Origin of the sequence: Pseudomonas violetae (assembly GCF_023072615.1) — a bacterium.
Classification (GTDB): Bacteria; Pseudomonadota; Gammaproteobacteria; order Pseudomonadales; family Pseudomonadaceae; genus Aquipseudomonas; species Aquipseudomonas violetae.
The window spans coordinates 227,936-343,278 of the sequence record NZ_JAKNRW010000002.1 but is presented as its reverse complement, the minus strand read 5'-3'; the positions used below and the strand labels follow the sequence as shown (position 1 = coordinate 343,278).

Annotated in this window: 90 protein-coding genes and 3 pseudogenes (2 of these 93 running past the window's edge); 47 read left to right on the top strand and 46 right to left on the bottom strand. The window is 60.0% G+C overall.

Going from position 1 to position 115,343, the window contains the following annotated elements; genetic code table 11:
- Positions 1–525, bottom strand: partial view of an AraC family transcriptional regulator gene (locus L9059_RS03765; RefSeq protein ID WP_247287809.1) — the 5' portion only. It extends 318 nt beyond the left edge of the window; the window shows 525 of its 843 coding nt (coding positions 1–525); the start codon lies at positions 523–525; its stop codon lies off the left edge, out of view.
- Positions 526–768: 243 nt separating this feature from the next.
- On the opposite strand from L9059_RS03765, the gene L9059_RS03760 reads away from it, so the two are divergent.
- From L9059_RS03760 to L9059_RS03735, 6 genes are all read left to right on the top strand, one after another.
- Positions 769–1,017, top strand: a complete 249-nt coding sequence (locus L9059_RS03760; RefSeq protein WP_247287807.1) for a transmembrane sensor/regulator PpyR — start codon at positions 769–771, stop codon at positions 1,015–1,017.
- Positions 1,017–2,171 (top strand): NnrS family protein, encoded by a 1,155-nt coding sequence (locus L9059_RS03755; protein ID WP_247287805.1) that lies wholly within the window; start codon positions 1,017–1,019, stop codon positions 2,169–2,171. The genes L9059_RS03760 and L9059_RS03755 overlap by 1 nt, the downstream gene beginning before the upstream one ends.
- Before the next feature lie 174 nt (positions 2,172–2,345).
- Positions 2,346–2,801 carry a (2Fe-2S)-binding protein gene (locus L9059_RS03750; RefSeq protein ID WP_247287803.1) on the top strand — a complete coding sequence of 152 codons (456 nt, stop codon included), beginning with the start codon at positions 2,346–2,348 and terminating at the stop codon, positions 2,799–2,801.
- A 20-nt stretch (positions 2,802–2,821) separates the two neighbouring features.
- Positions 2,822–4,990, top strand: coding sequence for a xanthine dehydrogenase family protein molybdopterin-binding subunit (locus L9059_RS03745; protein ID WP_247287801.1), 2,169 nt, complete (start codon positions 2,822–2,824; stop codon positions 4,988–4,990).
- Position 4,991: 1 nt separating this feature from the next.
- A complete protein-coding gene (locus L9059_RS03740) occupies positions 4,992–5,570 on the top strand; it encodes a hypothetical protein (RefSeq protein WP_247287792.1) in 579 nt (192 codons plus the stop codon).
- A 74-nt stretch (positions 5,571–5,644) separates the two neighbouring features.
- Complete coding sequence (locus L9059_RS03735; protein ID WP_247287790.1) at positions 5,645–6,259, top strand: GGDEF domain-containing protein; 615 nt, start codon at positions 5,645–5,647, stop codon at positions 6,257–6,259.
- An 87-nt stretch (positions 6,260–6,346) separates the two neighbouring features.
- Here L9059_RS03735 and fabI read toward each other — a convergent pair whose 3' ends face one another.
- The 8 genes from fabI to gloB all read right to left on the bottom strand — a co-directional run bounded on the left by fabI (position 6,347) and on the right by gloB (position 17,003).
- On the bottom strand, positions 6,347–7,141 hold the full coding sequence (gene fabI, locus L9059_RS03730; RefSeq protein WP_008152082.1) for an enoyl-ACP reductase FabI: 795 nt from the start codon (positions 7,139–7,141) through the stop codon (positions 6,347–6,349).
- Between the two features lie 19 nt (positions 7,142–7,160).
- Entirely contained in the window at positions 7,161–8,771 is a 1,611-nt protein-coding gene (locus L9059_RS03725; RefSeq protein ID WP_247287788.1) for an ABC transporter ATP-binding protein, read from the bottom strand.
- Position 8,772: 1 nt separating this feature from the next.
- The gene (locus L9059_RS03720; RefSeq protein WP_247287786.1) at positions 8,773–9,792 is read right to left on the bottom strand and encodes an ABC transporter permease; all 1,020 of its coding nucleotides are present in this window, start codon (positions 9,790–9,792) and stop codon (positions 8,773–8,775) included.
- 1 nt (position 9,793) lies between these two features.
- Positions 9,794–10,867, bottom strand: a complete 1,074-nt coding sequence (locus tag L9059_RS03715) for a microcin C ABC transporter permease YejB (protein ID WP_247287784.1) — start codon at positions 10,865–10,867, stop codon at positions 9,794–9,796.
- Between the two features lie 4 nt (positions 10,868–10,871).
- Positions 10,872–12,713, bottom strand: coding sequence for an extracellular solute-binding protein (locus tag L9059_RS03710; protein ID WP_247287774.1), 1,842 nt, complete (start codon positions 12,711–12,713; stop codon positions 10,872–10,874).
- Positions 12,710–14,542 carry an extracellular solute-binding protein gene (locus tag L9059_RS03705; RefSeq protein ID WP_247287773.1) on the bottom strand — a complete coding sequence of 611 codons (1,833 nt, stop codon included), beginning with the start codon at positions 14,540–14,542 and terminating at the stop codon, positions 12,710–12,712. The genes L9059_RS03710 and L9059_RS03705 overlap by 4 nt, the downstream gene beginning before the upstream one ends.
- A 163-nt stretch (positions 14,543–14,705) precedes the next feature.
- The gene (locus L9059_RS03700) at positions 14,706–16,136 is read right to left on the bottom strand and encodes a transglycosylase SLT domain-containing protein (RefSeq protein WP_247287770.1); all 1,431 of its coding nucleotides are present in this window, start codon (positions 16,134–16,136) and stop codon (positions 14,706–14,708) included.
- 99 nt (positions 16,137–16,235) lie between these two features.
- A complete protein-coding gene (gene gloB, locus L9059_RS03695; RefSeq protein ID WP_247287768.1) occupies positions 16,236–17,003 on the bottom strand; it encodes a hydroxyacylglutathione hydrolase in 768 nt (255 codons plus the stop codon).
- 65 nt (positions 17,004–17,068) lie between these two features.
- Between gloB and L9059_RS03690 the strand changes: the two genes are divergently transcribed.
- The 5 genes from L9059_RS03690 (at position 17,069) to L9059_RS03670 (ending at position 22,301) form a co-directional block, all read left to right on the top strand.
- Positions 17,069–17,827: a class I SAM-dependent methyltransferase gene (locus tag L9059_RS03690; RefSeq protein WP_247287766.1), complete on the top strand. Its 759-nt coding sequence runs from the start codon at positions 17,069–17,071 to the stop codon at positions 17,825–17,827.
- A gap of 92 nt (positions 17,828–17,919) precedes the next feature.
- Entirely contained in the window at positions 17,920–18,372 is a 453-nt protein-coding gene (gene rnhA, locus L9059_RS03685; protein ID WP_247287758.1) for a ribonuclease HI, read from the top strand.
- Between the two features lie 92 nt (positions 18,373–18,464).
- Positions 18,465–19,223, top strand: a complete 759-nt coding sequence (gene dnaQ / locus L9059_RS03680) for a DNA polymerase III subunit epsilon (RefSeq protein ID WP_247287756.1) — start codon at positions 18,465–18,467, stop codon at positions 19,221–19,223.
- 193 nt (positions 19,224–19,416) lie between these two features.
- Positions 19,417–21,672 (top strand): Orn/Lys/Arg family decarboxylase, encoded by a 2,256-nt coding sequence (locus L9059_RS03675; RefSeq protein WP_247287754.1) that lies wholly within the window; start codon positions 19,417–19,419, stop codon positions 21,670–21,672.
- Between the two features lie 14 nt (positions 21,673–21,686).
- Entirely contained in the window at positions 21,687–22,301 is a 615-nt protein-coding gene (locus tag L9059_RS03670) for a GNAT family N-acetyltransferase (RefSeq protein WP_247287752.1), read from the top strand.
- Here the strand turns inward: L9059_RS03670 and L9059_RS03665 are convergent.
- Positions 22,267–23,160 (bottom strand): LysR substrate-binding domain-containing protein, encoded by an 894-nt coding sequence (locus L9059_RS03665; protein WP_247287750.1) that lies wholly within the window; start codon positions 23,158–23,160, stop codon positions 22,267–22,269. The two genes, L9059_RS03670 and L9059_RS03665, sit on opposite strands and share 35 nt — an antisense overlap.
- Before the next feature lie 88 nt (positions 23,161–23,248).
- A complete protein-coding gene (locus L9059_RS03660; RefSeq protein ID WP_247287748.1) occupies positions 23,249–23,509 on the bottom strand; it encodes a hypothetical protein in 261 nt (86 codons plus the stop codon).
- Between the two features lie 175 nt (positions 23,510–23,684).
- Here L9059_RS03660 and L9059_RS03655 point away from each other — a divergent pair, with 175 nt between their 5' ends.
- Positions 23,685–24,245, top strand: a complete 561-nt coding sequence (locus tag L9059_RS03655) for an NADPH-dependent FMN reductase (protein WP_247287746.1) — start codon at positions 23,685–23,687, stop codon at positions 24,243–24,245.
- A 75-nt stretch (positions 24,246–24,320) separates the two neighbouring features.
- Complete coding sequence (locus tag L9059_RS03650) at positions 24,321–25,604, top strand: arsenic transporter (RefSeq protein WP_247287744.1); 1,284 nt, start codon at positions 24,321–24,323, stop codon at positions 25,602–25,604.
- Positions 25,605–25,715: 111 nt separating this feature from the next.
- Here the strand turns inward: L9059_RS03650 and L9059_RS03645 are convergent, their stop codons facing one another.
- Positions 25,716–26,666: a DUF1853 family protein gene (locus L9059_RS03645; RefSeq protein ID WP_247287735.1), complete on the bottom strand. Its 951-nt coding sequence runs from the start codon at positions 26,664–26,666 to the stop codon at positions 25,716–25,718.
- 112 nt (positions 26,667–26,778) lie between these two features.
- On the opposite strand from L9059_RS03645, the gene L9059_RS03640 reads away from it, so the two are divergent.
- From L9059_RS03640 to L9059_RS03605, 8 genes are all read left to right on the top strand, one after another.
- Entirely contained in the window at positions 26,779–27,669 is an 891-nt protein-coding gene (locus L9059_RS03640; RefSeq protein ID WP_162436772.1) for an NAD(+) kinase, read from the top strand.
- Positions 27,669–28,640 carry a metallophosphoesterase gene (locus L9059_RS03635; protein WP_247287726.1) on the top strand — a complete coding sequence of 324 codons (972 nt, stop codon included), beginning with the start codon at positions 27,669–27,671 and terminating at the stop codon, positions 28,638–28,640. The genes L9059_RS03640 and L9059_RS03635 overlap by 1 nt, the downstream gene beginning before the upstream one ends.
- Positions 28,637–29,506 (top strand): rhomboid family intramembrane serine protease, encoded by an 870-nt coding sequence (locus L9059_RS03630; RefSeq protein WP_247287723.1) that lies wholly within the window; start codon positions 28,637–28,639, stop codon positions 29,504–29,506. The genes L9059_RS03635 and L9059_RS03630 overlap by 4 nt, the downstream gene beginning before the upstream one ends.
- Before the next feature lie 33 nt (positions 29,507–29,539).
- Positions 29,540–29,800, top strand: a complete 261-nt coding sequence (locus L9059_RS03625; protein ID WP_122839673.1) for a YeaC family protein — start codon at positions 29,540–29,542, stop codon at positions 29,798–29,800.
- The gene (locus L9059_RS03620; RefSeq protein ID WP_247287722.1) at positions 29,797–30,627 is read left to right on the top strand and encodes a DUF2797 domain-containing protein; all 831 of its coding nucleotides are present in this window, start codon (positions 29,797–29,799) and stop codon (positions 30,625–30,627) included. The genes L9059_RS03625 and L9059_RS03620 overlap by 4 nt, the downstream gene beginning before the upstream one ends.
- Positions 30,628–30,637: 10 nt before the next feature.
- Complete coding sequence (pepN, locus tag L9059_RS03615; RefSeq protein WP_247287720.1) at positions 30,638–33,295, top strand: aminopeptidase N; 2,658 nt, start codon at positions 30,638–30,640, stop codon at positions 33,293–33,295.
- Between the two features lie 384 nt (positions 33,296–33,679).
- Positions 33,680–34,732: a WD40/YVTN/BNR-like repeat-containing protein gene (locus L9059_RS03610; protein WP_247287718.1), complete on the top strand. Its 1,053-nt coding sequence runs from the start codon at positions 33,680–33,682 to the stop codon at positions 34,730–34,732.
- Between the two features lie 25 nt (positions 34,733–34,757).
- On the top strand, positions 34,758–37,133 hold the full coding sequence (locus L9059_RS03605) for an efflux RND transporter permease subunit (protein WP_428480249.1): 2,376 nt from the start codon (positions 34,758–34,760) through the stop codon (positions 37,131–37,133).
- Between the two features lie 167 nt (positions 37,134–37,300).
- Here the strand turns inward: L9059_RS03605 and L9059_RS03600 are convergent, their stop codons facing one another.
- Positions 37,301–38,029 (bottom strand): FadR/GntR family transcriptional regulator, encoded by a 729-nt coding sequence (locus L9059_RS03600; protein WP_247287707.1) that lies wholly within the window; start codon positions 38,027–38,029, stop codon positions 37,301–37,303.
- A 129-nt stretch (positions 38,030–38,158) separates the two neighbouring features.
- A complete protein-coding gene (locus L9059_RS03595; protein ID WP_247287704.1) occupies positions 38,159–39,895 on the bottom strand; it encodes an IlvD/Edd family dehydratase in 1,737 nt (578 codons plus the stop codon).
- Between the two features lie 193 nt (positions 39,896–40,088).
- Between L9059_RS03595 and L9059_RS03590 the strand changes: the two genes are divergently transcribed.
- The 8 genes from L9059_RS03590 to L9059_RS03555 all read left to right on the top strand — a co-directional run bounded on the left by L9059_RS03590 (position 40,089) and on the right by L9059_RS03555 (position 46,832).
- Positions 40,089–41,411, top strand: coding sequence for an MFS transporter (locus L9059_RS03590; protein ID WP_247287701.1), 1,323 nt, complete (start codon positions 40,089–40,091; stop codon positions 41,409–41,411).
- Between the two features lie 151 nt (positions 41,412–41,562).
- Entirely contained in the window at positions 41,563–42,555 is a 993-nt protein-coding gene (gene araD1, locus L9059_RS03585; protein WP_247287699.1) for an AraD1 family protein, read from the top strand.
- Positions 42,556–42,565: 10 nt separating this feature from the next.
- Positions 42,566–44,146, top strand: a complete 1,581-nt coding sequence (locus L9059_RS03580; protein ID WP_247287697.1) for an aldehyde dehydrogenase (NADP(+)) — start codon at positions 42,566–42,568, stop codon at positions 44,144–44,146.
- A gap of 151 nt (positions 44,147–44,297) precedes the next feature.
- Positions 44,298–44,594, top strand: a complete 297-nt coding sequence (locus L9059_RS03575; RefSeq protein ID WP_247288285.1) for a DUF5629 family protein — start codon at positions 44,298–44,300, stop codon at positions 44,592–44,594.
- Entirely contained in the window at positions 44,581–45,756 is a 1,176-nt protein-coding gene (locus L9059_RS03570; RefSeq protein WP_247287695.1) for a lactonase family protein, read from the top strand. Before L9059_RS03575 ends, L9059_RS03570 begins: the two co-directional genes overlap by 14 nt.
- 156 nt (positions 45,757–45,912) lie before the next feature.
- Positions 45,913–46,092: a hypothetical protein gene (locus tag L9059_RS03565; protein WP_247287693.1), complete on the top strand. Its 180-nt coding sequence runs from the start codon at positions 45,913–45,915 to the stop codon at positions 46,090–46,092.
- 264 nt (positions 46,093–46,356) lie between these two features.
- Positions 46,357–46,578: a hypothetical protein gene (locus L9059_RS03560; RefSeq protein ID WP_247287691.1), complete on the top strand. Its 222-nt coding sequence runs from the start codon at positions 46,357–46,359 to the stop codon at positions 46,576–46,578.
- Positions 46,575–46,832: a hypothetical protein gene (locus L9059_RS03555; protein ID WP_247287689.1), complete on the top strand. Its 258-nt coding sequence runs from the start codon at positions 46,575–46,577 to the stop codon at positions 46,830–46,832. The genes L9059_RS03560 and L9059_RS03555 overlap by 4 nt, the downstream gene beginning before the upstream one ends.
- 11 nt (positions 46,833–46,843) lie before the next feature.
- Here the strand turns inward: L9059_RS03555 and L9059_RS03550 are convergent, their stop codons facing one another.
- The 10 genes from L9059_RS03550 to L9059_RS03505 form a co-directional block, all read right to left on the bottom strand.
- Entirely contained in the window at positions 46,844–47,545 is a 702-nt protein-coding gene (locus L9059_RS03550; protein ID WP_247287688.1) for a glutathione S-transferase, read from the bottom strand.
- A complete protein-coding gene (locus tag L9059_RS03545; protein WP_247287686.1) occupies positions 47,542–51,183 on the bottom strand; it encodes an AAA family ATPase in 3,642 nt (1,213 codons plus the stop codon). The genes L9059_RS03550 and L9059_RS03545 overlap by 4 nt, the downstream gene beginning before the upstream one ends.
- Positions 51,180–52,424, bottom strand: coding sequence for an exonuclease SbcCD subunit D C-terminal domain-containing protein (locus tag L9059_RS03540; RefSeq protein WP_247287684.1), 1,245 nt, complete (start codon positions 52,422–52,424; stop codon positions 51,180–51,182). Before L9059_RS03540 ends, L9059_RS03545 begins: the two co-directional genes overlap by 4 nt.
- 82 nt (positions 52,425–52,506) lie before the next feature.
- Positions 52,507–54,147 carry a BatD family protein gene (locus L9059_RS03535; RefSeq protein ID WP_247287674.1) on the bottom strand — a complete coding sequence of 547 codons (1,641 nt, stop codon included), beginning with the start codon at positions 54,145–54,147 and terminating at the stop codon, positions 52,507–52,509.
- Positions 54,144–55,886 (bottom strand): VWA domain-containing protein, encoded by a 1,743-nt coding sequence (locus L9059_RS03530; RefSeq protein WP_247287672.1) that lies wholly within the window; start codon positions 55,884–55,886, stop codon positions 54,144–54,146. The genes L9059_RS03535 and L9059_RS03530 overlap by 4 nt, the downstream gene beginning before the upstream one ends.
- Entirely contained in the window at positions 55,883–56,962 is a 1,080-nt protein-coding gene (locus L9059_RS03525) for a vWA domain-containing protein (protein WP_247287663.1), read from the bottom strand. Before L9059_RS03525 ends, L9059_RS03530 begins: the two co-directional genes overlap by 4 nt.
- Positions 56,955–57,449 (bottom strand): DUF4381 domain-containing protein, encoded by a 495-nt coding sequence (locus L9059_RS03520; protein WP_247287652.1) that lies wholly within the window; start codon positions 57,447–57,449, stop codon positions 56,955–56,957. The genes L9059_RS03525 and L9059_RS03520 overlap by 8 nt, the downstream gene beginning before the upstream one ends.
- Positions 57,446–58,390, bottom strand: coding sequence for a DUF58 domain-containing protein (locus tag L9059_RS03515; RefSeq protein ID WP_247287650.1), 945 nt, complete (start codon positions 58,388–58,390; stop codon positions 57,446–57,448). The genes L9059_RS03520 and L9059_RS03515 overlap by 4 nt, the downstream gene beginning before the upstream one ends.
- A 5-nt stretch (positions 58,391–58,395) precedes the next feature.
- Positions 58,396–59,355, bottom strand: coding sequence for an AAA family ATPase (locus tag L9059_RS03510; protein WP_122839725.1), 960 nt, complete (start codon positions 59,353–59,355; stop codon positions 58,396–58,398).
- A 292-nt stretch (positions 59,356–59,647) separates the two neighbouring features.
- Entirely contained in the window at positions 59,648–60,001 is a 354-nt protein-coding gene (locus L9059_RS03505) for a hypothetical protein (RefSeq protein WP_247287648.1), read from the bottom strand.
- Between the two features lie 174 nt (positions 60,002–60,175).
- Here L9059_RS03505 and L9059_RS03500 point away from each other — a divergent pair, with 174 nt between their 5' ends.
- Positions 60,176–61,264 (top strand): RHS repeat-associated core domain-containing protein, encoded by a 1,089-nt coding sequence (locus L9059_RS03500; RefSeq protein WP_247287646.1) that lies wholly within the window; start codon positions 60,176–60,178, stop codon positions 61,262–61,264.
- Between the two features lie 21 nt (positions 61,265–61,285).
- Here L9059_RS03500 and L9059_RS03495 read toward each other — a convergent pair.
- A pseudogene (locus L9059_RS03495) lies at positions 61,286–62,087 on the bottom strand (IS630 family transposase).
- Positions 62,088–62,873: 786 nt separating this feature from the next.
- Here L9059_RS03495 and L9059_RS03490 point away from each other — a divergent pair.
- Positions 62,874–67,775, top strand: a complete 4,902-nt coding sequence (locus tag L9059_RS03490) for an NAD-glutamate dehydrogenase (protein WP_247287644.1) — start codon at positions 62,874–62,876, stop codon at positions 67,773–67,775.
- A gap of 95 nt (positions 67,776–67,870) precedes the next feature.
- On the opposite strand, the gene L9059_RS03485 is transcribed toward L9059_RS03490, so the two are convergent.
- From L9059_RS03485 to pdxR, 4 genes are all read right to left on the bottom strand, one after another.
- A complete protein-coding gene (locus L9059_RS03485) occupies positions 67,871–68,581 on the bottom strand; it encodes an ATPase (RefSeq protein WP_247287643.1) in 711 nt (236 codons plus the stop codon).
- A gap of 228 nt (positions 68,582–68,809) precedes the next feature.
- Positions 68,810–69,226 (bottom strand): cupin domain-containing protein, encoded by a 417-nt coding sequence (locus L9059_RS03480; RefSeq protein WP_247287641.1) that lies wholly within the window; start codon positions 69,224–69,226, stop codon positions 68,810–68,812.
- 97 nt (positions 69,227–69,323) lie between these two features.
- Positions 69,324–69,617 carry a putative quinol monooxygenase gene (locus L9059_RS03475; protein ID WP_247287639.1) on the bottom strand — a complete coding sequence of 98 codons (294 nt, stop codon included), beginning with the start codon at positions 69,615–69,617 and terminating at the stop codon, positions 69,324–69,326.
- A gap of 124 nt (positions 69,618–69,741) precedes the next feature.
- Positions 69,742–71,175 (bottom strand): MocR-like pyridoxine biosynthesis transcription factor PdxR, encoded by a 1,434-nt coding sequence (gene pdxR, locus L9059_RS03470; RefSeq protein ID WP_247287637.1) that lies wholly within the window; start codon positions 71,173–71,175, stop codon positions 69,742–69,744.
- 205 nt (positions 71,176–71,380) lie between these two features.
- Here pdxR and L9059_RS03465 point away from each other — a divergent pair, with 205 nt between their 5' ends.
- From L9059_RS03465 to L9059_RS03455, 3 genes are all read left to right on the top strand, one after another.
- Positions 71,381–71,821 carry a carboxymuconolactone decarboxylase family protein gene (locus L9059_RS03465; protein ID WP_247287635.1) on the top strand — a complete coding sequence of 147 codons (441 nt, stop codon included), beginning with the start codon at positions 71,381–71,383 and terminating at the stop codon, positions 71,819–71,821.
- 57 nt (positions 71,822–71,878) lie between these two features.
- Positions 71,879–72,400 (top strand): GNAT family N-acetyltransferase, encoded by a 522-nt coding sequence (locus tag L9059_RS03460; protein ID WP_247287633.1) that lies wholly within the window; start codon positions 71,879–71,881, stop codon positions 72,398–72,400.
- Positions 72,401–72,509: 109 nt separating this feature from the next.
- Positions 72,510–73,004 (top strand): hypothetical protein, encoded by a 495-nt coding sequence (locus L9059_RS03455; RefSeq protein ID WP_247287632.1) that lies wholly within the window; start codon positions 72,510–72,512, stop codon positions 73,002–73,004.
- Between the two features lie 175 nt (positions 73,005–73,179).
- Here the strand turns inward: L9059_RS03455 and L9059_RS03450 are convergent, their stop codons facing one another.
- The 3 genes from L9059_RS03450 to L9059_RS03440 form a co-directional block, all read right to left on the bottom strand.
- A complete protein-coding gene (locus tag L9059_RS03450; RefSeq protein WP_247287630.1) occupies positions 73,180–73,401 on the bottom strand; it encodes a cbb3-type cytochrome c oxidase subunit 3 in 222 nt (73 codons plus the stop codon).
- Positions 73,402–73,415: 14 nt separating this feature from the next.
- The gene (ccoN, locus tag L9059_RS03445) at positions 73,416–74,843 is read right to left on the bottom strand and encodes a cytochrome-c oxidase, cbb3-type subunit I (protein ID WP_247287627.1); all 1,428 of its coding nucleotides are present in this window, start codon (positions 74,841–74,843) and stop codon (positions 73,416–73,418) included.
- A 267-nt stretch (positions 74,844–75,110) separates the two neighbouring features.
- On the bottom strand, positions 75,111–77,459 hold the full coding sequence (locus L9059_RS03440) for a tetratricopeptide repeat protein (protein ID WP_247287625.1): 2,349 nt from the start codon (positions 77,457–77,459) through the stop codon (positions 75,111–75,113).
- Positions 77,460–77,660: 201 nt separating this feature from the next.
- Between L9059_RS03440 and L9059_RS03435 the strand changes: the two are divergent.
- A pseudogene (locus tag L9059_RS03435) lies at positions 77,661–78,011 on the top strand (DUF3313 family protein); the annotation flags it as partial.
- Positions 78,012–78,019: 8 nt separating this feature from the next.
- Here the strand turns inward: L9059_RS03435 and L9059_RS30845 are convergent.
- On the bottom strand, positions 78,020–79,111 hold the full coding sequence (locus tag L9059_RS30845) for an RHS repeat-associated core domain-containing protein (RefSeq protein ID WP_486969854.1): 1,092 nt from the start codon (positions 79,109–79,111) through the stop codon (positions 78,020–78,022).
- Between the two features lie 119 nt (positions 79,112–79,230).
- Entirely contained in the window at positions 79,231–79,662 is a 432-nt protein-coding gene (locus L9059_RS03430) for a YciI family protein (protein WP_247287623.1), read from the bottom strand.
- Between the two features lie 89 nt (positions 79,663–79,751).
- Here L9059_RS03430 and L9059_RS03425 point away from each other — a divergent pair, with 89 nt between their 5' ends.
- From L9059_RS03425 to L9059_RS03390, 8 genes are all read left to right on the top strand, one after another.
- Positions 79,752–80,003: a hypothetical protein gene (locus L9059_RS03425; RefSeq protein WP_247287621.1), complete on the top strand. Its 252-nt coding sequence runs from the start codon at positions 79,752–79,754 to the stop codon at positions 80,001–80,003.
- An 81-nt stretch (positions 80,004–80,084) separates the two neighbouring features.
- Positions 80,085–80,585: a thiol peroxidase gene (tpx, locus tag L9059_RS03420; RefSeq protein WP_247287619.1), complete on the top strand. Its 501-nt coding sequence runs from the start codon at positions 80,085–80,087 to the stop codon at positions 80,583–80,585.
- Between the two features lie 190 nt (positions 80,586–80,775).
- Entirely contained in the window at positions 80,776–82,086 is a 1,311-nt protein-coding gene (locus L9059_RS03415; protein WP_247287616.1) for an MdtA/MuxA family multidrug efflux RND transporter periplasmic adaptor subunit, read from the top strand.
- The gene (locus tag L9059_RS03410) at positions 82,083–85,187 is read left to right on the top strand and encodes an MdtB/MuxB family multidrug efflux RND transporter permease subunit (RefSeq protein WP_247287607.1); all 3,105 of its coding nucleotides are present in this window, start codon (positions 82,083–82,085) and stop codon (positions 85,185–85,187) included. Before L9059_RS03415 ends, L9059_RS03410 begins: the two co-directional genes overlap by 4 nt.
- The gene (locus L9059_RS03405; RefSeq protein WP_247287606.1) at positions 85,184–88,291 is read left to right on the top strand and encodes an efflux RND transporter permease subunit; all 3,108 of its coding nucleotides are present in this window, start codon (positions 85,184–85,186) and stop codon (positions 88,289–88,291) included. Before L9059_RS03410 ends, L9059_RS03405 begins: the two co-directional genes overlap by 4 nt.
- Positions 88,288–89,766 carry an efflux transporter outer membrane subunit gene (locus L9059_RS03400; protein ID WP_247287604.1) on the top strand — a complete coding sequence of 493 codons (1,479 nt, stop codon included), beginning with the start codon at positions 88,288–88,290 and terminating at the stop codon, positions 89,764–89,766. The genes L9059_RS03405 and L9059_RS03400 overlap by 4 nt, the downstream gene beginning before the upstream one ends.
- A 271-nt stretch (positions 89,767–90,037) precedes the next feature.
- On the top strand, positions 90,038–92,155 hold the full coding sequence (locus L9059_RS03395; protein ID WP_247287594.1) for a putative bifunctional diguanylate cyclase/phosphodiesterase: 2,118 nt from the start codon (positions 90,038–90,040) through the stop codon (positions 92,153–92,155).
- A 36-nt stretch (positions 92,156–92,191) separates the two neighbouring features.
- A complete protein-coding gene (locus L9059_RS03390; RefSeq protein WP_247287592.1) occupies positions 92,192–92,938 on the top strand; it encodes an SDR family oxidoreductase in 747 nt (248 codons plus the stop codon).
- A 20-nt stretch (positions 92,939–92,958) separates the two neighbouring features.
- Here the strand turns inward: L9059_RS03390 and mapR are convergent, their stop codons facing one another.
- From mapR to L9059_RS03375, 3 genes are all read right to left on the bottom strand, one after another.
- Positions 92,959–94,368 (bottom strand): GntR family transcriptional regulator MpaR, encoded by a 1,410-nt coding sequence (gene mapR, locus L9059_RS03385; RefSeq protein WP_247287584.1) that lies wholly within the window; start codon positions 94,366–94,368, stop codon positions 92,959–92,961.
- Positions 94,369–94,488: 120 nt separating this feature from the next.
- Positions 94,489–95,919 (bottom strand): cytochrome c oxidase accessory protein CcoG, encoded by a 1,431-nt coding sequence (gene ccoG, locus L9059_RS03380; protein WP_247287572.1) that lies wholly within the window; start codon positions 95,917–95,919, stop codon positions 94,489–94,491.
- 196 nt (positions 95,920–96,115) lie between these two features.
- On the bottom strand, positions 96,116–96,349 hold the full coding sequence (locus tag L9059_RS03375) for a DUF3203 family protein (protein ID WP_247287560.1): 234 nt from the start codon (positions 96,347–96,349) through the stop codon (positions 96,116–96,118).
- A gap of 121 nt (positions 96,350–96,470) precedes the next feature.
- Between L9059_RS03375 and L9059_RS03370 the strand changes: the two are divergent.
- A pseudogene (locus tag L9059_RS03370) lies at positions 96,471–96,968 on the top strand (MgtC/SapB family protein).
- A gap of 29 nt (positions 96,969–96,997) precedes the next feature.
- Here L9059_RS03370 and L9059_RS03365 read toward each other — a convergent pair.
- Positions 96,998–97,837: a hypothetical protein gene (locus L9059_RS03365; RefSeq protein ID WP_247287558.1), complete on the bottom strand. Its 840-nt coding sequence runs from the start codon at positions 97,835–97,837 to the stop codon at positions 96,998–97,000.
- A 576-nt stretch (positions 97,838–98,413) separates the two neighbouring features.
- Here L9059_RS03365 and L9059_RS03360 point away from each other — a divergent pair.
- From L9059_RS03360 to glgB, 3 genes are all read left to right on the top strand, one after another.
- Positions 98,414–100,411: an alpha-1,4-glucan--maltose-1-phosphate maltosyltransferase gene (locus L9059_RS03360; RefSeq protein WP_247287555.1), complete on the top strand. Its 1,998-nt coding sequence runs from the start codon at positions 98,414–98,416 to the stop codon at positions 100,409–100,411.
- Positions 100,412–100,489: 78 nt separating this feature from the next.
- Positions 100,490–103,831 carry a maltose alpha-D-glucosyltransferase gene (gene treS / locus L9059_RS03355; RefSeq protein ID WP_247287554.1) on the top strand — a complete coding sequence of 1,114 codons (3,342 nt, stop codon included), beginning with the start codon at positions 100,490–100,492 and terminating at the stop codon, positions 103,829–103,831.
- 2 nt (positions 103,832–103,833) lie between these two features.
- On the top strand, positions 103,834–106,065 hold the full coding sequence (gene glgB, locus L9059_RS03350) for a 1,4-alpha-glucan branching protein GlgB (protein ID WP_247287552.1): 2,232 nt from the start codon (positions 103,834–103,836) through the stop codon (positions 106,063–106,065).
- A gap of 63 nt (positions 106,066–106,128) precedes the next feature.
- Here the strand turns inward: glgB and L9059_RS03345 are convergent, their stop codons facing one another.
- From L9059_RS03345 to glgX, 8 genes are all read right to left on the bottom strand, one after another.
- Entirely contained in the window at positions 106,129–107,202 is a 1,074-nt protein-coding gene (locus L9059_RS03345; protein ID WP_247287550.1) for an autotransporter domain-containing protein, read from the bottom strand.
- Between the two features lie 312 nt (positions 107,203–107,514).
- Positions 107,515–110,139: an autotransporter family protein gene (locus tag L9059_RS03340; RefSeq protein ID WP_247287548.1), complete on the bottom strand. Its 2,625-nt coding sequence runs from the start codon at positions 110,137–110,139 to the stop codon at positions 107,515–107,517.
- A 102-nt stretch (positions 110,140–110,241) separates the two neighbouring features.
- Positions 110,242–111,042 carry an endonuclease/exonuclease/phosphatase family protein gene (locus L9059_RS03335; RefSeq protein WP_247287545.1) on the bottom strand — a complete coding sequence of 267 codons (801 nt, stop codon included), beginning with the start codon at positions 111,040–111,042 and terminating at the stop codon, positions 110,242–110,244.
- A gap of 114 nt (positions 111,043–111,156) precedes the next feature.
- Entirely contained in the window at positions 111,157–111,915 is a 759-nt protein-coding gene (locus tag L9059_RS03330; RefSeq protein WP_247287543.1) for a PIG-L deacetylase family protein, read from the bottom strand.
- Positions 111,916–112,176: 261 nt separating this feature from the next.
- Positions 112,177–112,791 (bottom strand): SAM-dependent methyltransferase, encoded by a 615-nt coding sequence (locus tag L9059_RS03325; RefSeq protein ID WP_247287533.1) that lies wholly within the window; start codon positions 112,789–112,791, stop codon positions 112,177–112,179.
- A complete protein-coding gene (locus L9059_RS03320) occupies positions 112,788–113,546 on the bottom strand; it encodes a PIG-L deacetylase family protein (RefSeq protein ID WP_247288283.1) in 759 nt (252 codons plus the stop codon). Before L9059_RS03320 ends, L9059_RS03325 begins: the two co-directional genes overlap by 4 nt.
- A complete protein-coding gene (locus L9059_RS03315; RefSeq protein ID WP_247287531.1) occupies positions 113,543–114,535 on the bottom strand; it encodes an acyl-CoA dehydrogenase family protein in 993 nt (330 codons plus the stop codon). Before L9059_RS03315 ends, L9059_RS03320 begins: the two co-directional genes overlap by 4 nt.
- 1 nt (position 114,536) lies before the next feature.
- On the bottom strand, positions 114,537–115,343 hold the end of the coding sequence (gene glgX / locus L9059_RS03310) for a glycogen debranching protein GlgX (RefSeq protein WP_247287528.1). The gene runs 1,353 nt beyond the window's last position; only the last 807 of its 2,160 coding nucleotides appear in the window; its start codon lies beyond the right edge, outside the window; the stop codon is at positions 114,537–114,539.

Below are 115,343 nucleotides of genomic sequence, written 5' to 3'. Positions count from 1 at the left end.
CTCGTGCAGCGGTTGCTCGGCCGGGTTCAATCGCAACTGCAGTTCGCTGAAAAATTCCACCAGCGTGCTGTGTTTCTGCAGGTTGTCCTGCTGCGTGTCGATCAATACCTCATACAACCCAACCAGCCCCTCAAACAGGTTGGCATCGCGCACATGCGTAAGGGAAAAGCGGCGCAACGCCGAGTCTGGACTGAAACCCAACTGGTGCTGAAGTTCGGTAAGCCAGGCGGTATCAACATAAAACATCAAGTACGACCAGGGCTGGTCGTCGATGGGATTGCAGGCGTGCACATCGCCAGGGTTCATCAGCACGACGGTGCCGACGCTGATCTCTAATTGCGCCTGTTCGTGGATATAGGTACTACGCCCGGCCGTGATCGCACCAATTGAAAAATGCTCGTGGGAATGGCGCGAGTAACATACCTCGCGGCCGTCGGCGATGGAGCGCGCTTCGATGAAGGGCAGAGCGTTATCGCGCCAGAATCGAGGACGTTTATCTTCGTTGCTGGCAACCGGGCGCTTCATGTTCGAGTCCATGGCAGGTGAGCCTGCGAGTGTAATAGCTCTTGCGGCCGAAGGCTCGCTCTAACGCAGTCCCGAGTTTGACTTTGGTAGTCATCATGACAACTGAAAGAGTCATAACGACCTCGATGGGTGATTGTCATTATGACTAGATTATCCTCGGCTCATTGATTTTCAAGGCCCTGGAAGCTGGCACGAGACTTGATACATCACCCGTACCCCGAACAACTTCAGGAGTACCGGAAAATGTTCAAGTTCTTCAGCAATCCCCGAAATGTCCTGCACCTGTCCAGCCGTATCCTCTTTGCCGGGCTGTCACTGCTGGTAGCCGGTATCTACGGTGCCTATTTATACGGCGGATATCTGTCTATTCCCGCGCTGGTGTCGTTGCACGCCATGACCATCATCGGGCCAACCCTGTTGAAAATCGGCTATGTCATGCGTCTGCTATCCCAGTATCACCTGAGGCAGCGCCTGAATGGCGGGGGCGCCTGATGCGCGCCTTGGGCTTGGCACCGTTGTTCAGTCTGGGGTTTCGGCCGTTTTTTCTCGCCGGCGCCGGTTTTGCGGCTATTGCCGTGGCGGTCTGGGGCTTGTGGTTGTACGGCCGGCTGCCCGATGCGCAACCCATTGGCGGGATGTTGGCGTGGCATCGGCATGAAATGCCGTTCGGTTTCGCTGCTGCAATCATCGGCGGATTTCTCCTCACGGCAGTGCCTAACTGGACCGGCCTTCCAGGGCTTCATGGCAGGTCCCTGATGGGCCTGATGCTGGTCTGGCTGCTGGCACGACTGGCGTGGATGATGCCGTTGCCGGCGGTACTGCTGATCGCGGCACAGCTTCCGTTCTTGCCGTTGCTGGCGTGGTTCATTGGGCGGGACCTGTTGAAGGCCAGTAAGCGCGACAACTATCCAGTCCTGCTGGTGATCGCGCTTCTGACGGGTTGCCAATTCATGACCCTGGCCGGCGTGGCAACTGACGACAGCGATCTGCAGCGGCGCGGTGCGCTGGCAGCACTGTGGTTGGTGGGGGCGCTGATGAGCGTGATCGGTGGCCGGGTGATTCCGTTCTTCATTCAGCGTGGCTTGAATCGCCTGCCTGCGCCAGTGACCAGCCCCTGGGCCACTCACACTTTGCTCATCGGCGGGCTGCTTGCAGCCCTGTCGTTCGCAACTGCGCTGAACGACGTCCCCAGCCCCTGGCTGTCAGGCCTGTTTCTGCTGATGGGTAGTTTGCATCTGCTGCGGCTGTGGCGTTGGTATGACAGGGGTATCTGGGGCGTGCCATTGCTGTGGTCGTTGTACCTGGCATATGCCTGGCTAGTAGTTGCGGCCCTGGCGATGACGCTGTGGCATACCGGCCTGATCTCGCAACAGAGCCTTGCCACTCACTCACTGGCTGTCGGCGGGATCGGCGGGTTGAGCCTGGCGATGATTGCGCGGGTCAGTCTGGGGCACACGGGGCGAGCGCTAACCCCATCCAAAACGATCGTTCTGGGATTCATCCTACTGATGATGGCGGGCGTTTACCGAGTGCTGTTGGTACCTTTTTCCGCCAGCGGCCTGGGTTTGTCGGCGCTGTTCTGGTGTGCGGCCTTTACGCTATTCCTGATGAACTACACCAGCATTCTGTTGCGGACCAGGGTTTAGCGGTTGCCGGCAATTGCACGTCCCTGTGGCACTTGAATGGCATGACCGGTGGTCGCTGAACCGGTCTCGCCTGCTATTTTGCGCTTAGCTGTAGGGATAAACCGAGGCGAGCGCAGGCATTGATCTGGCCCAGTGACGCTCCTTCAGAACACCGTGAGTCTGAGGAAGTCCGCAATGCTGACCCTGAACATCAATGGCAAGGACCAGGCCCTGGATGTCCCTGCGGACATGCCGCTACTTTGGGTACTGCGGGATGTCGCGCACCTGACCGGCACCAAATTTGGCTGTGGCATGGCGCAATGCGGCGCCTGCACCGTGCACGTCGACGGAGCGCCACTGCGATCCTGTATTACGCCGGCCACAGCCGTGGCCCATGGCCAGAAGATTCTCACGATCGAAGGTCTGTCCATCGATGGATCTCATCCCGTGCAGCGAGCCTGGGCCGAACTCGACGTTGTCCAGTGCGGCTACTGCCAGTCCGGGCAGATAATGTCCGCCGCAGCCTTGCTGGCAAAAATCCCCAAGCCTACTGACAGCGATATCGACCAGGCGCTTTCCGGCAATATTTGCCGTTGCGGCACCTATCCGCGAATCCGCGCGGCAGTCAAGCGCGCTGCCGAGATCGGCTGATTCCCAGGGGAGGGCATATCATGAACAGCGACCATCCACTGTCGCGTCGGGGCTTTCTCAAGGGTAGTGCCGTGTTGGGCGGCGGGCTGGTTGTGGCCTTTGTTATCCCCGGTGCCCACCGCTTCGCCATGGGTGCGCAGAATCAGAACAACGTGTTCGCGCCGAATGCGTTCTTGCGAATCGGTAATGACAACTGCGTCACCGTACTGCTCGGTCACTCCGAAATGGGCCAGGGCATCTGGACCGGCTTGACCATGCTGATCGCCGAGGAGCTGGACGCCGACTGGTCAAAAATCCTCGTCGAACATTCCCCGGCATCGGCCGCTGATTATGGTTTAGCCGGCTTCGGCGGGATGCAGATCACCGGCGGCTCGACTTCCACCTGGATGGAATTCGATCGCTATCGGCAGGCGGGTGCAGCAGCGCGCTTGATGCTGATTGACGCGGCTGCCAAGCGGTTCAATGTCGCGCCTTCGACGATTCGTACCGAATCGGGCGTGGTTATCACCGGTGACAGCCAGGTCACCTACGGGGAGCTGGCCGATGAGGCCGGCAAGTTACCGGTGCCGGAGCCAGCCTCAATCACGCTCAAGGAACCCAAGGACTGGAAGCTGATTGGCAAACCCACCAAGCGCCTGGACACGCCGGAGAAAATCACCGGCCGCGCCAGATTCGGTATGGACGTGCAGTTCGAGGGTTTGCTGACAGCCATGGTTGCCCGCCCGCCGGTGTTTGGTGGCAGCGTCAAATCCTTCGAGGGTGCTGAGGCGCTGGCGATTGCGGGTGTGCACAAAGTGGTGCAGGTGCCCAGCGGAGTTGCGGTGATCGCCGATCACTATTGGGCGGCAAAGCTGGGGCGCGATGCCCTCAAGATTGATTGGGACCTGGGCCCCAACACCGGCCTCGACAGCCAGCAACTGCTCGAGCGTTTCCGCAAGCTGGCGGGCACCCCCGGCCGGCCTGCCAGTAAGGCCGGGAATACCAAGGCCGCCCTGGCCAAAGCCGCGAAAACCATCGATGTCGAGTACAGCGTGCCCTACCTGGCCCACGCACCAATGGAACCACTCAATTGCACGGTCAAAATCACCCAGACCAAGTGCGAGATTTGGACAGGCACGCAGTTCCAGACCCTGGACCAGATGATCGCTGGCAAAATTACCGGGTTGAAACCCGAGCAGGTCGAGATTCATACCGAGTTTCTCGGTGGTGGCTTTGGCCGACGGGCCAATCCAACTTCAGACTTTGTCGCTGAAGCGGTGCAGGTGGCCAAGGCGGCAGGCGCTCCGGTGAAGACCGTGTGGTCCCGCGAAGATGACATCCGTGGCGGCTATTACCGCTCGGCGTTCCTGCATCAGGCGCGCATCGGCCTGGATGCGGGTGGCCTGCCCATCGCCTGGGAGCATGTGCTGGTCGGGCAATCGATCATGGCCGACACCATGCTCGAGGCGACTATGGTCAAGGATGGCATCGACAAGACCTCTGTCGAAGGCGTGGCGGACAGTCCCTATTTGGAGCACCTGGCCAACCATCAGGTCGAACTGCACTCGCCCAAGACAGGAATCAATGTGCTGTGGCTGCGTTCGGTGGGGCATACCCATACCGGGTTCGTCGTGGAGTCACTGATCGACGAACTGGCCGACGCAGCGGGCCAGGATCCGGTGGAGTATCGACGAACCCTGCTCAAGCAGCATCCGCGGCATCTCGGCGTGCTGAACCTGGCGGTGGAAAAAGCCAACTGGAAGGCGCCGCTGCCGGATGGCCATGCCTTGGGTGTGGCAGTGCACGAATCATTCGGCAGCTACGTCGCCCAAGTGGCCGAGGTGTCCCAGGATAACCTGGCGATTCGCGTGCATCGGGTGGTGTGCGCAGTGGACTGCGGAATTGCGGTCAACCCGCAGAGCATCGCTGCGCAGATGGAATCGTGCATTACGTTTGGCCTGGGGTTCGCATTGCACAGCAAACTGACTATCAAGAACGGCAAGGTGGAGCAATCCAACTACCACGACTACCAAGTGCTGCGGCTCAATGAGATGCCAGTGGTTGAAGTGCATATCGTGCCCAGTACCGAGAAGCCCGGAGGCATTGGCGAAGCAGGTGTGCCGCCAACGGCTCCGGCAGTGGCGAACGCAATATTCGCCTTGACCGGACAACGCTTGCGGGAACTGCCGCTGCAACTGTCGGGGGTTTGAGATGAAACGACATCTGGTGCTGGGCGCAGTGATCCTTATTGGCCTGGTGGCCTACGCCGAGGATCTGTTTGCCGATGACAAGGAAGCGCTCAAGGCTTTCGAGACCGTACAGAAAGTCTTCCAGAACCCGCGCTGCCAGAACTGCCACATCCCAGGGGATTCGCCGCTGCAATTCGACGCTGGCACTCCCCATGCAATGAACGTCGTGCGCGGCCTGGACGGCAAGGGGGCCGCTGGCCTGCCTTGCGCCACGTGTCACGCCGAGTCCAATCCACCCGCCAGCTACGGCCCCCATGCACCACCCGGCGCGCCTCATTGGAGCCTGCCGCCAGCCGCCCATAAGATGGCCTGGATCGGCCTGCCAGCGGACAAACTGTGCGCAATGATCAAGGATCGTTCCGCCAACGGTGATCGTGATTTCGCCGCGCTGATCAAGCATGTCAGCGACGACAAGCTGGTGCTGTGGGGCTGGAATCCAGGAGCCGGCCGGTCACCCGTGCAGGTACCGCACGATATTTTCGTCACCCAGTTCAAACTGTGGGCTGATGCGGGAGGGCCATGCCCGGTTCAGGGCATCTGACCAACGGTCACTAAATAGTTAGTCGAACCGGGCGAGGGCGGCTCTAATGTACATACTCTTCAACGGAGTGACTGATGGTTGCTTCAGGCAAACCGGGTAAAACCGGGTCCATCGTAGAGGTTAGGCGTGGGCGCAAGGTCCTTGATATTGCCGTACAGGACCGCGAACGGATGCGCGAGCTGGCACGCGAGTTCGAGCAACCACTCACGGCGGTGCAAATGGCTAGCATGGACGAGTTGACGCTGCTAACGAACCTGCATGGTTTCATGGTTCTGGCCCAACTGTGGCTGGACGCCTGTGAGCAGTTGGAAAAGCCTGTGAGCCTGCTGTATTTCGACTTGGAGTACTTCAGGCAGATAAACGAAACCTACGGCCGAGTTGAAGGCGACAAGGCGTTGAAAACCTTCGCCGACGTGCTGCGCGTCGCCTTTCGTGAAAGTGATGTGGTCGGTCGGGTTGGCGGCGATGAATTCGCCGTGTTACTGACCGGCTCTACCGCTGTGGAAGAGGCCGGCATCCGTGCTCGTCTGCAGGAAATGCTCAATGAACGTATCGCCACGGCCCATCGCGGTTACGATATTTGCTTCAGCATCGAACAGATGGAGTTTGACCCTGTCGTGCACAAGACGGTGGAGGGGCTTATGACTGCGGTGGATTTTGCGCGGCATCAGGGGGCGGTGCGCTTCTAAAGGTTGGCACGATGCGCGGCGGCGCAACTGAATTCGAGGCATAAAAAACCCGCCATAATCAGCGGGTTTTCATTGGCTAACCGAAAGTTACTCTTCCAGGCTACCCATCGCAGTAGTGTTGAAACCACCATCTACATACATGATTTCACCGCTGATGCCGGACGCCAGGTCCGAGCACAGGAAGGCGCCGGCGTTGCCAACTTCATCGATGGTGACGTTGCGACGCAGTGGGGTTTGCGCTTCGTTGGCGGCCAGCATCTTGCGGAAGTTCTTGATGCCGGAAGCGGCGAGAGTGCGGATCGGGCCTGCCGATACGCAGTTAACGCGGGTACCGTCGGGGCCCAGGGAACCGGCCAGGTAACGCACGCCGGCTTCCAGGGAAGCCTTGGCCATGCCCATCACGTTGTAGTTCGGCATGGTGCGCTCGGCGCCCAGGTACGACAGAGTCAGCAGGCTGCCATTGCGGCCTTTCATCATTTCGCGACCGGCCTTGGCCAGAGCCACGAAGCTGTAGGCGCTGATGTCATGGGCGATGCGGAAACCTTCACGGGTGGTGGCTTCGGTGAAGTCGCCGTCCAGTTGGTCGCCCGGTGCGAAACCCACGGAGTGCACGATGCAGTCCAGACCATCCCACTTCTTGCCCAGCTCAACGAAGACCTTGGCAATTTCTTCATCGCTGGCCACGTCGCACGGGAAGCACAGATCCGGGTTGGAACCCCAGCTTTGTGCGAACTCTTCGACACGACCTTTGAGTTTGTCGTTCTGATAAGTGAAGGCAAGCTCAGCGCCCTCGCGATGCATGGCGGCAGCGATGCCGGATGCGATGGACAGCTTGCTGGCGACACCGACGATCAGTACGCGCTTACCGGCGAGAAAACCCATGTGTTGCTCCTCTTTCAGGTTATTGCGCAGTGGCTGGAGCCAGGAAAGCGGCTTCCAGCAACTGCTGTGTATACGGATGTTGGGGAGCGGCAAAGATACTTTGCGCGTCTCCCTGTTCGACCACTTGGCCATGCTTGACCACCATCAACTGGTGGCTCAGCGCTTTGACGACAGCCAGGTCATGGCTGATAAACAGATACGTCAGGTTGTACTTGGTTTGCAGTGAGCGCAAAAGGTCCACCACCTGGCGTTGCACGGTGCGGTCGAGGGCCGAAGTCGGCTCGTCCAGCAGGATCAACGCCGGTTTGAGCACCAATGCCCGGGCAATGGCGATTCGCTGCCGCTGCCCACCGGAAAATTCGTGGGGGTAGCGGTGCCGGGTGTCCGGATCCAGGCCTACCTCCTTCAATGCCGCAATAATCGCTTGTTCCTGTTCCGCCTCGCTACCCATCTTGTGGATCCGCAGGCCTTCGCCGACGATCTGGCTCACGCACATCCGTGGGCTGAGGCTGCCAAATGGGTCCTGGAATACTACCTGCATCTCCCGCCGCAGCGGTCTAACCTGTTGCTGCGTCAGGCAGTCTAGCTGGTTGCCTTCAAAACGGATCGCACCTTTGCTACCAATCAGCCGCAAAATCGCCAGGCCCAGAGTCGATTTGCCGGAGCCGCTTTCTCCAACAATTCCCAGCGTCTGACCCTGGGGCAGGCTGAAATTGATCCCATCGACCGCCTTGATATGGTCGACGGTCTTTTTCATCAAACCTTTCTTGATCGGGAACCAGACTTTCAGGTCCTCGACCTGCAGCAGCGGCGGCCCGACTACATTGGTGGCAGGCGTCCCGCTGGGCTCCGCCGCCAGCAGTTCCCGAGTGTACGGATGCTGCGGCGCGCGGAACAACTCTTCGCACGATGCCTGTTCGACGATGCAACCGCGCTGCATGACACATACTCGGTGTGCAATTCTTCGCACCAGGTTCAAATCGTGACTGATCAGTAACAGCGCCATGCCCAGGCGGGCCTGCAATTCCTTGAGCAATTCGAGGATTTTCAGCTGCACCGTCACGTCCAGAGCGGTGGTCGGTTCGTCGGCGATCAGCAGCTCCGGCTCGTTGGCCAGGGCCATGGCGATCATCACCCGCTGGCGCTGACCGCCGGACAATTCGTGGGGCAGGGCCTTGAGGCGCTTGTGCGGTTCCGGGATGCCGACCATCTCCAACAGTTCCAGGGTGCGTTGGGTGGCGATCTTGCCAACCAGCCCTTTATGGATGCCAAGCACCTCGTTGATCTGCTTTTCGATGGAGTGCAGCGGATTAAGCGAGGTCATCGGCTCCTGGAAAATCATCGCAATCCGGTTGCCGCGGATATGCCGGATGGTCTTCTCTTTCAGGCTCAGCAGGTCCTGGCCCGAGAATTCGATGGTCCCGGACGGATGCCGGGCGAGCGGGTAGGGCAGTAGCCGCAGGATCGAGTGGGCGGTGACCGATTTGCCCGAACCGCTTTCGCCCACCAGCGCCAGGGTCTCGCCGCGCTTGATGTCGAAGCTGACGCCTTCGACTACCCGCTGCACGCGTTCGCCGACGACAAACTCCACGGCCAGGTCGCGCACTTCGATCAGATTGTCCTGATTCATTTCACTTCCTCGGGTCGAAGGCATCGCGAGCGGACTCGCCGATGAACACCAGCAAACTCAACATTATCGCCAGCACCGCAAATGCGCTCATGCCAAGCCAGGGCGCCTGCAGGTTGGACTTGCCTTGGGCTACCAGTTCGCCCAGCGATGGCGCGCCAGGCGGAAGCCCGAAGCCCAGGAAGTCGAGGGCCGTGAGGGTGCCGATGGCGCCGGTCAGGATGAAGGGCATGAAGGTCATGGTCGAGACCATGGCGTTGGGCAGGATATGGCGGAACATGATCGCACCATTCTGCATGCCCAGCGCCCGAGCTGCGCGCACATATTCGAGGTTGCGTCCGCGCAGGAACTCGGCGCGCACCACGTCCACCAGGCTCATCCAGGAGAACAGCAGCATGATCCCCAGCAGCCACCAGAAGTTCGGCTGGACAAAGCTGGCGAGGATGATTAGCAGGTACAGCACCGGCAGTCCGGACCAGATTTCCAGGAAACGCTGCCCGGCCAGATCCACCCAACCACCATAGAAACCCTGCAAAGCCCCGGCAATCACGCCGATGATCGAGCTGAGAATGGTCAGGGTCAGGGCAAACAGTACGGAGATACGAAATCCGTAGATCACCCGGGCCAGCACGTCGCGGCCCTGGTCATCAGTGCCTAGCAGGTTGTCAGCTGAAGGCGGTGCCGGTGCCGGAACTTTCAGGTCATAGTTGATGCTTTGATAGCTGTAGGGTATCGGCGCCCACAGCACCCAAGCATCCTTGGCCTTGAGCAGTTCGCGGATATACGGGCTCTTGTAGTTGGCTTCCAGTGGGAATTCACCGCCGAAGGTGGTTTCCGGGTAGCGCTTGAGCGCCGGGAAATACCAGCCGTCGTCATAATGCACCACCAGCGGTTTGTCGTTGGCGATCAATTCGGCGCCCAGGCTCAAACCGAATAGCACGAGGAACAGCCACAGCGACCACCAGCCACGCTTGTTGGCCTTGAACAGTTCGAATCGCCGGCGATTGAGCGGGGATAGGTTCATCTCAATGCTCCCGGCTTTCGAAGTCGATACGCGGATCGACAAAGGTGTAGGTGAGGTCGCCGATCAGTTTCACCACCAACCCCAACAGGGTGAAGATGAATAACGTGCCGAACACCACCGGATAATCGCGGTTGATGGCTGCCTCGAAGCTCATCAGACCCAGTCCGTCGAGCGAAAAGATCACCTCCACCAGCAGCGAGCCAGTGAAAAAAATCCCGATGAACGCCGACGGGAAGCCGGCGATCACCAGCAGCATGGCGTTACGGAATACATGCCCGTAGAGCACGCGGTGGTTGGTCAGCCCCTTGGCCTTGGCCGTCACCACATACTGTTTGTTGATTTCGTCGAGAAAGCTGTTCTTGGTCAGTAGGGTCATGGTCGCGAAGTTGCCGATCACCAGTGCCGTCACCGGCAGGGCCAAATGCCAGAAGTAATCGAGGATCTTGCCGCCGGTGGTCAGTTCATCGAAGTTGTTGGACGTCAGGCCTCTCAGTGGGAACCAGTCAAAGTAACTGCCGCCGGCGAATACCACGATCAGCAGGATCGCGAACAGGAAGGCCGGGATTGCGTAACCGACGATGATCAACGAGCTGGTCCAGACGTCGAAATGGCTGCCGTGTCGCGTGGCCTTGGCGATCCCCAGCGGGATCGACACCAGGTACATGATCAGGGTGCTCCACAACCCGAGGGAGATGGAAACCGGCATTTTTTCCTTGATGAGGTCGATGACCTTGGCGTCGCGAAAGAAACTGTCGCCGAAATCGAGCTTCGCGTAGTTCTTGATCATGATCCACAAGCGTTCCGGCGCCGACTTGTCGAAGCCGTACATGTGCTCGATTTCCTTGACCAGCGCCGGGTCCAGGCCCTGGGCGCCGCGATAGGCGGAGCCGGCCACCGAAACCTCGGCGCCGCCGCCAGCAATGCGGCTGGTGGCGCCTTCGAAGCCTTCGAGCTTGGCGATCATCTGCTCTACCGGCCCACCGGGCGCGGCCTGGATAATCACGAAGTTGATCAGCAAAATGCCCAGCAAGGTCGGGATGATCAGCAGCAGTCGCCGAAAAATGTACGCCAGCATCTGATTACTCCGTGCCCGTAGCGTCGGTTTGCAGTTTGGTTTCGACCTCTATTGCCGGTTTTGCATCCGGCTTGATCCACCAGGTGTTGATGCCGACATCGTAGGTAGGTGAGATTTTCGGATGACCGATATGGTTCCAGTAAGCCACGCGCCAGGTCTTGATGTGCCAGTTGGGGATGACGTAATACCCCCATTGCAGCACGCGGTCCAGCGCTCGGGCGTGGGCCACCAGGCTTTTGCGCGAATCGGCGTTGATCAATTGCTCGACCAACTGGTCGACCACCGGATCCTTGAGGCCCATGGAATTACGGCTGCCGGGCTTGTCCGCGGCGTCAGACATCCAGAACTCCCGTTGTTCATTGCCCGGCGAGTTGGACTGCGGGAAGCCGCCGACGATCATGTCGAAGTCTCGTGAGCGCACTCGGTTGATGTACTGCGAGACGTCGACCCTTCGGATCACCAGGTCGATCCCGAGATCGCTGAGGTTGCGCTTGAACGGCAGCAGCACCCGCTCGAATTCAGTCTGGGCCAGCAGGAATTCAATGGTCACAGGTTTGCCGTTGGCGTCGACCATCTTATCGTCGACGATGCGCCAGCCGGCCTCCAGCAGCATTTGATAGGCCTGGCGTTGCTGGGTGCGAATCATGCCGCTGGCGTCGGTAAGCGGGTTCTGGAAAGCCTCGCTGAACACCTGCTCGGGAATCTTGCCGCGGAAAGGATCAAGGATCGCCAACTGGTCGGCATCCGGCAGCCCCGTGGCAGCCATTTCCGAGTTTTCAAAATAACTGCGGGTGCGCACGTAGGCGCCATTGAATAATTGCTTGTTAGTCCACTCAAAGTCCAGCAGCAGGCTCAGTGCGTGGCGCACGCGAACATCCTGAAACACCGGGCGTCGCAGGTTGAACACAAAGCCTTGCATGCCGGTCGGGTTGCCGTTGGGGATCTGTTCTTTGATCAGCCGGCCCTCGGTGACCGCCGGAACTTTGTAGGCATTGGCCCAGTTTTTTGCAGTCATCTCCAGCCAGTAATCGAACTGGCCCGCTTTGAGGGCTTCCAGGGCGACGGTGTTGTCGCGGTAGTAGTCGGTGGTCATCACGTCGAAGTTATAAAACCCGCGGTTGACCGGCAGGTCCTTGCCCCAGTAATCCTTTACCCGCTCGTACCGCACCGAGCGCCCGGCCTTTACTTCGCTGACCCGGTAGGGGCCGCTGCCGAGGGGGATTTCCAGGTTGCCCTTGTTGAAGTCTCGGTCTGCCCACCAGTGTTTTGGCAGTACCGGCAGTTGGCCAAGGATCAGCGGCAGTTCGCGGTTGTTGCTGTGCTTGAACTTGAACAGCACGGTCAGCGGGTCTTCGGCGACGACTTCGGCGACGTCGCTGTAATAGCCGCGATAGAGTGGCGCGCCTTGCTTGGTCAACATGTCGTAACTGAAGATGACGTCCTCGGCATGGATCGGGTGACCGTCGTGGAACCGCGCTTGCGGGCGTAGGTAGAAACGTACCCAGCTGTTGTCGGGGGCTTTCTCGATCTTGCCGGCGACCAGGCCGTACTCGGTGAACGCTTCGTCCAGGCCTTGTTTGGCCAGGGTGTCGTAGATCATGCCGACGTCGTCGGCGGGCACGCCCTTGCTGATAAACGGGTTAAGGCTGTCGAAGCCGCCAAACCCTGCCTGGCGGAAGGTTCCGCCTTTGGGTGCGTCCGGGTTCACGTAATCGAAATGCTTGAAATCAGCCGGGTATTTTGGCGGTTCGTTGTACAGGGTCAGCGCGTGTTGCGGAGCGGCGCAGGCCAGCCCGGCGAACATCAGGCCGCTGACCTGCAACAGCAGGGCACGTACAGGTGTCATCGATCCTTCTCCGAAGATTTCAGCCACCACGCACTCAAGCCCAGGGTATAGGGTGGCGTGGTGAAAAAGGCAAACCGGTTGCGGTAGGCCAGGCGGTGATAATTGAGGTACCAGTTGGGAATAATGTAGTGCTGCCACAGCAGCACACGATCCAGGGCCTTGCCGGCGGCCACCTGCTCATCACGGGTCTTGGCGGCCAGCAACTCGTCTAGCAGATGGTCAACTACAGGGCTGGCGATACCTGCGTAATTCTTGCTGCCCTTGACCGCCACCTGGCTGGAGTGGAAGTACTGCCATTGCTCCAGTCCGGGGCTGAGCGTCTGGTTGAGGGTCATCAGGATCATGTCGAAGTCGAATTGATCGAGGCGTTGCTTGTATTGGGCACGATCGACCGTACGCAGCCGCGCATCGACGCCGATGCTCGCGAGGTTCTCGACGTAGGGCTGAAGAATGCGTTCCAGGTTGGGGTTGACCAGCAGGATTTCCAGGCGCAACGGCTGGCCTGCGGCATTTTGCAGGCGCTGGCCATTGAGTTTCCAGCCTGCTTCGGCGAGCAGTCCCAAGGCATTGCGCAGAGTCTGCCGGGGAATGCCGCGACCATCGGTCTGCGGCAGGCTGAAGGGTTCGGTGAAGAGCTTGGCCGGCAGCTGTTCGCGATAGGGCTTGAGCATCAGCCATTCGTGCCCGACTGGAACCCCGGTGGCAGAGAACTCGCTGTTGGGGTAATAGCTCATGGTGCGTTTGTAAGCGCCACTGAACAGCGTGCGGTTGGTCCACTCGAAGTCAAACATCAGCCCCAGCGCTTCCCTGACCTTGGGGTCGGCAAAGGTGGCGCGACGGGTGTTCATGAACAGACCCTGGCTCTGGGTCGGAATCTGGTGCGGGATCTGCGCTTTGATCACCTCGCCGCGCCCGACAGCCGGGAACCGATAGCCGTTGTCCCAGTTTTTCGCCTGGTGCTCGATGTAGATGTCGAATTCCCCGGCCTTGAAGGCTTCGAAGGCGACGTCGCTGTCGCGGTAGAACTCGACTTCCATCCGATCGACATTGTACTTGCCGCGATTGACCGGCAGATCCTTGCCCCAGTAATCCTTGACCCGCTCGAAAACTATCTGCCGTCCGGGCGTAACTGAGGTAATGCGGTAGGGCCCGCTGCCCAGGGGCGGTTCGAACGTGGTGGCCTTGAAGTCGCGACCTTTCCAGTAATGCTGGGGCAATACCGGTAACTCGCCCAGGCGCATGATCAACAGAGGGTTGCCGGCGCGCTTGAAGACAAATCGGATGCGATGGGGGTTGAGAATGTCGACCCGCAGCACTTCCTGAAGGTTGGTGCGGTATTGCGGATGCCCTTCCTTGAGCAACAGGCGATAGGAAAATGCGACGTCGTAGGCGGTGATCGGCGTGCCGTCATGGAATTTCGCCTCTGGACGCAGGTTGAACACGACCCAGCTGCGGTCTTCGCTGTACTCCACCGTTTGCGCGATCAGCCCGTAGCTGGACGTGGGCTCATCGCCAGACGGCGCGTATTGGCCTGTGCCCACCATCAGGGGCTCGTTGAGTTCATTGATGCCGTATTGCAGGAAATTAGGGGTGGAAACCGGGCTCGAACCCTTGAAAGTGTATGGGTTCAGCGTATCGAAGGTGCCGAATGCCATCACCCGCAATGTACCGCCCTTGGGCGCTTGCGGGTTGACCCAGTCGAAGTGGGTAAATCTGGCCGGGTACTTGAGCGTGCCGAACTGCGCATAACCATGGCTTTCGCTGATCGTTGCGCTTGCGGGGGAGCTCAAGGCCAGGCTGATCAGGAGCAGTAGGAGGGGACGCTTCAAGTCAGAGATCCGATCCAGGCGGCTTGGGCTTTAAGGGCCGTACAGTAACAGCTTGTCCGGGCAGGAAAAAGATAGGAGTTAATGCGCAATTTGTTGTTGATAGGGCGCCACAGTTGACCTCAGAGTAGCAGGCAAAAAAAGCCCCTGAATTCAGGGGCTGTTTTTAGTGCGGCGAGTAGACCGTCAGCATCTGACCAGGCTTGAGCGCCTGACCGACGCGTGGGTTCCAGCGTTTGAGGTGCTGCATCTCGACGTTGAAGCGCTTGGCGACCATGTACAGCGAGTCCCCTTGCTTGACCTTGTACTTGGTCTGCTGCTTCTTGGTGTTGGCGGCGACTACCGTGCTGACGCGTCCGGCGCTGCGCTTGGTGGTGTCCCGCATGACCAGCGTCTGGCCGACCTTGAGGTTCTGGCCGGTCAGTTTGTTCCAGTGCTGCAGGTCCTTGACCTGGACGTTATGGGCCCGGGCAATGGTGCCCAGGTTATCGCCGCGCTTGACCCGGTAGGAACGCTTTGCGCCAGCAATGGCGGGTGTGTTGGCACCCTCGAACACCGGCTTGAGCGGCCGCTTGCTGATCAGCTCTTCAGGGCGCATGGTCGACAGACTGGTGGTCAGCAATTGCGCCTTCGAAGTGGGTACCAGCAAATGCTGGGGGCCGTCGAGGGTGGTGCGCTGCTTGAACGCCGGGTTGAGCTGGAACAGCTCGTCTTCATCGATGTTGGCCACTGCAGCGACCTTGGACAGGTCCATGCGCTGGTTGATCTCGACGACCTGGAAGTACGGTTCGTTGGCGATCGGGTTGAGGTTCACCCCGTAGGCTTCAGGTGTCAGTACCACCTGCGACAGCGCGAGTAGCTTGGGCACGTACGCCTGGGTTTCGGCCGGCAGTGGCAGGTTCCAGTAATCGGTTGGCAGGCCCAGCTTCTCGTTGCGCTCGATCGCTCGGCTGACTGTGCCTTCGCCTGCATTATAGGCCGCCAGGGCCAGCAGCCAGTCGCCATTGAACATGTCGTGCAGGCGGGTCAGGTAGTCCATCGCTGCGGTGGTCGAAGCGGTGATATCGCGGCGCCCATCGTAGAACTGGGTCTGGCGCAGGTTGAAGTAACGCCCGGTGGAGGGAATGAACTGCCAAAGCCCCACCGCGTTAGCCCGGGAATAGGCCATCGGGTTATAGGCGCTCTCGATCACTGGCAACAGCGCCAGTTCCAGCGGCATGTTGCGTTCTTCCAGGCGTTCGACGATGTAATGAATGTAGAGGCTGCCGCGTTCGCCGGCATTTTCAAGGAACGACGGATTGCTCGCGAACCACAGGCGCTGTTGCTCGATGCGCGGGTTCACTCCCAGGCTGTCCTGCAGCTGGAAGCCCTGGCGCATGCGCTCCCAGACGTCCTGCGGTATTTGCGGAACAGGTTTTTCGCTGAGCCAGACAGGCTTCTGCTTGGCTCGAGCGGCGATGTTGGGGGTGTGTGTCGCTTCGGTTTGCGGCATATGGCTTGAACAGCCCGCCAGGGTGGCGGACACAGCCACCGCGATGGCTTGAGCCAGGCGGGTCAATGCGTCTGAATTGATGGACTTACGAATAGATGACGACATTGGCTGGAAGTAAGTTCCGGGCAAAAATGTCGGGCGATTCTAGAAAGCACACCCCCCGAGGTCAACCATTCAGAATTTCTGTGCCGCCGAGCAGCCTCCCTAGAACTTGTCTTTCCAGGCACGCAGGGCAGCAAAGACCGCACTCGGACTGCTGTTGTCGGTGCCGCTCCGTTCGTCCACTTTTTGTTTAATAGATGTTTCGCCGGCACGCAAGAAGGGGTTGGTGAGCTTTTCCAGGGCCAATGTCGAGGGCAGCGTCATGATCCCGGCTTCGCGCATTTGCCTGACTTTGGCCAGGCGTTCGACAGTGTCAGAATTGCCGGGCTCGACTGCCACGGCGAACCGCAGATTGCTCAGGGTATATTCATGGGTGCAATACACCAGCGTATCCTCGGGAAGGGCTGCAAGCCGGGTCAGGGAGGTATACATTTGCTGCGGCGTGCCCTCGAACAGACGCCCGCATCCGGCAGCAAACAGGGTGTCGCCGCAGAACAGAAGGCCATGATGGTAGAAGGCAATGTGCCCCAGAGTATGGCCCGGAACGGCAAATACATCGAACTCCCAGCCCAGCACGCTGATCCGGTCGTTGTCCTTGAGCGCCACGTCACGCGCCGGAATGTGTTCGCTGGCGGGGCCGTAGACAGTCGCGTCTGTCGCTCTCTTGAGTATTTCCACGCCGCCGACGTGATCATGGTGGTGATGGGTGATCAGGATATCGCTCAACACCCAGCCCGGACGGGCCGCAAGCCAGGCCTCTACGGGCGCGGCGTCACCGGGGTCGACCACGGCGCACCGCTGGGTACTGTGGTCTTGTAACAACCAGATGTAGTTGTCGGTAAAGGCAGGCAGGGCACTGATCTGTATCATCGTCGGATTCGCCAAGCGGAAAACATTGGCGCATCTTAGAACTTCCTGGCGCGTTGGAGAATGCAATGACCGATAAAGCGTTCGCTCAGGCTGATCCTGACTGGCTGGATTTGATCAGCGCAGCCCGTGAATGGCTGTCAGGCCCGATTGGGCAATTTCTCCTTGATGAAGAGCGGCGCATGCTCGAAGACGAGCTGGCGCGCTTCTTTGGTGGGTACCTGGTGCACTACGGCCCGTCGGCTGAAACGCCTCCATCGGCTCCGCAAGTGCAGCGCAATGTACGCCTGGGCGCGCCGCTGCCAGGGGTGGAGATCGTCTGCGAGGAGCAGGCCTGGCCATTGAGTGAACATGCCGCCGACGTGGTGGTGCTGCAGCATGGGCTGGATTTCTGCCTGTCGCCTCACGGTTTATTGCGTGAGGCCGCCAGCAGCGTGCGGCCGGGGGGGCATCTGCTGATCATCGGCATCAACCCCTGGAGCACTTGGGGTTTGCGGCATGTGTTCGCCCATGACGGCTTGCGCAAGGCCCGCTGCATATCGCCTTCGCGGGTTGGAGACTGGTTGAACCTGCTGGGTTTTGCGCTGGAGAAACGTCGCTTCGGGTGCTATCGTCCGCCGCTTGCTTCCCCGGCATGGCAGACCCGTCTTGCCGGTTGGGAACGCAAGGCCGGTGACTGGCAATTATCCGGTGGCGGCTTCTATTTACTGGTGGCACGCAAGATCGTGGTCGGTTTGCGCCCCCTGCGCCAGGAGCGCCGCGAGCCCATGGGCAAGTTGATTCCGTTGCCGATGGCCAAGGTCAACCGTCGCCGCATCGAACCGTAACACACTCCTTTATTCCCGGTCGGGTCAACCCCGGCCTCGGGCATCGTCGATCACGGATCGGCGAGCCACGGCATTTTTCTGGAAAGGTTGGCATGAGCGATAGCGTAGAACTCTTCACCGACGGCGCCTGTAAGGGCAATCCGGGCCCAGGCGGCTGGGGTGCATTGCTGGTGTGCAAGGGCGTTGAAAAGGAACTCTGGGGTGGCGAAGCCAACACCACCAACAATCGCATGGAGTTGATGGGGGCGATCCGTGGCCTTGAAGAACTGAAGCGCGCCTGCGACGTGCTGCTGGTGACCGACTCGCAGTATGTGATGAAAGGCATCAACGAATGGATGGACAACTGGAAAAAGCGGGGCTGGAAGACGGCGGCTAAAGAACCGGTAAAAAACGCCGACCTGTGGAAGCTGCTGGATGAGCAGGTCAATCGCCACAATGTCACCTGGAAATGGGTACGTGGGCACATCGGCCATCATGGCAACGAGCGGGCGGACCAGTTGGCCAACCGTGGTGTCGATGAAGTGCGCGGCTACAAACAAGCTTAAAAGCGCTGCACCTTCCCGTGTTCTCTATGGAATCCGCCAGCGTGTTAACATTCGCGCTTTTTCAAGATCGACCCGTTGAGAGCTGAGCACTGATGGCAACCAGATCCGTTGTACTCGATACCGAAACCACCGGCATGCCGGTGACCGATGGCCACCGGATTATCGAAATCGGCTGTGTCGAGTTGCTCGGTCGGCGCCTGACCGGCCGGCATTTCCACGTCTATCTGCAACCTGATCGCGAGAGTGACGAAGGCGCCATTGGCGTCCACGGTATCACCAACGAATTTCTGGTGGGCAAGCCGCGCTTCAATGAAGTGGCCGATGAGTTCTTCGAATTCATCAAGGGCGCGCAACTGATCATCCATAACGCGGCGTTCGACGTTGGCTTCATCAACAACGAATTCGCCCTGATGGGCCAGCACGATCGCGCAGACATCACGAAACATTGCTCGATTCTCGACACCCTGATGATGGCCCGGGGGCGTCACCCGGGACAGCGCAACAGCCTGGATGCCCTGTGCAAGCGCTATGGCGTCGACAACTCGGGCCGTGAGCTGCACGGCGCCTTGCTCGACTCCGAGATCCTGGCGGACGTCTACCTGACCATGACAGGTGGCCAGACCAGCTTGTCCCTGGCCGGTAACGCCTCCGATGGCAATGGTTCGGGTGAAGGCGCAGATAATTCGGCTACCGAAATACGCCGCCTGCCGGTCGATCGTCCGCGAACCCGAATCATCCGCGCCAGCGAGGACGATCTGGCCCAGCACGTTGCGCGGTTGGAAGCGATAGCAAAGGCGGCCGGGGCTCCTTCGTTGTGGCAGCAGATGGTTGAGGCCGAGGCTTCGGCGTAGATCCGGGAAAGATCGCAGCCTCGTTTCACTCCGTAGGCGCTGTCGAGAGAAACGAGGCTGCGATCTTTTGATCTCCGATGATCCCCGACCCAATGACCCATTTCAGGGCATTCCCACTCGCCACATCCGCTCCAACCCTCTACCCTGAGGAGATTGGCAGGCCCAGGCCTGCCGCCTCAGGATTCTGAGCCCCATGTATAAAGACTTGAAATTCCCGGTACTGATCGTTCATCGCGACATCAAGGCCGACACCGTCGCGGGTGATCGGGTGCGCGGCATCGCCCGGGAGTTGGAGCAGGAAGGCTTCAGCATTGTCTCGGCGATGGACTACGTCGAGGGGCGCCTGGTCGCCTCGACCCATCACGGTCTTTCCTGCATGTTGATCGCCAGTGAGGACGCCAGCGCCAATTCACATTTGTTACAGAATATGGCCGAACTGATCGGGCTCGCCCGGATTCGAGCGCCGGATCTGCCAATCTTTGCCCTCGGTGAACAGGTGACCCTGGAAAACGCCCCGGCCGATGCCATGGCCGAGCTCAACCAGCTCCGTGGCATTTTGTATCTGTTCGAAGACACCGTGCCATTCCTGGCCCGCCAGGTAGCCCGTGCGGCTCGCAAATACCTTGATGGTCTGTTGCCTCCGTTCTTCAAGGCGCTGGTGCAGCATACGGCCGACTCCAATTATTCGTGGCATACCCCAGGGCATGGCGGTGGCGTGGCCTATCACAAAAGTCCGGTAGGGCAGGCGTTTCATCAGTTTTTTGGGGAAAACACCCTGCGTTCGGACCTGTCGGTGTCGGTGCCCGAGCTGGGTTCCCTGCTGGACCACACCGGCCCCTTGGCTGAAGCCGAGGCGCGTGCAGCACGTAACTTCGGTGCCGATCACACCTTCTTCGTCATCAACGGCACGTCCACCGCCAACAAGATCGTCTGGCATTCGATGGTCGCACGGGATGACCTGGTACTGGTGGACCGTAACTGTCACAAGTCGGTACTGCATTCGATCATCATGACCGGAGCCATTCCGCTGTACCTGTGCCCGGAACGCAATGAGCTGGGCATTATCGGCCCGATTCCCTTGAGCGAATTCAGCCGCGAAACGATTCAGGCGAAGATCGATGCCAGTCCTTTGACCAAAGGGCGGGCGCCCAAGGTCAAACTTGCGGTGGTGACCAATTCGACCTACGACGGCCTTTGCTACAACGCCGAACTGATCAAGCAGAGCTTGGGCAACAGCGTCGAGGTGTTGCATTTTGACGAGGCCTGGTACGCCTATGCAGCCTTCCACGAGTTCTTCGCCGGACGCTACGGCATGGGAACCTCGCGCAGCGAGGACAGCCCGCTGGTATTCACCACCCATTCCACCCATAAGCTGCTGGCGGCCTTCAGCCAGGCCTCAATGATTCATGTGCAGGATGGCGGCGCCCGCCAACTGGACCGTGACCGCTTCAATGAAGCCTTTATGATGCATATCTCCACTTCGCCGCAGTACAGCATCATTGCCTCGCTGGATGTCGCGTCGGCGATGATGGAAGGGCCGTCGGGTCGGTCTTTGCTGCAGGAAATGTTCGATGAGGCCCTGAGTTTTCGGCGCGCCCTGGCCAATCTGCGCCAGCACATCGCCGCCGATGATTGGTGGTTTTCGATCTGGCAGCCGCCGTCAGTGGAAGGCATCAAGCAGGTAGTCACCGAAGACTGGTTGCTGCAGCCAGAGGCCGACTGGCACGGATTTGGCGGAGTGACCGACGATTACGTACTGCTCGACCCGATCAAGGTCACCCTGGTGATGCCCGGTCTCACGGCGGGAGGTGCCTTGAGCGAGCGCGGGATTCCGGCGGCGGTGGTCAGCAAATTCCTCTGGGAGCGCGGCCTGGTGGTGGAAAAGACCGGGCTGTATTCATTCCTTGTGCTGTTTTCCATGGGTATTACCAAGGGCAAATGGAGCACCTTGCTCACTGAATTACTGGAGTTCAAGCGCAGCTACGATGCCAACGTCAGTTTGGCGAGCTGCCTGCCATGCGTAGCGCAAGAGGATGTCGGCCGCTATCGGGGCATGGGGTTGCGTGACCTGTGCGACCAGTTGCACGCCTGCTACCGCAGCAACGCCACGGCCAAACATCTCAAGCGCATGTACACGGTACTGCCACAAATCGCCATGAAGCCGTCTGACGCCTATGATCACCTGGTGCGCGGCGACGTTGAAGCGGTGTCGATCGATGCCCTGGATGGGCGGATCGCTGCCGTGATGCTGGTACCCTATCCGCCGGGAATTCCGCTGATCATGCCTGGCGAGCGTTTTACCGACGCCACCCGTTCGATCATCGATTACCTGGCATTTGCCCGCACATTCGACAGCAGCTTCCCGGGCTTTGTCGCCGATGTGCATGGCTTGCAACACGAAGATGAGGGCAGTGGACGGCACTACACCGTCGATTGCATCAAGGAATGAGGACCTTTCCCAGTATGCAACCGGTTATGAATCCGAAATACCCAGGGCTGTCGATACGAGTCGCCGACAATGGATTTGCCGCCTATATCTGGGGCAGCGATTTCAGTTTCGAAGTCACGGCTTATGTTGCCGCCGAAATCGGCAAGCCAGTGGGCCAGTGGTGCGTGACGCCAATCACGCCGTATCGAAAGTGCTACGGAATAGACCCTGAAGAGTTCAGCAGTTTTCGCGATGCGGCCGACAGCGCGGTGTTCATGGCTTACCTGGACGATGAGCCTGTGGGCCACCTGGTGGTCAGTACCAACTGGAACGGTTTCGCCCATATCGACGAACTGGCGGTGCACGCACCGGCGCGCCGCCACGGGGTGGCCAAGGCCCTGCTGGATATAGCGCAATTCTGGACGAGAAAAAAGAAACTGCCAGGCATCATGCTCGAAACCCAGAACAACAACCTTGGCGCCTGTCGACTCTACGAACGCTGCGGGTACGTGGTCGGAGGGATCGATTACCTGCGCTATCGTGGCATCGACCCCAACACTGCCGAGGTGGCTTTGTTCTGGTATCGACTGTTTGATGATCCTTTGGTCATGCCGCTCAGTTCGCCAACATCGCCGCGGCTTGTTCCGTGATGATATCCAGCAGGGCCTGAGCTGCCGGTGATGGCTCGGCGTTCTTCAGGCTCAGGGCATACAGGCTGATCGGTACCGCAGGTGCCAGCGGGCAGGCGTCCAGTTCGGCGGTCCTGGCACCCAGGGCGGTGAATGGATCAACCAGTGCCAGGCCTTCCCCCGCTTCGACCATGCTGCGCATCATCTGGTGCGTCTGCACCCGGGTATGTATGACTGGTGCCGGGCGCAGGGCGTGCAGTTTGTTCTCCAGCGTCGGGCTCAGCGGGTCATGATCCTCCAGGCCTATCATCGACTGGCCTGCCAGGTCCTGCAGTGAGATGTATTTCTGCTTGGGTTGCAGCCAGCCATGGGGTGCCAGCAGCTGGATCTTGCCTTGGGCGATCGTCTGGCAATCGATATCGCCATGGTCCGGGTCGTGCAGGCTCAGGCCCAGGTCGGCTTCGCGCAGGAGCAGGCTCTTGACGATGTCGCGGGTCGGCTGAGTCAGGAGTGTACAAGGAGTGTCGGGTAGGCGGCGGCGCAGGGCGGCAATGCTGTGCGGCAATAGCTTGTGCGCCAGAGGCGCAGTGCAGATGATTCGCAGTGGGGGGGCCTGATACTGCTTGAGGCTGCTGGCCAGTCGCTGGACTGGTTCAAGCGCTTCATACACGTGGGCAATTTCAATCTGCAACTCCCGCGCTTCACGCGTGGCATGCAGGCGGCCACGCACGCTGGAAAACAGCATGAAGCCCAACTGTTCCTCGGCGTCGCGCAGGGTGCTTTCGACCTCGGCCACTGGCAACTGCAGCCATTCGGCCGCAGTGCCTAGATGACCGGTCTGCAACAGCGCCTGGATGACTTCGATATGACGTAAACGCATGCGTGAAGTCCATGTTCGGCAGTTTAAGGATTCAGTGGCTGAATCCTAACCCATGTCCGCGCATCTGACTTCTGCTCATAACGGCAGGTTATGAGGCGACGTTCGTTTCCGGCAGACTACCGACGTAAGTGTCCGGCTCGCGAACAATGGTCACGTCCGACTGCACCAGGAGAAACTGGTTGTCATCGAGCTTTTTGACGCGATCGCCGATGGCCAGCTTGTAGGTGGTGACAGGCACGGAGCCGGTGAGGCCGTCTGCCGACGGGGTGGATTCCTGGAACTCATGCACTGAATAGACGCGGCCTTCCGCATCTCTTGCATGGAACTGACCGACAAGTACTGCTGCCATCTGCTTAGAACCTCTGGAGATAAATCACTCAATTCGCGGTGTGTAGACCGTGCTTGGGTGAAGTAAGTTTTCTTGCAAGAAAAAAATAGTCACGGGGGCGAATTTTCGGTCGCGCCTTGGATGAATCGTCATCTATAACTACAAGTTCTTTCCGTTGAACAGTCGAGAATCTTCCATGAGCAATGTCTATTCGGTCGCTGTCGTGGTCGGCAGCTTGAGAAAGGAATCGATCAATCGCAAGGTTGCACTGGCCCTGGCTGATCTGGCTCCGGCGAATCTCAAGCTGGAAATCGTCGAAATCGGCGACCTGGCGCTTTACAACGAAGACATTGATGGTGGATCACCGCCGGCAGCCTACAGTACTTTCCGACAACACGTGAGTTCATCCGACGCGGTGCTGTTCGTCACTCCGGAATACAACCGTTCCGTACCGGCTCCATTGAAAAACGCGATTGACGTGGGTTCGCGTCCTTACGGCCAAAGCGCCTGGAGTGGCAAGCCTGGTGCGGTGATCAGCGTGTCGCCGGGGGCGATCGGTGGATTTGGTGCCAATCATCACTTGCGTCAGTCCATGGTGTTTCTTGACGTGCCAATTATGCAGCAACCGGAAGCGTACCTGAGTGGGGCGGGGTCGGCGTTTGATGAGGCGGGCAGGTTGTCCGAGTCGGTGAAGCCGTTTTTGCAGAAATTCATTGATGCTTATGGGCGGTGGGTGGAGCAGCACAAGAAGGTCTGATGAGCGGCAGTTAATGGGATAGGAGCAGTCTTCGGGATCCTGTATGTTGCATCGATTTTTGAAGGCTGCCCCTGCATGCTCACCGCCTCGCTGATTTTCCTGCTGACCATTACATTGGTGATCTGGCAGCCCAAAGGCCTGGGTGTCGGCTGGAGTGCGCTGCTGGGGGCCGTGCTGGCACTGGTTTTCGGCGCGGTGCACTGGACTGACATCCCGCTGGTGTGGCAGATCATCTGGAACGCCACTGGGACTTTCGTTGCACTGATTATCATCAGTCTGCTGCTGGATGAGGCGGGGTTCTTTGCCTGGGCTGCGCTGCATGTCGCCCGATGGGGGCGCGGTAGCGGGCGTAAACTCTTCGCCTTTATGGTGTTGCTCGGTGCGCTGGTCTCGGCGTTGTTCGCCAATGACGGGGCTGCACTCATTCTCACGCCTATCGTGATTTCCATGCTGCTGGCACTGCGGTTTTCGCCTGCCGCCACGCTGGCATTCGTGATGGGGGCCGGTTTCATTGCCGACACGGCCAGCCTGCCGCTGGTGGTGTCGAACCTGGTCAACATCGTCTCTGCCGACTTCTTTAATATCGGCTTCAACCGTTACGCGGCGGTGATGATCCCTGTCAATCTGGTCAGCGTAGCGGCCACCCTGGGGGTGCTGTTGTGGTATTTCCGCCGCGACATTCCCAAGGGCTATGATTCCGAACAGCTGGAAGATCCGGCCGGCGCGATCCGTGACAAGGCCACCTTTTATGCCGGTTGGGTGGTATTGGCCATATTGCTGGTGGGCTGTTTTGCCCTGGAGCCCCTGGGTATTCCGATCAGCGCAATTTCCGCTGTCTGCGCGGCTTTGCTCTGGGTGATTGCGGCCCAAGGCCACAAGATCTCCACGCGCAAGGTCCTCAAGGAGGCCCCCTGGCATATCGTGATCTTTTCCTTGGGCATGTATCTGGTGGTTTATGGCCTGCGCAACGCCGGGCTCACGGGTTATCTGGCCGGTTGGCTGGATGGCTTCGCTGGGTACGGCGTCTGGGGGGCGGCCATGGGCACCGGCGTATTGACGGCCCTGCTGTCGTCGATCATGAACAATCTGCCGACGGTATTGATCGGCCTGTTGTCGATCGATGCTAGCCAGGCGACTGGCTTAGTAAAGGAGGCGATGATCTATGCCAACGTGATCGGCAGCGACCTGGGGCCAAAGATCACGCCAATCGGCAGCCTGGCCACTTTGCTGTGGCTGCACGTACTGGAACGCAAGGGAATTCGGATCGGCTGGGGATATTACTTCAAGGTCGGGATTGTGCTGACAGTGCCGGTGTTGCTGGTGACGTTGGCGGCTTTGGCGGTGCGGTTGTCCCTTTAGACCGCGCCGGCCTTATCGCGAGCAGGCTCACTCCCACGGAGGACCTTCATAAAACGAGCATCCTGTGGGAGCGAGCCTGCTCGCGATGGGCCCGTAATGCCATCACGTCTCTCAGCCACCACCCGGGACATTCGGCCAAAGATCCGCCACCAGAAACAACCGCTCCGCTTCCTCCCAATCCCCCTCGGCATTCTCCACCAGCCGTACCAGCAACTGCGCCGGTGCCAGAGGATCAAGCTCGCTCAACCAGGCATCCAGCTGCGCAACCCCCCAGGTCTGCTCCGCCGGATAGTGGGCCGGTGCCAGCCAGGCGTGGCGGGGCAGGGGCTGCCAGCGCCCGTCCGGACGCTGCATGACAAAGGTCGCCCAGTCTTTCTGATGTAGCCAGCTGCCACGCAAATGTTGCGGGTGCGCGCCACTGGGCGGCTCGGCTGTCCCCGGCCAGGGATACAGCAGATACCCGCCGAGCCACAGGTGCGCACTGAACTGCTGGATATCCAGGGCCGCCAACACTTCACGGCTTTCCGGGCGCGCTGAAATGGGCAGTTGGTGCTGGCTCAGGTGCGCCAGCTTGCGGTCAAGCCGGTCGTGACAGCCGGGGCCCAGCCATTGCCCAGGGTCCCGGCCATCACCCTGCTGCGGTCCGAGGTACAGTTTGATCGCCAATTCCAGGTGATGCACGCCGTCGCGGTCGCGCAACAGCATGTCCAGCTCGCCTAGGGTGTGGCCGTCGCGGCGGATCGGCAGGTTTGCCGCCATCAGCTCGATTCCCGGTGCATGGCGCACCGCGTACTGCCACAGGCGCTCGTAATACAAACCCAGGCGCCGGGTCCGGGCCTGAGCCAGCCAGTGCAGCAAATCATAGCTGTCACGATCCAGCTGGCGCAGCCAGTTTTCCAGGCGATGCGGTGCCTGCACCCAGTCACTGCCGGCCAGCGGATGGCGCTGCGGCCATGGCGTATCTTCGAGCATTGGCGGCGCGAGTATGACCCACGCCAGGTCACGCACTTCGGGATGGCGTAGCTGATGGGGCAGTTGCAGCAAATCTGGAAATAGGATCATCTTGCGAGCATAGCCTGAAACACGAGTAGCCCCTTGTGGCTGAAAGGATTTTGTCTCCGGCCGGGTTTCGCCCATAATCGTGTTTTTCGCCGGCACAGACCCTAGGGGCCCCATGGAGCAATTTCGTAATATCGGCATCATCGGTCGCCTCGGCAGTTCGCAGGTGCTGGACACCGTTCGCCGACTGAAACGGTTCCTGCTCGATCGCCACCTGCACGTGATCCTCGAAGACACTATCGCCGAAGTATTGCCAGGCCATGGCCTGCAGACCTCCTCGCGCAAGATGCTCGGCGAGGTGTGCGACATGGTGATCGTGGTCGGCGGCGACGGCAGCCTGCTCGGCGCTGCCCGGGCGTTGGCCCGACACAACATTCCGGTGCTGGGCATCAACCGTGGCAGCCTGGGCTTCCTGACGGACATCCGCCCCGATGAGCTGGAAGTGAAAGTCGCCGAAGTGCTCGACGGCCACTACCTGGTGGAAAACCGCTTTCTGCTCCAGGCCGAAGTCCGCCGCCATGCCGAGGCCATCGGCCAGGGCGATGCACTGAACGACGTGGTGCTGCACCCGGGCAAGTCCACGCGCATGATCGAATTCGAGCTGTACATCGACGGCCAGTTCGTCTGCAGCCAGAAAGCCGACGGCCTGATCGTCGCCACGCCAACGGGTTCGACGGCGTACGCGCTGTCAGCGGGCGGCCCGATCATGCATCCCAAGCTCGACGCTATTGTGATTGTGCCGATGTACCCCCATACCTTGTCAGGACGGCCAATTGTGGTCGATGGCAACAGTGAGCTGAAAATCGTCGTGTCCAAGGATATGCAGATCTATCCGCAAGTCTCCTGTGATGGGCAGAACCACTTCACCTGCGCGCCGGGTGACACCATCACCGTCAGCAAGAAAGCCCAGAAGCTGCGGCTGATACACCCACTCGACCATAACTACTATGAAGTCTGCCGGACCAAGCTCGGCTGGGGCAGCCGGCTGGGTGGTGGAGGCGACTGATGCTCGATCCCGCGCGTAGCTACGACCTGATCGGTGACGTGCACGGTTGCGCTCTGACCCTTGAGCACTTGCTCGACCGTCTCGGTTATCACAAGCATGGCGGAATCTGGCGGCACCCGTCTCGCATGGCAGTGTTCGTCGGTGACATCATCGACCGCGGCCCGCGCATTCGCGAGGCCCTGCACATCGTCCACGACATGGTCGAGGCCGGCCAGGCGCTGTGCATAATGGGTAATCATGAGTTCAACGCCCTGGGCTGGAGCACCCCGGCGCTGCCGGGCAGCGGCAAGCAGTTCGTGCGGGAACACACCCCGCGCCACGCGCGATTGCTGCATGAAACCTTGACCCAGTTCGAGCACCATCCGGCGGACTGGCACGATTTCCTGCAATGGTTCTACGAGATGCCGCTGTTCGTCGATGCCGGGCGTTTCAGGGTGGTGCATGCCTGTTGGGATGCCGGCCTGATCGAGCCGCTGCGGGCGCAGTTCCCCAACGGATGCGTCGATGAACACTTCCTCCAGTCTTCGGCCGTCCCCGGCAGTTTTGCCTGCACCGTGTTCGATCGACTGTTGCGCGGCACTGACATGCGCCTGCCCCATGGCTTGACCATGACCAGCGGCGATGGCCTGACGCGGTCGTTCTTTCGCACCAAGTTCTGGGAAGACGACCCGCAAACCTACGGAGACATTGTGTTCCAGCCTGACGCCTTACCTGATCCGGTGGCCCGGACGCCGCTGTCCTCTACCGAAAAAACCACCTTGCTGCGCTATGGTGCGCACGAGCCGTTGCTGTTTGTCGGTCATTACTGGCGCAGCGGTAAACCGGCGCCGATCCGCCCGAATTTGGGCTGCCTGGATTACAGCGCGGTGCTCTACGGCAAACTGGTTGCTTATCGCCTGGACCAGGAAACCCGTCTTGACCCGAACAAGTTCGTCTGGGTCGATGTCGAGCGGCCGGAGGTATTGCAATGAGTACCGTTGCCGTATTGCGCCTGCCGTTGGCGGTGGACCTGAGCGGATTCGTCAAGCTGCTGCAGCGCATGCAGGTGCCGCACCGGGTCAGCGAAGAGTCGGGGGAGCAGGTGCTGTGGGTGCCGGCCAACATCAGCGAGGACGTGCGCTCACTCTACGAGCGCTTTCCCGCCGGTGACCCGGATCAGCAACTGGACATCCCGGAAGCACAAACCCGTCATCGCCCGGGGTTTGTCGAGCAGTTGCGCTACGCCAAGGCAACGGCGCTGGTGCTGCTGCTGAGCATCATCGTCGGCGCGGTCACGCTGCTGGGTGAAAACCTCGACACGATGCGCTGGCTGACGTTTCTCGATTTTCGCGTTGTTGGCGAGTACATCCACTTCGTGCCGCTGGCTGACAGCCTCGGGGCTGGGCAGTGGTGGCGCCTGGTGACGCCAATGCTGATCCATTTCGGCATCCTGCACCTGGCCATGAACGGCATGTGGTACTGGGAGCTGGGACGGCGCATCGAGTCACGCCAGGGCAGCATCAACCTGATCGGCCTGACCCTGCTGTTCAGCCTGGTGTCCAATTACGCCCAATACCTGTTCAGCGGCCCGACCCTCTTCGGTGGTCTGTCGGGGGTGTTGTACGGCCTGCTCGGGCACTGCTGGATCTTCCAGGTGCTTTCGCCCAACCCGGCCTATCACCTGCCGCGCGGCGTGCTGGTGATGATGCTGGTGTGGCTGCTGCTGTGCCTGTCCGGGCTGGTCTCGATGATCGGCTTTGGTGAAATTGCCAACGCCGCCCACGTCGGCGGATTACTCATCGGATGCTTCACGGGCCTGTTGGGCGGTTTGTACAACCGCCGTAAACTGGTCGTCTGAATTTTTGCTGTGAATAAAGAGCGCGGAGACCCAATGTCCTCTTTTAACGAAATGATTAAGAACATCACCCCCGATATCTACGAGAGCCTGAAACTGGCGGTGGAAATCGGTAAATGGTCCGACGGTGGAAAACTCACCGCAGAACAACGGGAATTGTCCCTGCAGGCGATGATTGCCTGGGAAATCCAGAACCTGCCCGAAGACCAGCGGACCGGCTACATGGGTCCACAAGAGTGCAGTTCCAAGTCAATTGAAGTGCCCAATATCCTGTTCAAATCGGATGCCATCCATTGATCGAGATTGGCCGCGGTGCAATCAGCAAGATGTCGGCGCGCCTGGACGGGCCGAATGTGCAGTACGCCTTTCGCCTGGGTGATATCGAAGTGCCGGTCAATCCGTTGATCGGCACCACGGTACGCCTGGAATACTTGGGAGCGATCCATTGCTCCCATTGCGGGCGCAAGACCAAGACCAGTTTCAGCCAGGGCTACTGCTACCCGTGCATGACCAAGCTGGCCCAGTGTGACCTGTGCATCATGAGTCCCGAACGTTGCCACTTCGACGCCGGCACTTGCCGTGATCCGGAGTGGGGCCAGACGTTTTGCATGACCGATCACATCGTCTACCTGTCCAACTCGTCGGGGGTGAAAGTCGGGATTACCCGCGCCACTCAGCTGCCGACTCGCTGGATCGACCAGGGTGCGCGCCAGGCGTTACCGATCATGCGGGTGTCGACCCGCCAGCAATCGGGTTTTGTCGAGGACCTGTTCCGTAGCCAAGTGGCGGATAAGACCAACTGGCGTGCTTTACTCAAGGGCGAGGCGATCTCCGTGGACCTGGCGCAAATTCGCGACCAGTTGTTCGACAGCTGCGCCGAAGGGCTGCAAGGTTTGCAAGAGCGATTCGGCCTGCAGGCGATCCAGGCCATTACCGACGTAGGGCCAATTGAAATCCGCTATCCGGTCGAGCATTACCCGGCCAAGATCGTCAGCTTCAACCTGGATAAGAACCCGATAGCCGAAGGCACGCTGCTGGGGATCAAGGGCCAATACCTGATCTTCGACACCGGCGTCATCAATATTCGTAAATACACGGCTTACCAGCTCGCCGTGCATCAGTAAGGACTCCAGTATGCGCACCGAACAACCGAAGATGATCTACCTGAAAGACTATCAGGCGCCCGAGTACCTGATCGACGAGACGCACCTGACCTTCGAGTTGTTCGAGGACCATAGCCTGGTCCATGCACAACTGGTTATGCGCCGTAATCCCGAGCGTGGCCCAGGCCTGCCACCGCTGGTGCTGGATGGCCAGCAGCTTGAACTGATGTCGGTGACCCTGGCTGACCGTGAATTGAGCGAGGCCGATTACCAACTGACCGACAACCACCTGACCCTGCACCCGACCAGCCCTGCGTTCACGGTCGACACCAGCGTCAAAATCCACCCGGAAGCCAACACTGCCCTGGAAGGCTTGTACAAATCCAGTGGCATGTTCTGCACCCAGTGCGAGGCCGAGGGTTTCCGCAAGATCACTTATTACCTCGACCGCCCGGACGTGATGAGCAAGTTCACCACCACCGTGGTGGCCGAGCAGCACAGCTATCCGGTGCTGTTGTCCAACGGCAACCCGATTGCTTCAGGCCCTGGCGAAGACGGTCGGCACTGGGCTACCTGGGAAGACCCGTTCATGAAGCCCGCGTACCTGTTCGCGCTGGTGGCCGGTGACTTGTGGTGCGTCGAAGACACCTTCACCACCATGTCTGGACGTTCCGTGGCGCTGCGCATCTATGTCGAACCGGAAAACATCGACAAGTGCCAGCACGCCATGAACAGTCTGAAGAAGTCCATGCGCTGGGACGAAGAAGTCTATGGGCGCGAGTACGATCTGGATATCTTCATGATCGTCGCGGTTAACGACTTCAACATGGGCGCCATGGAGAACAAGGGCCTCAACATCTTCAACTCCAGCGCCGTGCTGGCCCGTGCCGAGACTGCCACCGACGCCGCTCACCAGCGTGTCGAAGCGATTGTCGCTCACGAATACTTCCACAACTGGTCGGGCAATCGCGTGACTTGCCGCGACTGGTTCCAGCTGTCGCTCAAGGAAGGCTTCACCGTGTTCCGGGATTCCGGTTTCTCCGCCGACATGAATTCGGCCACGGTCAAGCGCATCCAGGACGTAGCTTACCTGCGCACTCACCAGTTCGCCGAAGATGCCGGCCCCATGGCCCATGCGGTGCGCCCGGACAGTTTTATCGAAATTTCCAACTTCTACACGCTGACCGTGTACGAAAAAGGCTCGGAAGTGGTCGGCATGATCCACACCTTGCTCGGCGCCGAAGGCTTCCGCAAAGGCAGCGATCTGTACTTCGAACGCCATGACGGCCAGGCCGTGACCTGCGACGATTTCATCAAGGCCATGGAAGACGCCAATGGTGTCGACCTGACCCAGTTCAAGCGCTGGTACAGCCAGGCCGGTACCCCGCGCCTGGCCGTGAGCGAGTCCTACGATGCTGCGGCGAAAACCTATAGCCTGACCTTCCGCCAGAGCTGCCCGGCAACCCCCGACAAAGTCGAGAAGCTGCCGTTCGTGATTCCGGTCGCGTTGGGTCTGCTGGACAGCCAAGGCGGCGAAATTGCCCTGCGCCTGCAGGGTGAAGCCAGTGCCCAAGGTACTTCGCGGGTTATTGCGGTAACCGAAGCTGAGCAGACGCTCACCTTCGTCGACATCGCCGAACAACCCCTGCCTTCGTTGCTGCGCGGGTTCTCGGCACCGGTGAAACTGAGCTTCCCCTACAGCCGCGATCAACTGATGTTCCTAATGCAGCATGACACCGATGGTTTCAACCGTTGGGAAGCCGGCCAGCAATTGTCGGTGCAGGTGCTGCAGGAGCTGATTGCCGATTACCAGAAGGGTGAAGCGCTGGTGCTCGACCAGCGATTGATTACGGCCTTGCACAGCGTGCTGACCGACGAGACGCTGGACCAGGCCATGGTCGCCGAAATGCTCTCGCTGCCAGGCGAAGCGTACCTGACGGAAATCAGCGAAGTGGCCGACGTCGACGCCATCCATGCTGCCCGGGAGTTTGCTCGCGAGCAGTTGGCAGACAACCTGTTCGAGCCGCTGTGGCTGCGTTACCAGGCCAACCGCGACCTTTCGAAGAAAACCCCTTACGTCGCTGAAGCCGAGCACTTCGCTCGCCGTGCCCTGCAGAACATTGCGCTGTCCTACCTGATGCTCAGCGAGAAAGCCGAAGTATTGGCCGCGACTCTGGAGCAGTTCGAGGCCAGCGACAACATGACCGAGCGCCTGACTGCGCTGGCGGTGCTGGTCAACTCGCCATTCGAAGAGCAGAAGGCCCAAGCCCTGGCGACGTTCGCCGAGCACTTCAAGGACAATCCCCTGGTCATGGACCAGTGGTTCAGCGTCCAGGCCGGCAGCCCGTTGCCGGGCGGCCTGGAGCGGGTCAAGGCGTTGATGCAGCATCCGGCGTTCAATATCAAGAACCCGAACAAGGTGCGCGCCCTGATCGGTGCATTTGCCGGGCAGAACCTGATCAACTTCCACGCGGCCGATGGTTCCGGTTATCGCTTCCTGGCGGATCTGGTGATCGAGCTGAATGGCTTCAACCCGCAGATCGCCTCGCGGCAACTGGCACCGCTGACCCGCTGGCGCAAATATGACGATGCCCGTCAGGCGCTGATGAAAGGCGAACTGGAACGCATTCGCGGTTCGGGTCAGCTGTCGAGCGATGTGTTCGAGGTGGTCAGCAAAAGCCTGGCTTAACCCCGCAACCCAGGATGGCCTGTAGGAGCTGTCGAGTGAAACGAGGCTGCGATCCCTTGACCTTGTCTTTTAAAAAGCCAAAGCAAAAGATCGTAGCCTCGTTCCACGAGACAGCTCCCACTGGGTATGTATGGCCATCATCAGTACCTGATCACCTCCCCGAATACCTCCTCATTCACTGACACCCCGTATTCCCCAGGTTAACAAAAGATAACGTGGTGTCGATTGTCAGACCTTTCCAAACCCCGATAGGATAAGCCAGCTTCCGAAGGGGCTCTAGATTGCGTATTTCAGGACTATGCTCCAGGACAGGCAATCAACACGAGCACCCTTACGGCGCCCTGAAAGGTTGAACGACCTAACAATAATAATGGGGGAAGGTCTATGAGTGAGCCTGTCATGGGTGTGGGTACCTGCCGCCCGCCGGCATTGCGCAAAATCGCGTTGCTGGCTACAGCGCTCTCGCTGTTGGGCTGTGCCGTGTGGTCGACGCCTTTGCTGGCCGCTGCCGCGCCAGCATCCGAAGTTGTTTATTCAATTGAATCGGCGAAGGCCAGCAAGAGCCTGATGCTCGACGTCGTGCACGCCGGCAAGCGCCTGGTGGCCGTTGGCGATCGCGGGCACATTCTGTTTTCCGATGACCAGGGCGCCACCTGGACCCAGGCCAAGGTGCCAAGCCGGCAACTGCTGACCTCGGTTTTCTTCGTCGACGACCAGCATGGCTGGGCGGTCGGCCACGACGCACAGATCCTCGCCAGTGAAGACGGTGGAGTGACCTGGACCAAGCAGTTCGAAGATCTCAAACGTGAATCGCCGCTGCTCGACGTCTGGTTCCAGGACGCCAATAGCGGCTTTGCCGTGGGCGCCTACGGCGCGCTGCTGGCCACTACCGATGGCGGTAAGAACTGGGAAGATGTCAGCGATCGCCTGGATAACGAAGATCAGTTCCACCTCAATGGCATTGCCGCCGTCAAGGACGCGGGGCTGTTCATTGTGGGCGAGCAGGGCAGCATGTTTCGTTCTGCCGACTGGGGCCAGACCTGGGAAAAGCTTGAGGGCCCATACGAAGGTTCGTTATTTGGCGTGATCGGTACCGCTCAAGCCAACACCCTGTTGGCCTACGGTCTGCGCGGCAATCTGTTTCGCTCCATCGATTTTGGCACCACTTGGGAGCCGGTTGAACTGCGGGCCACCCGCGGTACGCTGGAGTTCGGCCTGTCCGGCGCAACCTTGCTCGACGATGGCTCAATCGTCATCGTCGGGAATGGCGGCAGTGTGGTGCGCAGCACCGACAACGGCGAAACCTTCAGTGTGTTCAATCGCCCGGACCGCATCTCCGTTTCGGCGGTGACAGGGGCGGGTGATGGCAATCTGGTTCTCGCAGGACAGGGCGGCGTTCGCGCTACTTCGCTAACCGGCGCCGAGCTGGGCAAATAATAAGAAGGGCGGAGATATGACATCCATGACAAGTCATCACCAGGATAAGGCCACGTTTCTCGAGCGCCTGATTTTCAATAACCGCCCGGCAGTGATCACGATCTGCCTGCTGGTCAGTATTTTCCTGTTCTGGCAGGCCACGCTGATCCGGCCGTCCACCAGCTTTGAAAAGATGATTCCCCTGGAACATCCCTTCATCCAGAAGATGATGGAACATCGCAACGACCTGGCCAACCTGGGCAACACGGTACGAATTTCCGTCGAAGCCACTGACGGCGACATCTTCTCCAAGGAATACATGGAGACCCTGCGTCAGATCAACGACGAAGTTTTCTACATCTCCGGTGTCGACCGCTCCGGTCTCAAATCGTTGTGGAGCCCCAGCGTCCGCTGGACCGAGGTGACAGAGGAAGGCTTCGCCGGGGGGGAAGTGATCCCGCAGAGCTACAACGGTTCTCAGGAAAGCCTCGACCTGCTGCGCAACAACGTGCTCAAGTCCGGGCAAGTCGGGCGCCTGGTGGCCAACAACTTCAAGTCCAGTATCGTCGATATACCGTTGCTGGAGTCCTATCCGGATCCAGAGGACCAGGGCAAGCTGCTGGCCCTGGACTACCGCAAGTTCTCCCACGAACTGGAAGACAAGATCCGCGACAAGTTCGAAAAACAAAACCCCAACATAAAGATCCACATCGTCGGTTTCGCCAAGAAGGTCGGCGACCTGATCGACGGCCTGGTGATGGTGGTGATGTTCTTCGGCGTCGCCTTCGTCATCACCCTGATCCTGCTGTACTGGTTCACCAACTGCATGCGCAGCACCGTGGCGGTATTAAGCACGACGCTGGTGGCGGTGGTCTGGCAGCTCGGCTTGATGCACTTTTTCGGCTTCGGGCTTGACCCGTATTCCATGCTGGTACCGTTCCTGATCTTCGCCATCGGGATCTCCCATGGTGTGCAGAAGATCAACGGCATCGCCTTGCAATCGAGCGAGGCGGACAATGCCTTGACCGCCGCGCGGCGCACTTTCCGCCAGTTGTTCCTGCCAGGGATGATCGCGATTCTCGCGGATGCGGTGGGTTTCATCACGCTGCTGATCATTGACATCGGAGTGATTCGCGAGCTGGCCATCGGCGCGTCGATCGGCGTGGCCGTGATCGTGTTCACCAACCTGATCCTGCTGCCAGTGGCTATTTCCTACGTAGGTATCAGTAAACGTGCCGTGGAGCGCAGCAAGAAAGATGCGCACCGTGAACACCCGTTCTGGCGCCTGCTGTCGAACTTTGCCAGCCCGAAAGTCGCACCGGTGTCGGTCTTCCTGGCGCTGTTGGCCTTCGGTGGTGGACTCTGGTACAGCCAGAACCTGAAAATCGGTGACCTCGACCAGGGCGCTCCAGAGTTGCGTCCCGATTCGCGCTACAACAAGGACAACAACTTTATCATCAGCAATTACTCCACGAGTTCCGATGTTTTGGTGGTGATGGTCAAGACCAAGCCCGAGGGCTGCTCGCGCTACGAAGCCATGGCGCCGATCGACGACCTGATGTGGAAGATGCAGAACACCGAGGGCGTGCAGTCGGCGATTTCGCTGGTGACTGTGTCCAAGCAGATGATAAAGGGTATGAACGAGGGCAACCTGAAGTGGGAAACCCTGTCACGTAACCCGGATGTGTTGAACAACTCCATCGCACGGGCTGATGGGTTGTACAACAACAGCTGTTCCGTGGCGCCGGTGCTGGTGTTTCTCAACGATCACAAGGCCGCGACCCTCGACCGTGCGGTGCATGCGGTGCAGGAGTTCGCCACGGAAAACAACAAGGACGGCCTGGAATTCATCCTTGCAGCGGGTAACGCCGGCATTGAGGCGGCCACCAACGAGGTGATCAAGGAGTCCGAGCTGACCATCTTGATCCTCGTCTATATCTGTGTCGCGACCATGTGCATGATCACCTTCCGTTCCTGGGCGGCGACCTTGTGCATCGTGTTGCCGCTGGTACTGACGTCGGTGCTGGGCAATGCCCTGATGGCCTTCATGGGCATCGGTGTGAAAGTGGCGACCTTGCCGGTGGTGGCGCTTGGGGTGGGGATCGGTGTGGACTACGGGATCTACATCTATAGCCGCCTGGAAAGTTTCCTGCGTGCCGGCCTGCCTTTGCAGGAAGCGTACTACCAGACACTGAAATCCACCGGCAAGGCGGTGTTGTTCACCGGCCTGTGCCTGGCGATTGGCGTGTGCACCTGGATCTTCTCGGCCATCAAGTTCCAGGCCGACATGGGCCTGATGTTGACCTTCATGCTGCTGTGGAACATGTTCGGTGCGCTGTGGCTGCTGCCGGCACTGGCGCGGTTCCTGATCAAGCCGGAGAAACTGGCGGGGCAGAAGGGCAATTCGCTGTTTGCTCACTGATCCATCGCTGAACAAAAAAAGCCGCAACTCAGGTTGCGGCTTTTTTATGCCTGAAGTCTTTACACAGATCCCTTGTGGGAGCGAGCTCGCTCGCGATAGCGGCGTGTCAGTCAATACAGATGTTGAATGTCAAACCGCCATTGCGAGTTAGCTCGCTCCCACAGAGGTTAGTGGTTGTTGGTTGGATCGCTGCCGAGCACGACGTTAAGCGCACTGCGCGCATCGTCCAGCTGAACCAGCGTGGCATGCCGCGCGCCCAAAGCGTCACGATTCTCGATGGCAGTGAGGATCGCCTTGTGCCGTGGCAGTGCCAGTTCATGCAGGTTCGGTCGCTGGTTGGAATGCTTCAACGCTTCGCCAATTGCCACCGACAGCATGTTGCATAAGTTCGCCAGCAGGTCATTGTGGGTGGCGTCGGCGATGCGGCTGTGGAAATCCAGGTCTGGTTGCAACAACGCTTCGGGGGTTGGCGCGGCCTCCATGCGTTGGTACGCCTCGCCGATGGAGGCGATGTCCGCGTCAGTGGCATGTTGTGCGGCGAGCGCGGCCGCAGCGGGTTCGATGATGCTGCGCACGCTGGTCAGCAGGTCGAAGAATTCATTCTGGGGGCTGCTTTGCATCAACCAGTGCAACACATCCGGGTCGAGCATGTGCCATTCCTTGCGCTGCTTGACCACTGTGCCGACCCGCGGGCGCGAGTACACCAGGCCCTTGGCAACCAGGACCCGGGTGGCTTCGCGCAACACTGGCCTGCTGACCGCATACTCCTCGCACAGCAGGGCTTCGGCGGGCAGTTTGTCGTCCGGCTTGAAGCGACCCGAGACGATCTGCATGCCCAGTTCCTGGACGATGCGCGAATGCATGCTTTTGCGGTCGGAGGGTTTACGGTAATCCATGGGAAGCGGCGCGATCCTGGGCGATGGGGATGCTGCGCATGATAACAGCCACGGCGAGAGATGGTCGTTAGCCAGACACAGAACCCCTGTGGGAGCGAGCAGGCTCGTTCCCACAGGGGGTAGAGGCTGTCAGTGGGAATGGCGTGGGACCTCGGCCCCACGGCAACCGACCAGGAAGTCGAAGTCGCAGCCTTGATCCGCCTGAAGCACGTGATCAATGTACAACTGGCGATAGCCGCCGAGGATCATCTGTTGGGGTGGTTGCAGGTCCGCCATGCGCGCCGCCAGTTCGGCATCTGGAATGTCCAGGTGCAAACGGCCGTTGGCGCAGTCAAGTTCGATCCAGTCGCCTTCCTTCACCGTCGCCAACGGACCGCCAGCCGCCGCTTCCGGTGCTACGTGCAGCACCACGGTGCCATAGGCCGTGCCGCTCATGCGTGCATCGGAAATCCGCACCATGTCCGTTATGCCCTGCGCCAACAGCTTGGCCGGCAAGCCCATATTGCCGACTTCGGCCATGCCTGGATAACCTTTCGGGCCGCAGTTCTTCATCACCAGGATTGAGTTGGCATCTACGTCCAGCTCCGGATCGTTGATCCGTGCCTTGTACATGTCGAAGTTCTCGAACACCACTGCGCGCCCTCGATGCTGCATCAATTCTGCAGTGGCCGCTGACGGCTTGAGCACGGCACCCAGTGGCGCGAGATTGCCGCGTAACACGCAGATCCCGCCGTCGGCGCGGATCGGGTTATCCAGCGTGCGGATCACTTCGTCCTGGCCATAGATCGGCGCGTCTTTGGTGTTCTCGCCGAGGGTCTTGCCGTTGACGGTCAAGGCGTCGGGATGCGGAATCAGGTTGGCTTCACCAAGCCGACGCAACACCGCCGGCAAGCCGCCAGCGTAGTAGAACTCCTCCATCAGGAAGCGTCCGGAGGGTTGCAGGTCGACGATGGTCGGCATACCGCGGCCGATGCGGGTCCAGTCATCCAGGTCCAGCTCCACGCCAATACGGCCGGCGATGGCTTTCAAATGGATCACTGCGTTGGTCGAACCTCCGATGGCGGCGTTGACACGAATAGCGTTTTCAAAGGCTTCCTTGGTGAGAATTTTCGACAGCTTCAAGTCTTCGCGCACCATCTCCACCGCGCGCATACCCGACATGTGCGCCAGCACGTAACGGCGCGAATCCACGGCAGGAATTGCCGCGTTGTGGGGTAGGGAGGTGCCCAGCGCTTCTGCCATGCAAGCCATGGTCGAGGCGGTGCCCATGGTGTTACAGGTGCCGGCCGAGCGGGACATGCCGCCCTCGGCCGCGAGGAAATCGTCAAGCGTGATGGTGCCGGCTTTGACCTGCTCGCTGAGTTGCCAGACCACGGTGCCCGAACCGATGTCCTGACCCTTGTGCTTGCCATTGAGCATTGGCCCACCGGTGACGACGATGGCCGGCACGTCGCAGCTGGCCGCGCCCATCAGCAGAGCCGGGGTGGTCTTGTCGCAGCCGGTCAGCAATACCACGCCATCAATCGGATTGCCGCGAATGGCTTCCTCGACGTCCATGCTCGTCAGATTGCGGGTGAACATGGCAGTGGGGCGCAGGTTCGATTCGCCGTTGGAAAACACCGGGAATTCCACAGGAAAACCACCGGCCTCGATCACACCGCGTTTGACGTGGTCGGCAATCTGGCGGAAATGCGCGTTGCACGGCGTCAGCTCGGACCAGGTGTTGCAGATGCCGATGATCGGCTTGCCATGGAACTGGTGGTCGGCGATGCCCTGATTCTTCATCCAACTGCGGTACATGAAGCCGTTCTTGTCGGCCGTTCCAAACCATTGGGCGGAGCGCAGGGTGGGTTTCTTATCAGGCATGATCGATTCTCTTATTGTATGACTAATATGTTCGAGGATGAGCCTAACATAAGCGTAAATTGCCATGTTTGGAAGTGTTGTTGGTTAAATAGTATTACTATATAGTCGCTTTCAACGGAGGGATGGCCCTGGTGGTTTTCTGCGAGAGGCGTCCCCCTAGGTTCTATAACAACAACAATCGGAGACCGATCTCATGAGCCAGGAACTGCGGCTTATTCGTCGCATCACACTCAAACTGATTCCCTTCCTGATCCTGCTGTACCTGATCGCCTATGTGGATCGCTCCGCCGTAGGGTTTGCCAAGCTGCACATGGGCGCCGATATCGGCATTGGCGATGCCGCCTACGGGTTGGGCGCCGGCCTGTTCTTCATTGGCTATTTTCTCTTGGAAATCCCCAGCAACCTGATGCTCGAACGTTTTGGTGCCCGGCGATGGTTCGCAAGGATCATGCTGACCTGGGGCGCTATCACCATCGGTATGGCATTCGTCCAGGGGCCGCACAGCTTTTACGTGATGCGCTTCCTGCTCGGTGCCGCCGAAGCCGGCTTCTTTCCGGGCGTCCTGTACTACATCACCCAATGGTTCCCGGTGCGCCATCGCGGCAAGATCCTCGGGCTGTTCATTCTCTCGCAACCGATCGCAATGATGATCACCGGCCCGGTGTCCGGCGGCTTGCTCGGCATGGACGGAGTGCTGGGGCTGCACGGCTGGCAATGGCTGTTCATCGTCATCGGTACCCCGGCGATCCTGCTGACCTGGCCAGTGCTGCGCTGGTTGCCGGACGGTCCGCAGCACGTCAAATGGATGGACCAGGCTGAAAAGGACTGGCTGACCGCAGAGCTGCAAAAGGACCTTCAGGCGTACGGCCAGACCCGCCATGGAAATCCCTTGCACGCCCTCAAGGACAAACGGGTGTTGCTGCTGGCGCTGTTCTATCTGCCGGTGACCCTAAGCATTTACGGCCTGGGGTTGTGGCTGCCGACGCTGATCAAACAATTTGGCGGCAGCGACCTGACCACCGGCTTCGTGTCATCGGTGCCGTACATCTTCGGCATCATCGGCTTGCTGATCATTCCGCGCAGTTCCGACCGACTGAATGACCGTTACGGTCACCTGGCGGTGCTCTATGTACTGGGTGCTATCGGCCTGTTCCTCAGCGCCTGGTTGACCCTGCCGGTGGCGCAGCTGGCGGCGCTATGCCTGGTAGCGTTTGCGCTGTTTTCCTGCACCGCGGTGTTCTGGACCTTGCCGGGACGATTCTTCGCAGGTGCCAGTGCGGCGGCCGGGATCGCGCTGATCAATTCGGTGGGCAACCTGGGCGGTTACATAGGGCCGTTCGTGATTGGTGCGTTGAAGGAATACACCGGGAACCTGGCGTCGGGGTTGTACTTCCTGTCGGGGGTGATGGTGTTCGGCCTGGTGCTGACGGGTGTGGTTTATCGCTTGCTGGAGCGCAAGCATGTGCTGCCGGCGGGTGAGTTTGCGGCGAGTGCCCGGGGCGCTACCCGTACCTGACACAAAACACGAAATCACCACTAACCCTGTGGGAGCGGGCTTGCCCGCGATAGCAATCTGCCTGACACATCACTGTTGAATGTGCCGCCGCCATCGCGGGCAAGCCCGCTCCCACAGGGAACTGTGGTGTTGTAATAACTGGAGAATTTGCATGCGTTTGGTTCAATTCGAATTGGTTAACGGCCTGCGCCGGGTCGGTGTGGTTGAGGGCGCCCTGGTGCGTGAAGTGCAGGACGCCCATACCGTGCGCGACCTGGCGCTGGCGGCGATCGAGGCGGGTATCAGCCTGGAGCAGCAGGTGAGCTGCCTGGGCCTGGGCATCAGCCATGACTATGCACACCTGCTGGCATCACTGCGCATCCTGCCACCCCTTGACCATCCGGACCCCGCGCACCTGCTGGTCAGTGGTACCGGCCTGACCCATTTAGGCAGTGCCTCGGCCCGGGACAAAATGCATCAACAAACCGGTGACGAAACCGCCATGACCGACACCATGCGCATCTTCAAATGGGGCGTGGAGGGCGGCAAGCCGGTAGCGGGGCAGGTCGGGGTGCAACCGGAGTGGTTCTACAAGGGCGATGGCAGCATTGTCGTGCGCCCGGGCCATCCATTCCCGCTGCCGCCATTTGCCGAAGACGCCGGGGAAGAGCCCGAGCTCAGCGGCCTTTATGTGATAGGCCACGACAGCAAGCCTTACCGCCTCGGTTTCGCCGTGGGCAACGAATTTTCCGATCATGTGATGGAACGCAGGAATTATCTGTACCTGGCGCACTCGAAATTGCGCAGCTGCAGCTATGGCCCGGAACTTCGGGTCGGACCATTGCCTCAGCACCTGGCGGGTACCAGCCGCATCCTGCGCAATGGCGAGGTGGTGTGGCAGAACGAGTTTCTCAGCGGCGAGGCCAACATGTGCCACAGCCTGGAAAACCTCGAGTACCACCATTTCAAATACAGCCAGTTCCTGCACCCGGGGGATGTGCACATCCACTTTTTCGGTACAGCGACCCTGTCCTTTGCCGACGGCATTCGCACTCAGCCGGGCGACGTGTTCGAGATCAGCCAGGCCGAGTTCGGCGCACCCTTGATCAACGGCATTGCGCCGGTCGAAGCGTCATTTACCCCCGGCACCATGGGCACTCTTTAAGGAGATCTGCATGACCAGCATACTTGGGCACAATTACATCGGCGGCCAACGCAGCGCCGCCGGCACCCTGACCCTGCAAAGCGTCGACGCGACCACCGGTGAGCCGTTGCCGCACGAGTTTTACCAGGCCACACCCGAGGAAGTCGATGCCGCCGCGAGGGCCGCCGCTGCCGCCTACCCGGCGTATCGCAGCCTGAGTGCCGAACGACGGGCGCAATTTCTCGATGCCATCGCCGATGAACTGGACGCACTGGGCGACCATTTTGTCGCCGTGGTTTGCCGTGAAACCGCGCTACCCGCCGGGCGCATTCAGGGCGAGCGCGGGCGCACCAGTGGCCAGATGCGCCTGTTCGCCAAGGTCCTGCGTCGCGGTGATTTCTACGGCGCGCGTATCGATCAGGCGCTGCCGGACCGCCAGCCGTTGCCGCGTCCCGACCTGCGTCAATATCGCATCGGCCTGGGGCCGGTTGCCGTCTTTGGCGCGAGCAACTTCCCCTTGGCGTTCTCCACCGCCGGCGGCGACACCGCGTCAGCCCTGGCCGCCGGATGCCCGGTGGTGTTCAAGGCCCACAGCGGACACATGGCCACCGCCGAACTGGTCGCCTGTGCGTTGATTCGCGCAGCGGAGAAAACCTCCATGCCCGCTGGGGTTTTCAATATGATTTACGGTGGCGGTGTGGGGGAGGCGCTGGTCAAGCATCCGGCGATCCAGGCGGTGGGCTTTACCGGCTCGCTCAAAGGCGGGCGAGCATTGTGCGACATGGCGGCGGCGCGTCCACAGCCGATCCCGGTATTTGCCGAGATGTCGAGCATCAACCCGGTGATCGTCCTCCCTCAGGCGCTGCAAGTCCGTGCAGAAAACGTGGCCCGGGAACTCACCGCTTCGGTGGTCCAGGGTTGCGGCCAGTTCTGCACCAACCCTGGCCTGGTGATAGGCATCAGCTCGGCGCCATTCACTGCGTTCATGCACCAGGTCTCGGGGTTGATCGCTGACCAACCGGCGCAGACCATGCTCAACGCGGGCACCTTGTGCAGCTATGGCAAAGGCCTGGAGAAACTCCTCGCGCATCCGGGTGTGACGCATCTGTCAGGGCAGGCGCAGCAAGGCAACCAGGCCCGGCCGCAATTGTTCAAGGCCGACGCCAGCTTGCTGATTCAAGGTGATGAAGTCCTGCAGGAAGAAGTGTTCGGCCCGGCCACAGTGTTTGTCGAAGTGGCGGATCAGGCGCAACTCAGCACCGCACTGAATGGCCTGCACGGACAGCTGACGGCGACGATCATTGGCGAGCCTGCTGACTTCGAGCAGTTTGGCGAACTGACGGCGTTATTGGAGCAGAAGGTCGGACGGATCCTGCTCAACGGTTACCCGACAGGTGTCGAGGTCTGCGATTCGATGGTGCATGGCGGTCCATATCCGGCCACCTCCGATGCCCGTGGTACTTCCGTGGGCACGCTGGCAATTGACCGCTTCCTGCGGCCGGTGTGTTTCCAGAATTACCCTGACAGTCTGCTGCCGGATGCGCTGAAAAACGCCAACCCGTTGCGCATCCAACGCCTGGTGGATGGTCAGTCGAGCCGAGACGCTCTGTAACGTCCGCTCACTGTAGCGAGCTTGCTCGCGATGGACGTCAACGATACCGCGTGTATTTTGAATGAGCGCATTGGCCGGACGTTTTTCGCGAGTAAGCTCGCTCCTACAGGGTCGTGTGGCGTGCGCTATCATGGCGTCTTTCTTCTCAAGATTGACTGCCATGACCGATACTTTGCTCAACGCCCTCGAAAACGCTGACATGCTGGAAATCGACGGCCTGCATGCCTTCGATTTCTCCCTCGATGAAGACGATAACCTGCATATCGAATGCATGGACGGCCGTGCGCTCAAGCGGTGGGCGTTCAGCATGGCGCACATCCAGGCGGCGACTTTTGACGCTGCCTTGAAGAGCTGGATCATCACCGGCGACTCCGGCGAGCACCGCCTGGTGCTGATGGAAGCAATCGGCGGTGACAACGAGGAGGACGACGAGCATGCGGATGCGTAATTTCTGGCCACTGGTGATGGCCGGCAGCGTTGGCGCCATGGGCGTCCAGGCTGCACCCGCCGATGTTCACCAGTTGCTGGTGGGCAGCTACACCGCTGGCCAGAGCCAGGGCATCTACCGCCTGAACTTCAACAGCGCCACCGGCCAGATCGACGCCAAGCCGCTGCAGGTGGTCAAGAGTGAAAATCCTTCCTGGCTGACCCTGTCTGCGGACCTGCGTCACCTGTTCGCAGTCAACGAAAACGGCCCAGGCCAGAAAGACCCGGTCGGGCGCGTCAGCAGCTACTCAATCGATCCGAAAACCCATGCCCTGAGCCTGATCAACCAGGTGCAGAGCCTGGGCAACGAGCCGACTCATTCAAGCCTCAGCGGCGACGCCAGTCACTTGTTCGTCAGCAATTACTCGGTGGTCGAAGACCCGGGCGGTACCCTGGCGGTGTTGCCGGTAGGTGCCGACGGCAAGCTGAAAACCGTGGTGCAGTTGAGCAGCCATGCCTCCAGTCGGGTCAACCCCGAGCGGCAGATGTCGGCGCATGTGCATTCGACCGTGTCCTCGCCAGACGGCAACTACGTGTTTTCCAATGACTTGGGCGCCGACAAGGTATTTGTCTACCGCTTCGACCCCAAGGCCAATCCGGAGCTGCCCCTGGTGCCAGCCACCCCCGCGTCGGTCCAGCTGCCCGCCGGCAGCGGGCCGCGGCATTTGCTGTTTAGCGGCGATGGCAAGCATGCCTGGCTGACCATGGAAATGAGCGCGCAAGTGGCCGTTTTTGACTATCAGGACGGCAAGCTTGCGCAGACGCAGATGGTCGAGCTGGCCGCCGGCCAACCGGCGGCGGACAAAGCCGCCGCTGCGCTGCATGCCTCGGCTGATGGCAAGTTCCTTTATGTCAGCAACCGTGGCACCGCCAACCAGCTGCTGGTGTTCGCCATCGATCCTGCCACTGGCCAGCTCAAGGAGCTGCAGCGTCGCTCGGTGGAAGGCGACCATCCCCGCGAGTTCGCCCTCGACCCAAGCGGCAAGTTCCTGCTGATTGCCAATCAGAAGAGCAACCAGATAGTCGTGGTCGAGCGCGATGCACATAGCGGTCTGCTGGGTAAAACCGTGCAGAAACTGCCGATGGATGCCCCCAGCGACCTCAAGTTCCTGGTGCGTCAATAGGCCGCAGCCCCCGGTTGATGGGGCTTGCACTGTTCTATCAATGAGGCTGATATCTGGAAGTGCTACAAAGCATTTCAAGGCGGCATCCTTCGGAGGTTAAGTTTGCTTCACGGCCCCACCGGGCAAGCAAGCCAACTGACTCCGAGGACTACCGCCATGAACTTCAATATCTTCTCCGTAATCGCCGCCTCCGCCATCTCCGCTACCGTTGCCTTGCCAACCAGCGCCAGCGTGGAAATCAGCAACAAAAAATCCCACACCCAGAGCTACACCCAGAAATACCTGCAGCAGAGCGCCAACTTCTACGCCGCCCTGGATCACAAAACCCAAGCCTGAGATTCAAGCCCTGCACCCTTTATGCAGGAGCGAAGTCACTTTTGACAGCTCGACGTCTTTCTAGTCGATCGGTCTTGAGTGCGGTCGCTCCTGCATAACGCGTTTGTGGGCGGGGATTTATCAGGTTTCATGATTATCTGAAGGACAGGCAGTCGAAGATTCACGATCAACGAAATTGATAGTCACTATAGATATCCCTTGCTGGTTACCGATGCACTTTTCAACGATTCTTTGGGCTCTGAAACATGCCCACGGGAGAACACCATGGCCAGCACAATCCTCACCTCCGCCAAACACGGCGCCTACCTGGCCATCGGTCTGTACGTGGTTCTGGTGTCGGTCGTCAGTATCTCGGCGCACACGCAGCACGATTTCGAAGCACCGATTCAAGTCGCTCACCCCGGCATCCAGTTTGAACACCGCGTGCAGAACGCCATGGTCGATCAGGCGAATGTGGCGGGAGTGGCGGGAGTGGCGGGATCATGAAAGGAGTTAGACTCTGGGTCATTGCCTTTCTGGCGTTCATGACCAATGGCGCGGCGTTGGCGGGAATCGGGCAGGGCTCAGCGGGTTCTGTGGCGCGGTCCATCGAAGCCAATCACAACATGGCTCACAATATCCAGACGGCCAAGGCCTTGGGGCTATTGGCCGGAAACCCTCCCGCCAAGCGGCCAGGCGATTTTTTCGGACCGTTCCAGGTAGATTGCTCGGTGTTGCAGATGTGCGAGGTGTTTGCCTGAATGGGCTCGGACTATTTCTTCATGACTGCGGTAAACAGGTCTGATTCCAGAAACCTCTGCAGCCACGCCTGCAACCGCACGTAAGGTGTCCCCGCGAACCACTCGCGATCCACATGGGCGAACTGCCGCACGAACGGCATCAGTGCCACGTCTGCCAGGCTGCAATGGTCACCCAATAAATAATCCCTTCCCTGTGGGAACGAGCCTGCGCGCGATGGCCTGTCAGTTGATGCAGCTTTGCCCGACACTCCGTCGCCAGCAGGCTGGCTCCCACAGTCTGTTGGCAGACCCCGGCCTTCGAGCAACCCCTCTAGTTTGCGTAGGAACACCTCCCCCTCGGCTCGGTAGAACTCCATCGGCTGTTCGGGATAACGCTCTGCGTACTTGTACTGATTCAGGTGCACCTTGAACACCTGGTCGTTCTCCTCGATCAGCGTACAGATCTGCGCCTGACCGGCAGGGTCGTCCTTGAGCAACCAGTCCTGCGGGTCGTTCTGCGCCAGTGCCCAGCGCATGATCGCCAGGCTCTCATCGATCACCGCGTCGTCGATGCTCAGCACCGGCACCGTGCCCTTGGGCGACAATGCCAGCATCTCGGGTGGCTTGGCTTTCAGGCTGACCTCGACGATGCTCACTGCCAGCGCCGAGTAGCGCAGGGCCATGCGTGCTCGCATGGCGTAGGGGCAGCGGCGGAAGGAGTAGAGCGTGATCATTTCACCTCCAGGGTGCTCAGGCCGTTGCCCTGGCGGTGGACCTGGATCTGCACCGGAATCCGTTCATGCATTTCCTGTACGTGGGAAATGACTGCCACCTTGCGCCCCTGGGCCTGCAGACCGTCGAGGGCGTCCATGGCCAGCTGCAGGGATTCCGGGTCGAGGCTGCCGAAGCCTTCGTCGATGAACAGCGACTCGATCTTCAGCGTGCTCGAAGCCATCGATGCCAGGCCCAGGGCCAGGGCCAGCGACACCAGGAAGGTCTCGCCGCCGGATAGCGAATGCACCGAGCGCAGTTCATCGCCCATCTCGGTGTCCATCACCAGCAAACCGAGCATGCTGCCACCGCGCTTCAAGCGATAGCGCCGCACCAACTGGCGCAATTGCACGTTGGCGTGGTGCACCAGTAAGTCGAGGTTGTAGGCCTGGGCGATCTTGCGGAAGGTGTCGCCGGTGGCCGAGCCAATCAAGGCGCTGAGCCGCGCCCAGCGCTGGTATTCGGTATAGGCGTCGGCGATTCGTTGCGCGAGCGCCTGATTGGCGGTCTGCCGGCGTTGATCCTCCGCCTGCTCGGCGCGCCATTCGGCACACAGGTGTTCGCTGGCGGTGAGCTGGCCCTGCAGCTCGGCTAGCGCCGTCGACAGTTGCTCAGCGTCCAGATTGCCGCTGTGCTGCGCCTGATGACTGGCCAGCCGCTTGTCGCGCTCGTGCAGCAGCACCTTGGCTTGTTCCAGGGCTTTTTCGTTTAGCTGCAAGCGTTGCCGCAATTGGCTGACCTGTTGGTCGTCGACGCTCAGCAGCTGTTCAAGCCCCCCGTCATCGAGCTCCGGGTGCAAGGCTCGCCAGTCGACGATCTTCGCACGCAGCTCGCGTTCTTCAGTTTCCAGGACGATCAGGTGCTCTTGCTGCGCCTTGAGCTCGGCGGCCAACTGCACAAGGCGCGTGCGTACCGATTGCAGCTCCTGGCTGGCTGCCGCTTCGGCATTGCGCGCCTGCTCAACGGCCTGGTCCAGTTGCTGTTGCCAGTGTTCGGCGCTGTCATGGGCACCTAACAACTGTGCAAGCTGCTGCTGGCAAGCCTGTTGCTGCTCGGCGAGTGAGTTGAACTGCTGCAGCGCCGCTTCCAGTTGCTGGACGCGAGTCAGTTGGCGATCCTGTTCCTTCTCCAGCGTCTGCTGGCGTTGCTGCTGTTCGCTGAGTTCGTCCCGCTGTTGATCAAGCTGTTCAAGGCGCTGGGCGATCTGCCGGTCAAGCTGCATGAAGGTCGCGGCCGGCTCGTTGCGCAATGCGTCCAGCGTTTCGGCCGGGAGCAGGGTGCTGAAGGCGCTCAGTTCCTCATCCAGGCGCTGGCGATCATTGCCCAGCTCGCGTTGCTGGTTGGCCAGGTGCTGGGTCGCCTGCTGACTCGCGGTCTCGGCGTTGCGCAGCTGCTGTTGCAGGCTCGCGGCGTCCTGTTGCAGGGTGAGCAGGGCGGTTTGCCGCTGTTCGTCCTGGCTGATGCTCTGGTTCAACTGGCTATTCTGCTGGGTCAGCCAGGCATCGCGCCGGCCGGCGTCCTGATTGAAAAGCTGTGGCGACAGCGGGTGCGCTTCGAGGCTCGGTGCCAGGCTGCTTTGTTGCGCGACCAGTTGTTCCTGCTGTTGCAGCAACTCCTTTTGCTGGGCAATCACCGCGCCCACTTCGGTGCGCAGGTCCGTGAGCTTTTCCTTGAGCGCATCCACCGCTTGCTGCGCGTTGGCTTGTTCACTCTCATCATGGCGACCCAGGCTTTGCAATAACGCCTCGGGCTGATGATAGGGGTGGTCGGGGCTGCCGCAGACCGGGCAGGGTTGACCGTCCTGCAATTGCTCGCGCAGCTCTTCCACACTGGCGCTGCGGGCCAGGCGCTGGCGCTCGAGCAGTTCACGGGTGACGGTCAGGGTCTGTTCGGCGACGGCCAGTTCATTCCTGGTCTTGACCCCGTCCTGGGTCAGCCGCTCCCGTTCCTGCTGGGCTGCGGCTTGGCGCTGCTGCAGTTCGGCGACACGTTGGTCGAGCGCCTGCTGGCTGGCCCACAGTCGCGTCAGTTCTTCGAATGCGCGCAGTTGCTTGCGGTTGTCCTGCAACAGATTGCCGAGCAACTGGATCTGTTCCGCCACCGCTTCCGGCTCGGCGCCAGCCTCTTTGTAGAGCACTTCCAGATTGTGTTTTTGCCCGGCCCATTCTGCGGCGGCATGGCTGGCGTGTTGCTCCAGGGACGCCAGCTCCGCCTGGCCCTTGTTCAGGCGATTACCGATCAGCATCAATTGCTGCAAGCGGTCTCGGTAGGCATTCCAGGCGTCGCTCAGCGGTGCCAGGTGAGTGCTTTGCTCAAGCTCGGCGCCAATCCGCTGCAGGCGTTCGACCACACGTTGCTGTTGGTCGAGCAGCCCTTGAATGGTGTTTTGACCTTCGGTGCAAGCCTGTTCGGCTTGCTGCTTACGGTCGGCGCTGAGGCCAGTGTCCTTGATCAGGCGGGCGAGGCTGCTTTGCGCTTCGAAGGCCTGGCGCAGCAGCGGTGCGCCCGATGTGTGCTGAGCCTGTGCTTCGCTCAGCGCGGCTTGTGTTTTGCCCAGGCTCTGTTCGAGTTGCGTCTGCCGCGCCTGCAGATCCTGTTGTTGCTGGGTCTGCTGCTGAATATGCGCAGCCAACGGCGAAAGCCGGGCCATGAGTTCGCTCTGGCGGGCGAACTGGTGTCTTTGTGGCGCCAGTTGCTCCAGGCGAGTCAACTTCAAACGATCGCCGGTCAGGTGCTGCCAATCCTGCTCGGCGCTGGTCAATTGTTCGTTGGCGCCCAGTTGTTCGTCCTGCAACTGGCGCAGCTCCTTGAGCCAGGTGTGCTGCAGCTCAAGCTGCTTGAGTTGCGCCTGCTGGTTCTTGAGTTGCTGCTGCGCCTGGTTGAAACGTTCATCCAGTTCGGCGCGAGCTTCGGGTGGCAGCGGCGTCACGCCTGTGGCCTGGTCCTGCAGCAGCTTGTGGGCCTCACGGGCGTCCTTGGTCTTATCGAACGCGCGACGACCCAGGCGAGTGTACAAGGCCGTGTCGGTGAGTTTCTCCAGCAGTTCGCTGCGTTCGTTGTCGTTGGCCTTGAGAAAGGCGCTGAACTCGCTCTGGGCGAGCAGGACGGCACGGGTGAACTGCTCGAAGTTCAGGCCCAGCACCGCTTCGAGTTGGACCTTGAATTCGACTTTCTGACTGGCCAGCAATTGATCCTGGTCGAGGTCGCGCAGGCTCTGGCGGCTGGCCTGCAGCTTGCCACCGGCTTTCTCCCGAGCGCGATTGGCCTCCCAGCGCGCGCGGTAGCGGCGGCCGTCGATGCCGACGAAGTCGACTTCGGCATAACCTTCGCCAGTACCACGCCGCAGCAGGGTGCGAGGGTCGCCGGTACTGATTTCGCCGTCGGCGTCGGGGGCCTTGGCGGACACCTGGGCATTGCTCAGCCGCGGCACGGCGCCAAACAACGCCAGGCACAGGGCATCGAGCAAGGTACTTTTGCCGGCACCAGTGGGCCCGGTGATGGCGAACAGTCCGGCGCTGGCCAGCGGCTCGGCGGTGAAGTCAATTTCAAATGGCCCGGCCAGTGAGGCGAGGTTTTTCAGACGGATAGCTAGGATCTTCATGGCTGTTCGCTCTCCGTCTGCACATCCTGTAACAACTCGCCGAAGTCTTTCAGCGTCTGCTCATCGACCTCACTGCCGTAGTTGTCCTGCCAGGCGCGACTGAACAGTTCCTGGGGCGTGAGCTGGTCCAGCTCGATCAGCGCGGTGGCGTCATCGGCACTGTCGCGGCCGCCATTGCCGGCATATTCGGCGGCGATGCGCACCAGGCGCACGGCCTTGCCTTGCAGGGCGGTCTCGACCTGATGACGCAGGTCAGGTTGCGGTTCGTCGAGGCGCACCCGCACTTCCAGCCAAGGCTGGCGCTGAATGTCAGCCAGCAGGTCGATATTCGGCAAGTCGGCCAGTTGCAGCAGGATGTCCGCGAGCGGCGCCGGGCCGATGCGCTGCAGGTTGACCGCCCGGGGGATGAGCTTGGGTTCGACGCTGACCAGGGTTTCGCCGTCCAAGGTGATGTCGAGAATCTGGTGCCGATAACCGATTTCGGAGAACGACAAGGGTATCGGCGAGCCGCTGTAGCGGATCCGTTCTTCGCCGTTGACCTTCTGGGGCTTGTGCAGGTGACCCAGTGCCACATAGCTGATGCTTGGGCCGAACAGGCTGGCCGGTAGCGCTTCGGCATTGCCGATGATCAGGCTGCGTTCGGAGTCTTCGGATACCGAGCCGCCTGCCATGTGAGCGTGGCTGATGGCGATCAGCGCCTGGCCGGGCTTGCGCTTGGCATTGGCGGCGGCGATCAACCATTCATGCACCTGGCCGATCCCGCGCAGGTAATTGTCGCCCAACTGCGCGCCAGTGACTTCCGCCGGGCGCAGGAAGGGTAGTGCCAGGCACCAGCCGACGACCTTGCCCTTGGCATTCGGCAGGGGCAGCAACAGGCGCTCGGCGTCGAGCTGTCCGTCATCGAGCCACAGCACCCGGCCCAGGGCATGCGTGCGCAAGCGGCGCATCAAGGGGGCGGGCAGTTCGATGCGTGAACCGGAGTCGTGGTTGCCGGCGATCATCACGATGGTCAGCTTGGGTTGCTGCTCATGGGCGCTGACGATGAAGTCGTAAAGGCGCTCCTGGGCCTTGACCGGCGGGTTGACGGTGTCAAACACGTCGCCGGCAATCAGTAGCACATCGGGCTGATCGAGTTTCAGCTGCAGCAGCAGCCACTCAAGAAAGCAGCCGTGTTCGAAATCGCGTTCCTGGCCGTGCAGGTTTTGCCCAAGGTGCCAGTCGGAGGTGTGGAACAGACGCAAGGCAAACTCCGTTGCAAATAAGGTGATGGCCGCGTGAGCAATGAAAGCGGCGAAAGGGGAGAGAGTTTACTGACAATCGGGTTTACTTTGGATAAAGCGGCGGCAACCCACTGTCACTCACTGGATCTTGCACCCGCTCGGCAATTGGAATCGCCTTGATCGCTCGCCACAAATCCTCCCCTTGCCAATACTGACCTGCCTCGCTGTACAAGGCGCCGTTCAACCCGTCCAGGGCATCGGACAGCGGCACGAAGCGTGCAGCCATGTCGGCCAGGGTTTCCGGTTGTTGGCGAGCCCAGGCATCCAAGGCCTGGCGGGTGGCGTGGGAGTCGTTGGCCTGGCAGGCGCGCTTGAGCTCGTCGAGCACGGTGCGTGGGCTCGGGCCGGTTTGCGCGGCACGCAGGATTGCCGGTTGCCAGCGGGCACGCCACCACAGGCCAAATCCCAGCAAGGTGGTGCACGCCAGAATCAAGGTGCTGAGTTTCCACCGCCACAGGCTTTCGCTGTCGGCGATGTTCATGGCTTGCGGGGTGCTCGCCGGGGTGTCGACCACCAGGCTTGGATTGTCCGCCACTTGCAGGGTTTGTGCAGGTAGGCTGCTGTGCTCCAGGTGATCTTCGAACGTGTTCCACCAGACCACGTCGACCGCAGGCAACTCGATCGCACCGCTGTGGATCGGTACCAGAGCTTCGCGCTCCTCCCGGCTGCCGACCAGTCCGCGTTCACTGTTCAGGTTGGACAGTACCGGTTGATCGGGATAGCGGCGCAACCCGTTGATCTCAGTCGCGGGCAGCGGTGGCAGCTGCGAACTGGCCAGGCCTTCGACTTTCAGGGTCAGGCTGCGGGTCAGTGAGTCGCCCACCTGGGCCTGGTCCGCTGGCGGGTTCCAGCTCTCGCTCAGGCTGACGCTGCGTGCCGGCAGCCAGGGCACGTCGGCGGGCCAGGTGGCGGGCTTGGCCTTGACGTCCAACACAATGGCGGGCGATCCAACGCGCATCAGTTTTCCGGATTTCGGCGCCTGGGCGTCGCCGTCCTGGGCCGGTTGAGTATCGACCAGTGTGGCGCTGAACACCTGCGCCGGGATGGTCAATTCGCCGCTGTGTTGCGGGTAGATGGCATAGCGCATCTCGATCACGCCGTGGCGCAGGTCGTTGATGACTTTCTCGTAGGTGCGCGACTCGCCCAATTGCTCGATGCGCGCATCGGGTATCTGTAAGGGCGTCAGGCTGCTGTCATCGTACAGCGACACCGAGTGGTAAATGCGCAAAGTCAGGATCGCCTGGGCCTGCACGTACACGCTGGTCTGGTCCAGGCTGACTTCGAGGAATACCGGTCGCAGCTTTTTCGCGCCGTCCTGGGTTTCACTCTCGACCACTTGCACTGTGAGTGGCTCGCTGTGCGCATCGCCCAGCTGCAACGACGGGATGATCACGCTGCCGTTGTGGCGAGGCAGCAGGGTGACGATCCAGCGGGTAGTTGCCTGGTTATCACCGTTGAGGGTGTTCAACTGGTTGACCTGGCGGGTACCGCGTACTTCGAAGAAGGGCTCAAGTGGCGCCAGGTCTGGCTTGCCGAATTGGGTCACATCGTCTGATTGCAGGGTCAGCTCCACGGTTTCGCCGGAGCTCAGGCGACCGCGATCGACGCTGGCAACCAGGCTCGCCGCCTGGGCCTGAACGGTGTAGCACAGTAGTGCGAACAAAGAGGCGGTGAAGCGGCTCATCGAATGGTTCCCTGATCCTGATTTTGTTGCTGTTCATACCAGAATTTGCGTCTGAGCAACTCTCCCGGGTCATCCGGGATCTTGCGCAGCCATTGCTCCAGAGCCTGGCGCTGCTCGCCGTCAATCGCCTCGGACGTCGGGCGCAACGGTGGCGTGGTGTGCTGTTCATCTCCCAGCTCGCTGCCAGGTACTTCATTGGCCCCGGGTTTTGGCGGGGTGGTCGGTTCTCCCTCGCCGGGCTCCGGACTGGCCTGCCGCGCATCGCTTGGCGAATCACCTTCGTTGGTCGGCTGGGTCGCTGCGCCGGGTACCGGCTCGGGCTCTGGAGCCGGCGAGGGGTCGTCCGCTTCCTGCTGCGGCTCGACCGGTGGCGGGGTGTTTTTCTGCTTGAGCAGGTCTTCAACCAGCGCCTTGTTGGTCAGCGCCGGGCGCAAATCCGGCTGGCGCTCCAGCGCCTGTTCGTAGGCGTCCAGTGCTGCTTCCAGTTCACCGCTGCGAGCCAGGGCGTTGCCGCGATTGTAATGGGCGTGTGCGTCGTCGCCCCGGGCAAATCGCTGGGCGGCGCCACTGAAGTCGCCTGCTTGATAGAGCGCCACACCTTGCCACTGTGGATCTTCGAAGTGCTGTGCGGCGTCGGCCGGGCGCTTCTGCTTGAGCAAGTGCAGACCTTGCTGGTCAGGGCGCAACCACAGGTCTTCAAACTCGAAGGCATAACTCGGCTGGGGCAGCAGGAACAGCAGCGGAAGGCAGAACAACCAGCCACGACGGCCGGCACAGGCCGCCAGCAAAAGGAGCGGTAACAACAGCCAGTGGCCCTGATCTGCCCAGGTGTCGAGGCGCAGGGTCTGGCCGTCATCGCGCAACGCCTGCGGACCGTCAAACAGCCCCAGCGCGCGCAGGTCGGTGTCCTCCAAGCGAGCGTGGCGATAGCGGCCGTCCAGGGCATTGGCGAACGCTTTGAGGCTGGGCTCGTCAAGACGTGGCACCAGGATCGCGCCCTGACCGTCCTTGAGGAAACTGCCATCCTCCTGGGTGATCGGCGCTCCTTCGGCGGTGCCGATGCCGAGCATCAGGAACTGCGTGGACTTGTCGCCCAGGGCCTGCCGAATACCCTGCCGTTCCTGCTCGGTAAGGGTCGAGCCAATGAGCAGGATCCGCCCGTCACCAAGCGCCGCCTGCTTGAGTAGCTCAAGCGCCTTGACCACCGCCAGGTCAGCGCGATGTCCTGCCTGGGGCATCAGCGATGGCTTGAGTGCATCCAGTAAATTGCGGCTGGTGGCAAGGTCGTCGGACAGGGGAACCAGTGTATGGGCGCTGCCGGCATAGACGACGATCGCCGTCTGTGCATCGCTGCGATGCTGCAGCAGGTCGAACAGCTTGCGTCGGGCTTGCTCCAGGCGGTTTGGCGGCGCGTCGGTGGCGAGCATTTCAGGGGTCAATTCCAGCACCACCACCAGTGGGTCGGCAGGTGTCTGGCTGGTTTGCTCGACGCGCTCCCAGCTTGGCCCCAAAAGGGCCAGAAGCCCTAGCGTCCAGGCCAGGCCAAGGACGACCCAAGGCAGCTTGCTATCGCGTCCACTGCCGCCACTGAGCAGTGCCGCATGGAAGGCCGGGGGCAAAATCATCTGCCAGCGTCCGGCACGTTTTTGCCGGTGCCACAGCTGCCACAGCAACCAGGCCAATAGCGGCAATACGAGGAGCCAGGCAGGACGGAACCAAAAGGGCCAGAGCACGCTCATCGACGTCTCCGCAGCCGCAGGCGCTCTAGTCGCTTGCGCCAGTCGGGCAGTTGCGATTGCAAGAACAGATCCTTGGTGAACAGGCGTTGCACCAGGTTATTCGGCCAGCGCTCACGGGCCGCGAGCAATATGCTCAATACCAGCGCCAGTGCCAGTGGCCAATGATAAAGCGATTGGGCAGGGCGCGCCTGGGTCGGTTGCTGAGTCACCGGCTCCAACTGATCGAGGGTGTCCTTGATCGACTCCAGCTCCTTGCCATCGCGCGCGCGGAAGTAGCGGCCGCCCGTGACCTGGGCGATCGCCTTGAGGGACGGCTCGTCCAGGTCCAGGCTCGGGTTGACGCCGAGAAAACCCGCAGTGCCGCTTTCCTCGGGATCGGCGCCAATACCGATCGGGTAGATCTTCACGCTCTCGCTGGCGGCCAGACGTGCGGCAGTTGCCGGGTCGATCTCGCCACCATTGTTGGCGCCATCAGTGACCAGGATCAGCACGCGGCTCTGGGCCGGGCGCAATCGCAGGCGTTTCAGGGCCAGGCCGATCGCATCACCAATGGCGGTGTTCTTGCCGGCGATGCCGATACGCGCCTCGTCTAGCCACACTCGGACGGTGCGACGGTCAAAGGTCAGCGGGGCCTGCAGGTAGGCCTGGCTGCCGAACAGGATCAGGCCAACCCGATCGCCCTCGCGACCCTCGAGGAAATCCCCTAGCAGGTGCTGGACCAAGTCCAGGCGGCTGACGTCTTCGTCCTGCCAGCGCATGTCGGGGAAATCCATGGAACCGGATACGTCGACGGCCACCAGCAGATCCCGGCCGCTGGCGGCAATCGGCAACGGTTCGCCGAGCCATTGCGGGCGCGCCGCGGCAATCAGCAACAGCAGCCATAGAAGAATGAACGGTGTCTGCTGGCGCCAGGTCGGGAGATTGGCCCGGGCACGACGCCGAGCCAGGCCTTCCAGATCATTGAGAAAGCTGACTTTCAATGCGGGCTCGCCACTGTCGGCCACCGGCAGCAGTACCCGCATCAACCAGGGCAACGGCAGCAGGACAAATATCCACGGCCAGGCGAACTCAAACATGTTTGCGAATCCAGGTATCGATAGCCTGGGTGAGGCCAGCGATGGCCTTGTCGTCGAGTTTGCACTCGGGCTTGTAGGCGCCTTCGACTAGCACCATCCAGCGTGTCAGGCCGGCAGCGGGGCAGCGGTTATCGAGGAAAGCCAGCCATTTGCGTCCGTTGAGCGTGTGGCTCTGGCTATAGGGATAATGGTTGCGGCACAGGCGTTTAAGCAGCCCGTTGAGTTGCTGCAACCAGGCGCCGGCCGGAGCGCCATCGTAGGGTTTGGGCATCAGGGCCAGTTCAGCCAGGGCGGCGACTCGCACCGGGTCCAGCGGTTGCTCGGCACGCACGATCGGGCGCTTGTGCGGCATCAACCGGCGCAGCTGCCACAGGCCGAAACCGATCAGTGGCAGCAGCAACAGCAAGAGCCACCAGCCGGGCGCGGGTGGCCAGAAACCGATCGGTGACGGGGTGATCAACGGTTGCAATTGATCGAGGCTGCTCATCGACCTTTCCCTGCTTTTTGCGGGTTCAGGTACTCGCGCAACTGCTCAACCATCTCACTTTGGGTGCTCAGTGGCATCAGCAGCACCCGCAACTTCTGCGCCAACAGTTCCCAGCGGGCGATGCGCGTTTCAGCCTGGGCACGATAGGCCTGGCGCAGGTCGAAATTGAGGGTATCCAGCTCCAGTTGTGCGCCCCGCTCGGCGAAGCGCAGCAGCCCGGCAGCGGGCAGCGCATGATCTAGGGGATCGGACAGCGGCAGCAGCAGCAAGTCGCAATGACGGGATAATAGGCTCAGTTGCTGCTCGGAGCCCTCCGTCAGGGCGCGCTCGTCGCAGATGACGATCACCAGGCTGCCCGGGCGCAGCACTTCCCGGGCGCGGCGCAGGGCCAGATTGAGGGCGTCGCGATGGGTCTCGCCCTCGGTGTGCAATGACTGGTTGACCCGCACCAGGCGGTTGAGCAGTTGTAGCAAGCTCTGTTTGCTGCGTCGCGGTTTGATCTCGTAGTGCTCATTGTCGCCGAACACCAACCCGCCGACCCGGTCGTTGTGGCCCAGCGCAGCCCAGCCGATCAGGCTCGCAGCCTGGGCGGCCAGAACCGACTTGAACATCAGTCCGGAGCCGAAAAACAGCCGGCGGCTCTGTTCGACCATGATGAAAATCGGCCGTTCACGCTCTTCATGGAACAACTTGGTGTGCGGTTCCTGGGTGCGGGCGGTCACGCGCCAATCGATAGTGCGTACATCGTCCCCCGCCTGGTAGACCCGCACCTGATCGAAATCCACGCCACGCCCGCGCAGCTTGGAATGGTGCAGGCCAATCAACGGGCTGCGCTGGCTCGGCGTGGAAAACAGTTGAACTTCGCGCACGCGGTGGCGCATCTCGATCAACTCCGCGAGGCTGACACGAACGCCCGGCTCGGGCAGCGCAAGGCTGTTCATCAGGGTCAAGCGACAGCTACGACGTCGAGAATCCGCTGGACAACACGGTCCTGGTCAATGCCTGCAGCTTCAGCTTCGAAGGACAGAATAATGCGGTGACGCAATACGTCGAACAGCACCGCCTGTATGTCTTCCGGGCTGACGAAGTCGCGACCCGCGAGCCAGGCGTGGGCCCTGGCGCAGCGATCAAGGGCGATCGAGCCCCTGGGGCTCGCGCCATAGGCGATCCATTCGGCCATCTCCGGATCGAACTTGCCCGGGGTGCGGGTGGCCATGACCAGTTGCACCAGGTACTCCTCTACGGCGTCAGCCATGTACAGACCGAGGATTTCCTTGCGCGCAGCGAAGATCGCCTGCTGGCTTACCCGACGTTCAGGTTTGGTTTCGCCGTTAAGCGCTTCGCCGCGGGCCTGCTGCAGAATCCGCCGCTCGACTGCGGCATCCGGGAAGCCGATCTTCACGTGCATCAGGAAGCGGTCAAGCTGGGCTTCGGGCAGCGGATAGGTGCCTTCCTGCTCGATGGGGTTTTGCGTCGCCATCACCAGAAACAGCGGCGACAGGTCATAGGTGCTGCGCCCAACGCTCACCTGGCGCTCGGCCATGGCTTCCAGTAACGCCGACTGCACCTTGGCCGGGGCCCGGTTGATCTCGTCCGCCAGCACCAGGTTGTGGAAAATCGGGCCTTGCTGGAACACGAAACTGCCGGTTTCCGGACGATAGATCTCCGTGCCGGTGATGTCGGCGGGCAACAGGTCGGGAGTGAACTGGATTCGATGGAATTGTGCCTCAATGCCCTCGGCGAGCTCCTTGATGGCCTTGGTTTTAGCCAGCCCGGGAGCGCCCTCGACCAGCATGTGGCCGTCGGCGAGCAAGGCGATGAGCAAGCGCTCGATGAGTTTTTCCTGGCCGAGAATCTGCGTTGAAAGAAAGGTTCGCAGCGCGAGCAGCGCTTCACGATGTTCCATCTATGACTGTTCCTGGAAAGGGCGACCGCAGACGTTCCGATAACGCCGAGGGCTGGGGGCGTTACTTTAATGCATGGCGGGGGGTGGCGACTAACGGCTTTTTGCGTTTGAGGGAGGAAATGAAGGGGGGAATTGTAGGGGTTTTGTGCGGTTTGAAGGTTTGTAGTGGTCTTTCGGGCCTCTTCGCGAGCAAGCCCGCTCCCACAGGATCTGATGTGTTACATACATCGCAAGCACATCGCTGAAACCTGTGGGAGCGGGCTTGCCCGCGATGAGGCCCGTCTGAACACCATCAAAGCTCGCTGATATAGGTCCCGGTCCCCTTGAGAATGTTCTGCAAGGTTTCCTCCACTTCCGCCAGATCACTGGCCTGCGTGCTGTGAATGATTTCCAGCGAATCATCCCCATTCAGCGCATCGACATCCCCAGGTGCAATTTCGATCAGCAGTCGGGTAGGGCTCAGGGTCACTTTTACGCCTTCCAGAGTCGAAGGCTCACCGTCCAGGGTGATATCCAGCGCGTCTTCGTCCGGGTAGCGGGTCATCAGAAACATCTCGCCGTGATCGCTGTGACAGGCGAGCATGGCCATGTTGTCTTCTTCGTCATCGCATGGGTTGACGATTAATAGGGAGGTGGTCATTTGCATGAGGAGGTCCTGGGGCGATGCGCGGGGGTTGGCAGGTGAGGGGAGATTTTGCCAGTGTCGGCGTTTTTTTGCTGAAGTGTGTGGAAACTAGCAGATCTGCTAGTTGTTGATCCTAGTAAAGCGATGGAGAGTGTTGGGTGTTTTCCTCATCCACGTTGTTCGGAGAATTCCCCGATGCCCGATCAGCAGCCCCCCGCCGTCACCAGTTATCAGTACGACGCATTGGACAGGCTTTCCAGCCATAGGCGGGTGGGAGGTCTTCATCGCCAGTGTTTCTACTGCGGACACCGTTTGGTCACCGAAACTCAGGGTGCCGAGCAGTTGTCGATTATTCAGTACGGTGATCGGTTGCTCGCAGCGCGTCATTGCCATGACGACCACGTTGCCAAAGCATTGCTGACAACGGATCAGCAACGTTCTGTCCTGAATGCACTTCAGAGCAATCGCCAGCGCGTCATTGCTTATTCGCCCTATGGTCACCGTGCACTCCAAAACGGTTTGAGCAGCTTTTTAGGTTTCAACGGGCAGCGACCAGACCCGGCGACCGGGCATTATTTGCTGGGCAACGGCTATCGAGCGTTTAATCCAGTGTTGATACGCTTCAACAGCCCGGATAACTTGGGCCCGTTTGGAAAGGGCGGGTTGAATACTTATGCTTATTGCCACGGCGATCCGGTTAATCGGAGTGACGCTACGGGGCATTTCAGCTCTGTGCTAAGTCAGTATCTTTCAAGAATTGAGGCTCAAATACAGTCTTTGAAAATTGGAGTTAAACTTAAGCCTGTGGCTAACGTAACAAGGCTTTCTGAAGGGATATTTACCTTTGAAGATAAGGATGGCTCCAGGCTCACCTTTGAGGCGCATGGGTCTCCAGGCGGATTGACAGAGGGCTTTAGTGGGATTGAGCTGGTTGGACTTGCCAAGCAGCACGGGGTCAATGTCGAGAAGTTCGATCGTGTAAGGCTGGTGATATGTCATTCCGCAAGCGTAGAAAAAAACGGTTTTGGTATTGCGGATATTTCATTCGCTGAAGTTTTTAATCGACTGGTGAAGCGTCCGGTTAAGGGCTATCAAGGGAAGGTTGTATCTGTCGACACTCCAAGAGTCTTTGAGGAATTGAAGATTGGTGAAACCTATGCAGGTCCTTATTATTTTGGAGTCGTAAAAAAAGGCCTTTTTCTCCATAAGTACGGCGATGGGCTGTATCGCCCGGTTATCTTCGATAAAGTAAAAAAATCAACTGGAACTATCAGAGGTAACTAATGTTCTGTTATTAGAAATAATTTACCCGCCAACCTGTGAGGCCATCGCCTCACTGGCTCTCTGTATTTTGCTCAAAATATCTTCTGCCTTTGCGTTCCAGATGTAGCGAGTCGGCTGCGCATTTCGCAGTGCCAGGAACGTGGTAATCGAGCTCTCCAATTCGCGAACTGAGCTGAGGCTGCCCTTCCGCAAATACACAAGAACCGCTCAACCATGTTCATCCACGAGCGGGAGGTCGGGGTGAAATGCATGTGGAAGCGTTTGTGCTTCTCAAGCCAGGCCTTCACTTTCGGGTGTTTGGGCGTGGCGTAATTGTCCACGATCAGATGCAACTGAAGGTGCTTGGGCGTTTCGCGATTGATCTTTTTGAGCAATTCCAGCCACTCCTGATGCCGGTGTTGGCGCTCGATGCAACTGATCAAGCGCGCCTTAAGATAATCCAGCGCAGTGAATAAGGTGACGGTGCCGTGGCGCATATAATCGTGCGATTGCGTGCGGATATGCCCGATCCCCACAGGCAGTCCAAGCTGGGTACGCTCCAAGGCCTGAACTTGGCTTTTCTCATCGCAGCACAGCACCAACGCCGTGTCTGGCGGGTCGAGATACAGCCCAATCGCAGCGTTTAAAAACGCTGGCACCAGCAGGTGATCGTAGGGAGTGAGAAACCGGTCAAGCGCGCGATTTCTACCCGTGAATGACCTTGGGCTGCCAGCAGGATCACTCGGGCGCGACGGCCGTCGCGCTGGCTGGTGGTGGCCGAGCGTGCTCGGCGGCTCAGTTTGGCTTGTTCTTCTGGGCTGAGGACAATCTCTTGGGCGTTCACCTGCGTTCGACCGAGCGCTGAATGACAGAGGAAGTGTAGCCAAGACCACAGAAAAGTTATTTCGGGAATAGCACACTAGTCCCGTCTGTCATCGCTTTAAAGGCAGTTTCTATTTGTAGATAAACAAAAAAATTCCACGATGGTGCTCGCTTTCGTTCTGTTATTTATAGGCCGGGAAATACGGTGAGAGAAAGCGCTGATATCAGAAAGTAGGTGGCGATGAGATGGGAAAGGCCAGTCTGGCAACTTGCTCCCTACAACGCGGGATGCCTTGGTCAACAATTGGCATAAGCCTGGCTGCCGTGCAACCGTGTGCACCCGTTCGTCGATGTACAGGGTTTTGGATGACGTCGTGCTGAAGGGCAGCTGCGGATCAGTTGGAGTGACCACTGGGGCGCCCTCGGTCACAACAGATGCGCCTTGCACGCATTTGTCGCTGAAATCATCATTTTTTCCCCATGCCTGCTAGTGTTGACCGATACGCCCGGCGCGAGTTACGTGCGGATGACCGAATATGTCGCAGCACCGCAAGCAGGCACATTGTCGCACTCGTTAAGCTGCGCATCGAATGGATACCCGTAAAAACAGTGCGCAATCCATCGCGCAGTGGTTTTTGCAGATGCCCATTTATGGAAGGTGAATGTGACCCGAGTGTCTCGTCCAGCTTCACCCACCTGTCACCCTGTTTCCTCTGCCCGAGAATCAGGAACAGGGTGACGGATCGCCCCGAGAGGGGTTTTGCACGCGACGCTTCCATCAATAACAAGCCCAAGCGGAGTACCACAGATGGCGTTCTTCACCGCAGCCAGCAAAGCCGACTTCCAGCACCAACTGCAAGCGGCACTGGCGCAGCACATCAGTGAACAGGCACTGCCACAAGTGGCGCTGTTCGCTGAACAATTTTTCGGCATCATTTCCCTGGACGAGTTGACCCAGCGTCGGCTGTCCGACCTCGCTGGCTGTACCCTTTCGGCGTGGCGCCTGCTTGAGCGCTTCGATCACGCGCAGCCGCAAGTGCGCGTCTACAACCCTGATTACGAACGCCACGGCTGGCAGTCGACCCATACCGCGGTCGAAGTGCTGCACCACGACCTGCCGTTCCTGGTGGACTCGGTGCGTACCGAGCTGAACCGTCGCGGCTACAGCATCCATACCCTGCAAACCACTGTGCTGAGCGTGCGTCGCGGCAGCAAAGGCGAGTTGCTGGAAATCCTGCCAAAAGGCACCCAGGGCGAAGGGATCCTGCAAGAATCCCTGATGTACCTGGAAATCGACCGCTGCGCCAATGCGGCCGAACTGAACGTATTGAGCAAAGAGCTGGAACAGGTGCTCGGTGAGGTCCGCGTGGCGGTCACCGATTTCGAGCCGATGAAATCCAAGGTCCAGGAAATCCTGGCCGGCCTCGATAACAGCCAGTTTGCTGCCGACCCTGAAGAAAAGAACGAGATCAAAAGCTTCCTGGAATGGCTGGTGGGCAACCACTTCACCTTCCTGGGCTACGAAGAATTCGTGGTGCGCGATGAAGCCGATGGCGGCCACATCGTTTACGACCAGGATTCGTTCCTCGGCCTGACCAAATTGCTGCGCACCGGCCTGACCTACGATGACTTGCGCATCGAAAACTACGCCGTGAACTACCTGCGCGAACCGACTCTGCTGTCGTTTGCCAAGGCCGCGCACCCAAGCCGCGTGCACCGTCCCGCGTACCCTGACTACGTTTCGATTCGTGAAATCGATGCTGACGGAAAGGTTATCAAGGAATGCCGTTTCATGGGCCTGTACACCTCTTCGGTGTATGGCGAGAGCGTTCGGGTTATTCCGTACATCCGCCGCAAGGTCGAGGAAATCGAGCGCCGCTCCGGCTTCCAGGCCAAGGCCCACCTGGGCAAGGAACTGGCGCAGGTGGTTGAAGTGCTGCCGCGTGACGACCTGTTCCAGACCCCGGTCGACGAACTGTTCGCCACCGTGATGTCGATCGTGCAGATCCAGGAACGCAACAAGATTCGCGTGTTCCTGCGCAAAGACCCGTATGGTCGTTTCTGCTACTGCCTGGCCTACGTGCCGCGCGACATTTACTCCACCGAAGTGCGCCAGAAGATCCAGCAAGTGCTGATGGATCGCCTGAAAGCTTCGGATTGCGAGTTCTGGACCTTCTTCTCCGAGTCCGTGCTGGCCCGTGTGCAGCTGATTCTGCGGGTTGATCCGAAGAACCGCCTGGACATCGACCCGGTCCTGCTGGAAAAAGAAGTGGTGCAAGCCTGCCGCAGCTGGCAGGACGACTACGCCAGCCTCACCGTTGAAAGCTTCGGCGAAGCCAGCGGCACCAACGTGCTGGCAGACTTCCCGAAGGGCTTCCCGGCCGGCTATCGCGAGCGTTTCGCGGCGCATTCAGCTGTGGTCGACATGCAGCACCTGCTGAGCCTGAACGAAAAAAATCCACTGGTGATGAGCTTCTATCAGCCACTGGGTCAGGTCTCCGGTCAGCGCGAGCTGCACTGCAAGCTGTATCACGCCGATACCCCGCTGGCCTTGTCCGACGTGTTGCCGATTCTGGAAAACCTCGGCCTGCGCGTGCTGGGTGAGTTCCCGTATCGCCTGCGTCACACCAATGGCCGCGAGTTCTGGATTCACGATTTCGCCTTCACCGCCGCTGAAGGCCTGGACCTCGACATTCAGCAACTCAACGACACCTTGCAGGACGCCTTCGTCCACATCGTGCGTGGTGATGCCGAGAACGATGCGTTCAACCGCTTGGTACTGACCGCCGGCCTGCCATGGCGCGATGTGGCGCTGCTGCGTGCGTATGCGCGCTACATGAAGCAGATCCGTCTGGGCTTCGACCTGGGCTACATCGCCAGCACCCTGAACAACCACACCGATATCGCTCGCGAGCTGACCCGGTTGTTCAAGACCCGTTTCTACCTGGCGCGCAAGCTCACCGGCGACGACCTGGAAGACAAGCAGCAACGTCTGGAACAAGCCATCGTCAGCGCACTGGACGATGTCCAGGTGTTGAACGAAGACCGCATCCTGCGTCGCTACCTGGACCTGATCAAAGCGACTTTGCGCACCAACTTCTACCAGACCGATGCGCAGGGCCATAACAAGTCCTACTTCAGCTTCAAGTTCAACCCACACCTGATCCCTGAGCTGCCGAAGCCGGTACCGAAGTTCGAAATCTTCGTCTACTCGCCGCGCGTCGAAGGCGTGCACCTGCGCTTCGGCAACGTTGCTCGTGGCGGCCTGCGCTGGTCCGACCGTGAAGAAGACTACCGTACCGAAGTGCTGGGCCTGGTAAAAGCCCAGCAAGTGAAGAACTCGGTCATCGTGCCAGTGGGTGCGAAGGGCGGCTTCCTGCCGCGTCGCCTGCCATTGGGCGGCAGCCGTGACGAGATCGCGGCCGAGGGCATCGCCTGCTACCGCATCTTCATTTCCGGTTTACTGGACATCACCGACAACCTCAAGGACGGTGCGCTGGTTCCGCCGGTCAACGTCGTGCGCCATGACGATGATGACCCGTACCTTGTGGTGGCTGCGGACAAAGGTACTGCGACGTTCTCCGACATCGCCAACGGCATCGCTATCGACTACGGTTTCTGGCTCGGTGACGCGTTCGCTTCCGGTGGTTCCGCCGGTTATGACCACAAGAAAATGGGCATCACTGCCAAGGGCGCGTGGGTGGGTGTACAACGCCACTTCCGCGAGCGCGGCATCAACGTCCAGGAAGACAGCATCACCGTGGTTGGCGTGGGCGACATGGCCGGTGACGTGTTCGGTAACGGCTTGCTGATGTCCGACAAGCTGCAACTGGTCGCAGCGTTCAACCACCTGCACATCTTCATCGACCCGAACCCGCAACCGGCCAACAGCTTCGCCGAGCGTCAGCGCCTGTTCGACCTGCCGCGTTCGGCTTGGTCGGATTACGACACCAGCATAATGTCCGAAGGCGGCGGGATCTTCTCCCGTAGTGCGAAAAGCATCGCGATTTCCCCGCAGATGAAAGCGCGCTTCGCTATCCAGGCCGACAAGCTGACCCCAACCGAGCTGCTGAACGCCTTGCTCAAGGCGCCGGTCGACCTGTTGTGGAACGGCGGCATAGGTACCTATGTAAAAGCCAGCAGCGAAAGCCACGCCGATGTTGGCGACAAGGCCAACGACGCGCTGCGCGTGAACGGCAACGAGCTGCGATGCAAGGTCGTGGGCGAGGGCGGAAACCTGGGCATGACCCAGCTGGGTCGTGTGGAATTCGGCCTCAATGGCGGCGGTTCCAACACCGACTTCATCGACAACGCCGGTGGCGTGGACTGCTCCGACCACGAAGTGAACATCAAGATCCTGCTGAACGAAGTGGTTCAGGCCGGCGACATGACCGACAAGCAACGCAACCTGTTGCTGGCGAGCATGACCGACGAAGTGGGCAACCTGGTGCTTGGCAACAACTACAAGCAGACGCAGGCGTTGTCCCTGGCAGCCCGCCGTGCCTTGCCGCGGATTGCCGAATACAAGCGCCTGATGAACGACCTGGAAAGTCGCGGCAAGCTGGATCGTGCCATCGAGTTCTTGCCGGCTGAGGAAGCGATCAACGAACGCATCGCCGAAGGCCATGGCCTGACCCGTGCCGAGCTGTCTGTGCTGATCTCCTACAGCAAGATCGACCTCAAGGAGCAGTTGTTGGGCTCCCTGGTGCCGGACGACGACTACCTGACCCGCGACATGGAGACCGCATTCCCGCCAAGCCTGGTGAGTAAATTCTCCGCCGCCATGCGCCGCCACCGTCTGAAGCGCGAAATCGTCAGCACCCAGATCGCCAACGACCTGGTCAACCACATGGGCATCACCTTCGTTCAACGACTCAAAGAGTCGACCGGCATGAGCCCGGCGAATGTGGCGGGTGCCTATGTCATCGTTCGGGACATCTTCCATCTCCCGCACTGGTTCCGCCAGATTGAAGCGCTGGACTACCAGGTGTCGGCAGATGTGCAGCTGGAGCTGATGGACGAGCTGATGCGCCTGGGTCGCCGCGCTACGCGCTGGTTCCTGCGTGCCCGTCGCAACGAGCAGAATGCTGCCCGCGACGTCGCACACTTCGGTCCGCACCTGAAGGAGCTAGGCCTCAAACTCGACGAACTGTTGAGTGGCGAGATCCACCAGAACTGGCAGGCGCGCTATCAGGCGTACGTCGAAGCGGGCGTGCCGGAGTTGCTCGCGCGCATGGTGGCGGGTACTTCGCACCTGTACACGCTGCTGCCGATCATCGAGGCCGCCGACGTGACCGGCCAGAACGCTGCGGACGTGGCCAAGGCCTACTTCGCTGTGGGTAGCGCGCTGGACATCACCTGGTACCTGCAGCAGATCAGTGCCTTGCCGGTTGAAAACAACTGGCAGGCCCTGGCCCGTGAAGCGTTCCGCGACGACGTCGACTGGCAACAACGTGCGATCACCATTTCGGTCCTGCAACAGGGCGACGGTTCCCAAGACGTGGAAACACGCCTGGCACTGTGGATGGCCGAGCACGTGAGTATGATCGAGCGCTGGCGCGCGATGCTGGTGGAAATCCGTGCCGCCAGTGGCACGGACTACGCCATGTATGCAGTGGCCAACCGTGAGTTGCTGGACCTGGCCTTGAGCGGGCAAGCGGTAGTGCCTGCTCCTGCCCCGGCCAGCAAAGAGCTGGAACCGGCGGCTTGATCAGGCGCTGAATGAAAAAACCCCGCATTGAGAGATGCGGGGTTTTTTGGTTTGGGAGTGTCTGGAAGGGCTTGCTCGCGGAGACGCCATCAGACTCAATACAAATTATCGCTTTTATTATCATCATTCATCGACACATTACTTGTCGGTCTGGTCAATAAATTACTGAGCGACTGGTCAAACTTCTGCAGTGCGCTAACTTGCACTTCCTGTTGTTTATTGATGTCCGCGACAATGTCTTCACTGCGCTTGTAATCAGCCCATAAAGGACTCAATGACTTGGCATCATGGCCGCGTGCGGTGCCAATGTAGTTGAGGTTGCGGTCATAGAAGTGCGCACTGACGTCCGCCTCCACATCCGAACTGCGCGAAGTAATCAACTGGCTGCGGGCATCCACCACGGCCGCCACGTCTGGCCTGGCTGCGCGCAAGCTCTGCATGTCCGGGTACTCCGTCACTGAGCCAAACTGGCGCTGTAGCGAGGCCTTGACCCAATCGACTGCCATGTCCGGCGCAGAGGTGGCAACGTAGGCGTCATGAATAGGCTGCGCCAGCAGGCTCTGGCCGAAACCCGTTCCCGCGTTGGCGCGGTAGTCATTGAGGTAGGCGCGATTGGTCTGGGTATTACGACTGTAGACAATACCCACAGACGTGCCGGGGCCGCTGGGTAACTGAGTGGAGGCGCTGCGGCCTATTGGTTCGGAGAAGATCCCATCCAGCGAAGCAACCGACTGCGGTGCAGTTGGAACAGAGCAGCCCGTTAAAACAATCGTCATCGTCAAGGTACTGATCAGTACAAGTTTCATGGTGTTACTCCAGTGAAACAACTTAGTTCGGGAAGTGGGTCGCCGACTTTGATCCGGCAGTCATTCCAAGACTAGACCTGTGAGCAATTAATGAAATAGCGCCGTCAGTAACACCGGCGCAGTCATTAGTTTTGTTTGGCTTAAAGATTGGCGACTAATCGCCTGGGGAAATAAAAAGGCCCAAATAATTGAAATGGGCCTGATTATTTATGCACCGTAGCTCAGCTATCAGTTTTTCAATGGGATCAACACTTTCTCTTCCGGCGACAACACCATGAATACCAACAGCTTGGCGGGTTGCGTCGCGCTGGCGTTTTTCGATACCAGATGCTCCGAGCCGGCAGGTTCGTACCAGTATTCACCGGCCTTGTAGTTCACCGCTTGTTCGCCTTTGACTTGCGAGATGATCTCGCCGGACAGGACGTAGGCCATGGCGGTGCCTTCATGCTTGTGGGCGATGGAAGACTGGCCAGGCAGGTAGTCGACCTCGATCATCAAAGCTTTTTTGCCGGGTACGTTCTTCAGCATCTGGTCTTGCAGCACCGTGACCTTTTCCGATGGGGCGCCTTCGTGGGCCAGCGCGGCAGCAGAAACGGTCAGGGCCAAGGCAGCAAGGGGAGTAGCGAGTAAGCGCAGGGTTTTCATGGGTATCACCTGAAAGCAAGGGGTTGTCCGAACCCACATTAGTTCGCTGGTGAAGCCAAGCAAACAGCCAATTCCCGAGAAGGTCAGGGGACCAATCTCAACGGATGGGGAAACTGTTGAAGTCCACCGCATTGGCTAACTGGTTGTCGATCAGGCCGATAAAGCCCTGGACTTCAGGGCAGGTGAAATGCGAATGCATGGCCGCTTCCGACTGCCAGCGGGCGCTGACGTTCCAGCGGTTGCTGTCCTCGGGGCAGCGGTCGACCATATAGGAGTCGCAACCCGGCTGCCGGCGAAGGGTTTCGACAATTCTTTGCAGTTGTTTGCCAAGCTCTTCCGAGCGGCCGGCGACGGCCCGTATGTGTACGGTATTGATCACTTCGGTGGACATTGCTCACACTCCTGAATCAGGCCGGACGAATCCTGCTCACTGAGGGATAAACGCCTTTGCAGAATAGGCCTGTGCCCCGGGACCGCCAATAGCCAATCGCATGATAAACCCCTGCGCCAATTGATCAGGCGACCTGCTGGAGAATGTCACGCAAACGGCTAAGGGCAAGGTCGATGTCCAGTGTTTCAATGGCGCCAAAACCCATGAGTAGCCCGTCTCTTGGCGTCTGTTGATAGTAGAAGCCCTCAATCGGATAAAGCCCTACTTCGACTTTTTTCGCCAACTCGACCAGCAGTGGCATATCGATAGGCACTTTGAACATCAGCACCAAGTGAAATCCCGCTGTCGACGGCACCGCTTCGAGCCATGGCGCCAAATCAGTGGCTGCGCGTTCGAGAAGGCGCTCACGACGCCCGGCATAGATCGTATGGCAGCGCCTGATGTGCTTGAGCAGGCAACCCTCGGCGATGAACTTGGCCAGCGCCCACTGGGGCAGGGTGGAGGTGTGCAGGTCGGTGAGTTGCTTGGCGCGAATCACCGCTTCGAGGATGGCCGGCGGCAGGATCGCATAACCGAGGCGCAGTTCCGGTAACAGGGTCTTGGAGAACGTGCCGACATAGGCCACGATGCCACGCTCGTCCATGCTTTGTAGCGAATCTGTCGGCTGGCCCTCGTAGCGGAATTCGCTGTCGTAATCGTCCTCTATGATGATTGCCCCCAGTTCGTGCGCGCGCTCCAGCAACTCGAGCCGACGTTGCGCACTCATGGGCATGCCGAGCGGGAACTGATGGGAGGGCGTGACGTAGATCAGCCGGGTGCCCAAGGGAATCTTGTCCACTTGAATGCCTTCGCCATCGACCGGCACACCGATCACCGTTGCGCCGTGGCTGCCAAACAGCAAGCGCGCCGGTGGATAGCCGGGATCCTCCATGGCCACCAGGCTGCCGGGACGGGTCAGCACACGGGAGATCAGGTCCAGCGCTTGTTGCGCGCCGTTGCACACCACCACGTCCTCATCCTGGCAGTTCACCCCGCGTGAAAAGGCGATGTGCCGCGCAATCGAGTTGCGCAGCGCTGGTAGGCCTTCGGACTGGCTGTAGAAGCCCTTGGAGCCGGACATCTGGCGCAGGGCATGGGCAGTGCACCGCCGCCAATCGTCTTGGGGGAATTGGCCCTTGCTGGTGGCGCCGCCGATAAAATCGTAACGCAGCGAACCTTCGAGCGTCGGGTGGCGCAAGAACACCGGCAAATTGCGCCAGGACTCGATGACCTCGGCACTGGCCAGGTCCGAATGGCTCTGTTTGCGGTTGATTTTGGCCGGTCGGGCGTTGACATAGGTGCCTTTGCCGATGACCCCGGTGAGGTAGTTCTCATAGGTCAGCTGCGCATAGGTATCGGAAATGGTCTTGCGCGAGATGCCCAGTTGCTCTGCCAGCAACCGGCTGGGCGGCAACTGCGTGCCAGCCGCCAGACGACCGGATTCAATAGCGCTGCGCAGCTGGTTGTACAACTGGCCAGCCAGATCTTTGCGGCCGTTGATGACGACATGAAGTTCCATACCGGCGGGCTCCGGGGACGATTCAGATGTGGGTCCGATCGCGCAAGATTACCCGCATGAGCGAACATGCAGTAGTTGTGTGAATAAAAAACTGCGGATTGGCCTGGCGCCGGGGTGGTCCACGGTTAATTCGCCGAATTGGAGCTGTAACGACCAGCCGTTCGCGCCTACCGTAGGTTGTATCTATCGGCCCGCGAGGCACGCCATGAATTCCCGTCTGGATTACTACAGTGCATCGCCCAAGGCGATGAAAGCCATGATCGCCATGGAGGCCCTTACCAGCCGCCTCAGTATCGAGCCGCAGTTGCTGCACCTGATCAAGATCCGCGCCTCACAGCTCAATGGCTGCGCGTTCTGCACCGACATGCACTCGGTGGACGCGCGGCGCTTTGGCGAGACCGATCGGAGGCTGTATTCGATCGTGGTGTGGCGCGACAGCGGCTTTTTCAATCCCCGTGAGTGCGCTGCGCTGGCCTGGACCGAGGCGGTCACGCTGCTTGCTGAAAGCCATGTTCCAGATGATGTCTACGCCCAGGCCCGGGAGCAATTCAGTGAAGGCGAAATGGTCGATCTGACCATTGCCGTCACCACCATCAACAGCTGGAATCGCCTAGCCGTGAGTTTTCGCCAGGCCCCGAGTTGTTGACGGGTGCAGAAAGCCTATAGGATGGGGGGCCATGTCTGTATCAAGGATGAATCACCCATGTCTGGCACCGATTCCGTCATTAGCCTCGAACGCTTCAACGAATCCCATCTCGAAGGCGTCGCCGCGCTCTACAACGATACGGCGATCACTCGCCAGGTTCTGCAGATGCCTTACCAGTCCGTGGAGGTCTGGCGCCAGCGCATCGAAGCGGACAACGAACGCGCACTGAAACTCGTCGCCCTGCATCAGGGCGCTGTCATCGGCCACCTGGGACTCGAACAATATTCCCGTGTGCGCCGCAGCCACGCTGGCAGCTTTGGCATGGGCGTTGCTGTGGCGTGGCAGGGCAAGGGCGTCGGCTCGACATTATTGAGCGCCGCCATGGACATCGCCGACAACTGGATGAACCTGCAGCGGGTCGAACTTTCGGTCTATGCCGACAACGAAGCTGCCATCAGCCTGTACCGCAAATTTGGCTTCGAGACCGAAGGCTTGTTTCGAGACTACGCGGTGCGTGATGGGATATTCGTGGATACCTTGAGCATGGCGCGTCTGCGGCGCACACACACCTCTCGCTGATTTGCCCTGCACCGCAAAAAGTACCGCTGGCGCGTTTAGTCGTACGCCGGCGGCGCGCATCTGCCATGCTCAAAGTCCGCAGCACTGCTTCAACCAAAGGAACACCGCAATGGACGACGTACAGCAATTGGGTCAGATGCTTCGCCACTACGCAGAAAGCGAAGCGCACAAGAAGCAACTGTTTGAAGCGCAATCGGCCGTGTGGGCGACGCGCATTGGTGAACTCTTCGACCAGATCCAGCTGTGGCTGGAGCCGGTCATTGCACCCAACCTGCTAGAGGTCAGTCGCGAGGCATACGTTGCTTTCGGGCCCAGTGTTCCGGTGGAAACCTCGATCTTCAAGACCGAGAAAATGGGGGTCGTGATCGCCGGTAAACCGGTAGAATTCGTCCCCGATGTGATGGGTACTGGCGGGCAGATTTCCCTGGCAGTCATGGGCTTGACGGCGGCGCGTTATGGCAGTGTTTCGCTGGTCTGCCTGCCGCCGTCAAACAGCTGGCAGTGGCGCAAAACCAACGGTCTGAAAGACCCAGACACGTTTGCTTTCGATGCAAATTTCCTGGCGCAGCAGCTGCAGAGCCTGATCCCCCGCGAGCGCGGCTGAATGTCCAGTGGGCACCCTTCAACCCTTTGGCAGACTCCGTGTTGCAGGGCAACTCTGCTCCCGACGAAGATCCCAGGGGGGAGCGGGCTTGCCCGCGAAGGGGCCGTCACATTCACTATGGGTGTCAACTGACGCACCACCATCGCCAGCATGTTCTCCCCCCCATGGGGCCGCATCAAACCTTAAAATTGCCCCAACCCGGTTTCGTGCCTTGGGGCGCTATCGCCTTCACGGTTTTCCCCGTCGCCAGCTCCACCCGCCGCGCCACCTCCGGATCGTCGGCAAAGGGTATCAGGCTGGCTTCCTCCAGGCTTTGGGCGGTCTGCCGTTTGAGGCAGTACTCCACCGCCAGCCATAAACCTGCCACGCCCAGTCCATTGATCAGCCACTCGATCATATCAATCCCCTGTCTCACGCAATCTGCGCTTCACGGCCTGCCAGCGCCGCGTCGGCGACTCGCACCGTACGCCACACGTTGTACGCCATCAGCAACATACCGCTGAGGAAGAACACCCCGCCGGCAAAGCGGACCATGAATCCAGGGTGACTGGCCTGCAAGGCCTCCACGAAGGAGTAGGTCAGGGTGCCGTCTTCATTGATCGCACGCCACATCAAGCCCTGGGTAATGCCGTTGACCCACATGGAGGCGATGTACAGTACGGTACCAATGGTCGCCAGCCAGAAGTGCAGGTTGATCAGTGGCGTACTGTGCATCTGTTCACGTCCGAAGACTTTCGGGACCATGTGGTAGACCGCGCCAAAGGTGATCATGGCGACCCATCCCAAGGCCCCGGCGTGGACGTGGCCGATGGTCCAGTCGGTGTAGTGGGAGAGGGCGTTGACGGTCTTGATCGCCATCATCGGCCCTTCAAACGTCGACATGCCGTAGAAGGCCAGGGACAACACCAGAAAGCGCAGGATCGGATCGGTACGCAACTTATGCCAGGCGCCTGAAAGCGTCATCATGCCATTGATCATCCCGCCCCAACTCGGTGCCAGCAGGATCAGCGACATGGCCATGCCCAGCGACTGCGCCCAGTCCGGCAAAGCCGTGTAGTGCAGGTGATGCGGCCCGGCCCAAATGTACAGGGTAATCAGCGCCCAGAAATGCACGATCGACAGGCGATAGGAATACACCGGCCGGTTGACCTGCTTGGGTACGAAGTAATACATCATGCCGAGAAAGCCGGTGGTCAGGAAGAACCCCACCGCGTTGTGCCCGTACCACCATTGCACCATCGCATCGGTCGCCCCGGAATACACCGGGTAGGACTTGAACCAGTCCACCGGGATCGACAGGTGATTGACTACGTGCAGCATGGCGATCACCACGATGAACGCGCCGAAAAACCAGTTGCCAACGTAGATGTGCCTGGTCTTGCGCTGCACTACGGTGGTGAAAAACACGATGGCGTACGCGACCCAGACCACGGTCATCCACACGGCGCCGGTGAATTCGATTTCGGCGTATTCCTTGGTGGTCGTGTAGCCCAGCGGCAGGGTGACCAGCATCACCAGGATCACTGATTGCCAGCCCCAGAAGGTCAACGCAGCAAGTTTGTCGGAGTACAGCCGTACTTGGCAGGTGCGCTGCACTGCGTAATAGCTGGCGGCAAATTGCGCGCTGCCGGCGAAGCCGAAAATCACCAGACTGGTGTGCAGCGGGCGCAAGCGGCCAAAGGTGGTCCAGGGCAGGTCCAGGTTCATGTCGGGCCACACCAGTTGGGAGGCGATCCACACCCCCATTGCCATCCCGACGACGCCCCAGACGATGGTCGCCACGATGAATTGGCGCACGACCTTATAGTTATAGGCCGCTCCGATTGCTGCTGTGCTCATGGTCAGTGTTTTCCACGGTTGCAAAGCAGGTACTGTAGGAATCCGGAGGGCAACAAAACAGACTCAGGAAAAGCGAGTTTATGCGGATCAGATGGGGAGCCAGCCTGCGGCGATAAGCCGCGAGCTGATCCGGTTTCTTTCTCGCATGTGAATCTGTTGCACGCTCAAGGCTGCTGCGACGGCCCCTGCGACCTCCGCGATCCCTGGCCCCCGTAGCAGTCGCCTAGCTAGCGGCTACGGTCATCGGGCGTGTTGTCATGAGGGCGGTTATTTCAACGCCGGATCATCCCTGTTCATTTGCTTCCAGGCTTGCAGCAGCGCCTGGGCCTTGGGTTCCTGGCCGTTTTCCAGGTAGTACTGGATCAGCGACAGCCGCGAATTGCGATTGGTCGGCTGGTCCTCTAGCAGCCTTTCGAGTTCCTGGCAGGCCTCGTCCACTTTGCCGCTGTCGTGCAGCGCTATGGCAAGTACATAACCGTATTGCGCGTTCTGTGGCTCCAGTCGGGCGGCCTTGCGCAGGGCGGGCATCGCTTGGGTGGTTTTGCCAGCGCGAATCAGCGCCAGGCCCTGGGAGTGTTGCAGCATCGCCGCACCAGGGTGTTCATTGAGGCCTTGGTCCAGTAGCGCCTGTGCTTCCTGTCCACGCCCGGCCACTTCCAGCCATTGCACCAGGGTTACCAGCGCGGGATAGAAGTCCGGGTCGCGTTTGAGCGCCGCGCGCAGCAAGCCTTCGACCTCACCGCTGCGACCCTGGGCCTGATAAAGCATGGCCAGGTTGAGGTTGGCTTCGGCCCGTTCGGCCAGGCTTTTCTGCACCCCTTCGTACTCGCCGATCGCCGAGTCCCAATTGGCCTGGTCGTTGCCCAAACCATTGCGGGCCGCGCCGAGCAGATCACGCGCGGCGGCGATTCGTACGGCCTTCACCGGATCACCCAGCAATGGCGTCAGTAAGGGGGGGCGCTCGGCCGGTGGCAGCAAGGCGCTGATCGCCCGTACGGCGCTTTCACGCACTTGGGGTGCCAGGTTTTTCAAGTCTTTGCTTGCCAGCTTCACAGCCTGTTCACTGGGGTACAGCGCCAACTCGGCCAGCAGCGTCGCGCGCTGGATTGCCGGCAAATGTCTGCGCTGCAACTGCTCATACAGGGCGTGGGCGGCACCGGGCTGGCCATTGCGAATCAGCCACAGGCTTTCGTCATAGCGCGGCGCCTGCACGGCAGAGGCGGTGTTCCAGCGCTTGAACTGTTCGCTAACCTTGTTGCCAGCCTTGCCCTGGTGACAGCTCAGGCAAGCGTCCGGTGTGCCGAGTTTCTTTGCTCGCTCCGGGTTGGGGATACTGAAGCTGTGGTCGTGACGCAAGTCGTTGCCCATGTAGAACTTGCCGGGCATATGGCAATCGACACATTGCGAACCGGGTTGCCCCATCGTGTGCCGGGTGTGTTCGATGGCGTCGTAGTTCTTTGCTTGCAAGCCCTTGCCGTCCACCCCGGCGACGGCGGTCTTGCCCGCCGTGTTGTGGCATTGCAGGCACACGCCATTGCCGGGCGCCTTCAGTTCGTTGCTGTGGGGGTTGTGGCAGTTGCTGCAGCGCACACCTTTGTCGGCCATTTTGCTCTGGGCGAAGGAGCCGTGCTCGAACACCTCATCCTTGATCTTGCCGTCCAGCGCATACAGCTCGCGAGTCAAGGGGCTGGGCAGGTATTCGTCCATCAGGCGCTTGCCGACAGTAAAACCGTCTCCCAAGGGCGCTCGCCGGGAATGGCAACGGGCACAGGTTTCGAGTTCGACGGTAGCGTTCTGGTCCTTGAGATCGACGGCAAAACCCTTGTGTGTCAGGTCACCTTTTTTCGCTGCCCACTCCAGGTGGCTCGAGGCCGGGCCATGGCATGCCTGGCAGCCGACGCCAAGGCTGTTCCATTGACTGTCGAAGGTGTTTTTTGCGGCATCGAAATTGCGCTTGAAGCCGGTGGTGTGGCACTCGATGCACATGAAGTTGGCGTTCTGGCTCGGCTTGCTCCAGTGCAGCGGATTCTTGAAGTTGACGCCCTGGCCCGGATACAGGTGAAACCAGCGATGTTTTTCGACATCCCAGGCGACGCCGAGCGCCTGAAGCCGACCTTCACCAACCTCGATCAGGTATTGCTGCAAGGGTGCGATGCCGAAGGTGTAGGCCACCTTGAAGTCAGTAGCCTTGCCATCGCTGCCAGGGGTGTTGACCCAGAAACCATCGCCTTTGCGCGAGAAACGTGTAGTTTCTTTTTCCGCCTTGAAGCTGACGTTGTTGAAGTCGCCCAACACCGTGTGGGCAGTGGCTTCCTGCATAGCCAGTTGGTGATGGGAACCCTGCCAGTCCTTGACCTGTGCGCTGTGGCAGCCTTGGCATTGCGCTTGATCGACCATGGTCGCTGGCACCGTCGCGATGGATTGCGCCTTGGCCTGTGGGGTAATCGGTGCAGGTGCAAAGGCCACCTGGATTGGTTTGCTGCTCAGCAGAAACCAGCCGATCCCCGCCACTGCCGGGAGCAGGATGGCGATGATGACGTGAAACAGGTAGCGACCAGGTGTGTTCGATGGCAAATCAGGCTTTGGATCTGCAATTTTATTTTTATGTTTGGGCATTGCGACTTCCGTAGTCCAGGAGCGATTGCCTTCAGGCGCGCTTGCAAGATCGGTGCAGCTTTGCCGCGTGCCTGGGCTGTGTCAATTAGCCGTTGTGAACCATCCCTCAGCCTGGATCAAGATAGTGCTTTTTCAAAGCATTGGCTGCACCTGTAACGCCGCTTCCCGGAATTTTGTCAGCCTACCTACAGGCGTTTTCGCTTGAAGCTAGGGTTAATGATGAGCACGTTGTGCATTGCCTCGGTTGGCATCGTGGGTAGTGCCAGGAAGGTAGTGGAACCGGATCAATACTCGGGCTTTCTCATGGACCAGAGCCAGTTGCGCGAAGCACAATCGCCGTCGGGCGCCACAGTGATGCGCTGGATTGACCCCAAGCCGGATATGAGCAAATACACCAACGTCTATCTGGACCCTACCCAGCTCTATCCGAAACCGCAGCCGATGGTGAAAAACCCTCAGGCAATCTTCAATGGCATCACTGGTTACTACGATCAGGCGCCCAAGTTCGAGATTGGCAAGTCCTTGCCACTGGCTGCAGGTACTGACCCGGGTGACACGAGTTAGCGTCGCTCATCATGCGCGCGCCTGATCCTTGAGGCTTGCCCTGGCATCAGATCTGAACGGTAGGGGGCGTTTCTGGGGGACGTTGATATTACCGCCGATGATGTATCGTCAAAAGGCTCGGGAAGAGTGGGTTGCGACGAATACGAGGAAACGGATGTCAGAGACTCGTTCGAGCCCCACTCGTCGTCCCTGCGCCTGCCAGATCCGGACCAATCCGAATCAGATGATATCGATGCTTGCCTGGACCGTGGTGGCGTTGAAACAGCAGACCGGGTGGAGACCGAGGAGGCGATAGAAGCGTCTGACCCAAATGGACTGAATGCAGCGTGGCTTGGGGGGGAATCCAAAGAACTAATGGAGTTTGAAGAAGCGCGAGACCCCAATGTGTCAATCGAACTTGAAGATGCCAGTGACTCAAGGGAGCCCGTCGGTCTCGACATGATATTGCGATTCAATCTTCGCGCCATGGGCGGGTAGTTAACTTGCATCCTGATGGGTACCGGGATGTCGGGGATCCTGGGCTGCGTTTCGAATCGTGTTAGTGAGATGGACCGCCGCATCATCGGGCTATGGCCATTCGGATCCCTGCGATTAACTGGATCTGCGGAACAATAGGTGTACGAATTTAATCCGCCTTTTGCAAATGGGCTCCAACTGTCTGATGAGTGAAATCGCATTAATGCAGTATTGAAGGCGCGGTAACCATTACCTAGCAAATAGCAGCCGGTCAATTGGTCTCGGAGTTCTCCATTAAACGCCATCAGGGTGGGCGAACCATGCTCGTCTGTCCGATGACCATAGGGGGAGTAGGCGATAGGCTGAACTTGCTCGGCAGTAAAGATACCGAGCACTGACCGCTGACAATCGGTAATAAGCAATGCTGTGCTCAGCGTCGCCATGCAGTTGCCTTGCTGTGCTAAAAGCAGGTCATCGTGTCGGAATATACGGGTATTGGATTGATCATGAATTTGCGTATTCAAATGGCTTTTGCAGTAAAAACGCTTGGATTCCGTTTGCGCATCGAGGGTAGTGCCGGCAATTCGGTCCAGTGGATCGTACGAATAACGACGTAGAACTATGGTGTTCATGGTGGTGGCTCTCTGGAAGCATGCCTTGCCCGGTTGGTAGCCCCGGCCGCTTTAGTCCTGCCATTAGGGAGCAAATAACGTTCAGAGGTAACTGTTATAGTTAACAGCTTTGAGAATGTTCAGAGATTTGATCTCTTAGCCTGGGCCCGCACTCTTTCTTCCTGCTCGCACGATTCGGGGGTGAATTCGGCGCCGAAATCTTCTTTGGCGTACACCGGGCGAATCTCGATTTCGGCGTCAGTGCCCGGCATTGGGTTGGGGCAGCACTTTACCCAGTCGATCGCTTCCTGTTTCGATTTCACCTCCCAGATCCAGTAGCCGGCAATCAGCACCTTCGTCTCGATGAACGGACCATCAATGACAGTGCGCTGCTCTCCCGAGAACCGCACGCGGGCGCCCTTGCTGCTGGGTTGCAGGCCGTCGCAGTCGACCAGGATGCCAGCCTTGGCCAGTTCCTCGTTGTAGTTACCCATCGCGGTCAGTAATTCTTCGCTGGGCATGATGCCGGCTTCGGAGTCGGCGCTGGCTTTGACAATGATCATGAAACGCATGGTCTTGTCTCCTGTGGAGATGATTGGGGTCGTTGAGTAGTCGAATTCCAAAGGCTGCAATCGACCGCACAGTGAAATAAAGCTCTCCAATGGATGTTTCTTTTTCTGTGGGAGGCGCCGCCGCTGCAGAGCAAGCGCGGGAGCAGGCTCGCTTGCAGACACGGCAGAAAGCGCTTGCCGTCATGCAGGCGCGTCACGACATCGACCGGGCCCAGTTTGACCAGAGCTATTCGACGAAGGCGGGGCAACTCAACGCATTGCTTGAGCGCGATGTCTCGGCGGTGGTGGATCCGACCGTTTGTATCCAATTTACCCAAGGAAACATCACGATTTGTATCTGAGCATAGGTAGCAGAGCATTTTTCGTGGTTAACTTCGGCCTCTTCAAAATTTTCCACATCAACGTTCAGAAGGACTCCGTTCATGGCTCAAGTCACTCTTAAAGGCAACCCAGTTCAAGTCAACGGCCAACTGCCACAAGCCGGTTCCAAGGCGCCAGCCTTTTCCCTGGTTGCCGGCAACCTGTCCGACGTGACCCTGGCAAGCTTCGCCGGCAAGCGCAAAGTGCTGAACATCTTCCCAAGCGTCGACACTCCGACCTGCGCCACCTCCGTGCGCAAGTTCAACGCCCAGGCCAACGACGTCGCCAACACCGTGGTGTTGTGCATCTCTGCTGACCTGCCGTTCGCCCAGGCGCGTTTCTGCGGCTCTGAAGGCCTGGAAAACGTGCAGAACCTGTCGACCCTGCGCGGTGCCGAGTTCATCGAGAACTACGGTGTGGCGATTGCCGACGGTCCGCTCAAAGGCCTGACCGCCCGTGCGGTTGTAGTCCTGGACGAAAACGACAACGTTCTGCACAGCGAGCTGGTCAAGGAAATCGCTGAAGAACCGAATTACGAAGCGGCTCTTGCTGTATTGAAATAAGCTCGCGCTTACAATTGTTAACGGCCTGGCTCTGTCCAGGCCGTTTTCATTTCTGTATCTGTATCTGTATCAGTGTCTTGGACAAACATCCTGTTACGTAAGCCGAAAGTAAATTGCCGGTAAAGGCGCTTTGCTTAATACCCGCCAGTGCTTATCGTTCAGCCTCCCGTAGAAGAAGCCCACGCGCCCAATGGTTGATCATTCAATGCAATCCTCCTCCCGTAGTCCCCGTCGCTGGCTGTTCGGCCTGCTTGTTCTGTTGGTCGTCGCTGGCGTTTGCTGGAAATTCTGGCCCGCAGGCGACCAGAAAGAGCCTGCCGGGCAGAAAGCTGCGGCGGGGCACACTGGCAAGTCTGGGGGGATGCGGCCGGGGTTCGGCGGCGCTACCGGGCCGATTCCGGTGCGTGTGGCGCCGGCTGTGAAGGGTGATTTCCCCCTTTACTACAAGGCGCTGGGCACCGTTACCGCGCTCAACACCATCAATGTGCGTAGCCGGGTCGGCGGTGAACTGGTGAAGATTGCCTTCGAGGAAGGGCAGATGGTCAAGGCCGGCGACCTGCTGGCGCAGATCGACCCGCGTCCGTACCAGAACGCCTTGCTGCAAGCCGAAGGGACTCTGCTGCAGAACCAGGCACAGTTGAAAAACGCCCAGGTGGATGTCGAACGCTACCGTGGTCTGTATCGCGAAGACAGCATCGCCAAGCAGACCCTGGACACCGCGGAGGCGCTGGTCGGCCAGTATCAGGGCACGGTCAAGACTAATCAGGCAGCGGTCAACGACGCCAAGCTCAATCTCGAATTCACCAGAATTCGCGCCCCGATTGCCGGCCGTGTAGGCCTGCGTCAGCTGGACGTCGGCAACCTGGTGGCCGCCAATGACACCACGGCCTTGGCCATCATCACCCAGACCCAACCGATCAGCGTCGCTTTCACCTTGCCGGAAAACAACCTGAGCGTGGTGCTGGAGCGTTATCGTTCGGGGGCGAAGTTGCCTGCTGAAGCCTGGGACCGCAGTGACACCAAGTTGCAGGCGACCGGCGTGCTGCAGAGCCTCGACAACCAGATTGATGTGACCACCGGCACTCTGAAATTCAAGGCCCGCTACGACAACCGCGACCAGTCGCTGTTTCCAAACCAGTTCGTCAACGTCCACCTGTTGGCCGACACCCTGAAAAATGTCGTGCTGGCACCTTCGGCCGCCATCCAGTTCGGCACCAATGGCACCTTCGTCTACGCCCTCGATGGCGACAAGAAGGTCACCATTCGCCAGTTGAAAGTCGGTGCCAGTGACGGTGACAACACCGTGATCACCGAAGGCCTGGCCGCCGGCGACCGCGTCGTGCTCGAAGGCACCGACCGCCTCAAGGAAGGCAGCGAAGTGGAAGTGGTCAGTAACAGCAAGGACGTGCCGACCCCGCCGACCGAACACCTGCAGGGCAAGTCGGCGGCGTCGGCGCCTGATGCCACTGCGACCGACAAGGCGAAAAAGGGCGGCGCATGAACATCTCGCGGCTGTTTATCCTTCGCCCGGTAGCCACTACGCTTAGCATGCTGGCCATTATCCTGGCCGGCATTATCGCCTACCGCTTGCTGCCGGTGTCGGCGCTGCCTCAGGTCGATTACCCGACCATTCGCGTGATGACGCTGTATCCCGGCGCCAGCCCGGATGTCATGACCAGCGCCGTGACCGCGCCGCTTGAGCGCCAGTTCGGGCAGATGCCCGGCCTCACGCAGATGGCTTCGACCAGCTCCGGCGGCGCCTCCGTGCTGACCCTGCGCTTCAGCCTCGACATCAACATGGACGTCGCCGAGCAGCAGGTCCAGGCTGCGATTAACGCCGCTACCAACCTGCTGCCCAGCGATCTGCCGGCACCACCGGTGTACAACAAGGTCAACCCGGCGGACACCCCGGTCCTGACCCTTGCGATCACCTCCAAGACCATGCTGCTGCCCAAGCTCAATGACCTGGTCGATACGCGCATGGCACAGAAGATCGCCCAGATCAGCGGGGTCGGCATGGTCAGCATCGCCGGCGGCCAGCGCCAGGCGGTGCGGATCAAGGTCAACCCGCAGGCCCTGGCGGCCAACGGCCTCAACCTGGCCGACGTACGCACCCTGATCGGCGCGTCCAACGTCAACCAGCCTAAAGGCAACTTCGACGGCCCGACCCGGGTGTCGATGCTCGATGCCAACGACCAGCTGACCTCGCCCGCAGACTACGCCAACCTGATCCTCGCCTACGCCAACGGCGCACCGTTGCGGCTCAAGGACGTGGCGGAGATCGTCGACGGGGCAGAGAACGAACGCCTCGCCGCGTGGGCCAATGAAAACCAGGCGGTGCTGCTCAATATCCAGCGCCAGCCCGGGGCCAACGTCATCGAAGTGGTGGACCGGATCAAGGCGCTGCTGCCCAGCATCACCGACAACCTGCCGGCCGGTCTCGACGTTACCGTCCTCACTGACCGCACCCAGACCATCCGCGCCTCGGTGACGGATGTGCAGCACGAGCTACTGATCGCCATTGCCCTGGTGGTCATGGTGACGTTCCTGTTCCTGCGCCGCGCCAGCGCCGCCATCATCCCCTCGGTGGCCGTGCCGCTGTCGCTGATCGGCACTTTTGGCGTGATGTACCTCGCCGGGTTCTCGGTCAACAACCTGACCCTGATGGCCCTGACCATCGCCACCGGCTTTGTGGTGGACGATGCGATCGTGATGCTGGAAAACATCTCCCGCTATATCGAAGAAGGTGAAACCCCGCTGAACGCGGCGCTCAAGGGCGCCAAACAGATCGGTTTTACCCTGATTTCCCTGACGCTGTCGCTGATCGCCGTGCTGATTCCGTTGTTGTTCATGGCCGACGTGGTAGGGCGCCTGTTCCGCGAGTTCGCCATCACCCTGGCGGTGGCCATCCTGATTTCGCTGGTGGTGTCCCTGACCCTGACGCCGATGATGTGCGCGCGGCTGCTCAAGCGTGAGCCCGAAGACAAGGAACAGGGGCGTTTCTATCGCGCCAGTGGCGCGACCATCGACTGGATGATCGCGGCTTATGGCCGCAAGTTGCAGTGGGTGCTCAAGCATCAGCCGCTGACGCTGCTGGTGGCGATCGGCACCCTGGCGCTGACGGTGTTTCTTTACATGATCGTGCCTAAGGGATTTTTCCCGGTGCAGGATACCGGGGTGATCCAGGGCATTTCCGAAGCCCCGCAGTCGATTTCCTTTGCGGCAATGAGTCAGCGTCAGCAGGACCTGGGGAAAATCATCCTCGCTGACCCGGCGGTCGAAAGCCTGTCGTCCTATATCGGCGTCGATGGCGACAACTCGACGCTCAACAGCGGACGCCTGTTGATCAACCTCAAGCCTCACAGCGCCCGGGACCTGAGCGCCAGCGAAATTATCGCCCGCCTGCAACCGGAAGTGGACAAGCTGGTCGGTATTCGCCTGTTCATGCAGCCGGTGCAGGACCTGACCATCGAGGATCGGGTCAGCCGCACGCAGTACCAGTTCAGCATGTCGTCCCCGGACTCCGATTTGCTCAGTCTGTGGAGCGGCCGTCTGGTCGAGGCCCTCACCCAGCGACCCGAGCTGACGGACGTGGCCAGCGACTTGCAGGACAAGGGCCTGCAGATCTATCTGGTGATCGACCGCGACGCGGCGTCCCGGGTAGGGGTCTCGGTGTCGAATATCACCGACGCCCTGTATGACGCGTTCGGCCAACGGCAGATCTCGACCATCTATACCCAGGCCAGCCAGTATCGCGTGGTCCTGCAGGCACAGTCCGGGGAGAAAATCGGTCCGGATGCGCTGAACCAGATCCACGTCAAGACCGCCGACGGCGCCCAGGTGCGGCTGTCCAGCCTGGCGCACATGGAACAGCGCCAGGCACAACTGGCAATCACCCACATTGGCCAGTTCCCGGCGGTGATGATGTCGTTCAACCTGGCGCCCGGCGTGGCGCTGGGGCATGCGGTAGACATCATCGACCAGGTGCAGCAGGACATCGGCATGCCGCTGGGCGTGCAGACCCAGTTCCAGGGCGCGGCCGAAGCATTCCAGGCGTCGTTGTCGAGCACTTTGCTGCTGATTCTGGCGGCGGTGGTGACCATGTACATCGTGCTGGGTGTGCTCTACGAGAGCTACATCCACCCGATCACCATCCTCTCGACCTTGCCCTCGGCGGCGGTCGGCGCCTTGCTGGCGTTGCTGTTAAGTGGCAATGACCTGGGCATGATCGCGATCATCGGTATCATCCTGCTGATCGGTATCGTCAAGAAGAACGCGATCATGATGATCGACTTCGCTCTCGACGCCGAGCGCAATCAGGGGCTGGACCCGGAGACGGCGATTTATCAGGCGGCACTGCTGCGCTTTCGGCCGATCCTGATGACCACCCTGGCAGCCTTGTTCGGCGCTGTACCGTTGATGTTGGCCAGCGGCTCCGGCGCGGAGCTGCGTCAACCCCTGGGCCTGGTGATGGTGGGCGGGTTGCTGGTCAGCCAGGTCCTGACCTTGTTTACCACGCCGGTCATCTACCTCTATTTCGACCGTCTCGGTCGTCGCTGGGGCCATAAGTCCGTGCCCGTGGAAGCGGTAGAGCAGCCATGAACCTGTCCGGACCTTTCATCAAGCGGCCGGTCGCTACCATGCTGCTGAGCCTGGCGATCATGCTGTTGGGCGGTGTGAGCTTTGGCCTGTTGCCGGTGTCTCCGCTGCCACAAATGGACTTCCCGGTAATCGTGGTCCAGGCCAGCCTGCCGGGTGCCAGCCCCGAGGTCATGGCCTCAACCGTGGCCACGCCGCTGGAACGCTCGTTCGGGGCGATTGCCGGGGTCAACACCATGAGCAGTCGCTCCAGCCAGGGCTCGACCCGGGTGATCCTGCAATTTGACCTCGACCGCGATATCAACGGCGCGGCGCGGGAAGTCCAGGCGGCGATCAACGCTTCGCGCAACCTGCTGCCCAGCGGCATGCGCAGTATGCCGACCTACAAGAAGGTCAACCCGTCCCAAGCCCCGATCATGGTGCTGTCCCTGACCTCCGATGTCCTGGAGAAGGGCCAGCTGTACGACCTGGCCTCGACCATTCTGTCCCAGAGCCTGTCGCAGGTGCAGGGTGTCGGCGAAGTGCAGATCGGCGGCAGCTCATTGCCGGCCGTGCGCATCGAACTCGAACCCCAGGCCCTAAACCAATACGGCGTGGCCCTCGATGACGTGCGCACGGCCATCGCCAATGCCAATGTGCGCCGGCCCAAGGGCTCGGTCGAAGACGGCGAGCGAATGTGGCAGGTCCAGGCCAACGACCAGCTGGAAAAGGCCAAGGACTACGAATCGCTGATCATTCACTACGCCGACGGCGCCGCCTTGCGCCTCAAGGATGTGGCCAAGGTCAGCGATGGCGTTGAAGACCGCTACAACAGCGGCTTCTTCAACGACGACTCGGCTGTGCTGCTGGTGATCAACCGCCAGGCCGGTGCCAACATCATCGAGACCGTCAACGAAATCAAGGCCCAGCTGCCGGCGTTGCAGGCGGTGCTGCCAGCCAGCGTCAAGCTGAACCTGGCCATGGACCGTTCACCCGTGATCAAGGCCACCCTGCACGAAGCGGAAATGACCCTGCTGATCGCCGTAGCGCTGGTGATCCTGGTGGTGTTCCTGTTTCTTGGCAACTTCCGTGCCTCGCTGATTCCGACGCTGGCGGTGCCGGTGTCGCTGGTTGGCACGTTTGCGGTGATGTACCTCTATGGTTTCTCCCTGAACAACCTGTCGCTGATGGCACTGATCCTGGCGACCGGACTGGTGGTGGACGATGCCATCGTCGTGCTGGAGAACATTTCCCGGCACATCGACAAGGGTGTACCGCCGATGAAGGCCGCCTACCTGGGGGCCGAGGAGGTCGGTTTCACCCTGCTGTCGATGAACGTTTCGCTAGTGGCGGTGTTCCTGTCGATCCTGTTCATGGGCGGGATCATCGAGAGCCTGTTCCGGGAATTTTCCATCACCCTGGCAGCGTCCATCGTGGTTTCGCTGGTGGTTTCGCTAACCCTTACGCCGATGCTTTGCGCCCGCTGGCTCAAGCCCCATACACCAGGCCAGGAGAACCGCCTGCAGCGCGTCAGCCGCCGTACCAACGACTGGATGGTCGCCAAATACGCCACCAGCCTCGACTGGGTGCTGCGCCATCGGCGCCTGACACTGCTCAGTCTGTTCGTGACAATTGGGGTTAATATTGCGCTGTATGTTGTTGTTCCTAAAACATTTATGCCGCAGCAGGATACCGGTCAGCTGATCGGCTTCGTGCGTGGGGACGACGGGCTGTCGTTTACCGTGATGCAACCCAAGATGGAAACCTTTCGCCGTGCGGTACTCAAAGACGCGGCCGTCGAAAGCGTCGCCGGTTTCATCGGAGGCAGCAACGGCACCAACAATGCTTTCATGCTGGTGCGCCTTAAACCGATCCAGGAGCGCAACATCTCCGCCCAGAAGGTCATCGAGCGCCTGCGCAAGGAAATGCCTAAGGTGGCCGGAGCGCAGCTGATGCTCATGGCGGACCAGGATTTGCAATTCGGCGGTGGCCGCGAGCAGACCACCTCGCAATACTCCTACATCTTGCAAAGCGCGGACCTGGGCTCATTGCGTGAGTGGTACCCGAAAGTCGTGACCGCGCTGAAGGCTTTGCCTGAGTTGACGGCCATCGACGCCCGTGAAGGCAGCGGGGCGCAGCAAGTCACGCTGATTGTCGACCGCGATCAGGCCAAGCGCCTGGGCGTGGACATGAACATGGTGACCTCGGTACTCAACAACGCCTACAGCCAGCGGCAGATCTCGACCATCTACGACAGCCTGAACCAGTATCAGGTGGTGATGGAGGTCAACCCGAAATACGCCCAGGACCCGATCACCCTCAAGCAGGTGCAGGTGATCTCCGCCGACGGCGCACGGATTCCGCTGTCGACCATTGCCCATTACGAAAACAGTCTGGAAGACGACCGGGTCAGCCACGAGGGCCAGTTCGCCGCCGAGAGTATTTCCTTCGACATGGCCGAAGGGGTCACGGTGGAGCAGGGAACCGCAGCCATCGAACGGGCCATTGCGCGCCTTGGTATGCCGGAAGACGTGATCATCAAAGTCGCCGGCACCGCTGACGCGTTCGCTGCCACACAGAAGAGCCAGCCCTGGATGATCCTCGGTGCGCTGGTCGCGGTGTACCTGGTGCTGGGCGTGTTGTATGAGAGCTACATACATCCACTGACCATCCTCTCGACCCTACCGTCGGCCGGCGTCGGCGCGTTGCTGTCGATCTATGTGCTGGGCGGCGAATTCAGCCTTATTTCGCTGTTGGGGCTGTTCCTGCTGATTGGTGTGGTGAAGAAAAACGCCATCCTGATGATCGATCTGGCCTTGCAGCTCGAACGGTATCAGGGCCTGGCACCGCTCGAATCGATTCGCAGCGCCTGCCTGCAGCGGCTGCGGCCCATCCTGATGACGACCCTGGCCGCCATTCTAGGGGCCTTGCCCTTGCTGCTCAGTCGCGCCGAAGGGGCGGAAATGCGCCAGCCATTGGGCCTTACGATTATCGGCGGGCTGATCTTCAGCCAGGTGCTGACCCTTTACACCACACCGGTGGTCTACCTCTATCTCGACAAACTGCGCCATCGCTTCAACCACTGGCGTGGGGTGCGTACCGATGCTGCTCTGGAAACTCCGCTATGACTGACCGTTCGCTTTTCACCCTGGCCGCACCCCTGGTCTCGGCTCGCGGCTCGCGCCTGCTGAGCCTGGCGCTGTGCGTGGCCTTGCTCAGTGCCTGCGCCATCGGACCGGATTACCAGCGCCCGCAAGCGGCGGCCCCGGTGCAATACAAGGAAGCGGCCGGCTGGCGTCAGGCCAACCCCAGCGATTCCCTCGCGCGCGGGGCCTGGTGGGAGTTGTATGGCGATCAGCAGCTCAACGGCCTGATCGACAAACTCAACAGCGCCAACCAGACCGTCGCCCAGTCCGAAGCCCAATACCGCCAGGCCCAGGCCCTGGTGCGCAGTGCCCGTGGGGCGTTCTTTCCGACAGCTGACCTGACCGTGGGCAAGAACCGCTCCAGCCAGGGCACCGGCAGCAGCAGTTCCAGCCTGAGCAGTTCCGCCAGTGGCATCCGCGACACCTACACGGCACAGGCCGGGGTGAGTTGGGAGGCTGACGTCTGGGGCAAGCTGCGCCGCGGTCTGGAAGCTGATACCGCGAATGCCCAGGCCAGTTATGCCGACCTGGCGGCCATGCGCCTGAGCCAGCAATCGGAACTGGTGCAGAACTACCTGCAACTGCGCGTCATCGATGAACAAAAACGCCTGCTGCAAGCTACGGTCGAGGCCTACGAGCGCTCGCTGAAGATGACACAAAACCAGTACCGCGCCGGAGTTTCCGGCAAGGACGCGGTGGCCCAGGCGCAGACCCAGCTCAAGAGCACCCAGGCCGACATGGTCGACCTGATCTGGCAGCGCGCGCAGTTTGAAAATGCCATCGCAGTGCTGGTCGGCCTGCCCCCGGCGCAATTCAACCTGGCGGAATCCCGGGACATACCGACCTTGCCCGAAGTGCCGTTGAACCTGCCTTCACAACTGCTCGAACGACGGCCGGACATTGCCTCGGCCGAGCGCTCGGTGATGGCGGCCAATGCCAACATCGGCGTGGCCAAGGCAGCGTATTACCCCGACCTGACACTCAGCCTCAAGGGCGGCTACAGCAGCAGTACGTCGTCCAACTGGATCAGCGTGCCCAATCGCTTCTGGTCCGTAGGACCGCAACTGGCCATGACCTTGTTCGACGGCGGCCAGCGTTCGGCGGAAGTGGACCGCAGCGAAGCGGCCTACGACGAAACCGTGGCCAAGTATCGCCAGACAGTACTCGACGGGTTCCGTGAAGTGGAGAACTACCTGGTTCAGCTGAAGGTGCTGGAGAACGAGTCGCAAGTTCGCCAGCAGGCACTGGATGCGGCCCGAGAATCCCTGCGCCTGACCCAGAATCAGTATAAGGCGGGGTTGATTGCCTATATCGACGTGGTAGTGGTCCAGGCGACGGCACTGAGCAATGAACGCAGCATGCTCAGCCTTTTGCAGAGCCGATTGATTGCCAGTGTGCAGCTGATTGCAGCGCTGGGCGGCGGATGGGATGGACAGTTGGAGCAGAGCGCACAGTAGCGTCCCTCCTGTAGGAGCGAGCTTGCTCGCGATGGACGTCAGAACACCGCGTTATTCCAGGCAAAACGCGTCGCCGTTAGCGTCCATCGCGAGCAAGCTCGCTCCTATAGATAAGGGTATTTCCCCACCGTTTAACTGTTCAAACAAGCGTTTTATCGCCTTGATGGCCTTCTGCTCATTTTCTCAGTGCGTTCTTGTCGAGAATCAGTACAATCGCCGAATTCAACGCCGCCGAGCAAGGAAGCAGTACGGGTTCATTTCGAGAAATCCCATGCTTATTGGTAGCTATTCCCCCACGTTGGTTATCATTTCCCTGTTCGTCGCGATTCTCGCTTCCTACACGGCGCTCAACCTCACCGAACGCATTGCCACGGCCAAGGGCCGGGCGGTTTCGCTGTGGACGGCTGGTGGCGCCTTTGCCATGGGTGTCGGTGTCTGGTCGATGCATTTTATCGGCATGCTCGCGTTCACCTTGCCCATTGACCTGGGCTACGACGTTACGCTAACCCTGCTGTCACTGCTGATTGCAGTACTGTCCTGCGGCTTCGCCCTGTGGCTGGTCAGCCAGCCCCAGCTACCGGCCTGGCAGCTGCTGTTCGGCGCGCTGATCATGGGCAGCGGAATCAGTGCCATGCACTACACCGGCATGGCGGCGATGCGCATGCAGCCGGGCATCGATTACGATCCCGCGTTGTTCGGTGCCTCGCTGTTGATCGCGGTAGGGGCGTCCGGCGCGGCTTTATGGATCGCCTTCCGCCTGCGCCAGCACACGCCCCACGTTGCACTGATCCGTGGGGGTGCGTCGGTGATCATGGGTATCGCCATCGTCGGCATGCACTACACCGGGATGGCCGCAGCACGCTTTCCCGACGGCAGCTTCTGCGGTTCTGCGTCCAGCGGGCTGAGCGGCAGCGGGCTGGACAACCTGGTGCTGATTACTACCCTGGCGGTGCTGACTATCGCCTTGCTGACTTCGATTCTCGACGCGCGGATGCAAGCGCGTACAGCGGGTCTGGCCCAGTCACTGACCGAGGCCAACCGCGAACTGACCCAACTGGCCCTGCATGATCCATTGACCGGGTTGCCCAACCGGGTGTTACTGGCGGATCGCATCGACCAGGCGATGCTGGTGGTGCGCGAACAGGGCGGCTGTTTTGCGCTGATGTTCATTGATCTGGATGGTTTTAAGCCGGTCAACGATGCATTCGGTCACCATATGGGCGACCTGTTGCTGCGTGAAGTGGCCCAGCGCCTGCGGGTGGATCTGCGCAGTCAGGACACCCTGGCGCGGATCGGCGGCGACGAGTTTGTATTGCTGGTGCAACTGGCCGAACAGGATGACGCGTTGAATCTGGCGGCGCGTCAGGTCGGTTTGATTGCGCGCTCGTTCCGCGTCGCTGAGCATGACCTGCAAATATCCGCCAGCGTCGGCATTGCGATCTATCCGGGCAACGGCGAAACCGCCCAGGAATTGCTGATGAACGCCGATGCCGCGATGTATCACGCCAAGGGCACGGGCAAGAACGGCTATAGTTTTTTTGATATCTCAATGAACAGCAACGCGCGCAAGCAACTGCAGCTGTTGCAGGACTTGCGCGTGGCACTGGAGCAACAGCAGTTCAGTTTGTATTACCAACCCAAGTTCGACGCTGCCAATGGTCGTCCGGTCGGTGCCGAGGCATTGCTGCGTTGGGTGCATCCGACCCAGGGCATGCTGCTGCCGGACAAATTCATTGAGCAGGCGGAGAAGACCGGGCTGATCATTCCGATCGGTGAATGGGTGCTCAACGAAGCCTGCCGACAGATGCGCGAGTGGTATGTGCTCGGATACACCGACTGGCGCATCGCGGTGAATCTGTCGGCGTTGCAGTTCTGCCATGCCGGCCTTGTCCAGAGTGTCGCCAAGGCCCTGGCGACACACCATCTGCCGGCCAATAGCCTGACCCTGGAAATCACCGAAACCACCGCGATGAGCGACGCCGATGCGAGCATGACGGTGCTGCAGGCGCTGTCGGACATGGGCGTGGACCTGTCCATTGATGATTTCGGTACCGGCTATTCCAGCCTGATGTACCTTAAACGCCTGCCAGCCAACGAATTGAAGATCGACCGTGGATTCGTCCGCGATCTGGAGCGCGACAGTGATGACGCCGCCATCGTTTCGGCCATTGTCGCCTTGGGGCAGGCGCTGGGCCTGCGGATAGTTGCCGAGGGGGTGGAGACCGACGTGCAGCAGGACTTCCTGACGCAATTGGGGTGTGACTCGCTGCAAGGGTATTTGCTCGGTCATCCGCTGCCGGCACAGCGCTTCATGAAGGAGATTGTTCGGGGGGAGCAGATCGCGAAAGCCACACGCCATGCAAAAACCGCTGATGGCGGTTATTCTTGACCCCGACTGCTTACGCGAAAAATGGGGAAAGTCGGCATGGACAAAGTCATCGTCATCACCGGTGGGGGCCGAGGCATCGGCGCCGCAACAGCGCTTCTGGCCGCCGAACAGGGCTATCGGATCTGTATCAATTATCAGGCTGACGAAGAAGCGGCGCATGACGTGCTCGAGCAAGTCCGCGCACTGGGCGCCCAGGCGATCGCAGTGCGCGCCGACGTCAGCATCGAGGATGAGGTGGTTGGGCTGTTCAGCCGCGTTGACGCCGAACTGGGCCGTGTCACCGCCCTGGTGAACAATGCCGGCACCGTCGGGCACAAGTCCCGAGTGGACGAAATGTCCGAATTCCGGATTCTAAAAACCCTCAAGACCAACGTCCTGGCGCCAATCCTCTGCGCCAAGCACGCGATCCTGCGCATGTCGCCCAAGCATGGCGGCCAGGGTGGCAGCATCGTCAACGTGTCTTCGGTGGCGTCGCGCCTGGGGTCGCCCAACGAATACGTCGACTACGCCGCCTCCAAGGGGGCACTGGACAGCTTCACCATCGGCCTGTCCAAGGAAGTGGCGGGTGAGGGGATTCGGGTCAATGCCGTGCGGCCCGGGTTTATCTACACCGACTTCCATGCGCTGAGCGGCGACCCGGATCGGGTCAGCAAGCTCGAGTCGGCGATCCCGATGGCTCGAGGTGGGCGGCCGGATGAAGTGGCTGAGGCGATTGTCTGGTTGCTGTCGGACAAGGCGTCTTATGCGACAGGGACTTTTGTTGATCTGGGTGGCGGGCGCTAAGAGCTGAAGATCTTTGGAGGTTAAAAAGACCGAACAATCCGCCCCAACGTTTCCATTGCCTTCTCTGCCACCTCATCCCAAGGGCTGCCGTAATTCAGCCGGATACAATTCCTGAAGCGCCGGGTCGGTGAAAAAATCGGTCCCGGCGCAATGCTGATGCCTTGGGCCAGCGCCATCTGGAACAGCTTCAACGAGTCCATTTGCTCCGGTAACTCAAGCCACAGGAAATACCCGCCAGCGGGCTGGCTGACCCGGGTCTGTGCCGGGAAATAGCGGGCAATTGCCGCCAGCATCGCGCTTTGCTGCTCCTCCAGTGCGTAGCGCAATTTGCGTAAGTGTCGATCGTAGCCTCCATGTTGCAGGTAGTCGGCAATCGCCGCCTGGGCCGGCATCGACGCACAGAGTGAGGTCATCAGCTTCAGGCGTTCGATCTTCTGCGCGAAACGCCCGGCAGCTACCCAGCCAATGCGGTATCCCGGGGCCAGGCTCTTGGCGAACGAGCCGCAATGCATCACCAGGCCCTCGGTATCGAAGGCTTTAGCTGGTTTTGGGGCCTGTTGCCCGTAATACAGTTCGGCGTAGACGTCGTCCTCGATCAGCGGCACCTGATGACGACGCAACAATTCGACCAGCTCCTGTTTCTTCGCCTCGGGCATGGTCGCCCCCATGGGATTCTGGAAGCTGGTCATGCACCAGCAGGCCTTGATCGGATGGCGCTCCAGGGTCTGCGCGAGCACGCCCAAGTCAATGCCCTCGCGTGGGTGCACGGGGATTTCCACCGCCTTGAGCTTGAGCCGCTCGAGAATCTGCAGACACGCATAGAAGGCCGGCGCCTCGATGGCCACCAGGTCGCCTGGTTCGGTCACGGCCTGCAGGCACAGGTTCAGTGCCTCCAGGGCGCCGTTGGTAATCAGCAACTCCTCCATTGGCAACATCAGCCCGCCCACCATATAACGCAGGGCAATTTGCCGGCGCAGTTGTGGATTGCCGGGCGACATGTCGGTGACCACCATGCGCGGATCCATGTCCCTGGTGGCGCTGGACAGGGAGCGTGACAGTCGTTGCAGGGGGAACAGTGCGGGACTGGGGAAAGCCGAGCCGAAAGGCACGGTGTTCGGGTCCTTGATCGAATCGAGCACCGAAAACACCAACTCGCTGACGTCGACTTCGGTCGATTCGTTCACCTGACTGCTGATCACCGGCTCGGAAAACGGGCTCGGGGCGTGGGTGTTGACGAAGTAGCCGGAGCGCGGTCTGGCGCGGATCAGGCCGCGCCGCTCCAGCAGGTAGTAGGCCTGGAACACTGTGGAGGGGCTGACGCCGTATGTCTGGCTGGCGTAGCGCACCGACGGTACCCGTTGACCGGGGCCGAGGACGCCGGAGCGGATCAGTTCAGCGATGTCATCGGCGAATTTTTCGTAGCGTTTCATGTAAAACCCGGTCGGTGGTTCAGTTAAATCAGGGGGGGCTTCTTCGCGAGCAAGCCCGCTCCTACAGGTATTGTGGTGTCCTTGTGGGTGCGGGTCTGCTCGCGATGGCAGTCTAAGGGATCAACGGTTCATCGGCGCAACAAACCGGCTCTTGGCCTCGCTGTAGACCTCGGGCTCATTGGTATCGACGATCTTGAACACAATGCTTTGCGAGCTGCTGCTCGGCCGCTCCGTGGTCATCGCTACGGACACGGGGACGTCGACGATTTCCCCTGGCGCCAGGCTCAACTCGGTCTTGCCTTGCAGCTGGAAACTGTCAGCCTCGACCAGCGTCAGGCGATAGTCCTGGCGCTCCTGGGTTTTATTGATGACCTTCAAACTGTAGATGTTTTCGATCTGGCCCAGGCTGTTTTCGCGGAACAGCCCGCGGTCCTTGCTGACATCCAGCGAGACCATTGGCCGTTCCACCAGGGCTAGGGCGAGGGCACCGATCATCACCAGCAGCACGGCGGTGTAACCGATCAGTCGTGGCCTTAACAAGTGGGTCTTGCCACCCTGCAGTTCATGCTCGGAGGTGTAGCTGATCAATCCACGGGCGTAGCCCATCTTGTCCATGATCGAATCGCAGGCATCAATGCAGGCGGCGCAACCAATGCACTCCATCTGCAAGCCGTCGCGGATGTCGATGCCGGTCGGGCACACCTGCACGCACAACTGGCAGTCGATGCAATCTCCCAGGCCAGCAGCGGCCGGGGCGACGTCACGCTTGCGCGGGCCACGGTTTTCGCCGCGAGCGACGTCGTAGGAGATGGTCAGGGTATCCTTGTCGAACATCACGCTCTGGAATCGCGCATAGGGGCACATGTGCATGCACACTGCTTCACGCAACCAGCCGGCATTGATGTAAGTGGCGCCGGTAAAGAAAAGCACCCAGAACAGGCTGACACCGGCCATTTGCAGGGTCAGCAGTTCTTCGGCGAGGGGCCGGATCGGGGTGAAGTAACCGACGAAGGTCAGACCGGTGAGCAGGCTGATCGCCAGCCATAGGGTGTGCTTGGCCGAGCGACGCAGCAGCTTGTTCAGGGTCCAGGGAGCCGCTTGCAGTTTGATCCGCTGATTGCGTTCGCCTTCGGTGATCTTCTCGCACCACATGAATATCCATGTCCAGGAGCTCTGCGGACAGGTGTAGCCACACCAGACGCGGCCGGCGAATACGGTGATAGCAAACAGTCCAAACGCGGCGATGATCAGCAGCGCCGAGAGGAGGATGAAATCCTGCGGCCAGAAGGTGGCACCAAAGATGTGGAATTTGCTTTCGGACAGGTCCCATAGCACGGCCTGGCGACCACTCCAGTTCAGCCATACCGTGCCGAAGAACAGCAGGAACAGAAAGCCGGCACCGCTCATGCGCAATGTGCGGAACAGGCCGGTGAAGCTGCGGGTATGAATCAGGTTGTCACTGGACTTGGTCTTCGTCTTTGCACGCGAAGGCTCAAAAGTCTGGACTGGCCGGTCACTTTGCAGGGTTCGAACGGGAATTCTTTCGCTCATGGTCTTTCGCTCATCAGCCTCCATCAGGCCAGAGCACTATGAGCGTCGATCTGTTTGCATAACAGACTCAGCTAATGCAATAAAAAGCGGATCAGATGGGCTTTGACCCGCTGTCTGCGACAACTTGAAGCACCTGTTGAACAAGGCTCGGGCCGGCGTACATCACCTGTCCGCCAGCCCTGTTGATCAGAGTCAGTCAAATCACCGAATCACTGTCGGTGGCTTTCAAATGCTTACGCCCATCGACGGCTCCTGCTACGGTCAAAGCATCGGCTTCTGCTTCGGTGATGTAGACGCGCTTGCCATCAAGTTCGACTGCAGACATGGCTTTGTCCGAATCGGTGATCACGGTGACGTCAGGGCACAGGCGTATTTCTTCGCCGTTCTCGGTAGTGAAGAAGCACGTCTGGTTTTCGATGCGAACGGTCATGGCGGAGTCCTTATTTCTGCGGGGTTCTGCAGCGTTAGGCTATGGGCGTTCAGCATCGTTCGGTGCAACCGATTAATGGTTGGCGTGGTCCATCTACCAGGCCAATCACAAGGACAGCAGCATGAAAGCCTGGTGGCATGAAGTATGGGAAACCCTGCAAGCGGAATTCGCCGACATCGACGATGCAGCACAATTGACACAGATTACTGTGAGGCTCCTGATGGCGGCCATTTTGGGGGTCATATTAGGATTTGAGCGGTAACACAAGGGCAAGGCCGCCGGAGTGCGCACGCACATGCTGGTTGCTCTGGGCGCGGCATTGTTCGTGCTGGTACCGCAAATGTCCGGCTCTCAGGCCAATGCGATGAGCCGTGTCGTGCAAGGAGTCATCGCCGGCATCGGCTTTCTCGGCGCGGGAACCATTCTGAAAAACCAGGAAGGGGATGAAGGTCACGTGAAGGGCCTGACTACCGCCGCCGGCTTGTGGATGACGGCGGCTATTGGAATTTCAGCCGGTTTGGGCCGTGAGGCAACGGCGGTGGTCAGTACGCTGCTGGCGTTGGCGATATTGAGCGTCATGCCGAGGATTGTTGAAACCCTCGACAAGCGCAAGGAGTGACGCAAAGGCGTTGATCGAAGCGCGCATTCTTATTTGACAGGAATATAGGTTTGATCCTGTGGATGGTAAGAAAAAACACGCTGATCTGCAGCCGATAAATCGATGCGAACTATCGGAAGGAGAGTCTGGGTCAACGAATAGAATTCCCTTTGAAGTTTCTGTGCATCTTCTTTCCCGGGGAGGCTGATTGCGTTATAGAAAAATGCTTGGAAAGGCATCCTTTTGATGTCTTGCGCAGCCCAGGCAGTGGTGACTACCTCATTCCACTGATTGCGGTAATCAACAGGTAATAGTTTGCGAACCTCGATACTCAGGGCAAATTGATCCGTAGATTCCCGGAAGGCACACATGTAGAAATACGCCGGCTTCACTTTGTTGAAGTGAGCAAGCCATTGTTGTTCGTCGTGAATGCCCTGTTCGTCACAATGCTGGCTCCACTCTCGCTCATAACCGGGCAAATCCCGGGAGGTTTCGCCGCATCCGTCTGCGCGAAAGTCGGTGGCCGCATTGGTGGGGAACGAACAGCGCACTTTGATAGGAGCCGTGGAAAGGTCGGGCAAAGGACTCAAAATGATGCCAGCACCACGTGCATATAATGTCTTGATACCGGTATCAGCTCGAAGGTAGGAAAAGGCTGCGGCATCTCGCTCGATTTCACCTCCTGAAGCCACTAGCGTATCGGCCACTCTGACTAGCACACCATTGCAGTGAAATGCGGCGCTGCCATTTGCGCACCCTGCAGCACTATCCAGATAGCGGGCGTTTAAGTCGTTGGCTACATTTAGTGCGTTGACGGGCGAAGGCCCTTCGGATGAACATCCGGCGAGAATAGAAGTTGCTAGCACAAACACGATTAGATTATTGGGCATGGGGTAGGCTCATGAACACTTGTTCGGTGGTTGGCAGGTTCCCCGATAGTGTCCAGCTTTGCCGCAATCGCCGTAACTGGCATTTATGACAGTTTTTTATGCTGAGTAGCGATAGTGCGTGCAATGCTCGAGTGTGTCGACGTGTTCCAGAAGTGGCCTTGCGGTAGCGACGATCCCGCCACCGCAGTGTTGCGCTCAACTGCTTAAACGACCACGGGCGGCAAGGTTGTCGGCGGGTCTTCCCGTGGCGGTGGGACCGTTCCAGGAGGCTCCTGCTCTGGCACCGGCTGCGGATCGGTTGGCGGGATAACGGGGCTGTCGATATTCGGATCTGGCGTTTCAACGGGGTTGGGAATCGTCATCGTTGCATCTCCAGTGGCACATGGCTTGAGTCGTGCTTAAGTCTGTTGACCCTTGCGCCATTGAAATGATTCCCGCGACTTAACCGGCAAATCAGCGTGAACTTTTAGCCGCGCAGGTCGCTCGGAACCTAAGTGAGTTCATTCCGGGGCCGACTGCTTTGCGAATGTCGACCCAGTACAAGAGCGTCCATGGGGCGTAAAGGAGAGATGCTCGATGACGACTGAAAAGCCTACAGAGTTGAGCTACAACCCTCATATACCGTTGTCGCAGGCACTGCTGCTGCCGCGAATCGCGATTGAAGACACCATGCCGATCCTCGATTGTGGGCAGTTTGCTGTCAAAGCCGTGGTGGGTCAGGAGGTGGTTGTAACTAGCAAGGTCTTTGCCGACGGCCACGACAAGCTCGCGGTGCGGGTGCGCTGGCGCTCCGAGCGCGATGAGGCCTGGCAGAGCGCGGTCATGGGCGAGTTGGGCAACAACGGCTTTCAGGGACAGTTTCGCGTCGAGCGTCAGGGACGATATGTGTTCTGTGTCGAAGCCTGGATCGATCAGTTCGGCAGCTTCTGTTACGAGCTGGAAAAAAAGCACAGCGCACGGGTACCCGTCAGCCTGGAACTGCAGGAAGGCCGCACTCAGGTCCAGCAGGCCGCCGAGCGTACCGAAGGCCCGCTTAGCGAAGCGTTGGCGGCTTTGCACCATGAGTTGTCCGGTCTGCTCGAAACCGAGCAAGTTGCACTGTTCCTGCACCAACGTAGCGCCGATCTGATGGCGCAGGCCGACCATCGTGCGTTCGTCAGCCTGAGCCCGGAATTCCCGGTAGACGTTGAGCGCGAACTGGCGCAGTTTGCCAGTTGGTACGAACTGTTCCCCCGTTCGATCACCGACGATCCAGCCCGGCATGGCACTTTTAACGACGTGCACTCGCGGTTGCCGATGATCCAGGACATGGGCTTCGACGTCCTGTATTTTCCGCCGATCCATCCGATCGGTCGCAGCCATCGCAAGGGCCCTAATAATTCCCTCACGGCCGGTCCTGATGACCCGGGCAGTCCTTACGCCATTGGCAGTGCCGAAGGTGGCCATGAGGCCATTCACTCGCAATTGGGGACGCGTGAGGACTTCCGTCGGCTGGTAGCGGCGGCGGCCGACCACGGCCTGGAGATCGCCCTGGACTTTGCGATCCAGTGCTCCCAAGACCACCCCTGGCTGCAGCAGCACCCTGGCTGGTTCAACTGGCGTCCGGACGGCACGATCAAATACGCCGAGAACCCGCCGAAGAAATACCAGGACATCGTCAACGTCGACTTCTATGCGGTCGATGCGATTCCGAGCCTCTGGGTCGAACTGCGCGACATCGTGGTGGGCTGGGTCGAGGAGGGCGTGAAAATCTTCCGCGTCGATAATCCGCACACCAAGCCCCTGCCTTTCTGGCAATGGCTGATCGCTGACGTTCGTGCGTTGTATCCGGAAGTGATCTTCCTCGCCGAAGCCTTCACCACGCCGGCGATGATGGCGCGCCTGGGCAAGGTCGGCTACTCCCAGAGCTACACCTATTTCACCTGGCGCAACACCAAGTACGAGCTTTCGACTTATCTGGCGCAGCTTAACGAATCGCCTTGGCGGGAATGTTATCGCCCGAATTTCTTCGTCAATACACCGGATATCAACCCTGCGTTCCTGCATGAATCCGGGCGAGCCGGGTTCCTGATACGTGCGGCACTGGCCACTATGGGGTCGGGCCTTTGGGGCATGTATTCGGGCTTTGAATTGTGCGAAGCGGCGCCGGTACCGGGCAAGGAGGAATACCTCAACTCGGAAAAGTACGAAATCCGCCCGAGGGATTTCAACGCGCCAGGCAACATCATCGCCGAGATCGCCCAGCTTAATCGCATTCGTCGCCAGAACCCTGCGCTGCACTCGCACCTTGGATTGAAGATCTACAACGCCTGGAACGACAACATCCTGTACTTCGGGAAGCGAAGCGCCGATGGCAGCAACTTCATTCTGGTGGCGGTCAACCTCGATCCGCATAACGCCCAGGAAGCGAATTTCGAGCTGCCGCTTTGGGAAATGGGCCTGCCGGATGACGCGCACACCCAGGGTGAGGACTTGATGAACGGGCACCGCTGGACCTGGTACGGCAAATACCAATTCATGCGCCTGGACCCGGCTCAGCAATCGTTCGGGATCTGGCGGATTTCAGGATCTTGAATAACCGAGCCTTCGGCAGCTCCTACAGGGGGCGGTTTGCGAGATGCATCGCCTTATCGAATTCAACAGGAGTTTCACATGGCGAAGAAACCCAAGGCAGCCACCTTTATCAAAGACCCGCTCTGGTACAAGGATGCGGTGATTTATCAGGTACATGTAAAGTCATTTTTCGACTCCAATAACGATGGGATCGGCGATTTCCCCGGCCTGATCGCCAAACTCGATTACATTGCCGACCTCGGCGTCAATACCATCTGGTTGCTGCCGTTCTATCCGTCACCGCGTCGCGATGACGGATACGACATTGCCGAATACCGCGGCGTACATCCAGACTACGGCACGATGGCCGACGCCAGGCGGTTTATCTCCGAGGCCCATGACCGAGGTCTGCGAGTCATTACCGAGCTTGTCATCAATCACACCTCCGACCAGCACGCCTGGTTTCAACGCGCGCGCAAGGCCAAAAAAGGTTCGGCCGCCCGGGACTTCTATGTGTGGTCCGATGATGATCAGAAATACGACGGTACGCGCATCATCTTTCTCGACACCGAGAAGTCCAACTGGACCTGGGATCCGGTGGCCGGCCAGTACTTCTGGCACCGCTTTTATTCGCACCAGCCGGACCTGAATTTCGACAACCCGCAAGTCATGAAGGCCGTGCTGTCGGTGATGCGCTACTGGCTCGACATGGGCATCGACGGCCTGCGCCTGGACGCCATTCCGTATCTGATCGAACGCGACGGCACCAACAATGAGAACCTGCCTGAGACCCACGACGTCCTCAAGCAAATCCGCGCTGAAATCGATGCCAATTACCCCGACCGCATGCTGCTGGCGGAGGCCAATCAATGGCCGGAAGATACGCAGTTATATTTTGGTAACACCGACGCCGAGGGCCTCAATGGCGATGAATGCCATATGGCGTTCCATTTTCCGCTGATGCCGCGCATGTACATGGCGCTGGCCCAGGAAGACCGTTTCCCGATCACCGATATCCTGCGTCAAACCCCGGAGATCCCCGCCAACTGTCAGTGGGCTATTTTCCTGCGCAACCACGATGAGTTGACGCTGGAGATGGTCACCGACAAGGAACGCGACTACCTGTGGAATTACTATGCCGCCGATCGCCGCGCGCGGATCAACCTCGGCATTCGTCGCCGTCTGGCGCCATTGATGGAACGTGACCGCCGCCGCGTGGAACTGCTCAACAGCCTGCTGCTGTCGATGCCCGGTACGCCGACCTTGTACTACGGCGACGAAATCGGCATGGGCGACAACATCTATCTGGGCGACCGTGATGGCGTTCGCACGCCCATGCAGTGGTCGATTGATCGCAATGGTGGCTTCTCGCGCGCCGACCCGGCCAGCCTGGTGTTGCCACCTATCATGGACCCGCAATACGGTTACCTGTCGGTGAACGTGGAGACACAGGCCGGCGACCCGCACTCACTGCTCAACTGGACCCGGCGCATGCTCGCGGTGCGCAAGCAATCCAAGGCATTCGGGCGCGGCACTCTGAAAATGCTCTCGCCAAGCAATCGCCGAATCCTGGCCTATACCCGTGAATTCACCGGCGAAGACGGCAAGCACGAGATCATTCTGTGCGTGGCCAACGTCTCGCGCAGTGCACAAGCGGCCGAACTGGACCTGTCGGCCTACACCGGCATGGTGCCGGTCGAGATGCTTGGTGGTAACGCCTTTCCGCCAATCGGCCAGCTCAACTTCCTCCTGACCCTGGCGCCTTACGGTTTCTACTGGTTTGGTCTGGCGGCGGAAAACCAGATGCCGAGCTGGCACGTGGAACCGGCGCAAAGCCTGCCCGACTTCACTACCCTGGTGCTCAAGCACCGCATGGAAGAACTGCTGGAAGCGCCGTCCCGCGCCACGATGGAACAGGGCATCCTGCCAAACTGGCTGCAGAACCGCCGCTGGTTTGCCGGCAAGGACGCCACCATCGAACAAGTAAAACTGGCTTACGGCGTGCGTTTTGGCGACGCCGAGCATCCAGTGTTGCTGAGTGAGATTGACGTCACCAGCAATGGCCAGACCAGTCGGTATCAGCTGCCTTTCGGCTTTATCGCCGAAGATCAGGTCGGCCCGGCGTTGCCGCAACAACTTGCGTTATCGCGGGTTCGCCGCGGCCGCCAGGTAGGCATCATCACCGATGCATTTGCCTTGGAAAATTTCATTCGTGCTGTGTTGCAAGGGATGCAGAACAACACCGTGCTGGCGTCTGACGAGGGCGAGATTCGCTTTGAACCGACCGCTGCGCTGGCTCAACTGGGCCTCAACGCGGAGTCGGAGGTGCGCTACCTGTCGGCCGAGCAGTCCAACAGTTCGGTCGTGGTCGGCAAGAGCCTGGTGCTGAAACTGATCCGCAAAATCGCCTCCGGGGTGCACCCTGAACTGGAGATGAGTGCGTACCTGACCCATGCCGGGTTCGCCAATATTTCCCCACTGCTGGGTTCGGTGATTCGCCGCAACGCCGAAGGCGAGGACACGCTGCTGATGATCGCCCAGGGCTTCCTGAGCAATCAGGGCGACGCTTGGGAATGGACGCAGAACAACCTCGAGCGCGCCCTGCGCGACGAACTGGCGCAAGCCATTTCCGAGCAGGAGCAGCACTACAACGCGCTCGGCGAACTGAAGGATTTTGCCGGCATGCTCGGCCAGCGCCTGGGTGAAATGCATCAGGTGCTGGCGGCACCTACCGATGACCCGGACTTCGCGCCGCAGGTCACCACACAGAAAGAAGCCCTGGCTTCGGCCAAGGACGTTGCCGCACAAGTGGAACACGCGCTGAAGTTGCTCAAACTGCATCAAACCGAACTGAACCCGACAGACCAGGTGCTGGTCAGTCGTTTGCTGGGCAACCAAAAGGCCATTCTGAGCCATGTCCAGGCGTTGGGTAAAAAGGCAGCAGGCGGCCTGCGGATTCGCGTGCACGGAGATTTGCACCTGGGCCAGGTGCTGGTGATCAAGGGCGATGCCTACCTGATCGACTTTGAAGGCGAACCGGCCCGGCCACTTTACGAACGACGGGGCAAGCACAGCCCGTACAAGGATGTGAGTGGGGTGCTGCGCTCGTTCGATTACGCCGCGGCCATGACCATCAATGTCCACAACGTCGACAACACCGAGGACGCACAGGCGGCGCGAGTCAGGGTCGCCGAGCGTTATTTAAATGAAGCGCGCCAGGCATTTGTCGATGCTTATCGGCTGGCGGCAGCTAGTCTTGGTCATGCGTGGCAAGATCCGGGAGGTGAGGACGCCGCGCTGGCGTTGTTCGGTCTGGAAAAGGCCGCGTACGAGGTAGCCTATGAGGCTGAGAATCGCCCGACCTGGCTGCCCGTGCCGTTACATGGTTTGTATGGTTTATTGAGTGGGCTTAAACCCTTTTCCGATCTTGGTGGAGAGTAGTCATGAGTTTCCAGAACAAGGAACTGGGTCACGCTAAAGAAGCGCTGCTGCCCGGATCACAGGACATCGACGCGCTGGTTCGCGCCGCGCATCCTGACCCTTTTGCAATACTCGGTCCCCATGGAGACAACGCCGGTGGGCAATTCATTCGGGCCTATTTGCCAGATGCCCTGAGCGTGCAAGTGCTCGCCAAGGACTCCGGGGAGGAACTGGGGAATCTTGAGTCTACCCAGACCCCAGGCCTGTTCGTTGGGCATTTCGATCGCGCCCAGCCTTACCTGTTGCGCACCCGCTGGGCAGGCGGTGAACAGGTTTGCGAGGATCCCTATAGCTTCGGCCCATTATTGGGCGAGATGGACCTGTATCTGTTTGCCGAGGGCAACCATCGGGACTTGAGCAGTTGCCTCGGTGCGCAGTTGCAAACGGTCGATGGGGTCGATGGCGTGCGGTTCGCCGTCTGGGCGCCGAATGCCAAGCGGGTCTCGGTGGTGGGGGATTTCAACAACTGGGACGGTCGTCGTCATCCCATGCGCATGCGTCATCCCACCGGTGTTTGGGAACTTTTCATCCCGCGCATGCAGGCAGGAGAAACCTACAAGTACGAAATTCTGGGCGCCCACGGCATCCTGCCGCTGAAGGCCGACCCGATGGCGCTGGCTACCACGTTGCCGCCAGACACGGCGTCGAAAGTCGCCTCGCCCCTGAGCATCGAATGGCAGGATCAGGAGTGGATGCAGGCGCGAATCCAGCGCCAGCACCCGAGTGCGCCGCTGTCGATCTACGAGTTGCACGCCGGTTCCTGGCAGTGTGAGTTGGATGACCTGGGCGAAGTCGCCCGCCAGTACACGTGGCATGAGTTGGGCGAGCGGCTGATTCCTTATGTGAAGGAACTGGGTTTCACCCACATCGAGCTGATGCCGATCATGGAACACCCGTTCGGTGGGTCATGGGGTTATCAGCTCCTGTCGCAATTCGCCCCGAGTGCGCGTTACGGTTCGCCGGATGATTTTGCCGCCTTCGTTAACGCGTGCCACCTGGCGGACATCGGCGTCATCCTTGATTGGGTGCCGGCGCATTTTCCTACCGATACTCACGGCCTGGCGCAATTCGATGGGACCGCGCTGTACGAATATGGCAACCCGCAGGAGGGTTTCCACCAGGACTGGGACACGCTGATCTACAACCTCGGCCGCACTGAAGTGCACGGTTACATGCTGGCGTCGGGGTTGCACTGGCTCAAGCACTTTCACGTCGACGGCCTGCGCGTCGACGCAGTGGCGTCGATGCTCTATCGCGACTACTCGCGCAAGGCCGGCGAATGGGTGCCCAACCGTCATGGCGGTCGAGAGAACCTGGAAGCGATCGACTTCCTGCGTCACCTCAACGATGTGGTCAACCTTGAGGCCCCTGGCGCGTTGGTAATCGCCGAGGAATCGACTGCGTGGCCCGGCGTCAGCCAGAGCACGCAACAGGGTGGCCTGGGTTTCGACTACAAGTGGAACATGGGCTGGATGCACGATTCGTTGCACTACATCCAGCAGGACCCGGTGTACCGCGGGCATCATCACAATGAGCTGAGTTTTGGCCTTGTGTATGCCTGGTCCGAGCGCTTCATCCTGCCGATTTCCCACGATGAAGTGGTGCATGGCAAGCATTCACTGATCGACAAGATGCCCGGCGACCGCTGGCAGAAATTTGCCAACCTGCGGGCATACCTCAGCTTCATGTGGTCGCACCCGGGCAAGAAATTGCTGTTCATGGGATGCGAGTTCGGCCAATGGCGCGAGTGGAATCACGACCAGCAATTGGATTGGTACTTGCTGCAGTACTCGGAGCACAAGGGGGTGCAGAAGCTGGTGGGCGACCTCAACCGGTTTTACCGCGAAGAACCGGCGATGCACGACCAGGACGACGCGCCACAGGGCTTCCAGTGGTTGATCGGAGATGATGCGATCAACAGCGTCTATGCCTTCCTGCGCTGGAGCAAGGAGGGCCGCCCGGTGCTGGTCGTGGCCAACTTCACGCCGGTGCCCCGCCAGGGTTACCGAGTCGGCGTGCCGTTTGCCGGGCGCTGGACCGAGGTCATCAACAGTGATGCGGCGATGTATGCCGGGTCCAATTATGGCAACGGTGGCGGGGCGTTTACCGAGGAAGAACCCAGCCACGGGCAGGCGCTTTCACTGTCGCTGAATTTGCCGCCTTTGGCGGTGTTGATCTTGCGGCCTGAGGCTTAAGTCAAAAGGTCGATCAAAAGATCGTCCGAACCGCGTTCGGACGATCTTCTGCTTTTAAGCCCCTCACCAGCGCATCCGCACACCGAGACTGCCGATCAAGCCGTTTAAATCGTTGTCATCCACATCACTGCTGTAATCGGCACTGACATACAGGCTCACCGCCGGTGTCACCTTCGCCACCAATCCCAGCCCCAACTCAACCGTTGACGACTTGCGGCTGCTGCTGATCTTGTCGACCTGATCCAGCGACACGGTATTGCCGGTGTATACCGTGTGCCACAAATTGGTCCGCACATACGGCTCCACGCCCAGGCCATTGATGTCGTAACTGCCTTTCAACCGCGCGCCGACCCGGCCGCTCCAGGAGTTGAGATCGCTTGCCGAAGCGTTCCCCGAACCCCCATAGGGCGTGTCGAGCGTAATACGTTGATTGATCAATTGCGCTTGGGGTTCGACCACCCAGTTATCGCTCAGCCCGATGGGAAATCCGCCTTCTACCGACAGCGTCACCGCGCTGCCTTCGGTCACCTGCCTCGCGCCCTGTTCGTTGCGGCTGAAACCGTTGACCCGGCCACCGCTGGCCGACAGGTCGACGTGCCAGCCTTGCGGCCCGGTCAGGCTCCAATAGGCGCCGAGGCTCTGGCCTTGGAGGTTGAGAGTGTCAGTGGCGGGGTCGGCCTGGGCGCGACGGGTCAACAGGCCATTGCCGCTGCTCTGGAACTGGCTCATGCCGCCGATCAGTCCGACTCGCTGGGTATGGCCCCCGGCACTTTGCAGCGTCAGTAGCGCCGGCCCCTTGAGCTCGCTGGAACCGGGCCCTGAAAAACCTTGCGCCAGAACGTCATCTTGCGCCTGACGCGAGGGCTGGCCGTAGAGTTGGTCCCAGGTCGAGGGGGCGGCGTCTTCGATGGTCAGGCGTGAACTTCGGGTGGCGGATGCGGCACTGCCATGCCCGGGGTAGGGGGCAGTGATATTGATAGCAGGCAGTGACATGGTTGGGACGTCCTGGCGATACCTGGGCAAGGTATCTTCTTGCGCAGGTGCTGCCTGAGCTCCTACCGATGAACACAACAACAACGAACTCGAGAGGGTGTAGAAAGTGGCTTTGATCTCTAGTGGGGGGAGTGATGTTCTCATGGTGGTCTACCTTGCAATCGCATGCGCTATCTCGCTTTGGCGTCTCTCCTACCCCGAATGAGGGGCGACCGAATTGAGTAGGCCAAACCTGCACCTGCCCATTCATGGGCGGTGTGAAGGCTTGTTCCTGATGGTGTTTCCGGGGGTAGTACCGTGTAGCTAAGAAGACCCTTGACCTTGCGTCAAGAAAATGGCCGATAGATGGTAGGGTTAATTTTGCCCCCATAAGTGACTGATTTTCGGCGTGCTTGTAAGTGGTTGTTTGTACGGGCCATCGTCAATAAGCCGCGCGCCAGAGCCTTTATATGACGCCTACCAGCTAATTCTCACTCCCACATTTCCAAACAGTCCATGCAACTTCTGGCTGTCGATGTTGGTGCTGTAGTCGGCACCGGCGTAAAGGCTGACGGATGAAGCCAGGCTCACATTCACGCCCACACCGATGTCGGCGGAGGAGGCTTTCTGCCCAGTGGTGACCTTGTCGACGTTGTCGAAGGTCACCGTGTCCGTCCCTGACAGTGTGTGCCACAGGTTGGCCCGCAGATAAGGTTCAAGCGGGCGACCGCTGACCTGATAGCTGCCTTTGAGCCTTGCCCCCAGGCGACCCGTCCATGCGCCGTCGGAATCGAAGGAGACTCGGGAGATACCGTCGTTTTGGCTGTCCAGAGAGATTTTCTGGTGGATGATTTGCGCCTGGGGTTCAATCACCCATGTGTCATTGAGGGCAATGGGATAACCGGCTTCGCTGGACACCGTCAGCCCGTGACCACGGGTATCAAGTTTCAGGCCACGTTCTGAGCGGTTGTCGCCATCAAAGCGGGTCGACATGATCACGTTGTCGAAGTACCAGCCGGTGTTGCCCACCAGAGTCCAGTACAAGCCGACGTGATCCCCGCGCAGGTCGATCTTGCCGGCGCGTTTTTCTTCAAAACCCTCGTTGAAGCCGTCGACATTGCCCTTCATGCCGGTATGCCCGACGAAGAACCCGGTGCGCTGCGTGTGCCCGCCCGAGGTTTGTGAGCTGTAGAGGTCACTGCCCACTTGAAAGCCTTTGATCGACCCGTCGAAGCGCGGGGTCACCGTGCCTGACCAGGTTTGGTCGAGGTTCTTGCCATAAGCCCGGCCCCAGCTCGCACCAAACGCCCCGGTTTCGGTGAGCAGGCGTTGATCGCCCTGGCGATCATGGAAGGTGCCGAGGGCCATCAGGGTCAACTGTGCAGCGGCAGGAGGCAACACCGACCAGGTGGCGACTTCGGGGCGGTACAGGGCAATCGGAGCGGCACCTGGGACAGCTTCGGGCAACGGCGGAAGTGGTGCCGGCGCCGGCAGTTGCGGGCTTCCCGGTGCAGGGGAAGGCGCTGGAGGGGCAAGCGCTGCAACCGGGGTGGCCACGACCGGCACCGTGATCGGCGGCAACGCCGGGTCCGGATTGGGGATGGTCGTAACCGCTGGAGCGACGACTGCCGAGCGCAGGTACCAGCTGTTTTGCGTGCCAGCAGTGACGCCCCCTTTGAACAGACGGTAATCATAGGCACCGGCGGAAATCAGGCCGCCGTTGAGCGCGAATGCCCCATTGTTGCTGACTGCCGAGCCTTGTGCCTCAACCAGCTGGATGCCGTTCTGTTGAGTCAGTCCGCCGACGCCACCCAGGTTCTGCACGGTAATCACGGTGCTGCCGGTCAAGTCCCCGTTATTGACGACCAGTTTGTCGCTAGGCGAGCTGTCATCGCCGAGCACGCTTTGCAGCAGCAACTTGCCACCGTCGCCGGCGTAGTTGCCCTGCACCGTCAGCGTGTCATTACTGCGCGAATTGCCGCTGGTGAGGTCGATAGTCCCGGCATTGTTCAGGGTCGCGAGCTGGCCTACTGTGAAAGGCGCGATGTTGCCTTGCACCGAGGTTAGGGTGCTGCTGGCGTCGACGTTGATCACGCCGGTGCTGCTGGCGCTGTCACCCAGGGTCAGTGAATCGCTTGCCAGGTCCAGGCGCGAATTCTGGTTCAGGTTCAGCGTTTCCCAGTTGATGTACCGGGAAGCGCCTGCACTGGTGGTTTGATTGAAGTCCAAGGTGTCGGTGCCTGGGCCGCCGTCCATGCTTGGAGTTAATGCCAGGATGGTTTCAGTGAGATTGGAAAGGGTTGCAAGGTCATTGCCTTCGCCCATCAGGATCGGCGAACGGATGATCCCGCCGCCATCCCAGTTGAAGATGTCATCACCGACGCTGGCGCGAATTTCGCCGTCGATTTCGCCGCCGGTGACGGTGATGCTGTCATTGCCGCCGCTGACGCTAATGTTGCCGCCAATTTTCCCGCCGGAGACGATGATGGTGTCGAAACCGAAGCCGGCTACCAGATTGCCGATGATCTCGCCGCCAGACATGTCGAAGATGTTGTTGTCCAGTTTCATGTCGACTCGACCGATGGTGCCGCCAGACATCCTCGCAACGTCGCCGTCCTCGTATGCGCCGACTATGGTGCCACCGGTCATGAGGAAGGTATCGCGGCCGTCGCCTTGGGCGAGTGACTGAATCCGCCCGCCAGACATGACAAAGTCATCGATCTGGTTGCCCTGACTCACTGCGCCGGTAATCACACCGTCGGTAATCAACACTGTGTCTGAGCCGTCACCCAGGTTCAGGGAGCCAGTCAATGTCCCTGAACTCATCACTAGACCATCATTGCCGGCACCAAAGCTCACGTTGCCAATGATCTGGCCAGTGCCGTCAGTGGGGAAGGTCAGGGTGTTATTGCCGTTGAGATCGCTCAGGGGGCCGCCGGTGCCGCTGCTGCATACATGATTATCGTTGCCGGCGGTAGGCGAGAAGATGCAGCTTGCTTGAGTCAATTGCGGCCATCCCAGGCTTAAACAGATGGACACTGCGAAGGCACTAAAACGGTATTCACTCATACGGTACTTAGGCAAACCCGTCGCAATTTCCATGCTGATCTCCAGGTGTGTAACGGCGTCTAGCGCTTTCAGCCATACCGTAGCAAGAGAATTAGGCCGAAACTACTGTCACAGATGACAGGTGTAGCGTATTTCCTACAGGTGCACTTCAACGGCCAGGGGCAAGTGGTCCGATAGGTGGGTCCAAGGCTTGTGTCCCAGTATTTGCGGGTCATGGCTGCTGGCGTTACGCAGGTAAACCCGGTCCAGGCGCAGCAGGGGAAACCGCGCCGGGTAGGTCTTGGCGGGGCGCCCGTGATGGCGTTCGAAGGCTTCGTGCAAATAGTCGCACCGGGCGAGTACGGCGTTGCCTTGCAGCTGCCAGTCGTTGAAGTCCCCTGCGATAATCACCGGTGCATCGTCGGGAAGGGATTCGAGCAGTTGGCACAGCAGTTGGAGCTGAAGCTGGCGATGACTTTCCAGCAGGCTCAGGTGGACGCAAATCGCGTGGACTTCGGCATTGCCCGGCACATCAAGTACGCAATGCAACAAGCCACGGCGCTCGGGCCCGGTGATTGAGACGTCGAGGTTGCGGTATTCGCGGATGGGGTACTTGGACAGCAGCGCATTGCCATGATGACCATCGGGGTAGACGGCATTACGACCATAGGCGAAATCGCTCCACATGCTGTCCGCGAGGAATTCATACTGCGAAATCGGTGGCCAGTTGTTAAAGCGTGAGGAATGGCGCTCGTGCTCCCCGACCACTTCCTGGAGAAACACCAGGTCGGCCGAAGTACTGCGTACCGCTTCGCGTAATTCTGGAAGAATAAAACGCCGATTGAGTGCAGTGAAGCCTTTGTGGGTGTTCACGGTCAGCACTCTCAGGCGATGGATGGCCGGTGGGGTATTCAGCGGAACGCTGTCGATCGCCTGCTGCGTTGGATCACGGGTCACGTTCACTCCTGGTATTCGGTTCCTTATGTATGCGACTGATAGGTGCGCGCGCAGTTCACAGCAAATCTGCGATAGCCCTGTGGCAACCGCTCCCCCACGTGTCGGGGTGCAGGCTCAGACAAAGACGATTTCATAAGGCAGTCGCATCCGCTCCAGCAGCACCCGGGGTAGCAGGGGCGCGAGGCCCAGGGCGGGTTCGCCGTCGAGCTGACTGGCATAGGCGTGGGTGGCGTGGCTCTTGCGCGCCACGGTCCAGGTATCGAGTCGCACTTTACGCGCCCGATGCCAGGGGATTTGCCCGCGGTCGCGGATCGGCCAGTGCCAGGCGCGAATGGGTACTTCGTTGAAGGCCGCGCCGACCTTCTTCGCGGCTCTGGCCGCCGCACGGCCAACGGCATCGTGATCCAGGTGGCGGTCCTCGCGCCAGGTGCTGAAGACGACGTCTGCGGGGCGCAAGTAGCGGGCAATGAACTCGGTCAGTTGGGATTCGTGTTCTGCCAGGGCGTTGTCGGTAAAGCCACCACGAATCCATTTCAGGCTGTGCATCGGCATGCCGAGGCGGCGCAAGGCCTCGACGCTTTCCTGGGAGCGGAACACGCTGAGGCGTTTCTCGGACCACTGTTGCGAGCCCGGATAGCTGGCACTGCCGTCGGTCATGGAAATTAATTGCAGGGGGTGGCCCAGTGCGCTGAGCAGTTGCAGCAGGCCGCCGCACATCATCACTTCATCCCCAGGGTGGGGCGAGATCACCACTGCGCGAGCGCCCGGGGGGACGAGGGTTTCGGTGTTGATGACGGGGATGTTGTCCAGTTGCGCGGCGCTGTTCCAGATCTGCGCAGGCAGGATGCTTTCGCTGAGGGAAACGGATTTCATCGGGCTACGTCCTTGTTCCGGGTGTATGAGCATGGGGGCGTGCGCTCCAGACCATGGATTGCCGCGCACGGAGTATTGCTCATGTATTGCAGTTCGTCGCGTGGATGTTCTATCTGGTACGTTTTTTTTGAGCACTGTCCGTCAGGAGGAGCTCGCTTTCTCCGGGTGGCGATGATGTCGAAAGCACTGTTGCGGATCAGGTTTCGAGCGGCATCGTTGAAGACCATCGCAGCAAGCGCGTTCCAGCGGACCTGGTTGCCGTTAATTGCAGGTGCTGGCTCGCAGGCCTTCCAGGGCGGCCACCGAACGCGGTTCGCGACTCCAGAGCTCGAGCAGGAAGTCGGCATCCTGATGCAGCACCAGGCGCGGCAGGCGCAGGTGCTCGTGCAGCAGGTCATGAACCTGACGGGCATTCAGGGGGCAACCGTCGATAGGCGGGCGCCAATGGCATGCCAGCAGTTGGCCGTCGGCCGTCAGGGATTGCGAGGCTTGTTCGATCAGGCGCTTGAGGTCTTCGGCGTCGAGGTAGTAGCCAAGCTCACTGATAACGATCAGGTCGAACTTCTCACTTGGCCATTGCTCGGGCAAGCGTGCCTGGCACACTTGCGCATGGTTGAACGGACTCAAGCGCGTGCGTGCGAGTGCGACGGCGGCACTGGCGGTATCGCAACAAAGCAGGCGATCACAACGGGTGGCCAGGTCGGCGCTCAGTTCGCCGTTGGCGCAGCCCGGTTCGAAAATTGCGCGGTAACGCGGACGGGGTAGCGCAGCCAGGGTAATGGCCCGTTTGCGTTGTTCGTACCAGCGCTGGCGGAACGCCCAGGGATCGTCACTATTGGCAAACAAACCGTCAAAATATCGATCCTCTACACTCATATGAATACCACTTCAAAGGGTTGCAGCAGGCGCTCCAGCACGAAGGGCGCGAGCACCGGAGGCAAACCGATCTGCGGGTCGCCCTCAAGCTGACTGGCGAAGGCATGGATCGCATGCCGTTTGCGTGCAATCAACGGCGGCGACAAAAGGACCTTGCGTGCCCGATGCCACGGGACACTACTGCCTTCGGGCGTTGCCCAATGCCAGGTCCACACCGGCAGCTCGTGCAATGTGGCACCCACACGCTGCGCCGCCTCGGCACTGGCACGACCCACGGCTTCGTGATCGCAGTGCCCGTCTTCACGCCAGGTGGTGAACACCACATCACTGGCGCGCAGATGGCGCTCGATAAATACACTTAATTGCGCCTCCCGGGCCGCCACCTGGCTGTCGGCAAAGCCACCGCGCAACCACCTAAGGCTGTGCAATGGCAAACCGAGCCGACGCAGCGCCTCCACCGATTCCTGGGGCCGAACAGTGCTCAACCGTTCCACCGGCCAACGTTGCGAACCTGGATGACTGGCGCTGCCATCGGTGACAGAAATCAGTTGCAGGTCACGGCCGGCGTCAGCCAGCAGCTGCAGGAAACCGCCGCAACCGAGGATCTCGTCGTCCGGGTGCGGCGCAATGATCACCGCGCGAGAGCCTTCAGGCACCAATTGCAGAATATCGATCACCGGCATTTGGGCCAACTGGCTGGAGGCTTGCCACTGATGCAGCGGTGTGCCCTGGCCGACAATCGGATTGGCTTTCATAACGTCCATGTCCCTTCACGAATTATTTGCCCCAGGCCCGCGAGATCGCGCTCGGCGTGACTCTGGCGCAGGAAAACCGGCAGATCGGCGCTCAGCTGCGCGAACTGTCGATCCTTGCAATAAGGGCCTGCGCCGAGGGCGCGGCCGACATGATGAATGACTTGCTCGGCGGCGTTTTCAACCACAGCCCGAGTTCGTCTGGCGAGCAATTCGGCGTCGTCAAGAGGGGCGTCGTCTATCGCCACGGCGCTGGCACGCAACACTGCGGCAGCGCCTTGCAAGGCACTGTCGACGGCGCCCAGATGGGCGAGAGCGTGGGGTTCTTCACGATGTGCGCAATGCTCGCGCAACCGCTCGGCCATGCTGCAGGCCGCGCCATACCAGCAGGCGGCAATACCGATCCCTCCGTGCCAGAAGCCAGGGCGTTGCAGGTAGTCGCCGGGATTGCCGATGGCGAGCGCCTTGGCGTTGTCCAACAGGACCTCGACACTGCCGGTTGCGCCCATGCCGACTGCTTGCCAACCTTGATCAGTCACGGTTACACCGGGCTGATCAAGCGCCACGGCCACCAGTTGCTGGCGGTCCTGCTCGTCCCAGGCGGTGAGTAGCGCATGACTAAGGACGGCTGCGCCCGAGCACCAGGCCTTGCGGCCATTGAGCGCGACAGCCTGTGCGGTAGAAGTCAGCCGAACCCGGGCGTTCGGTGGCTCGGCCGCCCACATGCCCCAGGTACTGCCGGGAGTAGGGGTCGGCGCACCCAGTTGCTGGAAGATCGCCAGCGCATCGGTGTGCCCCTCATACAATTTGCACAACCGCAGATCATGCCCGCCAACCTCGGCCAAGCGCTGGAAACGCTTCAGCGTGTGGCCTTGCCCCGGCAGTGGCAGCCGATCCAGACCTGCCTCCACCAGTCGCTCCAGGCATTGTCCTAGTGCCCGGGTGCTGTCGTAGTCCGTCGACTGGCGATCAAGATACGTCCTGAGCTGCATTTCACTCGTCTTCTTCACGCTGCAATTCGAACAACAGCAGTGAACGGCCAGTGACGGAATACTCGTGGCCAAACTCGAAGCGCTCCTGACCACGGATCGACGGTTGATTGGTATCGACCATGCACGTCCAGAACATGCCCTCGGGGACTTCCGGCAAAGTAAAGTTGACGATGTCGTGATGCGCGTTGACTACCAGCAGCAAGGTGGCGTCTGCCCCTTTGCGTCGAATGCCGGTTTCCTGGGCGCGACCATCCAGCAGCATGCCGAGGCAGCGTCCGTGAGCGTCTTCCCATTGCTCGATGGACATCTCGCTGCCATCCGGGGCCAGCCAGGTCACATCCTTGACGCCGATATCTTCGTTGTAGTTGCCTACCAGGAAACGTCCGCGACGCAGGATGGGGTAGGCCAAGCGCAACTTGATCAAACGCTTGACGAATTTCAGCAGGGCCCTGCCGTCTTCGCTCAGGTCCCAGTTGACCCAGCCAATCTCGCTGTCCTGGCAATAGGCGTTGTTGTTGCCTTCCTGGGTCCTCGCGAACTCGTCACCGGCCACCAGCATCGGCGTGCCTTGGGACAGCAGCAGCGTGGCGAAGAAGTTGCGCATCTGCCGCTGGCGCAGTGCGTTGATTTCCGGATCGTCGGTCGGGCCTTCGACGCCGTGGTTCCAGGACAAGTTGTTGTTGCTGCCGTCCTGATTGTTCTCGTCGTTGGCCTCGTTGTGCTTGTCGTTGTACGACACCAGGTCATTGAGGGTGAACCCATCATGGGCAGTGATGAAGTTAACCGACGAATACGGGCGCCTGCCGCG

What these genes read in the sequence shown, in the direction of transcription:
- L9059_RS03725 (WP_247287788.1), bottom strand. Translation starts at nt 8,771, where the DNA reads ATGAATCAGGACAATCTGATCGAAGTGCGCGACCTGGCCGTGGAGTTT.
- L9059_RS03425 (WP_247287621.1), top strand. Translation starts at nt 79,752, where the DNA reads ATGGATGTTTCTTTTTCTGTGGGAGGCGCCGCCGCTGCAGAGCAAGCG.
- L9059_RS03465 (WP_247287635.1), top strand. Translation starts at nt 71,381, where the DNA reads ATGAATTCCCGTCTGGATTACTACAGTGCATCGCCCAAGGCGATGAAA.
- L9059_RS03410 (WP_247287607.1), top strand. Translation starts at nt 82,083, where the DNA reads ATGAACATCTCGCGGCTGTTTATCCTTCGCCCGGTAGCCACTACGCTT.
- L9059_RS03690 (WP_247287766.1), top strand. Translation starts at nt 17,069, where the DNA reads ATGACCGATAAAGCGTTCGCTCAGGCTGATCCTGACTGGCTGGATTTG.
- L9059_RS03720 (WP_247287786.1), bottom strand. Translation starts at nt 9,792, where the DNA reads ATGAACCTATCCCCGCTCAATCGCCGGCGATTCGAACTGTTCAAGGCC.
- glgB (WP_247287552.1), top strand. Translation starts at nt 103,834, where the DNA reads ATGAGTTTCCAGAACAAGGAACTGGGTCACGCTAAAGAAGCGCTGCTG.
- ccoG (WP_247287572.1), bottom strand. Translation starts at nt 95,919, where the DNA reads ATGAGCGAAAGAATTCCCGTTCGAACCCTGCAAAGTGACCGGCCAGTC.
- L9059_RS03545 (WP_247287686.1), bottom strand. Translation starts at nt 51,183, where the DNA reads ATGAAGATCCTAGCTATCCGTCTGAAAAACCTCGCCTCACTGGCCGGG.
- araD1 (WP_247287699.1), top strand. Translation starts at nt 41,563, where the DNA reads ATGCGTTTGGTTCAATTCGAATTGGTTAACGGCCTGCGCCGGGTCGGT.
- L9059_RS03535 (WP_247287674.1), bottom strand. Translation starts at nt 54,147, where the DNA reads ATGAGCCGCTTCACCGCCTCTTTGTTCGCACTACTGTGCTACACCGTT.
- pepN (WP_247287720.1), top strand. Translation starts at nt 30,638, where the DNA reads ATGCGCACCGAACAACCGAAGATGATCTACCTGAAAGACTATCAGGCG.
- L9059_RS03555 (WP_247287689.1), top strand. Translation starts at nt 46,575, where the DNA reads ATGAAAGGAGTTAGACTCTGGGTCATTGCCTTTCTGGCGTTCATGACC.
- L9059_RS03485 (WP_247287643.1), bottom strand. Translation starts at nt 68,581, where the DNA reads ATGAAACTTGTACTGATCAGTACCTTGACGATGACGATTGTTTTAACG.
- tpx (WP_247287619.1), top strand. Translation starts at nt 80,085, where the DNA reads ATGGCTCAAGTCACTCTTAAAGGCAACCCAGTTCAAGTCAACGGCCAA.
- L9059_RS03655 (WP_247287746.1), top strand. Translation starts at nt 23,685, where the DNA reads ATGAGCAATGTCTATTCGGTCGCTGTCGTGGTCGGCAGCTTGAGAAAG.
- L9059_RS03510 (WP_122839725.1), bottom strand. Translation starts at nt 59,355, where the DNA reads ATGGAACATCGTGAAGCGCTGCTCGCGCTGCGAACCTTTCTTTCAACG.
- L9059_RS03450 (WP_247287630.1), bottom strand. Translation starts at nt 73,401, where the DNA reads ATGATCGAGTGGCTGATCAATGGACTGGGCGTGGCAGGTTTATGGCTG.
- L9059_RS03645 (WP_247287735.1), bottom strand. Translation starts at nt 26,666, where the DNA reads ATGATCCTATTTCCAGATTTGCTGCAACTGCCCCATCAGCTACGCCAT.
- L9059_RS03375 (WP_247287560.1), bottom strand. Translation starts at nt 96,349, where the DNA reads ATGACCGTTCGCATCGAAAACCAGACGTGCTTCTTCACTACCGAGAAC.
- L9059_RS03600 (WP_247287707.1), bottom strand. Translation starts at nt 38,029, where the DNA reads ATGGATTACCGTAAACCCTCCGACCGCAAAAGCATGCATTCGCGCATC.
- L9059_RS03430 (WP_247287623.1), bottom strand. Translation starts at nt 79,662, where the DNA reads ATGCGTTTCATGATCATTGTCAAAGCCAGCGCCGACTCCGAAGCCGGC.
- ccoN (WP_247287627.1), bottom strand. Translation starts at nt 74,843, where the DNA reads ATGAGCACAGCAGCAATCGGAGCGGCCTATAACTATAAGGTCGTGCGC.
- L9059_RS03670 (WP_247287752.1), top strand. Translation starts at nt 21,687, where the DNA reads ATGCAACCGGTTATGAATCCGAAATACCCAGGGCTGTCGATACGAGTC.
- L9059_RS03565 (WP_247287693.1), top strand. Translation starts at nt 45,913, where the DNA reads ATGAACTTCAATATCTTCTCCGTAATCGCCGCCTCCGCCATCTCCGCT.
- L9059_RS03700 (WP_247287770.1), bottom strand. Translation starts at nt 16,136, where the DNA reads ATGTCGTCATCTATTCGTAAGTCCATCAATTCAGACGCATTGACCCGC.
- L9059_RS03675 (WP_247287754.1), top strand. Translation starts at nt 19,417, where the DNA reads ATGTATAAAGACTTGAAATTCCCGGTACTGATCGTTCATCGCGACATC.
- treS (WP_247287554.1), top strand. Translation starts at nt 100,490, where the DNA reads ATGGCGAAGAAACCCAAGGCAGCCACCTTTATCAAAGACCCGCTCTGG.
- L9059_RS03610 (WP_247287718.1), top strand. Translation starts at nt 33,680, where the DNA reads ATGAGTGAGCCTGTCATGGGTGTGGGTACCTGCCGCCCGCCGGCATTG.
- L9059_RS03750 (WP_247287803.1), top strand. Translation starts at nt 2,346, where the DNA reads ATGCTGACCCTGAACATCAATGGCAAGGACCAGGCCCTGGATGTCCCT.
- L9059_RS03560 (WP_247287691.1), top strand. Translation starts at nt 46,357, where the DNA reads ATGGCCAGCACAATCCTCACCTCCGCCAAACACGGCGCCTACCTGGCC.
- L9059_RS03330 (WP_247287543.1), bottom strand. Translation starts at nt 111,915, where the DNA reads ATGAAATCCGTTTCCCTCAGCGAAAGCATCCTGCCTGCGCAGATCTGG.
- L9059_RS03400 (WP_247287604.1), top strand. Translation starts at nt 88,288, where the DNA reads ATGACTGACCGTTCGCTTTTCACCCTGGCCGCACCCCTGGTCTCGGCT.
- L9059_RS03630 (WP_247287723.1), top strand. Translation starts at nt 28,637, where the DNA reads ATGAGTACCGTTGCCGTATTGCGCCTGCCGTTGGCGGTGGACCTGAGC.
- dnaQ (WP_247287756.1), top strand. Translation starts at nt 18,465, where the DNA reads ATGGCAACCAGATCCGTTGTACTCGATACCGAAACCACCGGCATGCCG.
- L9059_RS03475 (WP_247287639.1), bottom strand. Translation starts at nt 69,617, where the DNA reads ATGTCCACCGAAGTGATCAATACCGTACACATACGGGCCGTCGCCGGC.
- L9059_RS03735 (WP_247287790.1), top strand. Translation starts at nt 5,645, where the DNA reads ATGGTTGCTTCAGGCAAACCGGGTAAAACCGGGTCCATCGTAGAGGTT.
- L9059_RS03505 (WP_247287648.1), bottom strand. Translation starts at nt 60,001, where the DNA reads ATGCAAATGACCACCTCCCTATTAATCGTCAACCCATGCGATGACGAA.
- L9059_RS03395 (WP_247287594.1), top strand. Translation starts at nt 90,038, where the DNA reads ATGCTTATTGGTAGCTATTCCCCCACGTTGGTTATCATTTCCCTGTTC.
- L9059_RS03640 (WP_162436772.1), top strand. Translation starts at nt 26,779, where the DNA reads ATGGAGCAATTTCGTAATATCGGCATCATCGGTCGCCTCGGCAGTTCG.
- L9059_RS03550 (WP_247287688.1), bottom strand. Translation starts at nt 47,545, where the DNA reads ATGATCACGCTCTACTCCTTCCGCCGCTGCCCCTACGCCATGCGAGCA.
- L9059_RS03740 (WP_247287792.1), top strand. Translation starts at nt 4,992, where the DNA reads ATGAAACGACATCTGGTGCTGGGCGCAGTGATCCTTATTGGCCTGGTG.
- L9059_RS03715 (WP_247287784.1), bottom strand. Translation starts at nt 10,867, where the DNA reads ATGCTGGCGTACATTTTTCGGCGACTGCTGCTGATCATCCCGACCTTG.
- L9059_RS03315 (WP_247287531.1), bottom strand. Translation starts at nt 114,535, where the DNA reads ATGCAGCTCAGGACGTATCTTGATCGCCAGTCGACGGACTACGACAGC.
- L9059_RS03325 (WP_247287533.1), bottom strand. Translation starts at nt 112,791, where the DNA reads ATGAGTGTAGAGGATCGATATTTTGACGGTTTGTTTGCCAATAGTGAC.
- L9059_RS03760 (WP_247287807.1), top strand. Translation starts at nt 769, where the DNA reads ATGTTCAAGTTCTTCAGCAATCCCCGAAATGTCCTGCACCTGTCCAGC.
- L9059_RS03580 (WP_247287697.1), top strand. Translation starts at nt 42,566, where the DNA reads ATGACCAGCATACTTGGGCACAATTACATCGGCGGCCAACGCAGCGCC.
- L9059_RS03365 (WP_247287558.1), bottom strand. Translation starts at nt 97,837, where the DNA reads ATGCCCAATAATCTAATCGTGTTTGTGCTAGCAACTTCTATTCTCGCC.
- fabI (WP_008152082.1), bottom strand. Translation starts at nt 7,141, where the DNA reads ATGGGTTTTCTCGCCGGTAAGCGCGTACTGATCGTCGGTGTCGCCAGC.
- L9059_RS03340 (WP_247287548.1), bottom strand. Translation starts at nt 110,139, where the DNA reads ATGGAAATTGCGACGGGTTTGCCTAAGTACCGTATGAGTGAATACCGT.
- L9059_RS03440 (WP_247287625.1), bottom strand. Translation starts at nt 77,459, where the DNA reads ATGCCCAAACATAAAAATAAAATTGCAGATCCAAAGCCTGATTTGCCA.
- L9059_RS03635 (WP_247287726.1), top strand. Translation starts at nt 27,669, where the DNA reads ATGCTCGATCCCGCGCGTAGCTACGACCTGATCGGTGACGTGCACGGT.
- L9059_RS03625 (WP_122839673.1), top strand. Translation starts at nt 29,540, where the DNA reads ATGTCCTCTTTTAACGAAATGATTAAGAACATCACCCCCGATATCTAC.
- L9059_RS03660 (WP_247287748.1), bottom strand. Translation starts at nt 23,509, where the DNA reads ATGGCAGCAGTACTTGTCGGTCAGTTCCATGCAAGAGATGCGGAAGGC.
- L9059_RS03405 (WP_247287606.1), top strand. Translation starts at nt 85,184, where the DNA reads ATGAACCTGTCCGGACCTTTCATCAAGCGGCCGGTCGCTACCATGCTG.
- L9059_RS03570 (WP_247287695.1), top strand. Translation starts at nt 44,581, where the DNA reads ATGCGGATGCGTAATTTCTGGCCACTGGTGATGGCCGGCAGCGTTGGC.
- L9059_RS03390 (WP_247287592.1), top strand. Translation starts at nt 92,192, where the DNA reads ATGGACAAAGTCATCGTCATCACCGGTGGGGGCCGAGGCATCGGCGCC.
- L9059_RS03360 (WP_247287555.1), top strand. Translation starts at nt 98,414, where the DNA reads ATGACGACTGAAAAGCCTACAGAGTTGAGCTACAACCCTCATATACCG.
- L9059_RS03320 (WP_247288283.1), bottom strand. Translation starts at nt 113,546, where the DNA reads ATGAAAGCCAATCCGATTGTCGGCCAGGGCACACCGCTGCATCAGTGG.
- L9059_RS03500 (WP_247287646.1), top strand. Translation starts at nt 60,176, where the DNA reads ATGCCCGATCAGCAGCCCCCCGCCGTCACCAGTTATCAGTACGACGCA.
- rnhA (WP_247287758.1), top strand. Translation starts at nt 17,920, where the DNA reads ATGAGCGATAGCGTAGAACTCTTCACCGACGGCGCCTGTAAGGGCAAT.
- L9059_RS03590 (WP_247287701.1), top strand. Translation starts at nt 40,089, where the DNA reads ATGAGCCAGGAACTGCGGCTTATTCGTCGCATCACACTCAAACTGATT.
- L9059_RS03460 (WP_247287633.1), top strand. Translation starts at nt 71,879, where the DNA reads ATGTCTGGCACCGATTCCGTCATTAGCCTCGAACGCTTCAACGAATCC.
- L9059_RS03745 (WP_247287801.1), top strand. Translation starts at nt 2,822, where the DNA reads ATGAACAGCGACCATCCACTGTCGCGTCGGGGCTTTCTCAAGGGTAGT.
- L9059_RS03490 (WP_247287644.1), top strand. Translation starts at nt 62,874, where the DNA reads ATGGCGTTCTTCACCGCAGCCAGCAAAGCCGACTTCCAGCACCAACTG.
- L9059_RS03345 (WP_247287550.1), bottom strand. Translation starts at nt 107,202, where the DNA reads ATGAGAACATCACTCCCCCCACTAGAGATCAAAGCCACTTTCTACACC.
- L9059_RS03665 (WP_247287750.1), bottom strand. Translation starts at nt 23,160, where the DNA reads ATGCGTTTACGTCATATCGAAGTCATCCAGGCGCTGTTGCAGACCGGT.
- L9059_RS03520 (WP_247287652.1), bottom strand. Translation starts at nt 57,449, where the DNA reads ATGAGCAGCCTCGATCAATTGCAACCGTTGATCACCCCGTCACCGATC.
- L9059_RS03480 (WP_247287641.1), bottom strand. Translation starts at nt 69,226, where the DNA reads ATGAAAACCCTGCGCTTACTCGCTACTCCCCTTGCTGCCTTGGCCCTG.
- L9059_RS03710 (WP_247287774.1), bottom strand. Translation starts at nt 12,713, where the DNA reads ATGACACCTGTACGTGCCCTGCTGTTGCAGGTCAGCGGCCTGATGTTC.
- L9059_RS03595 (WP_247287704.1), bottom strand. Translation starts at nt 39,895, where the DNA reads ATGCCTGATAAGAAACCCACCCTGCGCTCCGCCCAATGGTTTGGAACG.
- L9059_RS03525 (WP_247287663.1), bottom strand. Translation starts at nt 56,962, where the DNA reads ATGTTTGAGTTCGCCTGGCCGTGGATATTTGTCCTGCTGCCGTTGCCC.
- gloB (WP_247287768.1), bottom strand. Translation starts at nt 17,003, where the DNA reads ATGATACAGATCAGTGCCCTGCCTGCCTTTACCGACAACTACATCTGG.
- L9059_RS03515 (WP_247287650.1), bottom strand. Translation starts at nt 58,390, where the DNA reads ATGAACAGCCTTGCGCTGCCCGAGCCGGGCGTTCGTGTCAGCCTCGCG.
- L9059_RS03605 (WP_428480249.1), top strand. Translation starts at nt 34,758, where the DNA reads ATGACAAGTCATCACCAGGATAAGGCCACGTTTCTCGAGCGCCTGATT.
- L9059_RS03415 (WP_247287616.1), top strand. Translation starts at nt 80,776, where the DNA reads ATGGTTGATCATTCAATGCAATCCTCCTCCCGTAGTCCCCGTCGCTGG.
- L9059_RS30845 (WP_486969854.1), bottom strand. Translation starts at nt 79,111, where the DNA reads ATGAACACCATAGTTCTACGTCGTTATTCGTACGATCCACTGGACCGA.
- L9059_RS03455 (WP_247287632.1), top strand. Translation starts at nt 72,510, where the DNA reads ATGGACGACGTACAGCAATTGGGTCAGATGCTTCGCCACTACGCAGAA.
- L9059_RS03755 (WP_247287805.1), top strand. Translation starts at nt 1,017, where the DNA reads ATGCGCGCCTTGGGCTTGGCACCGTTGTTCAGTCTGGGGTTTCGGCCG.
- L9059_RS03530 (WP_247287672.1), bottom strand. Translation starts at nt 55,886, where the DNA reads ATGAGCGTGCTCTGGCCCTTTTGGTTCCGTCCTGCCTGGCTCCTCGTA.
- mapR (WP_247287584.1), bottom strand. Translation starts at nt 94,368, where the DNA reads ATGAAACGCTACGAAAAATTCGCCGATGACATCGCTGAACTGATCCGC.
- pdxR (WP_247287637.1), bottom strand. Translation starts at nt 71,175, where the DNA reads ATGGAACTTCATGTCGTCATCAACGGCCGCAAAGATCTGGCTGGCCAG.
- L9059_RS03650 (WP_247287744.1), top strand. Translation starts at nt 24,321, where the DNA reads ATGCTCACCGCCTCGCTGATTTTCCTGCTGACCATTACATTGGTGATC.